The organism is Klebsiella sp. PK18, from assembly GCF_057784655.1.
This window is the reverse complement of sequence record NZ_CM173493.1, coordinates 565,122-678,204: the sequence shown is the minus strand read 5'-3', so window position 1 is coordinate 678,204 and position 113,083 is coordinate 565,122. Positions and strand designations below refer to the sequence as shown.

Below are 113,083 nucleotides of genomic sequence, written 5' to 3'. Positions count from 1 at the left end.
GCAGGTGACAATTTCCGATGCGAAGCAGCAGGATGTGAAAACCAACTTTGTGGCCACCATCGGCAAAACCAGCCATCGTTGCTATGTGACAAAAGCCGCCGAGCCGAAACTTTACGGGCTGATCCCACTGGGCGGCGGCAGTACCGTCTCGGATGCCATCTGTGCCGGCAGCAACCCGACGCCAGCGAGCAAAACCTGCGACGCCCTGTCGAAAAAAGCGGGCCGCTGCTGAGCCTTTGCGCAGGAGAAGGCCGCTGACTGCACACTTAGTCACTTTTCCTGCCGCTTTACCGCGGTCGCTTAATTCAGCGACCGCACCTGCTGATAAGAATTGAGCCGTTCACGCAGCGAAGTCAGCCAGGCATCTGGCTCCTGGCGGCAGATTTCGGTGAGGATCGGCGTCAGCACCAGCTCAGCTTCATGAAAGTCGGTCCACTCCGGCGGCTGCAGAGAAAAAGGATCGTTCATCAACCAGATCACCATCGGCGTCCAGGTGCGCGGGTCCAGTTGCAGATAATCCTGACAGCGCATCATATCGCGAGTCCGTACCTCATCGGGTGCGATATTCTTTCCCGCCGCGACGCTACTTATTGCCAGAATGATTATTCCTGCCATCAGACGTTTCCAACCCCATTTTCGCCAGAGGGCGCGCTTTTCTTTTGCCATTGTTATTATTTACCTGCCAGCTGTTGCCGGAGGGAATTCCGGGCTACTCACCTTAAAAAGAGCAGATTAATCGTTTGCATTTTTTTTAACAGCAGACAGCGCTGAAGTCAGTGAACGCCTGTTCCTACAGCTGTCATCCAGATATGCAAATATATTCAACAAGCACTCATCCACAATATTTTCCCGGCCGAAAACGATTTGTGTTACAATTGCGCCTTATTACGGCACCGATAAAAATAACCTCCGCCGCACCTGCACCAGGCATCGCCCTTCTTTTTTCATATCAGGATTTACGCCCCCATGAATGCGATAATCATTGACGATCATCCATTGGCACGTATCGCCATTCGCAATCTTCTCGACACCAACGGCATTACCGTCGCGGCAGAACTCGACAGCGGCGCCCATGCGGTGCAGACCGCAGAAAGCATGCAGCCTGACCTGCTGATTGTCGATGTCGATATTCCGGAGCTCAGCGGCATCGACGTTCTGGAGCAGCTGCGCAAACGCCGTTACCGGGGAAAAATTATCGTCATTTCCGCGAAGAATGAACTGTTCTACGGCAAACGCAGCGCCGACTGCGGAGCAAATGGTTTTGTGAGTAAAAAAGAGGGAATGAATAATATCCTCGCCGCAATCGACGCAGCCAATAATGGCTACAGCTATTTCCCCTTTTCACTGGAACGCTTCTGCACCCACGGCATCACCGATCAGGACCGGCTGGATACGCTGTCAACGCAGGAGATGAAGGTGTTCCGCTATATTCTCAGCGGCGTCGACTACACCACCATCGGCAGCAAAATGAATATCAGCAATAAAACGGTAAGTACCTATAAGGTCCGTCTGATGGATAAATTAGGCTGCAGCACCCTGCTTGAGCTATATGACTTTGCGCAACGCAATAAAATAGGGTGATGGCATGGCGGTTCGTCTTATTTTATCCGTCGTTGTCGGGTTGGCGCTGAGTCTCTCTCCTGCCACGTATGCCATGAAACAGCTGGAGCTGAAGAGCCATTCTCATATCGCGGCGATCGATATCCCGCTTAGCGGTAAGGAGAAAGCATGGCTGGCGGCGCAGCCTACGCTGACCGTCGGGACCTGGCTTCCCGAGAGGACGCCCATCGTCTATGACGGCGACGAGAAAAGTTATCAGGGCATTAACGCCGACTATCTGGCGCTGATGGCGCACAGCCTCGGACTGAAGGTGATTATCCGCCAGTATGACACCGAGCAGCAGGCGCTCACCGCCCTGGCCGACCGGCAGGTGGATACCCTGCTCACTCAGGTGGCGCACCGGGATGCGCTCGCCCCGGGCCTGGATCAATCCGCGCCGCTGCTTAAAACCTGGCCGGCGCTGGTGACCTCGCTGAAATCCCCCCTGCCGCCGCTGACCACTGACCGCCGCGTTACGCTGGCCTGCACCCGCGATTGCGCTTTTTTCGATATTATTCAGCAGGCGTTTCCCAACGCCAAAATCACCCTTTATGATAGCGACTATCAGGCTCTCGCCTCGGTGGTCAGCGGCGAGAATCAGTATTTTATCGGCAACAACATCACCACTGGCCACTGCATCTCGAAATATTTCTCGCAATCGTTGGTCATTGCGCACTATTTTCGTCAGCAGGAGCAACACAACCGCTTCGTCACCCGCGACGATCGGCCGGAGTTACACCAGATCCTCGATCGTTTCATTCATGCCATCGACAGCGATACCGCGATGCGGATCATGCAAAACTGGCTCAACCGCGGCGATCTGTCGTTTCTCAATACCCCCCTCCCCTTTAGCGCCGAGGAGCAGCGCTGGCTACAGAAGCATCGTCGCGTCCGCCTGCTGGTCAACCCCTACTTTCCGCCGTTTACCCTGGTGGATGACGAAGATGAGCTGCGCGGCATCATGGCCGATATGCTGAATATTTTCTCACTGCAGACCGGACTACAGTTTGAACCCATCCTGGTGCGCAATCGCCACGATCTGGCAAAGCGCATGGAAAAAGAGGACTGGGCGATCATGCCCGCCGCCACCCTCAATTCGCAGCCGCAGGCCTACGTCACCCTCAGCGATCCGCTCATTAACGTGGCCTTTGTGCTGGTCGCTCGCGGCAGCGCGCCCGACCCGCATCTGCTGACGCGATCGGCGCGGATCGCCCTGCCGGTGGGGCCGATTGCCGCCCACGACCTGAAAACGCGCTTTCCACAGGTCAACTGGGTGGAGACAGATAACGTTGGTATCGCCATGAAGATGGTGGAAGAAGGCGAAGTGGATGCCGCCGTGGCCTCGGAACTCTCCGCCCGCTATATGATCGATCACTACTATCCGCAGGGCCTGCACTACACCCGCATCGACGGACTCCCGGTCGCCGCCATTCGGCTGGCCATCCCGCGCGATGAACCGGTGCTGGCCGCCATTCTTGGCAAAGCGCTGCAGGCGATTCCACCACGGGATATTCTGCAGATGACCGAGAAGTGGTCGAAAATATCCAGCCAGCAAATAGAGAACTGGAGCCAGTACAGCCGCCAGTTTTACCAGCTGATCGCCTTTGCGCTGGTGCTGATCGCCATCAGTCTCGGCTGGGGACTCTCCCTGTGCCGGGAAGTGCGCAAACGCAAAGACTCCCAACAGCGGCTGGAGGACGAGCTGGCGCAGAAGGAGGCGCTCTCCTGTGCGCTGGAGCGCGAAAAAGACAAAGCGATTCAGGCGACAAAAGCGAAGAGTCGCTTTCTGGCCAGCATGAGCCACGAGCTGCGCACGCCGGTGAGCGCCATCGTCGGCTTTCTGGAGCTGCTGGCGAAACCGGAGCTGAACGGCGGCCAGCGTAAAGAGGCGATCGAGCTGGCGGGATCGACGGCGCAAACTCTGCTGGGGCTGATCGGTAATATTCTCGATATCGACAAGATTGAGTCGGGAAAATACCAGATCACCCCGCAGTGGAGCGATGTCGCACAGTTAGTGTCGCAGCAATGCCACACCTTCGACGCGCTGGCGCAGCAAAAGGGCATCGTTCTGCACCACCATAACGCGCTGCAGGAAGGGATCATGCTGTGGCTCGACCCGCAGGCGCTACGGCAAATCCTCAATAATCTCATCGGCAATGCGCTGAAGTTTACCGCCGAGGGTGCGATTCAGGTCAGTTGCCGGCTGGTGCAGGCGGATGAGACGCAGGGGGAGCTGACCCTCACCGTCAGCGACAGCGGCTGCGGGATCAGTGAAGCAGAGCAGGCCACCCTCTTCCACCGCTATGCTCAGGCGCGACAGGGGCGTCAGCAGACCGGCTCCGGACTGGGGCTGGTCATTTGCAAAGAGCTGGTTGCGCTGATGCAGGGTCGACTGGAGATGGTCAGTCACCCGGGGGTGGGGACAACTTTCACCATCACCCTGCCGGTCAAGGCGAGTCGCTGCGCGCTTCATGCGCCGCAGGCATTGCCCACCAGGCCGCAGGCCCTGCCCGGGCTGGCCATATTGATAGCGGACGACCACCCCACCAACCGGCTGCTGCTTAAACGCCAGCTCAGCACCATCGGCTATAGCGTCGATGAAGCCTGCGACGGTGAAGAGGCGGAGAATAAGCTCGCCAGCAAACATTACGATCTGCTGATCACGGACCTCAATATGCCCAGGAAAGATGGTCTGGCGCTGGCGGCCTCGTTACGCCGTCGCTATCCGGGCCTGGTCATTTGGGGCGTGACCGCCAGCGCGCTGCCGCAGTCACGGGAGGCGTGTCTGGCCAGCGGCATGAATATGTGTCTGTTTAAGCCGGTGTCGGTTCAGACGCTGAGCCATGAGCTCAGCCGTTTAGCGGGGGGCCGCGCATCACCTAACGTCACCCGGCACCTGAAGCTCAGCGTGCTGACCGAAAATACGGGGGGAGACCAGGCGCTGATGACTGAAATACTGGAGACGTTCCGCGATGCGTCGGCCACAGATTTGCAGGCCGCCGGACAGGCTATCGCCCGGCATGAACCGCAGACCTTTCTGCGAGCGCTGCACCGTCTGCACGGTTCAGCACAAATTCTGGGGATTACTGCGCTACAACAATTGTGCGCCCCTTTTGAGGCTAAGCGACCTGATTCGCTGACGCCGGCAAGCTGTCTGGAGGTGGTACAGCACATCACCGGCGTCATGCGCGAGATCGACGGCGAAATCAACGCCCTGATCGGCCGCTAGCCGTTCCGCTCGGGCAGTCCGCCTGCCCGAGCGTTAAGGGGACATCCATGTCAGTTTCTTCCTCTGCGCTCTCTCAGGGTGGAACGAGGATCAGTTGCCTGCCACCAGCATCTCGCTATCCACCACAATGCCCTCTTCAGCGCCCTTCAGCACCAGATTCGCTTCGTAATACTTCCCGGCTTTCAGCAGTTTTTGCGCCTGCGCCACCGCTTTACGGGTCTGGTTGAGCGGCATCAGATACTGGTTCTCGATCACGCCGATGCCGGCCAGACGCAGGGTATCAATAGCCCCTTTCTGGTCACCTTTCGCCAGCTTTTCGTTGGCAGATTTAATGGCACTCTCTTTTTCCGGTGTGGCCACGTAGTCTTCAGACAGGGCGACGGTCGCGTTGATCACCACATAGCGATCGGCGATCATTTTTGCTGTGGCGTCAGTTTTCACGAACTTCGCCCAGCTGGCGTCATCGGCGGCCAGCAGCGCGGCGGCGTCGTCTGTCAGTTTTTTGGCGCTCTCCGGCTGGCCGTGGAACAGCGCCAGACGGGCGAACTGGACGTCGCGCATCGCGTTCGCGCCCTGCACCGCCACCTGCAGCACATCGGCAGCTTCTTTCTGTACCTGCGCCGTGGCTGCCGCGGTTGGCGCTGCCGTCGCGCTGTCTGCCGCCCACACCGGAGAGGTACCCATCATGGTTGCCAGCAGGCTCGCCAGAATGACTTTTTTCATTGTTAACTCCTGATTAAAATCGGTAAGCATCACCAAACGCAGCCAGCTTAAAAAATATCGTGGTTATTGAGAATCAGAGCCCGGAAGCGATATTGCGGGCCTGGTCTGACAGCTGTCAGACCAGGCGTATAAAGTGACCTCGGCGCTCTTATTTACGCCTGGCGATACCGCGGCCTACTATTTTTCTCAGACATTTTTTTTGGCCCGCGGAATAAACCATACGTTTATTTCAGCACCAGGCCGCCTACCGGGATCTGCGGAGCAATTATGTTTATGTTTAGCCATTACACTTTAAATGCGTTTAGTCCACGCATCTTCTTACGATATAAACGGCATGCCGGCATGATGGCCGCCCTGCTGTTTATCTGCGGGGCCTGTTGCCTGGCCTGGCCGTTGGTCGCCGGTTGGTATCTCGCCGTGGTAACCGGCATGTTGTTGATGATCTGTGGCTTCTATTCACTGTACAGCTTGATTGTCTTCCGCCAGCAGCACTGGAAATCACGCCTGGTGGCGCTGATCTTCGCCATCGCCTGGATCGTGCTCGGCCTGAGCTTTGTCGTCAATCCCCTCAACGGTATGAGCAGTCTGGCCATTTTATTTGGCTTTTTATTTGTTCTCGGCGGTATTTCCCGCATCGTCAGCGGATGTAAAACCCGAAAACAAAGCGGCGCTGGCTGGAATATTTTTATTGGCCTGCTGGATTTACTTATCGCCTGTCTGTGGCTGGCCATGAATCCGCAGCAAAGCTGGTTATTTATCACCGCATTTATCGGCGTTGAAATGATATTTAGCGCCATCGGCTTTCTGGTCCTGCGCAATAAGATGAAGCACGCCCAGGCTTAAGCCGTATTTTATCACTGGAGAAGAAAATGAATTTACCTAAAGCACTCGTGTTGACCGCGGCGGCCACCACATTCTGTCTGATGACCAGCCCGGCGTTCGCGGTTCAGGAAACCACACCGCAGAATATGACCTGTCAGGAGTTTATGGATATGAACCCGAAAAGCATGACCCCCGTGGCCTTCTGGGTCGTGAATCGCAACACCGACTTCAGCGGCGGCGACTATGTCGACTGGCATGAAGTCGAGACCGTCTCGGTACCGAAAATGCTGCAGGAGTGCCACAAGAACCCCACCGCTAAACTCGGCGATCTCAGCGCGGTCATCAAAAAATAACCCTGCTCCCCGGCGTCCTGCCGGGGAAAGTTAACCTCGTTACCCGCCGGACCCGTCTCACTTATCGATACCGCTACGCTACAGCAATCGCCTGTTGGATGCCCTGTTCTCCATGGCGCGTATCGAGGAGACTAGGCCTGATGCTTGCGCTTGAACTGGCTGGCGTCAATATCGTACTGCTTCATTTTGCGCCATAGGGTGGTGCGGCCGATATTGAGCAGCTGCGACATCTCCTGCACCCGCCCGCTGGTCACCCGGGCGGCGTGAATAATAGCTTCCTTTTCGATGGCGCTAAAGGTCAGGCTGGCCGGCAGCAGCGATGACGCGCTATCCCCGCCCGGCCGCTCGGAAAAGAGATATTCCGGCAGATTACTCAGGCGAATGTGGCCGTTGTCGCTGCTGATGGCGATATTCTCAATGACGCTGTTGAGCTCAAAATCATTCCCCGGCCACGAGTAGGCCACCAGCTGCGCCAGCGCGTCATCGTCCACTTTCAGTCGCGAAGAGAAACGCTTCTCCAGGCTTTTCAGGCGGTTATGCACCAGCGACGGAATACTGTTGCGTCGGGCGCGCAGCGGCGGGATGACGATCTCGAACGAGTGCAGCGCATAGTACAGCTGGCGGCTAAAGCGGTTCTGCTCCACCAGGTTGGCCAGATCGACGGTGGTGGTGGCGATCACCTTCACATCCACCGGGATCAGGCGCCGGGCGTCAAGGCGGGTGAGCACTCCCTGCTTAATGACCTGCAGCAGAGCCGACTGCAGCTCCGGCGCCAGATACTCAATCTTTTCCAGAAACAGGGTGCCGCCGTTGGCCAGCTCAAGCCGGCTCAGGCGGCCATTCTCATCATCAGTGGGGGCGCTGCCCATAAAGTCCTGGCCCAACACGCTGTCGGCATACAGCTGGCAGTTGACGGCGATGTAGGGGCCGCCCGCCCGCTCGCTTTCATTGTGGATGGCCTGGCTCAGCAGCTCTTTCCCGACCCCCTCTTCGCCGCACAGCAGCACCGGGAAGCCGCCGCGCGCCGCCTGGCGGCCAAAGTGGATCAGGCGCCGGGTTTCCGGATCGTCAGCAGACATCTGCTCAAAGGTGTGGCTGACTTTACCGAGCTGGCTGGTCATCAGCTGCCGCATCTGCTCCACCGGGTGCAGGAGCAGGATAAAGCTGTTGCCTTGCGCCTCGACAATCGGTTTTAAGGTGATCACCGCGTCGACAAACTGATGCTGGCTTTCAAAGGTGACTTCGACGTGATTCAGGCCGCGGGCGTGTTTGATGGCGCGGCGCAGCAGCGCCGGGAGGGTCACCAGATCGGCGATATTTTTCCCCTGGCTGGCCTGGGCATCAAGATGCAGCAGTCTCGCCGCCTGAACATTGAGAAACTGCAGGACGCCCTGCTCGTTCCACGCCATCACCCCATCGTCCATGCTCTCCAGCAGGCCGTACATCTGATTGAGGTGGCGGTTGGATTCCGCCAGCAGGCTGTCGGTGAGCAGTGAATTGCCCACCTCGCGGGCGATGGCCAGCGTCAGGGAAAGGTCGGCGCTGGATTGATTCTCCACCAGGCAACCGAGGGAGATGGAGCCGAATAGCCGCCCGTGATTATCAAACACCGGCGTCGAACAAAAGCTCCATGGCTGCAGGGCCTGCTTAAAATGCCGATCGCCGGCGGTGTTGATCGGCTGCCCCTGCATCGCGGCCAGCGACAGCGCGCAGGTGCCGATAATGCTCTCCGCGCAGTAGCTGCCGTCGCGAAATCCCTGGTCAGCCAGCTGGGCCAGCGTTTGCGGTTCGCCGCAGCGGCTCAGGATGCAGGCGGTCTCATCAAGAATAAACAGCGCGCAGGGGCGACCGTCCATAAACTCCCAGGCGTCCTCCAGCGCCGCCTGACCGATGGTCAGCAGCGCGGTTTTACGCCGACAGATGGAGTCGAAGGTCAGGCCCTGGGCCTGGTGCGGCTTTTGCCAGGTTTCACGCTGCATAAACTTGCTGCAGCGATGCCATGACTGGGCGATGACGGCAGAGACCGCCTTCCCGGTATCCTGAGTCTGAACAGTCATACTGTTTTCCGCGTTTTACCATAGAGAACCCCTCCGGCAGCCACTGCCAGAGGGGAGAAAGAAAAACCGCCGACCGGCGCCAGCGGTTTAGCCACCGCGAATTAACGCGCCAGCCACTGCTGGCCTAACAGATCGGCGGTGAGGATAGCGGCGTGCACACTCTCCGGGGTCACCGCGAACGGCATATTGTGGATGGTCTCCCCTTCCGCACAGGTGGCTTTCGCCACCGCGGCGATTTTCGCGTCGATCCCCTCTTTGACGCCCATCTGCGCGAGGGTCACCGGCAGGCCGACGCGCTGGCAGAAGCCCAGCACCGTTTCAATCTCATCCATCGGGCTGTTCTGCAGCACCAGCTGCGCCAGGGTACCGAAGGCCACTTTCTCACCGTGATACAGATGGTGGCACTCTTCCAGAATGGTGAAACCGTTGTGGATCGCGTGGGCGGCGGCCAGGCCACTGCTTTCAAAGCCAATGCCGCTGAGGTAGGTGTTCGCCTCGATGATGCGCTCCAGCGCTTCGGTGACCACCCCGGCCTGCGCCGCCAGACGGGCCTTTTCGCCCTCCGCCAGCAGCGTATCATAGCACAGGCGGGCGAGGCTCAGCGCCGCCTCGGTGGACTGCCCCCCGGCCATGCTGGTGGCGCGCGCATCGTAGCAGGCCTTGGCCTCGAACCAGGTGGAGAGCGCATCGCCCATGCCGGAGACCAGCAGGCGTACCGGCGCTTTGGCGATAATCGCCGTGTCCATCACCACCATATCCGGGTTTTTCGGATAGATCAGATACTCTTCAAACTCGCCCGCTTCGGTGTAGATCACCGACAGCGCGCTGGTTGGCGCATCGGTCGAGGCGATGGTCGGGATCACCACCACCGGCAGCTTCTGGTAGTAACCGATCGCCTTCGCGGTATCGAGGGTTTTACCACCGCCGATGCCAACCACGCCGCGGCAGCCCTGTTTTTGCAAAATCGCCATCAGACGGTTAATTTCCGCATGGCTGCATTCACCGTTAAACCGTTCCGCATGGCAGCGAATATCGTGGCTCTGCAGACCATTCACCACTTTCTCTCCCGCCAGCTTCATCACGAAATCGTCGGCGATGACGAAGAAGCTATCCGCCAGGTTTTTGGCATATTGACCGAACAGGACAGCAGCATCAGGACCCTGAAGATATTTGGCTGGAGATTGAATAACTTTTAGCATTCCTTTCACCCTCAAATAAGTGCGCATGTAGACATGAAGAGCCCTGGCGTTATCCGCGCCGGCCGGAAAACGCGGCCTGAACGGAACGGTACCGGAGCAGTGCGATCACTGTAGGGCCGGCAGGGAACAAAAAAATCTTTCGCCTTTTTGTTCTGATATGAAACACAGGTTAATTTTTTACGTTCCATATTGGAACAAAAAACCCTGTTCTCTGTCAGGATTGCGATCCCGATCCGCTCATCTGCCGCATAATGCCCTTACCATCCCCCCTTTTCGGCCTTTTTTTCTCCCGCAGCCGGCAGAAAATCAGCAAAAATTTTTTCCCACCCGCTTCGCCAGCCATCCTGACCGCCGCTTATGACAGAAGAAAAAAAGCGCGCCAGCTCGCATTTTCACCGTATCCTCGGCAAAAACGTTCCATAAAGAAACAAAATCAGGAAGCAATGTTTCGTAATGAAACCCGATCGTCGGGGCATTCTTTTTTTCGTCCGCTCAGCCAGAATCATCATATCGCCAGGCACGCTCCACCGTCAGACGATACCCCTACGCGATGACCGCCTCCGCCAGCAGAGAGGCCGCATCGAACCTTCTCCAACGGAGCACTGAATAATGAAAAAGCTGATTAACCGTGTTGAAGATGTACTGAATGAACAATTACAGGGGCTGGCTAAAGCCCATCCGCAGCTGACCCTGCATCAGGACCCGCTATATGTGACCCGCACCGACGCGCCGGTGGCCGGCAAGGTGGCCTTGCTCTCCGGCGGCGGCAGCGGACATGAGCCGATGCACTGCGGCTATATCGGCCAGGGCATGCTCTCTGGCGCCTGCCCGGGGGAAATTTTCACCTCGCCGACGCCGGACAAAATGTTCGAATGCGCGATGCAAATTGACGGCGGCGAAGGCGTTCTGCTGATTATCAAAAACTACACCGGCGACATCCTGAACTTCGAAACCGCCACCGAGCTGCTGCATGAGAGCGGCATTAAAGTCACCACCGTAGTGGTCGACGACGACGTGGCGGTGAAAGACAGTCTCTATACCGCTGGTCGCCGCGGCGTCGCCAATACCGTGTTGATCGAAAAACTGGTCGGCGCCGCCGCCGAGCGCGGTGACTCGCTGGAAGCCTGCGCTGAACTGGGCCGCCGCCTGAACAATCTCGGCCACTCGATTGGTATCGCTCTCGGCGCCTGCACCGTACCGGCCGCCGGGCAGCCCTCCTTTACGCTGAAAGATGACGAGATGGAGTTCGGTGTCGGCATTCACGGCGAGCCGGGCATCGACCGCCGCCGCTTCAGCTCGCTCGACCAAACCGTCGATGAGATGTTCGATACCCTGCTGGAGAATGGCGCCTACAGCCGCACGCTGCGCCAGTGGGATACCGTCAAGGGCGCGTGGCAGGAAGTGAAGCAGAGCAAAACCGCGCTGCAAAACGGCGACCGGGTCATCGCGCTGGTCAATAACCTCGGCGTCACCCCGCTGTCCGAACTGTACGGCGTGTATCACCGTCTCGCCCAGCGCTGCGAAGCGTCTGGCATCATCATCGAACGCAACCTCATCGGCAGCTACTGCACCTCGCTGGATATGTCGGGCTTCTCCATCACCCTGCTGAAAGTGGATGATGAGACGCTGGCGCTATGGGACGCCCCGGTTCATACCCCGGCGCTGAACTGGGGAAACTAAGGAGCACGACATGTCACTGAACAGAACGCAAATCGTCGACTGGCTGTACCGCTGCGGCGACATTTTCACCAAAGAGAGCGATTTTCTCACCGGCCTCGATAAAGAGATCGGCGACGCCGACCACGGTCTCAATATGCACCGCGGCTTTAGTAAAGTGGTCGAAAAGCTGCCGTCGATCGCCGATAAAGATATTGGCTTTATCCTGAAAAATACCGGCATGACGCTGCTCTCCAACGTTGGCGGCGCCAGCGGCCCGCTGTTCGGCACCTTCTTTATTCGCGCCGCGCAGGTCACTCAGGCCCACCAAAGCCTGACCCTCGACGAACTATACCTGATGATCCGCGAAGGCGCGGACGGGGTGGTCAACCGCGGCAAAGCGGAGCCAGGGGATAAAACCATGTGCGACGTCTGGCTGCCGGTGGCGGACTCCCTGCGCCAGTCCAGCGAGCAGCACCTGTCGATCGCCGCCGCGCTGGATGCCGCCTGCGAAGTGGCCGAGCGTGCGGCCCACGCCACCATCACCATGCAGGCGCGTAAAGGCCGCGCCAGCTATCTCGGCGAGCGCAGCATCGGACATCAGGATCCCGGCGCAACCTCGGTGCTATTTATGGTTCAGATGCTGGCCGCCGCCGCCAAAGAGTAAGGAAATCGCGATGGTAAACCTGGTTATTGTTTCTCATAGCGCCCGGCTGGGCGAAGGTGTCGGAGAACTGGCCCGGCAGATGTTAATCAACGATGGCTGCAAACTGGCGATCGCCGCCGGGATCGACGATCCAGACAGCCCGATCGGCACCGATCCGCTTAAAGTCATGGAGGCGATCGAATCCGTGGCCGATACCGATCACGTGCTGGTGATGATGGATATCGGCAGCGCGTTGCTCAGCGCCGAAACCGCCCTCGATCTGCTCGATCCGGCGATTGCCGCGAAGGTGCGGCTGTGCGCCGCGCCGCTGGTGGAGGGGACGCTGGCGGCCACCGTCAGCGCTGCCTCCGGCGCCGGGATCGACAAGGTGATCGCCGACGCCATGAGCGCCCTGGAGGCCAAGCGGGTTCAGCTGGGTTTACCTTCGCCAACTTCTGACGCCGCGCCGGCGCCGACGCTTGCCGACGATGGCGACACAAAATCGGTTTCAGTTATTATTAACAACCACAACGGCCTGCACGTGCGTCCAGCGTCGAAGCTGGTCGCCGCGCTGGCGGGTTTTAACGCCGATCTGCTGCTGGAGAAAAACGGGAAGTGCGTCAAACCGGACAGCCTCAACCAAATCGCGCTATTGCAGGTCCGCCGCAACGATAAGCTGCGCCTGCTGGCCCGCGGTCCGGATGCCGACGCGGCGCTGGCGGCGTTTCAGACGCTGGCCGCCGATAACTTCGGTGAATCGCCTGCGGGGCAACCGGCAGCGGCTCCGGCAACGCCCGAGCGCGTCGAAGGCGCAGCCCTGCGCTATCCGCTGGCCCTGATCCAGCCGCTCCGCCCGGCTGCCGCCGATGCTGCCCGCGAGCAGCAGCGCCTGCGCCAGGCCATCGACCAGACGCTGGCGGATCTTATCGCCCTGACCGAGCTGGCGGAAAATAAATTTAACGCCGATATCGCGGCGATCTTCGCCGGGCACCACACCCTGCTCGACGATGACGATCTGTTTGATGCCGCCAACGATCGTCTGCTCACCGAACAATGCTCGGCGGAATGGGCGTGGCATCAGGTGCTAATGGAGCTCAGCCAGCAGTATCGCCAGCTGGATGACCCCTACCTGCAGGCGCGCTATATCGATATCGAAGATATTCTGCAGCGCACCCTGCGCCATCTGCAGGGTATTCAGGAGACGCTGCCGACGCCCGGCGAGCCAACAATTATTATTGCCGACAACATTTATCCCTCAACCGTCTTACAACTGGATACCAGCCTCATTAAAGGCCTGTGCCTGCGCGATGGCAGCGAACAGGCTCACGGCGCGATTATCGCCCGCGCCGCGGGGATCGTCTGGCTGTGCCAGCAGGGCGAGGCGCTAAATGATATTCAGCCTGGCGAAGCCATCGCGCTCGATATGCGTAACCAACGCCTTATCCGTGACTAAAATTCACGTTGACCGTTACCGCTCCGGAGGCCTGCCTCCGGAGGGTGAGTTTTCGCTTACTCTTCAGGAACCACTATGTCTCAATTCTTTTTTAACCAGCGCGCCAGCCTCGTCAACGATGTGATTGAGGGTACCATTATCGCCAGCCCGTGGAATAACCTCGCCCGTCTGGAGAGCGACCCGGCGATCCGGGTGGTGGTCCGTCGCGATCTGAATAAAAACAACGTGGCGGTGATCTCCGGCGGCGGCGCCGGCCATGAACCGGCGCACGTCGGCTTTATTGGTAAAGGCATGCTGACCGCCGCGGTCTGCGGCGATCTGTTCGCCTCGCCGAGCGTCGACGCGGTGCTTACCGCCATTCAGGCGGTGACCGGCGAGGCGGGCTGCCTGCTGATCGTCAAAAACTACACCGGCGATCGGCTTAACTTCGGCCTGGCGGCGGAGAAAGCGCGCCGTCTCGGCTACAATGTGGAGATGCTGATCGTCGGCGACGACATTTCGCTGCCGGATAACAAGCAGCCGCGCGGCATCGCCGGGACCATTCTGGTGCATAAAGTGGCGGGCTATTTCGCCGAGCGCGGCTTCAACCTCGCCACCGTCCAGCGTGAAGCGCAATACGCCGCCAGCCATACCGCCAGCATCGGGGTGGCGCTGGCCAGCTGCCACCTGCCGCAGGAAGCCGACAGCGCGCCGCGCCATCAGGCCGGTCACGCCGAGCTGGGAATGGGCATCCACGGTGAGCCGGGCGCCTCGACGATCGCCACGCAAAACAGTGCGGAAATCGTCAACCTGATGGTGGAAAAACTGACTGCCGCCCTGCCGGAAACCGGCCGCCTGGCGGTGATGCTTAATAACCTCGGCGGCGTGTCGGTGGCTGAGATGGCGATCCTCACCCGCGAGCTGGCCAACACCCCGCTGCAGGCGCGCGTTGACTGGTTAATAGGCCCGGCCTCGCTGGTGACGGCGCTGGATATGAAAGGCTTCTCGCTGAGCGCCATCGTGCTGGAGGAGGGTATTGAAAAAGCGCTGCTGTCGGACGTGGAAACCGCCGGCTGGCAGACGCCGGTGCAGCCGCGGGCAGTTAACATCATGCCGTCCACTCTCGCCAGCGCGCGCGTCGACTTTACGCCCTCAACCAACCCGCAGGTGGGCGATTACGTCGCGCAGGTGACCGGCGCCCTCTCCGGCCTTGAAGCCCATCTCAACGCGCTGGACGCCAAAGTGGGCGATGGGGATACCGGCTCCACCTTCGCCGCCGGGGCGCGTGAGATTGCCGACCTGCTGCAGCGCCAGCAGCTGCCGCTAAACGATCTGCCAACGCTCTTCGCGCTGATCGGCGAACGTCTGACGGTGGTGATGGGCGGCTCCAGCGGGGTATTGATGTCTATCTTCTTCACCGCTGCCGGGCAGAAGCTGGGACAAGGCGCCAGCGTGGCCGAGGCGCTGAACGCCGGTCTGGAACAGATGAAGTTTTACGGCGGCGCCGATGAGGGAGACCGGACGATGATCGACGCTCTGCAGCCGGCGCTGGCGGCGCTGCTGGCCGAACCGGAGAATCTGCAGGCCGCTTTTGCCGCGGCGCAGGCCGGGGCGGATCGCACCTGCCAGTCGGGCAAAGCTGGCGCCGGACGAGCGTCCTATCTCAACAGCAATAGCCTGCTCGGCAACATGGACCCCGGCGCCCATGCGGTAGCGATGGTGTTTAAGGCCCTGGCGGAACGATAAGCCTTCCCCGGTGGCGCAGCGCTTACCGGGGCTACAAATCGGCGCCAACCGTAGCCCGGATAAGGCGCAAGCCGCTATCCGGGTTTTACCACGATGGCTTTTTACTTACTGTGCCAGTACGCCTGGGAACGCACCAGCTGCTGATCGATACTCTCGTCTTCAAAGCGCGCCAGCAGCGATTTCACCACCGCGCCTTCGCCGGTCAGCCAGATGAAATAATCCTCCGCCGGCACCTTCACCTGGGCCAGACGCTCGGCGACGAAGGCCGGGTTGTGGCCCACCACCCACTCGATGTTAAAGCCGTCGAGATCCGCCAGATAATCTTTATACGACGCATCGGCGATAGTAACGATGGCCGTCACCTGCGGCCTTGCCGGCAACTGGCGTAATCCCAGCAGACGACGGCGCAGCGCCGGCATGCCGGACTCATCGCAAACATACAGCTGCCAGGCATAATCTTCCGGCACCACCAGCGAGCCGCGCGGGCCGCCGATCACCAGCTTATCGCCCACTTTTGCTTCCAGCGCCCAGCGGCTGGCGATACCGCCATCGTGGATATAGAAATCGTAAGTCAGCTCGTGACGTTCGGCATCGTACAGCGGCGTATAGTCACGAGTGGCAGGCCGCACTCCCTCGCCCCAGTCAATCCCCTCCTCGGTCACCTGCGGCGGGGTAAATGCCGCGCCCGGCTCGGGGAAAAAAAGCTTGGTATGATCGTCAAAGCCGTGAGAAGCGAAGCCTTCCAGCGTCTCGCCTCCCAGCACGATACGCTGGAACGCCGCGCCTGCGCGCTCCACGCGCAGCACCGTCAGCTCACGGAAACGCAGCTCATTGCGGACACGCTGCGGGTACTTGTCTGCTTTGGTTTTTGTCATCATCGATTGCCTTCGTGAACGGTAAATAGATATATCTAAACTTGATGCAAATGATAATGATTGCCAACTAAAAAGAATGCAAGTCTTTTTTTGATATAGTCAAAACAAACCGCATCAAAATCCACAGCCAGAAAATAATTACATATATATCAATATATTAAAAAATAAATAGCAACCAGCATTGCGAACATTCATTTTTTAGATATAAATTAGATATATCAAAAACAGCAGGAGGTAACCATGCGACATCATCATGAAGAGGGGCGTGGGCCACGCGGGCGCCACGGTGATCCCAGCGAACACGGCGACCATGGCCGCCGCGGCGGCGGACGTCGCCAGCGTTTCTTTGGCCACGGTGAACTGCGGCTGATCATTCTGGATATCCTCAGCCGCAACGCCAGCCATGGCTATGAGCTGATCAAAGAGATCGAAACGCTTACCCAGGGGAACTACAGCCCCAGCCCGGGGGTGATCTACCCGACGCTGGATCTGCTCCAGGACCAGGGCCTTATCAGCGTGGAAGATGACAACGGACGTAAAAAAATCGTTATCAGCGAGGAAGGAAAACAGCTGCACGCCGAGAACCAGGAGCACCTGGCCCATATCCAGGAGCGTCTGCAGGCGCGGATGGTCGGCTGCGAGCTGCGCCGGGATCCGCAGATGAAGCGCGCGCTGGAAAACTTCAAAGCGGTCCTCGACCTGAAAGTGAACCAGCAGGCCAGCAGTACCGCCCAGCTCAAGCAGATCATCGGCATTATCGACCGGGCGGCGATGGAGATCTCTCAGCTCGACTAAGCCTCTTTTGTTACCACCGGCTGCCCCGCCCTGGGGCAGCTCGCACCACGACGGATCGCCCCGTTCATCGCCGCCAGGCAGAAAATCTCGTCAGCTCAGGAATAAAACGTGCCAATAGTGGCGCAATGAGATTAAATTTTACACATTTCGTCTTTTACTTTGCATTTATCCCGATTTTCACCGCTTCTGCCGAACTGGCGTAATCCCTGCAATACTTAATCCAGTATCGTGTGATACGTCCGCCCCAGGAGCACATTTTGAACAGGTTACCTTCCAGCGCATCGGCTCTGGCCTGCAGCGCACACGCACTGAATCTCATTGAAAAGCGCACGCTTGATCATGAGGAAATGAAAGCACTTAACCAGGAGGTCAGGGAATACTTTAAAGAGCATGTGAATCCGGGGTTTTTAGAGTATCGAAAATCGGTCACAGCCGGCGGGGATTACGGAGCCGTAGAGTGGCAAGCGGGAGGGTTAAATACGCTTGTCGACACCCAGGGACAGGAATTTATCGACTGCCTTGGTGGGTTTGGCATCTTCAATGTAGGGCACCGTAATCCAGTTGTGGTATCCGCCGTCGAGAATCAACTCGCGAAACAACCGCTTCACAGTCAGGAACTGCTGGATCCGCTACGCGCGATGCTGGCGAAAACCCTGGCAGCCTTAACGCCCGGCAAACTAAAGTACAGTTTCTTCTGCAACAGCGGTACCGAATCGGTAGAGGCGGCTATCAAGCTGGCGAAAGCCTATCAGTCGCCGCGCGGTAAATTTACCTTCATCGCCACCAGCGGCGCCTTCCACGGTAAATCGCTGGGTGCGCTGTCGGCCACCGCCAAGTCGACCTTCCGCAAACCCTTTATGCCGCTGCTGCCGGGCTTCCGCCACGTGCCGTTCGGCGATATCAACGCCATGCGCACCATGCTGAGCGAGTGCAAGAAAACCGGCGACGACGTCGCGGCGGTGATCCTCGAGCCGATTCAGGGCGAAGGGGGCGTGATCCTCCCGCCGCAGGGGTATTTGCCGGCGGTGCGTAAGCTGTGCGATGAGTTTGGCGCCCTGCTGATCCTCGACGAAGTGCAGACCGGCATGGGCCGCACCGGCAAGATGTTCGCCTGCGAGCATGAGAACGTTCAGCCCGATATTCTGTGTCTGGCGAAAGCGCTCGGCGGCGGTGTGATGCCGATCGGCGCGACGGTGGCGACGGAAGAGGTCTTCTCGGTGCTGTTCGACAACCCGTTCCTGCACACCACCACCTTCGGCGGCAACCCGTTGGCCTGTGCGGCGGCGCTGGCGACGATCAACGTGCTGTTGACGCAAAACCTGCCGGCGCAGGCGGCGCAGAAAGGCGATATGCTGCTGGACGGGTTCCGCCTGCTGGCGCAGGAGTATCCGGACCTGGTGAATGAAGTGCGCGGGAAAGGCATGCTGATGGCCATCGAGTTTGTCGATAACGAGATTGGCTACGACTTTGCCAGCGAGATGTTCAGACAGCGGGTGCTGGTCGCCGGGACGTTAAACAACGCCAAGACGATCCGCGTTGAACCGCCGCTGACCCTCACCCTGGAGCAGTGTGAGCAGGTGCTGAAAGCGGCGCGTAAGGCGCTGGCGGCCCTGCGCGTCTCGGTTGAAGAAGCGTAATAAGTGCCCTTCCCCCTCTCCCACAGGGAAAGGGGGAAGGAAAATCCTCATACCTGCGGCAACAGGCCGATAAAGCTGCGTTTCTGCCGCGGCTGCGACATCATCTCCTCCAGCTTTTCGACGCAGGCTAAATAGTGCGGCGTCTTCTTATGCGCCAGCACCGCCTCATCGTCTTTATAGGCTTCGTAGATAAAAAAGCGGGTTTTCACCTCGGGATCCTGCAGGACATCAAAGCGCAGGTTGCCCGGCTCCTGCAGCGCGCCTTCGTGGTTGGCGCGAAACACCTCAAGAAACTCATCCACCCGCTCGGGTTTAATATTGATCTCCACCAGCGTCACATTCATTTCAGCTCTCCCTGTTTCTCTTCCTGCCAGAACTGATACGCTTCGCGCGCGTTCAGATTCTCATGCACCACCTTTTTCACCGCCTTCAGCATCGCGCGCGGGGCGCTGGACTGGAAAATATTGCGCCCCATATCCACCCCGGACGCCCCCTGATCGATCGCCCGCCAGCACATCTCCAGCGCCTCATGCTCCGGCAGTTTTTTACCGCCGGCGATGACGATCGGCACCGGACAGCTGGCGGTCACTTTTTCAAAGCCTTCCTCAACGAAATAGGTCTTCACAAACTGCGCCCCCATTTCGGCGGCAATCCGGCTGGCCAGCGAGAAGTAGCGCGCGTCGCGGGTCATCTCTTTGCCGACGCCGGTAACCGCCAGTACCGGCATACCGTAGCGATTACCGGCATCCACCAGTTTGATGATGTTATTGATCGACTGATGTTCGTATTCGCTGCCGATATAGACCTGCGCCGCCACCGCGCATACGTTGAGACGCAGCGCGTCTTCCATCGCCACCGCCACGCATTCGTTGGAGAGTTCGCTCAAAATCGAATTGCCGCCGGAGGCGCGCAGCACCACCGGCTTATTGGTGGCCGCCGGTACCTGGCTGCGCAGTACGCCGCGGGTGCACATCAGCACGTCGGTGTCGGCAAACAGCGGCGCAATCGACAGGTCGATACGCTCCAGCCCGGTCGTTGGCCCCTGGAAGTAGCCGTGATCGAAGGCCAGCATCACCGTGCGGTTGCTGTGCGGATTAAAGATGCGCGCCAGCCGTGACTGCATGCCCCAATCCAGTGAACCACAGCCTTTCAGGGTATACAGCGTATTCTGCTGCGGGCGGTCGATGCCGAAGTCCTTACCCTCTTTGATATCGTCTAAATCAGCCATCTTTTCCTCCGTCAGAAGTCGTAGTTGTTGATGTTCTCTTTGCTGAACACCACGCGCTCCGGCAGCAGCACGATACCGTTGCCCTTCGCCTCATACTGGTAGCCCTGCACGCTATTCGGTTCAACCTTCAGCGAGCCGATATCTTTCACCTCAACGCTGTCGCCGACGTTAAGATCGCCCTTTTTCAACAATCGATCGGCGACGTTAACCGCAATTTTGCCCTGCTGAACCACATCCCACAGGCCGAACGCTTTCACCGTGCCGCGCTCAACGTACGGGCGCATCACGTTCGGTGTACTAAAGCCGACGATCGCCACGCCCTGACGCTTGAGGTTCTCCGCCGCCTGCGCCGCCGCCGGCAGCGCATTGGCATCCGGCGCGATAATGGCGTCGAGATCCGGATACGCTTTTAAGATCCCCTCGGCGGTTTGCAGCGATTTGGTGGCATCGTTATAGCCAAACTGGGTGGTGACGATTTGCCACTGCGGATGCTCTTTTTCGATTTTGGCTTTGGCTTCCTTCACCCACTGGTTCTGGTCGGTCACCGTCGGGCTGGAGTAGAAAAACGCGACTTTGGCGGCAGGTTTGCTGACCTGCTTTTCCGCCATCTCCACCAGCAGGCCGCCGAGCTGCTGCGGCGTACCCTGGTTGATATAGATGCTGCGGCACTCCGGCTTGGTATCGGAATCCCAGGTCAGGACTTTCACCCCGCGCTGCATCGCCCGCTTCAGCGCCGGACACAGGCCGTCCGGCGAAACGGCGGAGACGATAATCGCGTTGTAGCCCTGGTTGACGAAGTTGTTGATAAGCTGCACCTGGCCGGAGACGCTGGGCTCGGTGGGACCGTCATAGGTGACATCCACACCCAGCGCTTTCCCCGCCTCTTTCGCGCCGTTGCCGCCGCTGGTAAAGAAGCCGACGCCGACCAGCTTAGGAATAAAGGCGATGCGGTCCGCCGCTTGCGCGGTAACCACGCTCATCGCCAGCGCCAGCGCGCTGACCTGCAGGATACGTTTTGTTTTCATTGTTGTGCTCCGATTGTTCTATGCGAGAAAAGACGCCGCCAGGTCGCGCGCACCCATTCACGGTGCAGGCTCAGCGAACGCCCCATCACCACCACAACCAACAGCGCCCCTGACAGCGCGCTCGACACCTGGTTGGGGATGCCGACCATCTGTAAACCCTGTTGCAGATACCCCACCAGCAATGCCGCCAGCGCGGTACCCAGTATCGATCCCGAGCCGCCGTAAATATTGGCCCCGCCGAGCACCGCCGCGGTCAGCGCCGGCATCAGCAGGTCGCGGCCTAAATCCGAACGCGCCGAGCCGAAATAGGAGACCATCACCAGCGCCGCGACCGCCGAGGCGACGCCCACCAGGCCATACAGCACGTACGGGATGCCGTTCACCGACAGCGCGGCATAGCGCGCGGCGCGCGGGTTTTGCCCGAGTAAAAAGAGATGGCGGCCAAAGCGCCCGCGATGGGCCAGCAGCCAGAAGAGAAAGGTGATAATCGCGAACAGCACCAGCGGCAGCGGCAGTCCGGCGAGGGTTAAATTGGCGATGGCGGTGAAGCTATCGGGAAAACCGCCAATCCCCTCGTAACCGGTCGCGCCGGCCATCCCGGAAAGCAGCAGCGCGCCGCCGCCATACAGATACAGCGTACCAAGCGTGATCACCAGCGGGCTGATGCCGGTGTAGTGGATCAGCGCGGCGTTAAATAACCCGCACAGCAGCCCCAACAGCAACGTCAGCGATACCGCGAGCCACAGCGGCCAGCCCGCCTGGGTCATCACTCCGAGGGCGATGGCGCACAGGCCGATGGTCGAGCCCAGCGAAATATCGATCCCGCCGCTGATGATCACCAGCGTCAGCGGCAGCGCGACAATACCGATGCAGATAAAGTCGCTGGTGCTAAAGAGCAGCATATTGAGATCCAGCATGCGCGGATTCAAGGCGCCGAACAGCAGGATTTCCGCGATCAGCAACGCCAGCAGCGCGCTTTCCCAGTTAAGCTTCAGCTTCATTTAAGCCACCTCTTTGCTTTTGCGTTCGGGAAAGCGGGCAACCTGTTTGCCCCCTTTATTACCGGGCTGGAAACGGCTGTACTTTAGCGCCCGCTGATGGCGGGCCAGCGCCTGGCGCAGGCGGCCATCGAGCACCAGCACGCCGAGCAGCACCAGGCCGGCGATAAAGTCATTCCACCAGGCGGGAAGGCGGAACAGCACCAGCACGGTGTCGATTTGGGTGAGGAAAAAGGCGCCGAGAAACGCGCCGAGCAGCGTGCCGGTACCGCCGAGCAGCGAGATCCCGCCCAGTACGCAGGCGGCGATGGCTTTCATCTCCAGCCCGCTGCCGGTCTGATTAGGCACAAAACCAATCTGCGCGGCGAAGACGATCCCGGCGCAGGCCGCCAGCATACCGTTGAGGGTAAAGGCCAGCATCCGCGTACGGTTGACCGCCACCCCCAGCTGGCGCGCGGCGGCGAGGTTATCGCCAACGGCGTAAAAATCACGACCAAAGGCGGTACGCGACAACAGCCAGCCGCCTGCCAGCAGCAGCGCCAGCACCAGCCAGCCCAGCGGCGACACGCCGATAAACGCGGGCTCCGAGAGCGATTTCAGGCTGTCGGGCAAACCCTCGATCCATTTCCCGCCGGTCCATAGCAGCATCACCCCGCGATACAACCCCAGCGTACCGAGCGTCGCGACGATCGCCGGGATGCGCAGCCCCACCACCAGCAGGCCGTTAAAAGCTCCGGCCAGCGCGCCAATCGCCAGCGCGAAGGCGATAGCCGTCGCCAGCCCGTAACCGTTGTTCAGCGCCACACCGACGGCGATGGCGCACAGCCCAACGGTCGAACCTACCGACACGTCAATATTGCGGGTCAGCATCACCAGCGTCGCGCCCAATGCCAGCAGGCAAAGGATCTGCGAGCTGGCGAAAATCATCGCCAGGGTCTGCAGGCTGAAATAGGCTGGATTGAGCGCCACCAGCACGGCAAAGAGCGCCACGATGGCAAAGAAGGCGCTCAGTTCGCGATTCTTCAGTAACGTTTTCATGCCTGCCCTCCGAAGGCCAGGGTCATCATGCGATCGACGGTCACCGCCTGTCGCGCCAGCTCACCGCTGTAGCGGCCCTGATGCATCACCAGCACCCGGTCGGCCAGGCCAACGAACTCATCCAGATCGCTGGAGATCATCAGCACCGCCACGTTTTGCGCGGCAACGCTTTTTAGCAGTTGATAGATATCGGCGCGGGCGGAGACATCCACGCCGCGCGTCGGCTCATCGACAATCAGCAGCAACGGATTAGCTTCCAGACAGCGCGCCAGCAGCACCTTCTGCTGGTTGCCGCCAGAGAGAGTGCGCACCGGCTGATCGCCATCGGCCAGCTTGATCCCCAGCGCCCGGTGATAGCGCTCAACCACCGCCGCCTCCCGTTTCCCCTGCTGCCACCACGACGGCTGATTGAACATCACCGTGTTCCAGCGCACCGGCGCATCGAGAAACAGCCCCGAGACCTGGCGGTCTTCCGGCAGATAGACCAGCCCGCTGGCTAGCCTGGCGCGGGTGCTGTCGCGGCTAATCTCGCGGTTCTCCAGCCAGATCCGCCCGGCGCGCGGTGGACGCAGGCCGTATAGGGTTTCGGCAAATTCGGTGCGCCCGGATCCTACCAGCCCGGCCAGACCGACGATCTCTCCGGCGCGGATCTCCAGATTGAGATCGATAAAACCTTCTCCGGTGAGATCCTCCACCCGCAGCACGGGAAAGTCCTGCGGTTGCGTACGGCGGTTACCCGGTAGCGACAGCCACAGCTTTTGCGTGTCGCTCAGCGCATGGTCGCGGCTGACCGGCGTCATCGCGTTAATCAGTTGCTCGTCGCGGTATGCCGCGGTCTCGCCGCTCAGCACCACCGCGCCGTCGCGCATCACCGAAATATGGCTGGCAAGCTGGCGGATTTCGGGCAGTTTGTGCGAGATAAACACGATCCCCACGTCCAGCACCTGTAACGCGCGGATCTGGCTAAACAACCTCTCCGTTTCGCCCGGGGTTAAAGAGGCGGTGGGTTCATCCAGGATCAGGATCCGCGCCTCGCGCATCAGGCCGCGCAGGATCTCGACCATCTGTTGATCGGCCACTTCCAGCGTGCTGGCGCTGGCATCGAGGTTGATCTGGCAGTTCAGCTGCCGCAGTTTGTCCTGCAGTCGCGCGACGGTATCCGCCCGCTTCGGCAGGCGGAAAAGAATGTTCTCGCGCACGCTGAGGTTGGGAAACAGCATCGGCTCCTGCGGCACCAGATAGATGCCCAGCTGGTGGGCCAGCGCCGGGCTGAGGCGCGCAAACGCGCGGTCGCCGATCGTCAGTTCACCGCTGTCCGGCGTTTCAACGCCGGCGATGATCTTCATCAACGTCGATTTACCCGCGCCGTTGCCGCCCATCAGCGCATGCACCTGGCCCGCGCCTAGTGTGAAATCAATGCCCTTGAGCACCGCAACGCCGGAGAACTGTTTGCAAATCTGGCGAGCTTCAAGCAGTGGCTTCATCATCGCGCCTCGATTGAACAAATGATTTTTAAATTTAATAATGTTCAAAAGCGTAGACGGTGAACTATATTTACAACCGTGCGAAGATCACACTTTGGTGCTTTAGATCGTCAGGAAAAAATGGGCCAGCGATGAAAGATCCGTTTTGCCAGTCGGCTCACACTTTCCGGCCGCGCAATAGCGAACATATGATCTAAATTTTTATAAGAGTTCAATTTATGAGCGAAAAACGCATTACGGAAGAGAACCGCTACGCCGGGCTGGCGTTAGCCGAGGAAGAGCTGGTGGCGCGGGTGGCGTGGTGCTACTACCACGACGGCCTGACGCAAAATGACATCGGCGAGCGTTTGGGGCTGCCGCGGCTGAAGATTTCCCGTCTGCTGGAGAAAGGCCGCCAGTCCGGGGTGATCCGCGTGCAGATCAACTCACGCTATGAGGGCTGTCTGGCGCTGGAAAGTGAACTCCAGCAGCGTTTTGGCCTCAAGATTGCCCGCGTGCTGCCGGCGCTCAACACCCCGCCGATGAATACCCGGCTGGGTATCGGCGCGGCGCAGTCGCTGATGGGCATTATGCAACCGGGTCAACTACTGGCGGTCGGGTTCGGCGAAGCCACCATGAGCTGCCTGCAGCATCTCAGCGGCTTTATCGGCTCGCAGCAGGTGCGGCTGGTGACCCTCTCCGGCGGCGTCGGCCCCTATATGACCGGCATCGGCCAGCTTGATGCCGCCTGCAGCGTCAGCATTATTCCGGCGCCGCTGCGGGTCTCTTCGTCGGAGGTCGCCGAGATCCTGCGCCGTGAGTCGAGCGTGCGCGACGTGATCCTCGCAGCAACGGCGGCGGACGCGGCGGTGGTTGGCATTGGCGCCATCGATCAGCGGCGCGACGCCACGATTTTACGCTCCGGCTATATCAGCGAGGGCGAACAGCTGATGTACGCGCGCAAAGGCGCGGTCGGCGACATTTTAGGTTATTTCCTGCAGGCCGACGGCCGGCCGGTAGAAGGACTGGAGATCCATCGGGAACTGCTCGGCGTAACCCTTGATGAGCTGGCGCAGCTGCCAACCATCGTCGGCGTCGCCGGGGGAGAAGAAAAAGCGCAGGCGATTTATGCCGCTCTGATTGGCAAGCGCATTAATGGCCTGGTAACGGAAGAGACAACAGCACGCGCGGTGCTTACCCTGGCCTCCTGACGGCCTGGCGCCGCGCGACAACAGCGAGGCGCATGTCATGAGTTACCTGTTAGCGTTAGATGCCGGGACCGGCAGCATTCGGGCGGTTATTTTCGATCTTAATGGCCGCCAGCTGGCGGTAGGCCAGGCCGAATGGAAACACCTGAGCGTTGATAACGTCCCCGGCTCGATGGAGTTCGACCTTACCACCAACTGGCAGCTGGCCTGCCAGTGCATTCGCCAGGCGCTCGACGCCGCCCGGCTCTCTGCCGCCGATATTCAGTCCGTCGCCTGCTGTTCGATGCGCGAAGGCATCGTTCTCTATGACCGCAACGGCGAGGCCATCTGGGCCTGCGCCAACGTCGATGCCCGCGCCAGCCGCGAAGTGGCGGAGCTTAAGGAGATCCACGACTATCGCTTCGAATCCGAGGTATACGAGGTCTCGGGACAAACCCTGGCGCTCAGCGCCATGCCGCGCCTGCTGTGGCTGGCGCACCACCGCCCCGATATCTACCGCAAAGCGGCAACCATCACCATGATCAGCGACTGGCTGGCGGCGAAGCTTTCCGGCGAGCTGGCGGTCGACCCGTCAAACGCCGGCACCACCGGCATGCTCGATCTGTTCAGCCGCGACTGGCGTCCGGCGCTGCTGGATATGGCCGGGCTGCGCGCCGATATGCTGTCGCCGGTCAAAGAGACCGGTACCCTGCTGGGCGCCGTCACCGAAACGGCGGCACAGCAGAGCGGCCTGCGCGCCGGGACGCCGGTGGTGATGGGCGGCGGCGACGTCCAGCTCGGCTGCCTGGGCCTTGGGGTGGTGCGCGCCGGGCAAACCGCGGTACTCGGCGGCACTTTCTGGCAGCAGGTGGTCAACCTGCCGCAGGTGCGTACCGATCCGCAGATGAATATTCGTGTTAATCCTCATGTCATTCCCGGCATGGCGCAGGCGGAATCGATCAGCTTCTTTACCGGCCTGACCATGCGCTGGTTTCGCGACGCCTTCTGCGCTGAAGAAAAACTGATTGCCGAGCGGCTCGGCGTCGATGCCTATTCGCTGCTGGAGGAGATGGCCAGCCGCGTCCCCGCCGGTTCCCACGGCGTGATGCCTATTTTTTCTGACGCCATGCACTTTAAGCAGTGGTACCACGCCGCGCCGTCGTTTATTAACCTCTCCATCGATCCGGAGAAGTGCAACAAAGCGACCCTGTTCCGCGCGCTGGAGGAGAACGCAGCGATTGTCTCCGCCTGCAACCTCGCGCAGATCTCCCAGTTCTCCGGGGTGACATTCGAGAGCCTGGTGTTTGCCGGCGGCGGCTCTAAAGGCGCGCTGTGGAGCCAGATCCTCAGCGACGTCACCGGCCTGCCGGTGCGGGTGCCGGTGGTTCGCGAAGCCACCGCGCTGGGCTGCGCTATCGCCGCCGGAACCGGCGCCGGACTGTATGGCGATATGGCCAGTACAGGAGAACGGTTAGTGAGCTGGCACCGCGAGTTCACCCCGAATCCGCAGCATCGCGAGCTGTATCAGGAGATGATGAGCAAATGGCAGACGGTGTACGCCGATCAGCTTGGCCTTGTCGATAGCGGGCTGACAACGTCGATGTGGCAAGCGCCGGGTCTGGAGCGCCGCCAGCGCGTAGCCCCCTCACCCTAACCCTCTCCCGGTGGGAGAGGGAACCGTTCGGCACAGGCCTTGAATACCGATGCCGATCCGCCTTTCCCCCTCGCCCTTTGGGTGAGGGAACCGTTCGGCACTAGCGTTGAATATCGGTGCCGGTCCGCCTTTCCCCCTCTCCCTCTGGGAGAGGGCCGGGGTGAGGGACAACGAGTTCCGTTCTTTGAATCCCATCACAATCACCGCACTCCCCTTTTCCCTTTTTCTCCGCGACGGCTAAATTAGTAACTCATCCGACCACATAACAATAATTTTACATTGGAAGCCACTATGAGCCGCTATCCGTCGCTTTTCGCCCCGCTTGAGCTGGGCTTCACAACGCTCAAAAACCGCGTGTTGATGGGCTCGATGCACACCGGGCTGGAAGAGCTGCCGGACGGCGCGCAGCGGCTGGCGGCCTTTTACGCCGAGCGCGCCCGCCACGGCGTGGCGCTGATCGTCACCGGCGGCATCGCTCCGGCGCCCTCTGGCGTCACCATGGCCGGCGGCGCGGTACTCAACGATGCCAGCCATCTGGCGCACCATCGCCATATTACCGACGCGGTACATCAGGAAGGCGGCAAAATCGCCTTGCAGATCCTGCATACCGGCCGTTACAGCTACCAGCCCGCGCTGGTGGCCCCCTCGGCGCTACAGGCGCCGATTAACCGTTTTACGCCCCATGAACTGAGCCACGATGAGATCCTGACGCTGATCGATGATTTTGCCCACTGCGCCCAACTGGCGCGTGAAGCGGGCTATGACGGCGTCGAAGTGATGGGTTCTGAGGGCTATCTGATTAACGAATTTCTCGCCGCGCGCACCAATCAGCGCGACGACCAATGGGGCGGCGATTATGCCAGGCGCATGCGTTTCGCCATTGAAGTGGTTAAGGCGGTGCGCCAGCGCGCCGGCCACGATTTCATTATCATCTACCGCCTGTCGATGCTCGATCTGGTCAACGACGGCAGCACGCTGGCGGAAGTCACCGAACTGGCCAAAGCGATTGAAGCGGCGGGAGCGACAATTATCAACACCGGGATTGGCTGGCACGAAGCGCGCATTCCGACCATCGCCACACCGGTACCGCGCGGAGCGTTCAGCTGGGTCACCCGCAAGCTGAAGGGCGCGGTGTCGATCCCGTTGATCACCACCAACCGCATCAACGATCCGCAGGTCGCGGAGGATATTCTCGCTCGCGGCGATGCCGATATGGTATCGATGGCCCGCCCGTTCCTCGCCGACGCCGAATTTATGTCGAAAGCGCAGCGCGATCGCGCCGGGGAGATCAATACCTGCATCGGTTGCAACCAGGCGTGTCTCGATCGAATCTTCGTCGGCAAAGTCACCTCCTGTCTGGTCAACCCGCGCGCCTGTCATGAAACCCTGATGCCGGTCCTGCCGGCCAACGCGCCTAAACGGCTGGCGGTGGTCGGCGCCGGGCCTGCCGGTCTGGCCTTCGCCGTTAACGCCGCCGCTCGCGGTCATCACGTCACGTTGTTCGATGCGCTCCCGGAGATCGGCGGCCAGTTTAATATCGCCAAACAGATCCCCGGCAAAGAGGAGTTTCACGAGACGCTGCGTTACTACCGCACCATGCTCGATCTTCATGGTGTCGATCTACGCCTGAACACCCGCGTCACGGCAGACGATCTGCTGACGTTCGATGAGACGATCCTCGCCACCGGTATCGCCCCGCGCCTGCCGGCGATCGACGGGATCGATCATCCCAAAGTGCTGAGCTACCTGGATGTCTTGCGTGATAAAGCGCCGGTTGGCGCGAAGGTGGCGATTATCGGCTGCGGCGGCATCGGCTTCGACACCGCGATGTTTTTAAGCCAGTCGGGCATGGCCACCAGCCAGGATATCGGCGAGTTCTGCCGCGAATGGGGTATCGATACCAGCCTGCAAACGGCGGGAGGGCTGCATCCTGAAGGCCCGCAACTGAGTAAAAGCCCGCGACAGATTGTGATGCTACAGCGCAAAGCCAGCAAACCGGGCGAAGGGCTCGGCAAAACCACCGGTTGGATCCACCGCGCGACGCTGCTGGCGCGCGGCGTGAAAATGATCCCGGCGGTCAGCTATGAAAAGATCGATGATGAAGGGTTACATGTCACTATCGGCGGCGAGCGCCAACTGTTGGCGGTCGATCAGGTGGTGATCTGCGCCGGTCAGGAACCGCGCCGCGAGCTGGCGGAACCGCTGCGCGCGGCAGGGAAAACGGTGCATCTCATCGGCGGTTGCGACGTGGCGGCGGAGCTGGATGCGCGCCGGGCGATTGCCCAGGGCACTAAACTGGCGCTGGCGATTTAGCCCTGTCCCGGGGGCGGCGCGATGCGCCTTCCCCGGGCTACCACGATAATCCCGGACGGTAGCCCGGCTAAGGCGACAGTCGGTAGCCGGGGGGAAACAACAAAAGGAATCAGCGCTGCTCACGCACCTTCGTTGCTTTCAAAACTACGAACTTATTGTTCGTCGCAATCGTCGGTAGCCCGGCTAAGGCGACAGCCGCGAGCCGGGGGGAAACAACAAAAGGAATCAGCGCTGCTTACGCACCTTGGTTGCTTTCAAAATGACAAACTTATTGTTCGTCGCAATCGTCGTGCAATTACCAAAAGCGCGCTTCAGCTTACGGAAGTAATCGAGGTGGCGGTTGCCGACGACGTACAGCTCGCCGCCATATTTCAGGCTGCGGCGGGCATCGTTAAACATCTGCCAGGCAATATGGTCGGTAATCGCGTGCTGCTGATGGAACGGCGGATTACACAGAATCGCCGTAAAGCGGTCAGGCTCAATGCCGGAGAGCGAGTTGTTGACCATAAATTCACAGCGTGCGATATCGTCCGGCAGGTTGCGCTCGACGTTCAACCGGCTGGAAGCCACCGCCATATGCGACTCATCGGTGAACATCACGCTGGCGTTTGGGTTTTGCGCCAGCGCCTGCAGGCCAATCACCCCATTGCCGCAGCCGAGATCGGCGATCTCGCCTTCCAGATCAGACGGTAAATGCTGCAGGAAGAAACGCGCGCCGATATCCAGTCCGCTGCGGGCAAAAACGTTGGCGTGGTTATGGATAGTCCACGGCGTACCGTCCAGCTTCCAGCTGTAGGTTTGCGGCGCATCGGCAAGCTTGGGGGCGGTGAAAACGCAGTGGATCAGACGCGCTTTTTTCCACGCCAGCGAGGTGGTGGTAGTGCCGAGGATTTTTTCAAACAGCGCCAGCGTCGAGTTGTGCACATCTCGGGCTTTCGCCGCGGCGATAATGCGGGTCTCCGGCGTGACCACTTCGCGCAGGGCGCGCAGCTGCTGTTCCAGCAGCGCCAGCTGTTTTGGCACCTTAATCAGCACCAGCGCCGGCGCGGCGGGCAGCGGGCTCAGGCTATCCTGAAAGCGCACGCTCTCTTCATCGATACCGTTCATCCGCAGGTTGTGGCGGGTCGCCAGCTCGGAAATAAAGGAGTCGTTGATGCTGACCGGGTTGCGCTCCGCCAGCGCGCAGGCGAGCGCGCCAAAGCCGTCGTTGAAGATGAGCGTCAGGCCGTCGACGTCATTCACCTGTTGCAGCAGATATTCATCCGCCGCTTCCCATGCCTGTAGCGCTTCTTCTTCAGCGTTAGGTGGGAACCGCTCTAATGTGAATAACTCACCGTTTAACTCTGCCTGGCTCATCGCCTCTCCGCCTCCGGAATACTAAAACCCGCGAGTTTATACGCAAACTTCACCCAGTTGAATAGAGATCGGTCGATTATCTCCCGCTTTCCTGCGCCATATGCGACAGACGTTTATCATCCAGACTGTAGCGATTCATTATCACTATCAACAGCGCCACCAGCACGCCCGGGAAGAGAGTGAACAACAATTTAATCATCTGCAGCGCTGAAGCCGATTGCTGGGCGGCGCCGCCGACGTAGTCCCCCCACGCCAGCAGATAACCCACCAGCGCGCCGCCGATGGCAATCCCTAATTTGATTGCAAACAGGTTGGTTGAGAAGACAATTCCGCTGAGCTTCTTGCCGCTGCGCTTTTCTTCCGCATCAATGATATCTGAGAGCATGCTCCACTGTAGCGGTGTTGCCGCCAGCTGAATGATATTGATGATTATCACCAACGTGAAGATGGCGGCGACGTTGCCCGCCGGGACGAAATACATCGCGATTAACAGCACCGCCTCCAGCGCCATTGACAGCTTGAAGCCCTTCACTTTATCGATGTTCTTAAATATGAACGGCGACAGCATGGCTCCCACCACTCCGGAAGCCAGCGTGGTGGTCAGCAACAAGCTGCCAAGATCCGCGCGCCCCATAATGTTATTGACGTAGTAGAGCGTGGTACCGCCTTTGAACAGCACGGCGATCAGGTTCACCACGTTCAGCGTAAATAAAATGCGCCAGTCTTTGTTCGCCAGCAGGGTTTTCAGGTCATCAAGGATGCTGCTCTGATTATTGGCCGTAATGTCTGTAGAGTAGCGCTCTTTAGTCAGGCCAAAACAGATAAAGAACAGCACGATGCTCAAGGCGCCCATCACCATCATGGTGTAGAAATACCCGTTTTGCAGATTGCCTTTCCCCAGCCAGGCCACCAACGGTAGCGCAGTCAGCGACACAATCAGGCCGCCTAAGGTACTTAGCGCAAACCGCCACGACTGCAGCGATACTCGCTCGCGGGAGTCATTGGAAATATTATTAATCATCGCGCAGTACGGGACGTTAATAGCGGTATACACTAACGATAATAAAGTATAAGAAACATAGGCATAAATTAACTTACCGCTATAACCTAAATCCGGGGTATAAAACGTTAAGCAGCACAATACGCCAAACGGAATGGCAAACCATAAAATATAGGGCCGGAATTGACCATATTTAGTGCGGGTTCTATCAGCCACCGCCCCCATTAATACATCGGTCACCGCATCTAATACTCTGACAGCTAAAAACATGGTTCCCATATGCGCGGGGCTTAAACCAAATACGTCAGTATAAAACCAGGCCATGAACAGCATCACTGTTTGCCATACTAAATTACAACCGGTGTCGCCTAAGCCATAGCTGAATTTTTCTTTGATACTAATACGGGCAGTATTCATCGCGCCTCCGCAATAAGAGCACTGGTAGATTTGATATGCATACGTTATTGCTAAGGGCAATCCGGTTATGTATAAATTATCCTGTTAAATATAAGAAGAGTGTACCCGATGAGTGACGAATCTCCCGTTTTCGAAAAGATCCCCGTTGGCGCAGGTGAACTCTTTACGCTGCGAGCAGATAACATAAATGATTTCAATGGGATAAATGTAGTTCCACATTTCCATATGATGGACGAACTGATGTGGTTCAGAGAATCAGGGGGAAGCTATTCCATTGGCGACGAAAAATTTACCATTAAAAACAACACGCTGGTATATGTCCCTGCCCTACTTATTCATGAAATGACGCTACCGCCCGCTGCCAGCCACAAGCGTTATCTTATGCAATTCGAAAAAGAGTGGCTGGAAGGATATGATCTGTCGCTACCTGCGGCCCACTGCGGCGCGGTAGTTTATCTTTCCGGCGAGGAGGCTGAGCGCCTTGAGCTGCTGCTGAGCTGGTGCAGTGAGTTCAGCGACTTCTCCGATTCGCTGTTCCGTTCCCTGATGCAAAGCGTACTACTGCATGCTTTTAATCGCCTTAAAGATTCCGTTCCTGTTACCGAACGAACCCATCATCGCTACCTGAGCGAACTTATCGAACTACTACAAGTCATTAATGCCAATGAAAATTTTGAAATGACAACAGAGGAAGCCGCCCGACGCTGTCAGTGGTCAAAATCCTGGTTTTCCCGCACCTTTAAATCCGCCTTTGGCATCAGCTTTAAGAAATTCATGCTGCTGCGCAAACTCAATATCGCTGTCAATCTGCTGACAAACACCGACCTGAAGATCAGCGATATCTCGCAAAGTGCCGGCTTCACTGACAGCGCCTACTTCTGCCTCAAGTTTAAAGAGATGATGAACGATACTCCGCAATCTTTCCGCCACAAAATCAGAAGCACCGATGCCGTAGGCAGTCGGGCGGAGAAATAAATCGTTTTTTGTGAGCAGCATCACCAGATAAGTGGACGTTTATTATATAAATAGAAACAGTCTATATATCTCCTGAGTCATCCTCCACTTAAAATTATTGCTATATTTTGAGCATTAAGGATAAATACGATGATTCAGAATCCTGTCTTTAGAGGTTTTAATCCTGACCCCTGTATATGCCGCCGCGGCGATGATTATTATGTGGCGGTATCATCATTTGAATGGTTTCCCGGACTACCGGTTTATCATTCAAGGGATCTTAAACATTGGCAATTGCTCACCCATGTGCTTACCGATGATAATAACCCAGACTTAAAAAAACTGCCTTCTGCCAAAGGTATTTGGGCCCCAAGCCTGACCTGGTGCGAAGAAGAAAAGCTGTTTTATGTCATTTATGGCGTTATGAATTCAATGAACTCCCGTTATTTTGACGTTGATAATTATCTTATTACCGCCGAGGAGATCACTGGCCCGTGGAGCGCCCCCGTTTATCTCCATTCAGCTGGATTCGATGCCTCAATTTTGCACGACCACGATGGCAGAAAATGGATCGTCTCACTGGAGTGGGAAACTCGCGAAGGCTATGAAAAACCGGGAGCGATCTGCCTGGTGGAATATTCGCCGCAGACGCACAGCGTCATCGGCTACCCGCAGCGCATCTGGCACGGCGGTACCGACCGCGGCTGCATTGAAGCGCCGCATCTGACGAGACGCGGCGACTATTACTACCTGATGGTCGCCGAAGGCGGCACCGGTTACGGGCATTCTGTCACCATGGCCCGCGCCACCGAGGTCGCTGGCCCCTATCAAGGCGATCCGCTCAATCCAATCGTCACATCCTGGCCAGAGAATTTTAACGAACGCAAAGATACAGGCCATCTCAAGCCCCACTATTTCAATCCGGAAACCTACCTGCAAAAGGCCGGGCACGGTAGCTATGTCGAGACCCCAACGGGTGAAGTCTGGCTAACCCACCTTTGCAGTCGTCCGTTTCGCCAGGAGCTACGCTGCCCGCTGGGTCGCGAAACGGCGATCCAAAGGATGGAATGGAGCGAGGATGGCTGGCTGCGCCTGGCCGCTGGGGGTCATCTCGCACAGCATCAGGTAGAAGGATCCCGTCTGCCGCCGCACCCGTTTCCACCAAAAGCGGACCTTGATGATTTTGATGAGCCAAGGGTGGATAACGCGTTTTATGCGCCGAGGATCCATTTCCAGCGTTTTACCTGCCTGACGCGTAAAGCAGGCTATCTTGCTCTACGCGGTCAGGAGTCGCTGAGCTCGCTCAATAAAGTCAGTCTGCTGGCGAAAAAGCTGACCTCGGTATACGCCAACATCAGTACGAAGATGGATTTTAACCCGGAGATTTATCAGCACAGCGCTGGACTGGTGCTCTATTACGACAACATGAACTATCTGTTTTTACATAAAACCTGGGATGAAACCTCTGGCGCGGCGCAACTGGCTATTATCTACATGGATAACGGTGAGCGTCACGACGATCCACAGAAAATTCGCCTTGCCGAGGGAGAAATCTATCTCGCGATTGCTATTAATGGCCGAGAGGTACAGTGTTCATGGTCTGTCGACGGTGAGCACTATCACCCCATCGGAGCGGTCTACGACACATCGCATTTCTCCGATGAATACAGCCGCTACGGCGAGTTTACCGGGGCGTTTGTCGGCATGGCCTGCGTGGATAGTATGCTGCATCGCAAAGAGGCGCTGTTTGATTTCTTCTGCTACCGGGCGGATGAAGACGCGATAATCGAGTAACGATGCCTTTCTGGCATCCTGTCCGCACAGGGTGCTAGAATCCCCGGCTGTTGTCGCTTAATTACGCAAACGGGCTACATGAGCACATTACCTTATCTCCATGGCTATCCTGAATCGCTGTTGTCGCAGGTCACGGCTTTAATCGAGCAAGACCGCCTCGGCGAGGTGCTGCAAAAGCGTTATCCGCAGGGGCATGACGTTAACAGCGATAAAGCGCTGTATCAGTACACCCAGGATCTGAAGGCCCGCTTTCTGCGCGGAGCGGCGCCGATCAACAAAGTGATGTACGACAGTAAAATCCACGTGCTGAACAATGCGCTCGGCCTGCATACCGCGATCTCCCGCGTTCAGGGCGGTAAGCTGAAAGCCAAAGCGGAAATTCGCGTGGCGACGGTGTTTCGCGACGCGCCGGAGGCCTTTCTGCGGATGATCGTGGTCCATGAACTGGCGCATTTGAAAGAGAAAGATCACAACAAAGCCTTTTATCAACTGTGCTGCCATATGGAGCCACAGTACCATCAACTGGAATTCGATACCCGCCTGTGGCTGACGCACCTTTCGTTAAATCGTTCTGCGTAGTGACGCACTGGTTTTGTCATGATGGCATGATAGAGTGACGACAGGTTCCCTTTAATGGAGTTCGTCAACGTTTATGATACGTTTCGCAGTTGTTGGCACAAACTGGATCACCAAGCAGTTTGTCGATGCCGCCCATGAAACCGGCAAATATAAACTTACCGCCATCTACTCCCGCAGCCTCGAACAGGCGCAAGCCTTCGCCAATGACTATCCGGTCGAGCATCTGTTTACCTCGCTCGATGAGCTGGCACAGAGCCCTGACGTTGACGCGGTCTATATTGCCAGCCCGAACTCGCTGCACTTCCCGCAGACCCGGCTGTTCCTGAGCCACAAAAAGCACGTCATTTGCGAAAAGCCGCTGGCATCGAACCTGCAGGAAGTCGAGGCGGCGATAGCGCTGGCGAAAGAAAATAACGTTGTGCTGTTTGAAGCCTTTAAAACCGCCAGCCTGCCTAACTTTCTGCTACTCAAAGAGACGCTTCCTAAAGCGGGCAAACTGCGCAAAGCCTTCATCAACTACTGTCAGTACTCCTCGCGCTATCAGCGCTACCTTGACGGCGAAAACCCCAACACCTTTAACCCGGCGTTCTCTAACGGTTCGATTATGGATATCGGCTTCTATTGCCTGGCGTCCGCTGTGGCGTTATGGGGTGAACCGCGGGCCGTTCTTGCCACCGCCAGCCTGCTGGACAGCGGCGTAGACGCCCAGGGCACCGTGGTACTGAGCTATGGCGACTTCGACGTGACGCTGCATCACTCCAAAGTTAGCGATTCCGCGATCCCCAGTGAAATCCAGGGCGAAGACGGCACATTAGTGATCGAAAAAATCTCCGAATGCCAGAAGCTGGCGTTTGTGCCGCGCGGCGGCAAAGCCCAGGACCTGACGCAGCCCCAGCACATTAATACTATGCTGTATGAGGCGGAGACCTTTGCGCGCCTGGTGGAGACACAGGATGTCAATCACCCGGGTCTGACCGTGAGCCGTATTACGGCAAAACTGTCGAGCGAAATTCGTCGCCAGACCGGAGTGATCTTCCCGGCCGATACGCAGCCGCTGGCGTAAAAGAGTGTAAAGGCCGGACCGGCCGCCATTGACGAAAACCGCCCTGTGACATATTTTGTTACGTGCAAAGGGGAGTAACTTCCTTGCCGGTTGATCGTCATTACGATGCGTGCAATACCGCATCCGGTCGCCGGGCAATAACCAAAGCCCATCGCGATGTACTTTGGTTGTTGTAAGTGAGACCTTGCCGGAAGGCGAGGTCTATGCATAAAAGCGCAGCGGCTGCCGTCTTCCGACGTCAGCCGTTTTGTTTTTATGTAAGGAATATCAAATGAATACTGTCGGCACGCCGTTGCTATGGGGTGGATTCGCTGTCGTCGTCGCGATCATGTTGGCAATCGATCTGCTGCTTCAGGGACGACGCGGTTCGCATAGCATGACCATGAAGCAGGCCGCGGGCTGGTCCATCCTTTGGGTCACGCTTTCTCTGCTGTTCAACGCCGCCTTCTGGTGGTATCTGGTACAAACCCAGGGCCGGGCCGTCGCTGACCCGCAGGCCTTAGCCTTCCTCACCGGTTATCTGATTGAGAAAGCGCTGGCGGTCGATAACGTCTTCGTCTGGTTGATGCTGTTCAGCTATTTCGCCGTACCGCCTGCTCTGCAGCGCCGGGTACTGGTGTATGGCGTGCTGGGCGCGATTGTTCTGCGTACCATCATGATCTTCGCCGGCAGCTGGCTGATTTCCCAGTTTGACTGGCTGCTGTACGTCTTCGGCGCCTTCCTGCTGTTTACCGGCGTGAAGATGGCGCTGGCGAAAGAAGATGACTCCGGCATCGGCGATAAACCACTGGTGCGCTGGATCCGCAGCCATCTGCGAATGACGGATAAAATCGAGAGCGAGCGCTTCTTCACCCGTAAAAACGGGGTGCTGTTCGCCACGCCGCTGCTGCTGGTGCTGATCCTGGTGGAGCTGAGCGATGTGATTTTCGCCGTCGACAGTATCCCGGCGATCTTCGCGGTCACCACCGATCCGTTTATCGTCCTGACCTCAAACCTGTTCGCGATCCTCGGCCTGCGCGCCATGTACTTCCTGCTGGCGGGGGTCGCCGAGCGCTTCTCGATGCTCAAATACGGTCTGTCGGTGATCCTGGTGTTTATTGGCGTGAAGATGCTGATCGTCGACTTCTACCATATCCCGGTCGCCATCTCGCTGGGCGTAGTAGGAGGTATCCTGACCGTCACGCTGCTGATTAACGCCTGGGTCAACAAGCAACACGACAAGCAGCGCAAACTGCCTGAGTAATCTGCACAACGTGCCGTCGGCCATCGCCGACGGCAATCTCTGCTCATGTCACAGTTATGTTACTACATAGTTAAAAAACAAGATCCAGATTAAAATCACAGCATTTTACGCTTCCCGCCCGCCATTCTTTCCGTATACTCGACTATGCAAACATCTACTTACATCCTGACATAAACGTAACAAATAATACGTGGCTGGGATGGCTTGCTACATCACTGGAAGGAATGAATTATGACCACACGCACTCCCCCATCGGGGTGGATCTCACGCCTGGCGCAAGGCAGCCTGGTGAAACAAATTTTAATCGGTCTGGTGCTTGGCGTGCTGCTGGCGCTGGTCTCTAAGCCAGCGGCTATCGCTGTTGGCCTGCTGGGGACCCTGTTCGTCGGCGCGTTAAAGGCGGTGGCGCCGGTGCTGGTATTGATGCTGGTGATGGCCTCCATCGCTAACCATCAGCACGGACAAAAAACCAGTATTCGCCCCATTCTGTTTCTCTATCTGCTGGGCACCTTCAGCGCGGCGCTGACCGCGGTGTTGTTTAGTTTTGTCTTTCCGTCGACTCTGCATTTAACCACCGCCGCCGACAGCATCACGCCGCCGTCGGGGATTGTCGAAGTGCTGCGCGGCCTGCTGATGAGCATGGTATCTAACCCGATCGACGCCCTGCTGAACGCCAACTATATCGGCATTCTGGTGTGGGCGGTGGGGCTGGGCTTCGCCCTGCGTCACGGTAACGACACCACCAAAAACCTGATCAACGATGTCTCCCATGCGGTGACCTTCATCGTCAAAGTGGTGATCCGTTTTGCACCGCTGGGGATCTTCGGTCTGGTCTCTTCCACCCTGGCGACCACCGGTTTCGAGACCCTGTGGGGCTACGCCCAGCTACTGCTGGTGCTGGTCGGCTGTATGCTGCTGGTAGCGCTGGTGATTAACCCGCTGCTGGTGTTCTGGAAAATCCGCCGTAACCCCTATCCGCTGGTGCTGACCTGCCTGCGCGAAAGCGGCGTCTACGCGTTCTTCACCCGCAGCTCCGCCGCCAATATTCCGGTGAATATGGCGCTGTGTGAAAAGCTGAATCTGGATCGCGATACCTATTCTGTCTCCATTCCACTGGGGGCGACCATCAATATGGCGGGCGCGGCGATCACGATCACCGTGCTGACGCTGGCGGCGGTGCATACGCTGAATATTCCGGTGGATCTGCCGACGGCGCTGCTGCTGAGTGTGGTCGCTTCACTGTGCGCCTGCGGCGCCTCCGGCGTGGCGGGCGGTTCGCTGCTGCTGATCCCGCTGGCCTGTAATATGTTTGGGATCCCGAACGATGTGGCGATGCAGGTGGTTGCCGTCGGCTTTATTATCGGCGTGCTGCAGGATTCCTGCGAAACGGCGCTCAACTCCTCAACCGACGCCCTGTTTACCGCCGCGGCCTGCATAGCAGAAGATGACCAGCTGGCGAAAAACGCCCTGCGCAGCTGATGCCTTTCCCCTCCGCTATCGGGCGGAGGGGCTCTTTTCCTGGACTGCGTTTTCAACCTTAAACGGATCGATACCGCGCTTTTGCATCCGGCGGAAGCGAATGATATTCAGCCCGTTGACGATCAGAAAACTGCCTTCAATCAGCGTCCCACCAATCGAACCCAGCCACAGATTATGCGTGACCCAGCAGGCGGTCGAGCACCACATCACGCAGCGGACGGTCAGCCCTTTGCAACGAAACAGCGCCCAGGTGCTGGCGACGGTGCCAATGATCGGCAGCAGCTCCATGGCATGCTGCAGTTTGCCCAGGCCGAGGATCAGCGTGAGGAGGATAAAGACGGTCATCACCCACAGGCTACGGGTGCGTAAGGAAATGACCGTACGTAGCGCATTGAGCCCGGCGCTCATTCCGGCCGACCCGGCGCCCATCAGGAAAAAATGAACGCCGATAATAGCGCTATAGACCGCCAGCTGTAGCCTGAAACGGCGTTCATCGCGGTTGATAAAGGTGGTAATGCCGATAAGAAAGGCGATGACGCCGACCCCCTGGGCCAGCCAATACGCGGTCATGAAAGCTCCCTGACTGAAAAAAACAAACGGCGCTTCACTGGCTGAAACGCCGCTGTTACGAGCCCGATGGCGTTACGCTATCAGGCCGATACACGTTCTACGCCCCTGGGCGCCAATGTGAATACACCTTTACAGGGTAACACCGCTTTTAAAGATGGCCAGTTCGCGGAAGTCATTCTGTTCATTACAGGTCGGTTTACCGTTAGCGAAAGCCACAATGGCATCCACAAACTCCTCCAGCAGCTGCGGCATCGCTTTGCCATGGAGCAGCTGCCCGGCATCGAAGTCGATCCAGTGCTTTTTCTTCGCCGCCAGTTCGCTGTTGGTGGCGATCTTCACCGTCGGCACAAAGCCGCCGTACGGCGTGCCGCGTCCGGTGCTAAACAACACCATATGACAGCCGGCGCCGGCCAGCGCGCTGGTGGCGACCGCGTCGTTGCCCGGCGCGCTCAGCAAATTCAGACCATGAACCTTCAGGCGCTCGCCGTAGCGCAGGACATCCACCACCTGGCTGGAACCCGCTTTCTGAGTACAGCCCAGCGACTTATCTTCCAGGGTGGTGATCCCCCCGGCTTTGTTACCCGGGGAAGGGTTTTCGTAAATAGGCTGGTCGTGTGCGATAAAGTACTGCTTAAAGTCATTGACCATGGTCACCAGCTTGTCGAAGGTCGCTTCGTCACGGCAGTGACTCATCAGCAGCTGTTCAGCACCGAACATCTCCGGCACTTCGGTCAGCACGGTGGTGCCGCCGTTGGCGATCACATAGTCTGAGAAGCGGCCCAGCATCGGGTTAGCGGTAATGCCCGACAGGCCGTCCGATCCCCCGCACTCGAGACCAAACTTCAGCTCGCTCAATTTACCCGGCTGGCGTTTATCCTGACGCATCACTTCATACAGCTGATGCAGATGCGCAACCCCCGCTTCCACTTCATCGTCCTGGTGCTGGCAAACCATAAAGTGCACACGCTGCGGGTCAAACTCGCCCAGCGTTTCGCGAAAGGCATCCACCTGGTTGTTTTCACAGCCAAGGCCAACCACCAGTACCGCCCCGGCGTTCGGGTGACGAACCATATTTTGCAGCATGGTGCGAGTGTTGATGTGGTCGTCCCCAAGCTGCGAGCAGCCATAGGTGTGGCTGAAGAGATGCACCCCATCGATATCCTCAGCGCCATACGTCTCTTTCAGGAAACGGTTCTGCATTTGTCTGGCCATCGCGTTGACGCAGCCGACGGTCGGCAGGATCCACAGCTCATTGCGCACGCCGACGTCACCGTTGGCGCGACGATAAATCTGCACTTCGCGATCCGCAGGCTGTGGCGGTTGGGCAACCCGGTCCGGTTGATAGCGATACGCGTCAAGGTCGCTGAGATTGGTGCGCGTATTGTGCGCATGAACATGCTCGCCCGGCGCGATATCCGCCAGCGCATGGCCAATCGGCAACCCGTACTTAACGACGTTTTCCCCTTTCGCGATAGCGCGCAGTGCAAACTTGTGGCCGCGAACGATATCCTGGCCGAGGGTGACCGAATCCTTATCAATCGTCACCACACTACCGGCAGCGATATCCGCCAGCGCGACCGCGACGTTATCCTGCGAATGGATTTTAATGTATTGCATATCAACCGACCTCTGGCCTTAGTTCAGTTCAATGGCGAAATAGTCACGCGCATTGTTAAAGCAAATGTTTTTCACCATCTCGCCCAGCAGCGCGATATCCGCAGGCGCTTCGCCGGCAGCCACCCAGCGGCCGATCATCTGGCACAGAATGCGGCGGAAGTATTCGTGGCGCGTGTAGGAGAGGAAGCTGCGGCTGTCGGTCAGCATCCCGACGAAGCGGCTCAGCAGGCCGAGCTGCGCCAGCTGGGTCATCTGCCGCTCCATGCCGTCTTTCTGATCGTTGAACCACCAGCCGGAGCCGAACTGCATCTTGCCTGGCATGCCTTCACCCTGGAAGTTACCGATCATGGTGCCCAGCACTTCGTTATCACGCGGGTTCAGGCAGTAGAGAATGGTTTTCGGCAGCAGGTTTTCTTCGTTCTGCTTGCTCAGCAGCTTAGACAGCTCTTCCGCCATCGGGCGATCGTTGATCGAATCGAAGCCCACATCCGGGCCTAACAGTTTGAACTGACGCAGGTTGTTATTGCGCAGCGCACCGATATGGTACTGCTGTACCCAACCGCGACGGGCATATTCTGCGCCGAGGAACACCAGCACCGCGGTTTTGAACTGCGCCACTTCGTGTGCGCTGAGGGTCTCGCCAGCCAGACGGCGCGCCAGAATGGCGTCCAGCTCGGCGTCGGTCGCTTCCGCAAACAGCACCACGTCCAGCGCGTGGTCGGAGACCTTGCAGCCGTGTGCGGCAAAGTGGTCCAGACGTTTGGTCAGAGCGCTTTGCAGGTCCGCAAAACGGCGAATATCGGTATCGGACACCTCACCCAGCTTCGCCATGTAGTCATTAAAGGTCGCCTGTTCAATGTTGAATGCTTTATCCGGGCGCCAGCTCGGCAGCACTTTGATATCAAAGGAGGTATCTTTGGCGACAACCGCATGGTGCTCGAGAGAATCAATCGGATCGTCGGTGGTACCGACCATCTTCACATTCATCTGCTTCATGATCCCGCGGGCGGAGAAGGCGTCCTGAGCCAGTAAATCATTGCACTGGTCCCAGATCTCATCGGCGGTGGATGGAGACAACAGCTTACCTGTAATACCAAAAGGGCGACGCAGCTCTAAATGGGTCCAGTGGTATAACGGGTTGCCAATAGTGTGCGGCACCGTTGCCGCCCAGGCGTCAAATTTCTCGCGATCGGACGCATCACCGGTACACAGACGCTCCGGTACGCCGTTAGTGCGCATTGCGCGCCATTTGTAGTGATCGCCTTTCAGCCAGATGTCATACAGATTTTTGAAGCGATAGTTTTCGGCAACCTGCTGCGGCGGAAGGTGGCAATGGTAGTCGAAAATCGGCTGATCTTTGGCGTAATCGTGGTACAGACGGCGAGCAAATTCGGTATCGAGTAGAAAATCTTCAGTCATAAACGGTGTCATTCGCGTGTCCTCTTCGCTCCGTAGCGGGAGCCTTTCAGATGATTGACTACAATGCTGACAAAGTTATCACACCAATTTCTACAGACCGAGCTGTTTTTCGTGAGTTAGATCAATAAACGTCGATAAAAAAACGACCGTCTCATTGGAAAATACCCCGGTAGGGCGCGCCATCTCTGGCTTTGCCGGTAAGGGCTAAAGACCACACTAACTTTCCCACTTTTGTGACAGCACTCAACTTTTAAAGTTGTATGACAAGTTATCTTTCTGCCGTCGCAACATATAAACCGACGGAATGCATTACCGGTGTTTATGGCATCGGCTTATACGGAATGGACACCGACTTTCAACATAACAACTGATGGTAAGGTTCGGGCCAGAGGGGGATCCCCCCTCCTGAACCCTCCGTTTCGCTTTCCCGACCGCGTATTGCCGTCAGGAAAGGCCGCACCTGATGCGGAAAGATAACAGACGATGAGGTTTACATGCGTAAAATTAAAGGGTTACGTTGGTACATGATTGCGCTGGTGACGCTAGGCACCGTGCTGGGCTACCTGACCCGTAACACCGTGGCGGCGGCCGCGCCGACGCTGATGGAAGAGTTACACATCTCGACTCAACAGTACTCCTATATCATTGCAGCCTATTCCGCTGCCTACACCGTCATGCAGCCTGTCGCGGGTTACGTACTTGATATTCTCGGGACCAAAATCGGCTATGCCTTCTTTGCTATCGCCTGGGCGATATTCTGCGGCTCAACCGCGCTGGCAGGCAGCTGGGGCGGCCTGGCGCTGGCTCGCGGCGCAGTCGGCGCAGCGGAAGCCGCGATGATCCCTGCCGGGCTGAAAGCCAGTTCTGAATGGTTCCCGGCAAAAGAGCGCTCTATCGCGGTGGGCTACTTCAACGTCGGTTCCTCTATTGGCGCCATGATCGCGCCGCCGTTGGTGGTGTGGGCGATTGTCATGCACAGCTGGCAGATGGCGTTCATCATCTCCGGGGTATTGAGCTTCGCCTGGGCCATCGCCTGGCTTATCTTCTACAAACACCCGCGCGACCAGAAAAAATTATCTGACGAAGAACGCGACTACATCATTGGCGGTCAGGAGTCTCAGCATCAGACCAATAACGCGAAGAAAATGTCGCCGTGGCAGATCCTGCGCAACCGTCAGTTCTGGGGTATCGCCCTGCCGCGCTTCCTCGCCGAGCCGGCCTGGGGGACCTTTAACGCCTGGATCCCGCTGTTCATGTTTAAGGTTTACGGCTTTAACCTGAAAGAGATCGCGATGTTCGCCTGGATGCCGATGCTGTTCGCCGACCTCGGCTGCATCGTGGGCGGTTACCTGCCGCCGCTGTTCCAGCGCTGGTTTGGCGTCAACCTGATCGTGTCGCGTAAAATGGTGGTCACCATGGGCGCCCTGCTGATGATTGGCCCGGGGATGATCGGCCTGTTCACCAGCCCGTACGTGGCGATTGCCCTGCTGTGCATCGGCGGGTTCGCTCACCAGGCGCTGTCCGGGGCGCTGATCACCCTCTCTTCCGACGTCTTTGGCCGTAACGAAGTCGCTACCGCCAACGGTCTGACCGGGATGGCCGCCTGGCTGGCGAGCACCATGTTCGCCCTGGTTGTCGGCGCGCTGGCAGACACCATCGGCTTCAGCCCGCTGTTTGCGGTACTGGCCGTCTTTGACCTGCTGGGCGCGCTGGTTATCTGGACGGTACTGAAAAACAAACCGGCTGACGATGACTCGACGCCGCTTAGCAGCCGCAAACCCGCCACGCAGAGTTAGATCTTGTGGTGATGTCACCGCGTATTGAGCCGCCTTCTCAGGCGGCTTTTTCATGCCTGCCAGTGGTGGAAAGCGTGTAAAAGTGGTATAACAAATCGAATATTGTCGCCATCTTGCGGGAGCGAATATGGAAATCATTGAACCACGCCGTCTGTATCAGCAGCTTGCCGCTGAGCTGAAGACGCGCATCGAACAAGGTGTCTACCTTGTAGGGGATAAGCTGCCCGCCGAGCGCTTTATCGCCGATGAAAAAAACGTCAGCCGCACCGTGGTTCGTGAAGCCATTATCATGCTGGAAGTGGAAGGGTATGTCGAAGTCCGCAAAGGGTCGGGTATTCATGTCATCTCCAACCATCCCAAGTACCAGCAGGTGGCCGATGAAAGCCTTGAATTCGCCAACTATGGCCCTTTTGAACTCCTGCAGGCGCGGCAGCTAATTGAAAGCAATATTGCTGAATTCGCGGCGACTCAGGTGACCAAACAGGACATCATGAAGCTGATGGAGATTCAGGAGAAAGCGCGCAACGAGAAGTGTTTCCGCGACTCCGAGTGGGATCTCCAGTTCCACGTCCAGGTGGCGCTGGCCACGCAGAACAGTGCGCTGGCGGCGATCGTGGAAAAAATGTGGACCCAGCGCGTGCATAACCCGTACTGGAAAAAGCTGCATGAGCATATCGACCTGCGCACGGTCGATAACTGGTGCGACGATCACGATCAGATCCTGAAAGCCCTGCTGCGTAAAGATCCCAACGCCGCCAAGCTGGCGATGTGGCAGCATCTGGAAAATACCAAGCAAATGCTGTTTAACGAAACCAGCGATGACTTTGAATTTAATGCCGATCGCTACTTATTTGCCGATAATCCGGTAGTTCATCTCGATACGGCGGCCAACAGCGCGAAATAAGCGCTTATCCTGACGGCGCGCGGCCCCTGCGCGCCTGCCCCCCAGGCCGGCTGGAGTAAGTAAAACATATATAGTGTCAGCCTGTGTAAATCCTCTCGCCTCCCACCGCCGCAATCAGCAAAATCAACGAGCAACACCTTGCAATTTCTCTGACGTAAAGTCAGCTGATTTGTTACAATTAGATGCATTTTGCCGTTCTGGGGGTAAGTGTTTACTTACTTCAGTCTTATACAGGGAAGCGTTCAGAGCGCCTAAGCAGCGACCAAAATCTCATAAAAATCTTGTCGCCCAACATGCCACGCGCTCAGACGTGCCGTTAACCGATGTACCAGGAATCGTGAATGGAACTTTTAACCCAGTTATTGAATGCCTTGTGGGCTCAGGATTACGAAACGCTCGCGAATCCCTCCATGATTGGCATGCTGTATTTTGTCTTGTTTATGATTTTGTTCCTTGAGAACGGGTTACTGCCTGCCGCGTTTTTACCGGGGGATAGTCTGCTTGTGCTCGTGGGCGTGCTGATCGCCAAAGGGGCGATGGGCTTTCCGGAAACCTTGCTGCTGCTTACCGCCGCCGCCAGCCTCGGCTGCTGGCTGAGCTACATTCAGGGGCGCTGGCTGGGCAATACGCGGATCGTGCAAAACTGGCTGTCGCATCTGCCCTCTCACTATCATCAACGCGCGCATCACCTGTTTCATAAGCATGGGCTCTCCGCGCTGCTGATCGGCCGCTTTATCGCCTTCGTGCGTACGCTGTTGCCGACGATTGCCGGCCTTTCAGGCCTCAATAACGCTCGCTTTCAGTTCTTTAACTGGATGAGCGGCCTGCTGTGGGTGCTCATCCTGACCTCGCTGGGCTATCTGCTGGGCAAAACCCCGGTATTCCTCAAGTATGAAGATCAGCTGATGTCCTGCCTGATGCTCCTTCCGGTCGCGCTGCTGGTCTTCGGACTGATCGGCTCGCTGGTGGTGCTGTGGAAGAAAAAATACAGAAGCCGGGGCTAATGATGGTCATTAAACGCCCCTCCCTGCGCCAGCTGAGCTGGCTGCTGGGTGGCTCTCTTGTGCTCTGCGCGCTGTTCTGGCTCTGGCTGGCAGTGCAGCAGCAGGAGGCCACGCTGGCGATCCGTCCGGTTGGCCAGGGCGTCAGCATGCCGGACGGCTTCTCCGTCTGGCATCATCTCGACGCCAACGGTATCCGCTTTAAGAGCATTACGCCGCAAAAAGATGGCCTGCTGATTAAGTTCGACTCCACCGCCCAGGGCGCGGCGGCGAAAGAGGTTCTCGGTCGCGCTCTGCCACATGGTTATATTATTGCCCTGCTGGAGGACGATAACTCGGCCACCGCCTGGTTATCCCGTCTGCGCGACGCGCCTCACCGGCTCGGGTAAACTACCGCCTTACTGCGTTTTTTACGCAGTCTGGTGGTTTCCTGCATTTGTTACTATGCTTAAACCTGCGGGAATCAACGCATTCCCGTTCACCATCGGGAACGGGTATATCCTCCGGGTATACCCTCAGACAATGGAAGGTACTATCCATGAAACACCGCATCGCTCTGCTTCTGGCCCTGACTTCACTTAGCGCCAGCGCCATAGCAGCCTCTCCCTGCCAGGAAAAAGAGCAGGATATTCAACGAGAGATCAGCTATGCCGAAAAGCATCATAATCAAAGTCGCATTGATGGGCTAAATACCGCGCTACGTCAGGTACGGGAAAACTGCAGCGACAGTAAACTCAAAGCCGATCATCAGCAAAAAATTGCCAAACAGCGGGAAGAGATCGCTGAACGTCAGCGTGATCTGCAGGAAGCCCGGAAGAAAGGCGATGCGGACAAAATCAACAAACGCCAGCATAAACTCAATGAAGCGCAACAGGAGTTAAAAACGCTGGAGTCTCGGGACTACTAATAACAGTTAACTTTCGCAACACGGACCACGCTACAGGAGAACGACATGGCTAAAGAGAATGTGACTGACGACCTTCGTGCAGAACTGAAAACGCTGGCGGATACCCTGGAGGAAGTTCTGAATTCCTCAGCGGACAAGTCGAAAGAAGAGATTGGTAAACTGCCTAGTAAAGCAGAGAGCGCGCTAAAAGAGAGTCGTGCCCGCCTGGGTGAAACCAGCGATGCGATTTTGCGTCAAACGCGCGAGACCGCCGCGCGGGCGGATGATTATGTTCGCGAAAATCCGTGGACAGGAGTCGGGATTGGTGCCGCCGTCGGGCTGGTGCTGGGTGTCCTGCTGTCGCGTCGCTGATTATGGCGAATACTCAACACACGCAGGGGCCAGGCCAGCGCGTGTTCTCCATTGGCCAGCGTATCGTCACGCTGCTGGCCGAAATGGTGGAAACACGGCTGCGCCTGGTCGTCGTGGAGCTGGAGGAGGAGAAAGCCAACCTCTTCCAGTTGCTGATCATGACCGGACTGACGCTGCTGTTTGCCGCGTTTGGCCTCATGAGTCTGCTGGTGCTGGTTATCTGGGCCGTTGACGCCCAGTACCGCCTGCACGTCATGATCGCCACCACCGTCGTTCTGCTCCTCGCCGCCGCGATCGTGGGTATCCTTACCCTACGTAAGGCGCGCCGCTCCACGCTGCTGCGCCTGACGCGTAAAGAGCTGGAGAACGACCGTGCCCTTCTGGAGGACGATAAACCGTGAATGGCCGACAGGAGCGTGAACGGCAAAAGGCGCTGCTGCTGCGCCAGATCCAGCAGCAACGACTGGAGCTTAGCGCCTGTCGTCGCCACTGGCTGGAGGCGACAGCGCCCCTCGATCGCGGCTGGCATACGCTGCTGAGTTTACGTTCGTGGCTGATGGTTGGCAGCGGTTTGATGGCCGTCTGGTCCATACGACACCCGCACTTTTTGATGCGCTGGACCAAACGCGGTCTCGGACTGTGGAGCACCTGGCGGATGGTCCGCGGGATCCTGCGCCAGTCGTCAACACACTAGCAGCCCGGAGCGCGGGCGCTTATCCCGGCGCCCCGCTCTGCCATTTCCCCGTCCGATACAATACGCCGTTCGCGGCAGCCGGGGCCTTCGCCGCAACCCGCGGTTAGCCCCCCTCAGATCTCAATTCATTCCGCTCAGCCACCCGATATCGGGACGGGTAGTTCCCCTCGTCGCCAGAAAATTTCTCCTCACCGCACTTATTGCTCAGAAACTTTGAAGAAGATCTACAGTTTTCCTTGCTAACAATTCCCTCTCCGCCTCGTTACTATCCTCTCCATCGACAGCAACACCGTGTAACCACGCGGGATTGCGCTAAAAAACAAAACTGCCGCCCTTTGGGTTTTCTGGAGTAAGAAATGAAAAAATTAGAAGATGTTGGTGTACTGGTAGCGCGTATTCTGATGCCGATTCTGTTTATCACTGCAGGATGGGGCAAAATCACTGGTTACGCCGGAACCCAGCAGTATATGGAAGCCATGGGCGTGCCGGGAGCACTGCTGCCGCTGACCATTCTCCTTGAATTCGGCGGCGGTCTGGCGATTCTGTTCGGTTTCCTGACCCGTACCACCGCGTTGTTCACCGCAGGCTTTACGCTGCTGACCGCGTTCCTGTTCCACAGCAACTTTGCGGAAGGCGTGAACTCGCTGATGTTCATGAAAAACCTGACCATTGCTGGCGGTTATCTGCTGCTGGCCATTACCGGACCGGGCGCATTCAGCATCGACCGCGTACTGAATAAAAAGTGGTAAGCGCACTATACTGAGTAAAAATCTAAAAAAAGCGAGGGGATATCTCCTCGCTTTTGCTATCTGCAGGAGGAAGTAATGGGACAATTAGTCGACGGCGTCTGGCAAGATACCTGGTATGACACCAAATCCACCGGAGGACGATTTAAGCGTTCCGTTTCGGCCTTCCGTAACTGGCTCACGGCCGATGGCGCGCCGGGGCCTGCGGGCGAAGGTGGCTTTGCCGCAGAAAAAGACCGTTATCATCTGTATGTTTCTCTGGCCTGCCCGTGGGCGCACCGCACGTTAATTCTGCGCAAGCTGAAAGGACTGGAACCCTTTATATCCGTCTCCGTGGTCAATCCGCTGATGCTGGAAAACGGCTGGACCTTCGCCGATGATTTCCCTGGTGCTACCGGCGACCAGCTCTATCATCATCAGTTCCTCTATCAGCTCTATCTGCAGGCTGACCCGCACTATACCGGTCGCGTCACGGTCCCGGTATTGTGGGACAAAAAGCAGCAGACCATCGTCAGCAATGAGTCGGCAGAAATCATCCGCATGTTTAATACCGCCTTCGATGGTCTGGGCGCCAGAGCCGGGGATTACTATCCGCCGGCGCTGCGGGAAAAAATCGATGAACTGAACGGCTGGATCTACGACAACGTCAACAACGGCGTGTATAAGGCCGGCTTTGCCACCAGCCAGCAGGCTTACGACGAAGCGGTCGAGGCGGTCTTTACTTCACTGGAGCGGCTGGAGCAGATCCTCGGTCAGCATCGTTACCTGACGGGAAATCAGCTGACGGAAGCCGATATTCGCCTGTGGACCACGCTGGTACGGTTCGACCCGGTATATGTGACGCATTTTAAATGCGACAAACGGCGCATTAGCGATTATCTCAACCTGTACGGTTTTCTGCGCGACATCTACCAGATGCCCGGCATCGCGGAGACGGTGAGTATTCCGCATATCCGCCACCACTATTACCGCAGCCATAAAACCATTAATCCAACCGGCATTATCTCCATTGGACCGCAACAGGATCTCAACGAACCCCACGGCCGCGATCAGCGCTTCCGTTGATCTTTCGGGCGCCAGTGATGGCGCCCAATAATTCAGAAAACAGATATTTACCCACCATTCATTCACGTCTATTCTTATTGCGATCGCTTAAAAAACAAGTGATTGACGGTTAATTGAGGCGTAGAAATGGACTGGTATCTCAAGGCATTAAAAAACTATATAGGATTTGGCGGCCGTGCGCGGCGCAAAGAGTACTGGATGTTTATTCTGGTCAACCTCATCCTGACCGGCGTATTGAGCATCATCGATACAATGCTGGGCTGGCAGCGGGCGGGCGGCGAAGGCATTCTGACGACCATCTATGGCGTACTGGTCTTTTTACCGTGGTGGGCGGTGCAGTTTCGGCGTCTGCATGACACCGACCGCTCAGCCTGGTGGCTGCTGCTGCTGTTGATCCCGGTCATCGGCTGGCTGGTGATCCTGATCTTTAACTGCCAGCGCGGCACCGAAGGCAACAATCGCTTCGGACCCGATCCGAAACCCTTCTCCTATTAATCTTCCCGCTCCTCCCGCTAGCGGGAGGAGCGTCTTCTCGACTAGCGTCCCGCAAACAGCTTAGGGATTTCGCGCAGACACCAGGACTTCGCCTCGCCCATGCTATCCCGCCGCCAGGCCATGATTATGTCAATTTCATTGGTGTATTCCGGGCTGACGACCCGCAGACGCCCTTCGGCAATATCCTTCTCCACCAGCGGATAGGGCATGGTCGCCACGCCTAGCCCGGCCAGCAGTGCCTGGCGCTTATCTTCAATGGTACTCACCGTTAAGCGCGGCTGTTTATCCAGCAGCTGAACGGTAAGGACGGGCCGCTCGCGTGCGGTATCCGCTACTGCGACGCCGCGGTATTTCACGCGGGTCACTTCCGAGAGCGGTTCCGGCTCCAGGTGGATCGGGTGATCCGGCGCCGCGACGTACACACTGAGCACCGAATAGAGTTTGCGCGAGTTAATCTCCGAGGAGGAACGAAAATGCATATCCGGCGCGACAACAATATCCGCCCGCCCCTGCTCCAGCCGCTCCCAGGCGCCGGCCAGCACCTCGGTGATAATCGACAACTGCGTATTAGATTTGGTCGCCAGTTTTTCAATTAGCGGAAACAGATCCGGGGTGGGCACCAGCGCTTCGGTGACGATCGTCAGGTGGGTTTCCCAACCGCGCGACAGCGCTTCCGCATCGGTGGTGAGTTTATCCGCCGCTTCGAGCAGCACGCGCCCGCGTTCCAGGAGCATTCGTCCAACGTTGGTGAACTTCGTGCGATGACCTGAGCGGTCAAACAGCACCACGTCCAGCTCCTCTTCCAGTTTTTGCATGGTATAGCTCAGGGCGGAAGGCACGCGTCCCAGCTCATCAGCCGCGGCAGCAAAGCTCCCACGGCGGTCGATCGCATCCATCACACGCAACGCTTCCAGCGTTAATGCTCTCTCTTTGGCCATCGCTTTCTCATTCAGGAAATTTGAACATACCGGGCAGAATATCTGGCTAACAATACAGCGTCCATACCTTTACCATTGATTTAGTGTAAAGAGAGGTCAAGAACATGATTACTACCCGAACAGCCAAACAATGCGGACAAGCAGACTTCGGCTGGCTGCAGGCCCGCTACACCTTCTCCTTTGGCCACTACTTCGACCCGAAATTACTGGGCTTCGCGTCCTTGCGCGTCCTCAACCAGGAAGTGCTGGCGCCCGGCGCTTCCTTCCAGGCCAGGACGTACCCAAAAGTCGATATCCTGAACCTGATTCTGGAAGGCGAAGCAGAATATCGCGACAGCGAGGGCAACCACGTGCAGGCCAAAGCCGGTGAAGCGCTGCTTATCGCCACCCAGCCTGGCGTGAGCTATAGCGAGCATAATCTGAGCAAAGAGCAGTCGTTAACGCGAATGCAGCTGTGGCTCGACGCTTGCCCGCAGCGGGAAAACCCGCTACAGCAGAAAACCGAAGTGGTGAGCGCACCGCTGCAGCTGCTGGCCTCGCCGGAGGGAGAGAACGGCAGTCTCCAGCTTCGCCAGCAGGCCTGGGTCTACCATATCGCACTGGAGAAAGGAGAGCAGATTAGCGTGCAGCTGCATGGCCCACGCGCTTACCTGCAGTCAATCCACGGCACCGTCCATGCCGTCGCGCAGGAACAACAAAAACAGGCTCTCACCTGTGGTGACGGCGCATTTATTCGTGACGAAGCTAACATTACCCTCGTCGCCGATACGCCGCTGCGCGCTTTGCTGATAGATTTACCGGTGTAACAACGGAAGGGATGGAGTCTGTCAGTGAGTAAAAAGAAAAACAGAAAAAAGGCGTCCCCGACGCCATCAGCCCCGACGCAGCCGGAAACCGCCGGCGTCGTCAGCTTTGGTTATGATGAGATGCTGAGCGAACTGGAAGCCATTGTTGTCGAAGCGGAGATTCGTCTGCGGGATGAAGAAAGTCTCGCCTGAAAAGGCAATATCAATGATTCGATTTTCGTTTATAGCCTGAAGATAATATCGGCCCCGAAAGGGGCCGATGGCATTATTCGCTCAGCGCGTCGGCAAGATCTTTTTTCACCTGGGTACGCTGCTCCGGCGTCAGGACCTGATTCACATCGAAATAATACTTCACGCGGTAATAACGCACCTGCTGATCGATCTTACTGAAGGCAGCCAGCTGATCCTTGACCGCCTTTTCATCCCATTTTCCGGAATCAATCACGTTAATCAGGGCGCCATCTTTAATGTCTTGCTGCGAAATCTGTTGAACATTATTTTCCAGTTGCTGATGCAGGCTTTTAATTTTCGCAACCTGATCGCTGGTGAGTTTTAAGTGCTGGACAATAGGGTCCTGCGCCGGCGCTGGCGCCGCCTGCACGTCCGCGGCTTGCGCAGACAGAGAGAAACCGGTAGTCAGAAGGGCTGCGAACGCAATACGGGTCATTAATTTCATTGTTTTATCCTGAAGTGAAAGTGTCTGAAATAGCGGTTTATTATTTTACAGTTGGTAGTGAATAAATGTAAAAAATAATACCTAAAGATTATTCACAGCGTGCACCTGTTCACAAACCATTCAATACATAAGGAATTCAAATGTTCTCACCAAATGAATTCATATGAAAAATACCACGTTTATATAAAATGACTTTAGCGCTTATCACGGAAATTAATTGACAGTAGCCACGGTTACTTTATTTAATTAGCGAGAAAGATGTCATACATAAAAACAGGGATATCATTTTTAAAATATATAAGGAGATAGTTATGTTATTACGCACTCGCGTATTACCGCTGTTTTTTGTCATCTCGCTGTTAAGCGGCTGCGGCCTGGCGTCTAAAGCCTTTTATTCCGCGGGAGACAAATTATTTCAACCGGGAGATGACGCCGTCGCTTCGATGCAGACGTATTCAGTCGCCCAGTTCCTGCAGCCGTTTACCCTCAACCCGGCGAAGGCCAGCAGCGATTATCTGGGCAAATGGGTCAAGGTGCGCGGCGTGATTGTCGACATTCGCCGAATGAGCGGTATCGCCGGCAGCTACTATTTTACCGTGACCATGCGAGATGAGCAGAATAAAACGGATAAACGTCTGACCTTCAATTTTGGCTCACATAACAGCGCAGACGTTGAGGCGTTAAGCAATGGCAGCGTCGCCACGATCGTCGGCCAGGTTCATCAGGTGCAAGATTCCACGATCCCGACGCTACAGAATCCTAAGGTGGTTAAATAACGGTAACTGACCGATAAGCCGCGTTCTTTTGGTATAGCGTCGTGGACAGTTATTCATCCTGTCCCCGCTATTCGAATAGCAAAAACCCCGCCGGAGCGGGGTTTTGACATAAAAAGGTGAAACTGACCGATAAGCCGCGTTCTTTTGGTATAGCGTCGTGGACAGTCATTCATCCTGTCCCCGCTATTCGAATAGCAAAAACCCCGCCGGAGCGGGGTTTTTGCATAAAGAGGTGAAACTGACCGATAAGCCGCGTTCTTCTGGTATAGCGTCGTGGACAGTCATTCATCCTGCTTCCGGTATTCGAATAGCAAAAACCCCGCCGGAGCGGGGTTTTTGCATAAAGAGGTGAAACTGACCGATAAGCCGGGTTCTGTCGTGGACAGTCATTCATCTAGGCCAGCAATCGCTCACTGGCTCAAGCAGCCTACCCGGGTTCAGTACGGGCCGTACCTTATGAACCCCTATTTGGCCTTGCTCCGGGTGGAGTTTACCGTGCCGCGGACTGTTACCAGCCGCGCGGTGCGCTCTTACCGCACCCTTTCACCCTTACCTGATCCCGCTTGCGCGGGCCATCGGCGGTTTGCTCTCTGTTGCACTGGTCGTGGGCTGTGACACCCCCCAGGCGTTACCTGGCACCTTGCCCTATGGAGCCCGGACTTTCCTCCCCTCCGCCCGTCTCCCCCCGAAGGAGGACGACGACGAAGCGGCGACTGTCTGGTCAGCTTCGGCGCGCAGTATAGAGGGTTTACCGCCCGTTGTCATCCTTCTGTCGTCATCCCAACCTGCAGGGTGGCGGCGATATTGCGCGACGCGCGGTAAATGTTATCAAATGCCCCGCGAAATGCCTCTTCCAGCGTCGAAACTGTGGTTAACACGCTGAAAACCGCATCGATACCGTGCTGGTGAACCACGCCAACGTCGTGGGTCAGGCTGCCAGCAATACCGATCACCGGCTTACGGTATTTTTTCGCCACCCGGGCTATCCCCACCGGCACCTTACCGTGAATAGACTGGCTATCGATCCGCCCTTCTCCGGTGACCACCAGCGAGCAGTCATGGATCTGCTCTTCCAGCTTCAGCGCCTCGGTAACGATCTCAATCCCGCTACGCAGTTCCGCATTAAGAAAGGCCATCAGCGCCGCGCCCATGCCGCCGGCCGCCCCCGCCCCGGGGATCGGCTTAACGTCCACCTGCAGCGACGCCTTAATGACGTCGGCGAAGTGCGCCAGATTACGATCCAGCTCAACGATCATCGCCTCGGTCGCCCCTTTCTGCGGGCCAAAGATCCGCGACGCGCCGCGCTCGCCCACCAGCGGGTTAGTGACGTCACAGGCCACGTGGATCATCCTGTCACGTAAGCGTGGATCGATGGCGGAAAGATCGATCCGGCTCAGACGGCTCAGGCTACCGCCGCCATGGCCGATCTCCTGCCCCTCGGCGTCGCAAAGACAGGCGCCTAGCGCCTGCATCATGCCCGCTCCACCGTCGTTGGTCGCACTGCCGCCGATACCGATAATGATCCGTTTCGCGCCATGTTCCAGCGCCTGTAATATCAGCTCGCCGGTACCGCGTGAAGTGGTGATGAGAGGGTTGCGTTTTTCGGGCGGAACGAGTCCCAGGCCACTGGCCGCCGCCATCTCAATAAACGCAGTGACGCCATCGCCGGACATGCCCCAGCAGGCCTCCACTTTCTCGCCCAGCGGGCCAGTCACCCATGCGGAATGTTCCGTTCCCTGCGTCGCGGCAATCATCGCCTCCACCGTTCCCTCGCCGCCGTCGGCGACGGGCATGGAAACATACTGCGCGTCGGGGAAAATTTCCCGAAATCCTTTTTCTATCGCCTGAGCTACCTCGGTGGCAGAAAGGCTTTCTTTGTAAGAGTCTGGGGCAATGACGATTTTCATAATTTTGTAGCCTGACAGTGCCGCGCAAGGCAAGAATAACAGGGCGCGCAAGGCGCCCTTCTTGTTAGCGAGTGACTTCCACTTTCGCCAGTTTTTCGTAGTAGCACGCCAGCGCGCTATGGTCCGCGGTGCCCAGACCGTCCGCACGCAGCGCCTGCATCATCTCCATTACCGCCGCCGTCAGCGGTAGCTGAGCGCCCACGCCATGGGACGTATCCAGGGCGTTCGCCAGATCTTTAATATGCAGGTCGATACGGAAGCCCGGCTTGAAGTTACGATCCATCACCATCGGCGCTTTGGCATCCAGCACGGTACTGCCCGCCAGGCCGCCACGGATCGCCTGATAGACCAGATCCGGATTGACGCCAGCTTTGGTCGCCAGAGTCAGCGCTTCAGACATCGCTGCGATGTTCAGGGCGACAATCACCTGGTTAGCCAGTTTGGTGACGTTGCCCGCGCCGATGTCGCCGGTATGCACCACGGAGCCCGCCATCGCTTTCATCAGATCGTAGTATTTATCAAAGATCGCCTTATCGCCGCCGACCATCACCGACAGGGTGCCGTCGATGGCTTTTGGTTCGCCGCCGCTCACCGGCGCGTCCAGCATATCAATACCCTTGGCTTTCAGCGCTTCGCTGATTTCCCGACTCGCCAGCGGCGCGATAGAGCTCATATCAATCACCACGGTGCCCGGCTTTGCGCCTTCGATAATGCCGTTTTCACCCAGCGCCACCTCTTTCACATGCGGAGAGTTTGGCAGCATGGTAATGATCACGTCACATTGCTCAGCAATCGCCTTCGGCGTCGTCGCGGTCTCTGCACCCGCGGCAATCACGTCGGCAATCGCTTCCGGGTTACGGTCGGACACCACCAGCGAATAACCTGCTTTCAGCAAATTTTTGCTCATCGGTTTACCCATAATGCCAAGACCGATAAAACCTACTTTGATTGTCATAATGTTCTCTCTCTTCATCCTGGTGATTATTTTTTAAACGCATCAGCAAGTTTCTGCGTTGCTGAGCGGAAGACGCCCAGATCGCTGCCGACGGCGACGAAAGTCGCCCCCCATTCCAGATAGCGGCGCGCATCAGCTTCCACTGGCGCCAGAATGCCGCTTGGCTTACCGTGTTTCTTCGCGCTGGCAAAGATATGTTGGATAGCGTGCTGTACCTCAGGATGGGCGGCATTGCCGAGATGGCCTAAAGCGGCAGCCAGGTCGCTCGGGCCAACGAACACCCCGTCCACACCCTCGGTCGCGGCAATCGCCTCGACGTTATCTACCCCGGTCTGGCTCTCAATCTGCACCAGAATGGAAATGTTCTTGTTGGACTGGGCGAAGTAGTCCGGCACGGTGCCAAACATATTGCCGCGGTGGGAAACGGAGACCCCGCGGATCCCTTCCGGCGGATAGCGGGTCGACGCCACCGCCTGCGCCGCCTGCTCAGCCGTCTCGACGAACGGCACCAGGAAGTTATAGAAGCCGATGTCCAGCATGCGCTTGATGATGATCGGCTCATTGGTCGGCACACGGACTACCTGCGCGCTGGAGCTGCCCTTCAGCGCCATCAGCTGTGGGATAAGCGTGGTCACGTCGTTCGGCGCGTGTTCCGCATCCAGCACCAGCCAGTCGAAACCGGCCAGACCCAGCACCTCAGTACTGATCGGGTTAGCCAGCGCGCACCAGCAGCCAATCTGCACCTGATGAGCCGCCAGCGCGGCCTTAAATTTGTTCGGGAAAATTGCGTTATCCATAATTTTTACCTTGCGTTAATCGTTGCTTACTTCTGCAATTCCATACGTTTGATATCGCCAACCACAAACAGGTAGCAGACCATCATCATCAGCGCGGAGCCGCCAACAAAAATCAGTGCGCCATTGAATGAGTGCAGTTCGCTTACGATGTAGCCAATAACCAGCGGCGTGGCGATCGAGGCCACATTGCCAAAGACGTTGAATACCCCGCCGCACAGGCCAACAATCTCTTTCGGCGCAACATCCGAGATAACCGGCCAGCCCAGCGCGCCAAAGCCTTTACCAAAGAACGCCAGCGCCATCAGCGTAATAACCAGCGGCGTGCTGGCCGTGTAGTTACACAGAATAATGGACGATGCCAGCAGCATTCCGAGTACTATCGGTAACTTACGCGCAAAAGTCAGCGTACAGCCGCGGCCAATCAGATAATCCGAAAACAGCCCGCCCAGTACGCCGCCGGCAAAACCAAACAGCGCCGGAATTGAAGCCACGAAGCCGACTTTCAGAATTGACATTCCCTTGTCCTGCACGAGGTAGATCGGAAACCACGTCAGGAAGAACCAGGTAATGGTGTTGAGGAAATACTGACCGAAAAATACGCCTAACATCATTCGGTTGGTCAGCAACTGACGGATATAATCCATCTTCGGCCCGGCCGCCTGGGTCGTCTCTTTTTTGTGGTCCATATCGACCACCGCGCCGCCTTCAGAGATATACTTCAGCTCCGCCGCGGACATTCGCGGATGATCGGTGGGGTTATGCACAAACTTCACCCAGATGACGGTGAGCACAAACCCTATTATCCCCATCACGGTAAAGACATGCTCCCAACCCAGCGCGAAGGTCAGCCAGCCGAGTAGCGGCGAGAATAACGCCAGCGAAAAATATTGCGCCGCATTAAAAATAGCCGAAGCGGTGCCCCGCTCTTTGGCCGGAAACCAGGCCGCCACAATGCGGGCGTTGGCGGGAAACGAGGGCGCTTCGGAAAAGCCCAGCATAAAACGCATAAAGAACATGGAGACCCCAGCCCAGGCGAGCGGGAACACATCAATAAAGCCCTGCAGGAAGGTAAACAGCGACCAGAAAAACAGGCTGTATGAGTAAACCTTCTTCGATCCAAATTTATCCAGCAGCCAACCACCAGGGATCTGCATCAGCAGATAAGCCCAGCCGAAGGCGGAAAAAATGTATCCCATCGACACCGCGCTGAGCCCCAGCTCTTTCGCGACTTCAGTACCGGCGATAGACAACGTCGCGCGGTCGCCATAGTTCACCGCCGTCACGACAAATATCATCAATAGAATTAAATAGCGGGTCGGTATTCCTTTTTTCTCATCTAATGTAGAATCCAGAATCATTTAGACATTCCTCAGGCACAGAACACCTTTTATAATTGCTTTAAGCGGTTTCTTATTTATTTAAAAGACGATATTGAAGCTATCTATTCGCATATCGAATACCTCAAAAACATGACTCAGTATAATCAGCACGCCTCCGCCAGACACTATGCATAACCACAATATAAAGTCATTATTTAACGCTAAAATTAGGCTTATGCCATAAGCCATGGGCGCTAATCCACAGTTCTTACGATTGCCTGCCCTGCTGGGGTTACCACCTCAGCAAGGAGTGATGTAGATCACATTTTAAAATCAATACAGCTGACATCCTTTATTCCATCATACTGATACGTAGTAAATGAATTAGCGTTTTATTTTATTATTAGCACCTGTTTGGAGATGACTGGACAATGGCTGACATTGCAATTCGACAACAATCGCCAACCGCGTTTTATATTAAAGTTGACCCGACAGATAACGTGGCGATTATTGTCAACGATCGGGGATTGACCGCCGGAACACGTTTCCCGGACGGCCTGACGCTCGTCGAACACATCCCACAGGGTCATAAAGTAGCCCTGGTGGATATCCCTGCCCGCGGTGAAATCATCCGCTACGGAGAAGTGATTGGCTTCGCCGTGCGCGACATCCCACAGGGAAGCTGGATTGACGAATCGCTGGTGGAACTGCCCACCGCCCCGCCGTTGAACACCCTGCCGCTGGCGACCAAAGTGCCTGAACCCCTACCGCCTCTGGAAGGCTATACCTTTGAAGGGTACCGCAATGCCGATGGCAGCGTGGGCACCAAGAACCTGCTGGGCATCACCACCAGCGTGCACTGTGTTGCGGGCGTGGTTGATTATGTGGTGAAAATCATTGAACGCGACCTGCTGCCGAAATACCCCAACGTCGACGGCGTGGTAGGCCTGAACCACCTCTACGGTTGCGGCGTGGCGATTAATGCACCGGCGGCGGTAGTGCCAATTCGCACTATCCACAATATCGCCCTCAACCCGAATTTCGGCGGCGAGGTGATGGTCATTGGCCTCGGCTGTGAAAAGCTGCAGCCGGAACGCCTGCTGCAGGGCACGGAAGACGTCAAAAGTATCCCGGTGGACAGCGCCAGCATCGTCAGCCTGCAGGATGAAAAGCATGTTGGTTTTAAATCGATGGTCGATGACATTCTGCAGGTCGCCGAGCGCCACCTGGCGAAACTGAACCAGCGCCAGCGGGAAACCTGTCCGGCTTCAGAGCTGGTGGTCGGCATGCAGTGCGGCGGCAGCGACGCCTTCTCCGGTGTGACCGCCAACCCGGCGGTGGGTTATGCATCCGACCTGCTGGTGCGCTGCGGCGCGACGGTGATGTTCTCGGAAGTGACCGAAGTCCGCGACGCCATCCATCTGTTAACCCCGCGGGCGATTAACGAAGAGGTCGGCAAACGCCTGCTGGAAGAGATGGCCTGGTACGATAACTATCTCGACATGGGCAAAACCGACCGCAGCGCCAACCCCTCCCCCGGCAACAAAAAAGGCGGCCTGGCTAACGTGGTGGAAAAAGCGCTGGGTTCTATTGCTAAATCAGGTAAAAGCGCCATCGTCGAGGTGCTCTCTCCAGGCCAGCGCCCGACCAAACGCGGCCTGATTTATGCCGCTACCCCCGCCAGCGATTTTGTCTGCGGCACCCAGCAGGTCGCCTCTGGCATTACCGTGCAGGTGTTCACCACCGGTCGCGGCACGCCGTATGGCCTGATGGCGGTACCCGTAATAAAAATGGCGACCCGTACCGAGCTGGCCAACCGCTGGTATGATTTAATGGACATTAACGCCGGGACCATCGCCACTGGCGAAGAGACGATTGAGGATGTCGGGCGGAAGCTGTTCGAATTTATTCTCGACGTCGCCAGCGGACGCAAGAAAACCTTCTCCGATCAATGGGGCCTGCACAACCAGCTGGCGGTGTTTAACCCGGCGCCGGTGACCTGATCGAGAGCGTGAGAATTTAACCACTTTTAGCCCGGATTTATCCGGGCTTGTTGGTTACGGATGCTGTGCGGCAAGGAAAGCGCGGATCTGCGCCTGCGTCGAGGTGCCTTCCATGGGGCCGCGTTGGCTAATCGCCAACGAGCCGCTGGCGTTTGCCCATCTCAGCGCCTCCTGCGGCGTGGCGCCATTGAGGAACAGGCTGACAAAGGTGGCGCCAAAGCAATCCCCGGCACCAGTCGGATCCACCACCGGCACGTTGAAGCCGGCGACATGGTGTGTCTCGTTGGCGCTAAAGTAGCTGGCGCCACGCGGCCCACGTTTAATCACCACATGCTTCACGCCGCGTTTCAATAGCTTATCAACCAGGATCTGCTCATTGCGCTCCGGATTGAGGCCAAAATAATCCAGCTCACCGTCGCTCGGCAGGAAAATATCGGTGTAATCGAGAATGTATTCAAACGCCTGCGACATCTCGGGAATGTTCAGCATCTCTTTGCGAATGTTTGGGTCGAACGACACCGTACCGTTGCGGCCTTTAATGTTTTCAATCGCTTTACGCATCGCATCGATAATACGGAACGAGAACAGCGACGATCCCATAATATGAAAATGCTGACACTGATTTAGCAGCGCCTCATCAATGTGGTCGGCAGTCAGCAAACCGCAGGCGCTGTTAGGCATATTAAAAATAAAATCGCGCTGCGCCTGGCTACGATAGCTGACGAAGGCGCTACCGGTGGTCGCTTTCTGCAGCATGGCGATACCGTTGACGTTAACGCCATCTTTCTCCAGACGCGCAATATTCATCTCGCCAAATGCGTCGTTGCCCACGCAGCTAAACAACACAGAGCCAAAACCCAGCTTTGCCACCTGATCGGCAAATATTGCCGGCGCCCCGCTGGGATAGGGCCCCCAAAATTCACCGGGGCGGGAAAAACCCTGATTCTCTTCCTTGGCGAGAAACTCCACCAGCAGTTCGCCGATGGTGCAAATGGTTACGTTCATCACCGCTCCTGGTTTGTCTTATGCAAAGCCGTGTTGAGCCATGTCAGGCATTCATTGTTGGTATAGCTGTTGGTCAAACCCGCAGCGAGGAAGCAGGCATGGTACTCTGCCGCGACGACCTGCGGGGTCACCACGCTGCTGATCTGTTGCAATTCACCGACAGCATAACGTTTCTCACCGTAGACCGGTCTGGACGCAACAATCGCGATAACTCTTTCGCTCTGCGCCACAGCCTCATTCAGTAGATGTGCTGTGGCCTCGTTACGCACGCTCAGCGTACCGTCTTCGGCAATATGATCCACCGCAATCAGCGCATGTGATGGCCGGTAATGACCTAACGCTTTCAGCGCCAGATCGCCCTCCACAATCCGCCCCTGCCCGGACAGCACCCCACCAAGCAGAACGGTTTCCCCATTTAAAAACTCCTGCGCCAGCGCGACATGGCCCAGATCGTTTAACAGCAGGCAAAGTTCTTCTCTGTTGGCCAGAAAGGGGATCACTTTACGCAAAATGGAACCTTGGCCTAAAAATAGCGTTTCGCCATCTTCTATCTGCGCCGCCACCTGGCGAGCCATTTCCGTCTCCAGCGCTTTATCCCTGACGGCTGGTGCTTCCCGCATCACCGCAACCGGCGCGCCAGCCTGGGCGGTATAAATCGCCCCGCCGAAGGAGCGTTTTAAGTAGCCCTGCTGCTCGAGGTAGTTGAGATCGTTACGGATTGTCACTCCGGAAACAGCCAGCATTTCGGCCAGATCGTCGACTTTGATCTCGCCGTTCTTACGAACGATCTCTGCGATGTCCAAGCGCCTTTTCAGCAGGCTGGTTGACGGTTTTGCCACGGTTTATGCCTTATTATTTTCTCCTGGAATAACTTTCATTTTTAAATTTCCCTATCGTAATGTCAAACCGCGGCTGAACTTCCATCTTGCCATAAATAAATTAATCAATATTAATCATATAGTTACAAAGAAAGCGCTTCCCTGCTAAAACTTTAAAAAAGAAACATTAAAAATATTATTAACTTTCATTTTAAAAATCAATTCATCATTGTGTGCGGTGGATCACACCTAAAAGTCGAGACGATCGTTACATTACTTTCAAATTGAAGGTTATTTAATGCAAATAACTTACAAATTGAAAAGAGGACTAAAATGTACATCATTTCCAGTAAAAACATGCTGTTAAAAGCTCAACGACAGGGTTATGCCGTGCCGGCTTTCAATATCCATAACCTCGAAACCATGCAGGTCGTCGTTGAAACGGCGGCTGAATTACGCTCTCCCTTGATCCTTGCCGGCACGCCCGGTACCTACAGCTATGCCGGCACCGGCAACGTGGTGGCGATCGCCCGCGATCTGGCGAAAAAGTGGGATCTCCCGCTCGCCCTGCACCTCGATCATCACGAGGATCTGGCTGATATCACGCGCAAAGTCCAGGCAGGGATCCGCTCGGTCATGATCGATGGCTCTCACTCACCGTTCGAGGAAAATGTGGCACTGGTAAAAAGCGTGGTGGAGTTGAGCCACCGCTATGATGCCAGCGTAGAAGCCGAGCTGGGCCGTCTGGGCGGAATCGAAGACGATCTGGTGGTCGATGCTAAAGATGCGCTCTATACCAACCCCGAACAGGCCCGTGAATTTGTCGCTCGTACCGGTATTGATTCGCTGGCCGTCGCCATCGGTACCGCTCACGGTCTTTACACCGCCGAACCGAAGCTTGATTTTGAGCGCCTGGCGGCTATTCGCGACTGCGTTGATGTTCCACTGGTTCTGCACGGCGCTTCCGGCCTGCCGGATAGTGATATTCGCCACGCCATTTCTCTGGGCGTATGCAAAGTCAACGTCGCCACCGAACTTAAAATCGCCTTCTCGGATGCACTGAAAGCCTACTTCCTGGAAAATCCGGGCGCCAACGATCCTCGTCACTATATGAAACCGGCGAAAGCGGCAATGAAAGAGGTCGTTCGCAAAGTCATTCACGTCTGTGGCTGCGAAGGACAACTGTAATCAGCGGATCGAAGGAGCCTTGTCGTGATCCACACCCTGACACTGAACACCGCGATTGATATGAATATCTTTTGCGATCCGCTCCAGCCGGCGGCAGTCAACCGCACCCGGCAGACGGAATATTGCCCGAATGGTAAAGGGGTTAACGTCTCGCTGGTATTACATCATTACCAGCAGCCAACCCATGTTATGGGCATATTCGGCGGTTTTACCGGCCGCTATATCGTTGAGGAACTACGCAAACAACATATTAACGTCACGCCGGCATGGGTCGCTGAACCCACCCGTATTAATATCTTTATTAACGACGGCAGAGATGAATATAAACTGGTAAATCCCGGCGCGCGGATTAACGATGAAGGGAAAGAACAAATTCTTCATCATTTACAGTGCGTCACGCCTGGTGATTATTTAGTTATCAGCGGCAGTCTGCCACCGGGAATAGAGAGCCGGTTCTATAGCGAGATTCTGGTGCTGTGTCAGCAAAAAGGGTGTGAAGTCATCTTAGATATCAGCCACCCGGTGCTGCGCCAGCTTTTGGAGTGGCATCCGCTATTGATTAAACCCAATGACGACGAGCTGAACGAGATCTTTGGTCTGGATGTCAGCAGCCCCCAGCGGGTACGCGAAGCAATGCAAACGCTCCACCAGCTTGGGGCTCGCAATGTTCTGCTGACCCTTGGCGCACAAGGGCTCTATTTTTCGAACGGCGAGCAACTGTGGTTCTGCTCGGCACCGAAAATCGAACTGGTCAGCTCGGCCTGCGCCGGCGATGCCGCGCTGGGCGCGTTCCTCAGCCGATGGCTTAACGCAGGCGATATTCCTCAGGCGCTGGCGCTGGCCAGCGCCACCGGCGCCGATGTTGCCGCCTCCGCCGGGCTTGGCAAATTAAACCGTACGCAAGAATTATTACAACAACTTCAGATCGTCCAATTATAAAGGTCCGATTATGAAAAAAATTATTGCCGTTACCGGCTGCCCTACAGGTATTGCTCATACATTTATGGCTGAAGAGGCCTTAAAAACCGCAGCGAAAAAATTAAACGTTGAAATAAAAGTCGAAACCAATGGCGCTTCCGGCGTAGAAAATGCCATTACGCCGGAAGACCTGACGGATATTTATGGTGTGATTATCGCTGCCGATAAAGATGTTAATGCCGAACGTTTTAATGGCTTACCGGTTATTGAGGTGCCGGTTAAAGAAGCCATTCACCATCCGGCGGAATTAATTAATAAAGTTGTTAACGGTCAGGCGCAGCGTCGCCAGGGACACTCCGCGACGACGGATCTCGCCGAGAAATATGAGCGAGAATCGTTCGGCCGACAGATTTACAAACATCTGATGAGCGGTGTTTCCAACATGCTGCCGTTCGTTGTCGCCGGCGGGATCTTAATCGCCGTTTCTTTCCTGTGGGGCATCTACTCCGCCGATCCGAATTCACCGCAGTATAACGTGGTTGCCGCCACCCTGATGAAAGTCGGTCAGCAGGCGTTCTCGATCATGGTGCCGGTGTTTACCGCCTACATTGCCTGGTCGATATCTGGCCGCCCGGGCATGGTCGCCGGTTTTGTCGGCGGCCTGCTGGCGAACGCCACCGGCGCCGGGTTCCTCGGTGGGATCATCGCCGGTTTTGCCGCCGGGTATTTTATGCTGCTGATCCGTCATCTGCTCGACGGTCTGCCGCGCCAGTACGAAGGGCTGAAGTCGATCTTCATTATGCCGCTGATCGGCGTCCTGGTGATTGGCGTGATGATGGTCCTGCTCGGCCAGCCAGTGGCAGCGATCAACAATGGCATGATGAACTGGCTCAGCTCTCTGCAGGAAGCCAACCCCATCCTGCTGGGGATCGTGGTCGGCGCAATGTGCTCCTTCGACTTCGGCGGGCCGGTCAACAAAGCGGCCTATGTCACCGGTACGCTGCTGCTGGGGCAAGGTAACTATTTCTTTATGGCCGGTGTGTCTGCCGCCTGCATCACGCCGCCGCTGGTCATCGCTCTGGCGACCACGTTCTTTCCGAAAGGCTTTAGCGAGGAGGAACGCGCCGCCGGGATGGTCAACTATATCCTCGGCTGCACACACATTACCGAAGGTGCGATTCCCTTTGCCGCCAAGGATCCGCTGCGGGTGATCCCGATGATGATGATCGCCTCATCAATTTCTGCGGTACTCAGCTACAGCCTGCATATTCAGGTTCCGGCACCGCACGGCGGCTTCTTAATCCTGCCGCTGGTCAGTAAACCGTTGATGTGGGTGCTGTGCATTCTCGCCGGTTCCGCCTGCGGGGCACTTATGCTGGGATGCTGGCGGCTATGGCAGAAACGCACTGACAAAGCGACAGCCCTTGCTGGCGCCATGAAATAAGGAGCAAGCTATGCAACTGACTTCTGCCGATATTGGTTTCGATCGTCAGGTCAAAACGAAAGACGAGGCGCTACAACGTGTCGTTGCAGCCCTGACTGAGGCCGGACATACGCAAGCAGCCTATCTACAAGGCATGCGCGAGCGCGAGGGGCAAATCAGCACCTATCTGGGCAACGGCATCGCTATTCCCCACGGCACGCCGCACAGTCGCGACGCAGTGCTCAAAACGGGTGTTAAGGTGCTGGCTTGTCCGCAGGGGGTTGACTGGGGTGAGGAGCAAACCGCCTATCTGATTGTCGGTATCGCGGCTCAGGACAACGAGCATCTCGATATTTTGCGCCAACTCACCCATGCCCTGGGCGATGATCGGGTGCCTGACGCGCTTACGCGCGCCGATACCCCCCAGGCGGTGCTGGAAATTCTCGCTGGTGATATCCCTCTGCCAGCAGGCGAAGAACCACAACCCGCGCCGCACTTTGACGAAGAGGCCACCTTTACCCTGCGCAATCCGCACGGTCTTCATGCCCGCCCCAGTGCGGTGCTGGTGAAAGCCGTCAAGCAGTGGCGATCGCAAATCCAGGTCGAAAACCTTGATACGCGCTCCGCCATTGTTGATGCCAAAAATCTGATGCGCGTCGTATCACTGGGCGCCAAACAGGGTCATCGTCTGCACTTTATGGCCAGCGGCAACGATGCGCAGCAGGCGTTAAAAGCCATTGGCGACGCTTTTAACGCCGGTCTCGGCGAAATCGCCGCCCAGCCGCAGCAGGCCACTCAGGAAGCCGTCAAAACGAAACGCAGCTGGCTTTCCCGACTATTTAGTTAATTTTCAACAAATTAAAAACGCCCTGTCTTTCTGGCCAGGGCGTTTTTGTCTTGAAAGACGATACCTTTCACTGCGTTACACGACTATTTATCGATGCAGATCACAATTCAAAACAAAGCCATTTGCGACCAAAACAAAACATAACGAATATATTCGAAAGAAAACGGAGGTTGTAAATGAAAGACATTATCTCTCGCCATAAGTCCGGCGAACACATCGGCATCTGTTCAGTTTGTTCAGCGCATCCGCTGGTTATCGAAGCGGCGTTACGTTTCGATCTGTCGACTAACAACAAGGTGCTGATCGAAGCGACATCCAACCAGGTGAATCAGTTTGGCGGCTACACCGGCATGCAGCCGGCCGATTTCCGTGACTTCGTCTACAACATCGCCCGTACCGTCGGTTTCCCGGCTGAACGTATTATTCTTGGCGGCGATCATCTGGGCCCGAACTGTTGGCAAGACGAACCGGCCGCCGTGGCGATGGAAAAATCTGTCGACCTCATCAAGGCCTACGTCGCGGCCGGCTTTAGCAAAATCCATCTCGATGCGTCAATGTCCTGTGCTGACGATCCGGTGCCTTTGGATCCTGGTGTGGTTGCTGAGCGCGCCGCTCGCCTGTGTCAGGCTGCCGAAGAGACCGCCAGCGCTGAGCAAAAGCGCCACCTGACCTACGTCATCGGGACCGAAGTTCCGGTGCCCGGCGGCGAGGCCTGCACCATCGGCAGCGTACATGTCACCCGGGCGCAGGATGCCGCGGCGACACTCGAAACCCATGAGGCTGCTTTCCGTAAGCTGGGACTCGAGGCTGCGCTGGAGCGAGTTATCGCTATCGTCGTGCAGCCTGGGGTGGAGTTCGACCATACGCAAATCATTCATTACCAGCCGCAGGAAGCGAAAGCGCTTTCCGCCTGGATCGAAAGTACCCCGATGGTCTACGAAGCGCACTCCACCGACTACCAAACTCGCCAGGCTTATCGCGCGCTGGTTCGCGACCACTTCACCATCCTGAAAGTCGGCCCGGCGCTCACCTTTGCCCTGCGTGAAGCCATCTTTGCCCTCGCCCAAATGGAAAATGAGCTGATCGCCCCGGAGTCTCGCAGTCGCGTGATGGAGGTGATCGACGAAGTGATGCTTAACGAACCCGGCTACTGGAAAAAATACTATCGCCCCACCTGGAGCCAGGCGATGGTCGATATCCACTTCAGTCTTTCCGACCGTATCCGTTATTACTGGCCGCATCCGCGTATTCGCCAGAGCGTTGAGAAACTTATCGCTAATCTGACCGACGCTAAGCTGCCGCTGGGGCTTATCAGCCAGTATATGCCGGTGCAGTTTGAACGACTGTCGCTGAATGCACTGAACGCCGAGCCGCACGCGCTGATCCTCGACAAAATCCAGGATGTTCTGCGTGCCTACCGCTACGGCTGTTCTTCTGAAATCGCCTGAAGTTAAGAGGATATATGAGTCAACTGTTTGTTCGTACCGGCATTCATTTCAGTTCCAGCCAGCAGGCGCTGGAACACATTGGCGCAGAGATGCTGGCGCGAGGCGTCGTACACGACAGCTATCCCGCCGCCCTGCTCGAACGCGAAGCGACTTTTCCCACCGGCATCGCCCTGGAGCAGCATGCTGTCGCTATCCCGCACTGTGAAGCCGTCCACGCCAAATCGCCGGCCATTTACCTGATTCGTCCGGATGCGCCGGTTCCTTTTCAGCGCGCTGATGACGACGGCGAAATCGACGTTTCGCTCATCATCGCGCTGATTGTTGAAAACCCGGCGGCACAGCTGAAGCTACTGCGCCGGTTATTTAGTGAGCTACAAAATCCGCACACGCTGGAGGCACTGCTCGCCGCTTCCGACGATCAGCTGCCGGTGCGGTTCCAGCAATTTATCCTTGAGCCTGAGCTTAACGCCGTGGCTTCATAAGATACTGATAATAAAAGGGGTACCCTATGAAACGTAAAGTTATCGTCGCCTGCGGCGGTGCCGTCGCCACCTCCACGATGGCGGCTGAAGAGATTAAAGAGCTGTGTGCAGACCACAATATTGAACTGGATTTGGTGCAGTGCCGGGTCAATGAAATCGAAACCTACATGGACGGGGCGGACCTGATCTGCACCACCGCGCGCGTGGAGCGGACCTTTGGCGACATTCCGGTGGTACACGGCATGCCATTCGTTTCGGGCGTCGGCATTGAAGCCTTACAACAGAAAATCCTCGGCATCCTCGCGGAGTAAACGCCATGTTTAGCGAAATCATGCGTTATATCCTCGATCTCGGTCCGACGGTGATGCTGCCGATCGTGATCATTATTTTCTCCAAGTTACTGGGGATGAAGCTCGGGGATTGTTTCAAATCTGGTCTGCATATCGGGATCGGTTTCGTCGGTATCGGCCTGGTCATTGGCCTGATGCTCGACTCCATCGGCCCGGCGGCAAAGGCGATGGCGGAGCATTTCCAGATTAATCTTCACGTGATCGATATCGGTTGGCCGGGTTCATCACCGATGACCTGGGCGTCGCAAATCGCCCTGGTGGCGATCCCGGTGGCCATCGTGGTTAATATCGTGATGCTGGTTACCCGTATGACCCGCGTAGTGAATGTCGATATCTGGAACATCTGGCATATGACCTTTACCGGCGCGATGCTGCATATCGCTACCGGATCGTACTGGATAGGTATTCTCGGCGTGGTAGTGCATGCCGCCTTTGTGTATAAGCTGGGCGACTGGTTTGCCAAAGATACCCGCGATTTCTTTGGCCTCGAGGGTATTGCGATCCCGCACGGCAGTTCGGCGTATTTAGGGCCGGTTGCCGTGCTTGTCGATACCATCATCGACAAGATCCCCGGTCTTAACCGTATTCACTTTAGCGCCGATGATATCCAGAAACGCTTCGGTCCCTTCGGTGAACCGGTTACCGTTGGCTTCGTCATGGGCCTTGTGATTGGCGCGCTGGCGGGTTACGACCTGAAGAGCATTCTCCAGCTTGCGGTGAAAACCGCAGCGGTGATGCTGCTGATGCCACGGGTGATCAAACCGATTATGGATGGCCTCACGCCGATAGCCAAACAGGCGCGTAAACGTCTGCAGGCCAAATTCGGCGGCCAGGAATTCCTGATTGGTCTCGACCCGGCGCTGCTGCTCGGTCATACCTCGGTGGTCTCCGCCAGCCTGATCTTCATCCCGCTGACCATTCTTATCGCCGTCGTGGTTCCTGGCAACCAGGTCCTGCCGTTTGGCGACCTGGCCACCATCGGCTTCTTCGTGGCGATGGCAGTCGCGGTACATCAAGGGAACCTATTCCGCACATTGATTTCCGGGGTCATCATTATGGGTATCACCCTATGGATCGCCACCCAGACCATAGGCCTGCACACCCAGCTGGCGGCAAACGCCGGGGCCCTGAAAGCCGGCGGTATGGTGGCCTCAATGGACCAGGGCGGTTCACCGATTACCTGGCTGCTGATCCAGCTCTTTACCTGGCAGAACGTGGTGGGCTTCGCGGTCATCGGCATTATCTATCTGACTGGCGTTCTGCTGACCTGGCGTCGTGCCCGTCGCTTCATCGCGGTGGAAAACGCAGAAAAAAGCGCTGCCCCACAACAAAGTACAGGCATGTCTTGATCTAAAAGGGGAGCGGTCGCTCCCCTGAATCTTATAGCTGGAGAATGTTATGAAATCAGTGGTAATCCATGCTGAGGGGAACGTCTGCGTTGAAGAACGCCCTATCCCTACGCTGCAAACGGAAAACGATGTCCTGGTCAAAGTGGTCAGTTCCGGATTATGCGGCTCCGACATCCCGCGCATTTTCGCCAAAGGCGCGCATTACTACCCTATTACGCTGGGGCACGAATTCAGCGGCTATGTGGAATCCTACGGCGCGGCGGTAACTGATCTGCAGCCCGGCGATGCCGTCGCCTGCGTGCCACTGCTGCCCTGCTTTCAGTGTCCGCAGTGCCAGCGCGAGTATTTCTCTTTATGTAAACAATATCAGTTTGTCGGCTCACGCAGCGAAGGTGGCAACGCCGAATATGTGGTGGTGAAGCGCGCCAACCTGTTCCGCCTGCCGGATCAGATGCCGATTGATGACGGCGCGTTTATCGAGCCGATAACCGTTGGCCTCCACGCCTTCCACCTGGCGCAGGGTTGCGAAGGTAAAAACGTGATTATTATCGGTGCGGGCACCATTGGCCTGCTGGCATTACAGTGCGCCCGCGAACTGGGCGCCAACAGCGTCACGGCGATCGATATCAATCCGCAGAAACTGGAGCTGGCCAAAGCCCTTGGCGCGACCCGAGTGTTCAACAGCCGCGAAATGAGCGGCCAGGCGATTCAGCAGGCGCTGGAAGCCATGCAGTTCGACCAGTTAGTCCTTGAGACCGCCGGCACGCCGCAGACCGTCACGCTGGCGATTGAGGCCGCCGGTCCGCGGGCGCAGTTGGCGCTGGTCGGCACGCTTCATCACGATTTAACCCTCCCGGCCGCCACCTTCGGGCAGATCCTGCGTAAAGAGTTGAATATTGTCGGTAGCTGGATGAATTACTCTGGTCCGTGGCCAGGAGAAGAGTGGCAAACGGCCACCCGCCTGCTGACAGAAAAACGCCTGCAGCTGGCACCGCTAATAGCCCACCGCGGTGACGCGGAGAGCTTTGCGCGTGAAGTTCAGGCGCTAAACGGCGCACCGATGCAGGGTAAAATCCTGCTCAAACTCTCCTGACTGCATGAGCCAGCCCTGAGGGCTGGCTCATGTAACCTTTCGAAAATTATCGTTCAACTTTCGTTATCCTTCGATTACACTGAGATGAGTTAATTATCAGGCAAATCAAGATGAACTCATTTGAACGAAGGAACAAAATTGTCGATATGGTGAATACGCAGGGCAGCGTATTGGTTCTAGACCTTTCGAATCTCTTTGGCATCTCTGAGGTAACGATCCGTGCCGATCTTCGCTTACTGGAAGAAAAAGGGCTGTTAACCCGCTTTCACGGCGGCGCCGCCCGCGCGGGCAGCGACCTGACCGACGCAGAGAATCAGGAAGTGGTGCTGGAAGACCGCTATCAGCTTGCCAGCGATCCCAAAAAGCGCATCGCCCAGGCCGCGGTAGCCATGATCCGTGAAGGTATGACGGTGATCCTCGATAGCGGCAGCACCACCCTGCTGATTGCCGAGGCACTGGTGCGGATGACCAATATCACCGTCATCACCAACAGCCTGCCCGCCGCGTTTACCCTGGCGGAAAATAAAGATATCACCCTGGTGGTTTGCGGCGGCACCGTGCGGCATAAAACGCACTCTATGCACGGCACGATTGCCGAACGTTCTCTGCAGGGAATCTGCGCCGATTTGATGTTTGTCGGCGCCGACGGTATCGACGCCACCAACGGTATCACCACCTTTAACGAAGGTTACTCCATCAGCAGCGTGATGGCCGCCGCCGCGCATCAGGTGATCGCCGTGCTCGACGCCAGTAAATTTAATCGCCGGGGCTTTAACCAGGTACTGCCGATGGAAAAGATAGACTGCGTGATCACCGATGACGGTATCAGTGAAAATGACCGCGCAGCGTTAAGCAGCAAGAAGGTGGAACTGAAGATAGTGTGATTGCACGCTGAGTGGAACACCATGGCGGCTGGTTCTACTTAACCAGCCAGCTTCCACCTTTTTTAGCGCCTATGCGAATCAATCTCCCTTTCGCCTGTAGCCCTTGCAGATGGCGCTCAACCGTACGTGCTGATATCCCCAAGATCTCCGCCAGCGCTCTCGCCGTCAATTCCGGGTTTCCGGTTAGCAAACGCAAAATTGCGTTTTCCGGTAGAACTACTTTAACGTCGATTTCTTCCGACATTTCTTCCGACATTTCTTCCGACATTTCTTCCGACATTTCTTCCGACATTTCTTCCGACATTTCTTCCGACACGACGAATGAAGTCTCCAGACCTTCTTTCAGCGCCGCCAGGATATTTTGCAACATCCAGGTCACGAATAGCGTGCAATCACTGGTTTTGTCACAAACACCTAAAATGTCGTAATAACGTTCTTGCTGATGGTGGATCAGCGTTTCAACGGGCAGCCAGGCCAATTCCTGACGCCACTGGCTTAGAATCAACGTCTGCCATAAACGCCCCATCCGACCATTGCCATCAGCAAAAGGGTGAATGAACTCAAACTCATAGTGGAAAACTGAACTGGCAATCAAAGGATGAAGCTCGGTGTGTTCCAGCCAGCTGAGTAAATCAGCGATCAATCTTGGGACTTGAGCAGCAGGTGGAGCCATATGTACCACCTGCGTACCGCGATAAATGCCGACGTTTCCGCCACGTAAAGCGCCAGGACGATCAACCAGCCCTGTCATCAGCGTTTTATGCGCCGTCAGAAGATCCCTAATATTTGCCGCATGCCATCCGGGCATTAATTCATAAGCACGAATGGCATTTCTCACTTCCTGAATATCCTTAGCCGGCGCGAGAACCCGTTTGCCTTCCAGCAGCGCCGTTACCTGTTCCATGCTCAGGCTATTATGTTCAATCGCGAGTGACGCCTGAATAGTACGAATGCGGTTTTCTTTACGCAGCAACGGCGATGTTTGTCCACGTTTCGCCGACCAATGCCCAAGCAATTCCCCAATCTCAACGACAAGGTTGAGGACCGTGGGTGTGATGCTAAACGGCGGTTGGTAACGGCTCATCGCTTACTCCCCCTGCTGCTCCAGGGCGTACTTATACAACGCATTTTTCTTCACGCCGTGGATCTCCGCGGCCAGCGCGGCGGCTTTCTTCAGCGGCAGCTCCGCTTGCAGCAGCGCCAGGGTACGCAGCGCGGCTGCCGGCAGCGCCTCTTCCTGGGCCTTAAAGCCTTCGACAATCAACACCATCTCGCCTTTGCGGCGGTTTTCGTCTTCCTTCACCCACGCCACCAGCTCGCCAATCGGCGCGCCGTGGATAGACTCCCAGGTTTTGGTCAGCTCGCGGGCCAGCACCACGTAGCGGGATTCTCCCAGTACCGCGCAGATATCTTCCAGACTCTCCACCAGACGGTGCGTTGACTCATAGAAGATAAGAGTGCGCGGTTCTTCTTCCAGCGCCTTCAGGGTATCGCGGCGGCCTTTCGATTTCGCCGGCAGGAAGCCTTCATAGCAGAAACGGTCGGAAGGCAGACCGGCGGCGCTCAGGGCGGCGATGGCCGCACAGGGACCCGGCAGCGGCACCACGCGAATATTCGCTTCGCGGCAGGTGCGCACCAGATGATAGCCAGGGTCGTTAATCAGCGGCGTGCCGGCATCGGAGACCAGCGCGATGTTTTGCCCTTCTTTCAGTTTAGCGAGAAGTGTTTCCGCCTTTTGCTGCTCGTTATGGTCGTGAAGCGCAAATAAGCGGGCGTTAATCGCAAAATGTTGCAGCAGCAAACCGGTGTGGCGGGTATCTTCCGCAGCAATTAAATCAACAGCTTGCAACACTTCCAGTGCGCGCTGCGTGATATCAGACAGATTCCCTATCGGAGTGGGCACAATATAGAGCTGCCCCTGAGAATTATCCGCTGATTCGTGTTGTTTCATTGTCTCGTCCGTATTGCCGATTTAATATTGAGCATTGAGCCAAAAAATATCACTGGACACTTATGGTACCGTCAACATTTCTTCGTTCTAAGCCCGCGCGCTGTCTGCCCGTATTGCTGGCGACGCTTCTTTTTGCTGGCTGCGGCACCCACACGCAGGATCAAAGCACGGCGTTTATGCAGGGTACATCGCAGGCCAACTCCAGTTTCTACCTACAGCAGATGCAGCAAAGCACGAATGATAGCAAGACCAACTGGCAATTACTCGCCATTCGTGCACTGCTGCAGGAAGGGAAGAAGCAGCAGGCCATCGACCTGTACAACCAGCTGCCGTCGAACCTGAACAGCACCCAGGCCCGTGAACAGTCGCTGCTGGCGGTGGAAGTGAAGCTGGCGCAAAACGACTATCAGGGCGCTCGTACTCTGCTGGCAAAGCTCGACCCGACAAGCCTGGATCAACCCCAGCAGGCGCGCTACTGGCAGGCGCAAATCGATGCCAGCCAGGGCAAACCATCGCTGACCCTGCTGCGCGCCTTAATCGCCCAGCAGCCGCTGCTGAGTGACGCGAAACAGCGTCAGAAAAATATTGATGCGACGTGGCAAGCGCTCACCTCGATGCCCCAGGACCAGGCCAATGCGCTGGTGATCAACGCCGATGAAAATACCCTCCAGGGCTGGCTGGATCTGCAGCGGATGTGGTTTGACAACCGCAACGATCCGACGCTGCTGAAAGCAGGCGTTAAAGACTGGCAGACGCGCTATCCGCAAAATCCGGGCGCCAAAATGCTGCCGACGGCGCTGGTGAACATGCAAAACTATAAGCCTGCGTCCACCAACAAGATTGCGCTTTTTCTGCCGCTGAACGGTCAGGCGTCGATCTTCGGCCGCACTATCCAGCAGGGCTTTGAAGCCGCCAAAAATGGTGCGCCGTCGGTGACGGGTAGCGCGGTTCCCGCGCAGGTTGCCCAGGCGGCGAATGTCTCCGGTAATGATGATGTAGTGAGTCCGTCGCAGGCAGAAGTCAGCGATCTAACCGCCACCGGAAGCCGCGCTGAACCGGTGCAAGCCCCGGCACAAGACCAGGCGGCGCCTGCCGCGGAACCTACAGCCCAGGCGCCGGCAGCGTCCGCCACGCCGCAGACCACCGCTTCCCCGGTCACTCAGCCGGTCACCGCCCCGACCGCACAGCCTCAGCCCGCAGTCGCCAGCGCCGCCAACCCCTCTGCGGAACTGAAAATTTACGACACCACCAGCCAGCCCATCAGTCAGTTGCTTGCCCAGGCTCAGCAGGATGGCGCCACTTTAGTCGTCGGGCCGCTGCTGAAAGAGAACGTAGATGATGTGATTAAGAGCAACACGCCGCTCAATGTACTGGCCCTCAACCAGCCGGAGAAAGTCGAAAGCCGCGCTAACCTCTGCTATTTCGCGCTTTCCCCGGAAGACGAAGCGCGTGACGCGGCCCGACATATCCACCAACAGGGCAAGCAGACGCCACTGCTGTTGGTTCCGCGCGGTGCGCTGGGCGATCGCGTGGTTAGCGCGTTTGCCGACGAATGGCTGAAGCTGGGCGGCGCCAGCGTCCTGCAGCAGCGTTTTGGATCCACGGCCGAGCTGCGCGCCGGCGTCAACGGCGGAGGGGGCATTGCGCTGACCGGCACCCCGGTCTCCACCCTGCCTTCGGCCCAGAACAGTTCCCTCGGCAGTGCGGATGAGATGCCGGTGAGCAGCGGCGGCAGCGTGGACGCCGCCTATATCCTCGCCACCCCGGAACAGATTGCCTATATCAAACCCATGATCGCCATGCGCAACGGCAGTCAAAACAATGTCACCCTGTACGCCAGCTCGCGCAGCGCCCAGGGCACCGCAGGGCCGGATTTCCGTCTGGAGATGGAAGGGCTGCAGTATAGTGAGATCCCGATGCTGGCCGGCAGCAACCCGGCGCTGATGCAGCAGGCGCTGTCCGCTGTACGTAATGACTACTCGCTGGCGCGCCTGTATGCCATGGGAGCTGACGCCTGGTCACTGGCGAACCACTTCACGCAAATGCGCCAAACGCCGGGCTTCGAGCTGAACGGCAATACCGGCGATCTGACGGCCACCCAGGACTGCGTGATTAACAGGAAACTGTCATGGCTCAAGTACCAGCAGGGAAAAATCGTTCCGGCCAGCTAAGCAAACAGACTGGCGATGCCTGGGAAAACCAGGCTCGCCGCTGGCTGGAAGGCCAGGGCCTGCGTTTTATCGCCGCCAATGCCCGCGAGCGTGGCGGCGAAATTGACCTCATCATGCGCGACGGCGCCGTCACCGTTTTTGTCGAGGTGCGCTACCGCCGTAGCGCCCGGTACGGTGACGCGGCGGCCAGCGTCACCCCGCAAAAACAACAACGACTGCTTAAAGCCGCCCGTTTGTGGCTCTGCCGACAGAATGGGAGCTTTGAGACTGTGGATTGCCGTTTCGATGTGGTAGCCTTCACCGGAAACGACATCCAATGGCTAAAAAACGCCTTTGGCGAATAGCGTAATACCAGAAGTAAGGGATCCCGTGCTCGACAGAATCAAAGCCTGCTTTACCGAAAGCATTCAAACCCAAATTGCCGCAGCGGAAGCACTCCCGGACGCCATCTCCCGGGCGGCGATGACGCTCGTGCAGTCCCTGCTCAACGGCAACAAAATCCTCTGTTGTGGTAATGGCACCTCCGCCGCCAACGCACAGCATTTTGCTGCCAGCATGATTAATCGTTTTGAAACGGAACGCCCTGGTTTACCCGCCATTGCACTTAATACCGATAATGTGGTCTTAACCGCCATCGCCAACGATCGTCTGCATGACGAGATCTACGCCAAGCAGGTGCGCGCCCTGGGACACGCCGGCGATGTGCTGCTGGCGATCTCTACGCGCGGTAACAGCCGGGATATCGTCAAAGCGGTGGAAGCCGCCGTGACTCGCGACATGACTATCGTCGCGTTAACCGGCTATGACGGCGGTGAGCTGGCTGGCCTCTTAGGTCAGCAGGATGTCGAAATCCGCATCCCCTCGCATCGCAGCGCGCGTATTCAGGAGATGCATATGCTAACCGTCAACTGTCTGTGCGATTTGATAGATAACACCCTTTTTCCACACCAGGACGATTAAGGAGAACACATGAAGGCTCTCTCGCCCCTCGCCATCCTGCTTTCTGCACTATTGCTGCAGGGCTGCGTTGCCGCCGCGGTAGTCGGAACGGCAGCTGTCGGCACTAAAGCCGCAACGGACCCGCGTACGGTGGGAACCCAGGTCGATGACAGCACCCTGGAACTGCGCGTCAATAGCGCCTTGTCGAAAGATGAACAGATTAAGAAACAGGCCCGCATCAACGTCACGGCTTATCAGGGCAAAGTCCTGCTGACCGGCCAGTCGCCGACGCCGGACCTCTCCGCCCGCGCCAAGCAAATCGCCATGGGCGTGGAAGGGACCACGGAAGTGTTTAATGAAGTGCGCCAGGGCCAGCCGATTGGTTTAGGGACCGCCTCGTCTGATACCTGGATTACCACCAAGGTGCGTTCGCAGCTGCTGAGCACCGATCAGGTCAAATCCTCGAACGTGAAGGTGACCACGGAAAACAGCGAAGTCTTCCTGATGGGGCTGGTGACCGAGCGCGAAGGCCGGGCTGCCGCGGATATTGCCAGCCGGGTGAGCGGCGTGTCCCGGGTGACTACCGCCTTTACCTACATCAAATAAACCTGCAGTCTCCCGGCTGGCGCTGCGCTTAGCCGGGCTACCGTCCCCTGTCCGTTGTGTGCCGGGTAAGGCGTAGCCGCCGCCCGGCAGCCAATCCGGCTATCCATACGTTTACGGCAAACTACACCAGCGCCAGCGCACCGACAATCGCCCCGCACAGCGCCACCAGTCCGCCCGTCAGCCACAGCGCTTTGGCCGGGAAGGCTTTGCGCAGCATAATCAGCGACGGCACGCTCACCGCCGGCAGAGTGATGAGCAGCGCCAGCGCGGGCGCTGTCCCCATGCCGGCCAGCATCATCGTCTGCACAATCGGAATTTCCGCCGCGGTAGGGATCACAAACAGGCAGCCGGCGATCGCCATCGCGATGACCCAGAACAACGTGTTATCCACCGCGCCATCGGCGTGCGGGAACAGCCAGACCCGCGCCGCTCCCAGCACCAGTACCGCGAGGATATAAACCGGGATCGTGTTCCAGAACAGGGTCCACAGCGCCCGCAGCCAGCGGCTAAAGAAGCTGTCTCTGGCCGCTTCAGACGGTGCAGCAGGCACCGCTACCGGCTGCGTCGCCGCCTCTTTCACCCATTTCTGCACCAGGGTCGCAACAATCAGCACCGTCGCCAGGCCAGCGACCAGGCGAACCAGCGCAAACTGCCAGCCCAGGACAAAGCCCATAAACACCAGTGTCGCCGGGTTGAGCAGCGGGTTACCCATCCAGAACGCCAGCGCCCCGCCCATCGACACCTGTTGTTTACGCATGCCAGCCGCGACCGGCGCGGCGCAGCAGGTGCACATCATGCCAGGCAGTGAAAAAATCGCCCCCAGCAGCGTGCCCTGAAAACGCGATTGTCCCAGGGTGCGCAGCAGCCAATCGCGCGGGATGAGCACCTGAATCAGCGACCCGAGCAGCACGCCGAGCACTGCCGCTTTCCAGACGGCGAGGAAGTAAACCATCGCATAGTCCCACGCGGCTTTCAGCGGATTGGCGTCGGCCTGGGCGAGAATGGATTTACCGATACTGTGGGTTTCCGCGGCGGTGAAGGCTTTCCCGTAATAGGGCTGCCATTTGACGAACCACAGGCCGACAATCACGACGAGAAAGAAAAGCGCGGGTTTCCACCATTGAAACGGTGACGCCGCCTGAGATGAAGACTGACCAGTCATAGCATTCCCCAGCAAGAAATGTGGATATGAATTGAAGCCGTGAATAGTACGCCGGATATTTGCGTTTGCAAAACGCTATTCAGCCTGCTGCGCGGCGCGCTCCCGCAGCTGGGATGACGTCAGAATTTGCACGCCTTCCTGGGAGGGCGACAGCGCCTCCGCCAGCAGGGCAATCGCCACGTCACGGGCCGGAATCGCTTTCCAGTTTCCCGGCAGCAGCCGGAACAGCGGTTCGAGGAAAGTCTCATTGGCCCGTTTTTTTTCCCGCTCGCCTGACAGCATCGACGGCCGGGCGATGGTCAGCCGCGGCCAGGCCTGTTCAATCAACGCCGCCTCCATTTCCCCCTTCACCCGATTGTAGAAAAACGGCGAGTGGGCATTGGCGCCCATCGCGCTGACCACCAGCATATGCTGCGCGCCAAGCCGTTTTCCGGCCAGTGCCGTATCGATAACCAGCGTGTAATCAGCATGGACAAAGGCCTCTTTGCTTCCCGCTTCCCGACGCGTTGTTCCCAGACAGCAGAAGACGATATCGACCGGGTCGACCACCTGCGCCAGGGCATCGGTCAGCTGGGGATCGTGAGGATTAAAGACACCTTCCGCTGGCGCCAGCGGGCGACGCGTCGGGGCGGCGATGGAGCTGATGCTCGGCTCATTCTGCAGCAGCCGGAGTAAGTGACCGCCAACTAACCCGGTCGCACCGGTTAATAATACCTGACTCATTGATTCTCCTTTACAGAATTCTCCGCCTTGCACTTTCGGGCTCATGTTCCAGGCTTAATACCTTACAAGGTAAGTATCCACCATCATCATGGAATTACCTCATTGACCATCCAGATAGCGGAGGAAGCATGAGTAAAAAGATAGCCGTGCTCATTACCGACGACTTTGAAGATTCTGAATTTACCTCTCCCGCCGACGCGTTCAAGCTCGCCGGGCATCAGGTCGTCACGATCGAAAAGCAGGCTGGCAAGACGGTGAAGGGTAAACAGGGAGAAGCGGAGGTGGCCATCGACAGAGCCATTGATGACGTCACACCGGGCGAATTTGATGCCTTGCTGCTGCCCGGGGGCTATTCCCCTGATCAGCTGCGCGGGGATGAACGCTTCGTCACCTTTACCCGCGATTTCGTCAATGGCGGGAAGCCGGTGTTTGCCATCTGCCACGGCCCGCAGCTGCTGATCAGCGCCGATGTGATCCGCGGGCGTAAGCTCACGGCGGTGAAGCCTATCGTGGTGGATGTGAAAAACGCCGGGGGCGAGTTTTACGACCAGGAGGTGGTGGTCGATAACGAACAGCTGGTCACCAGCAGAACGCCGGACGATCTGCCGGCCTTCAATCGCGAAGCGCTACGCCTGCTCGGCGCCGGCATCACGCCGCCAGTGTAACTTTTTCCCGAAGCCCAGCGTGTTATCGGTAAACTTGATTTCGTCCGGACGAATCTCCCATACCGGCGCCGACAGCATGCGGGCCACTGGAAAGCGCTTGACGTAGCGCTGGCGCATCCGCGCCTCTTCGTCACCGCTCAGACGACGGATCTCGCCTTTGAACTGCACGCCGCGGATCAGGGCCACGGTTTTTGGCTGGCCATTAACCGTACCGGCCACTTTCGCCCGTTCGCCGGTCATCTGACCGTGGCGGGTGTGCTCATCGCTGAGCAGATAAAAGGCCACGGTATCCTGGTCATAGACGTAAAAGGCATTCGCACACCACAGCTCGTCGTCGCGGGAGACGCACCAGGTGACGACGTGCTGCTTACTCAGCCAGCGACCAATGGCAGCAAGGGTTTCCATCTTTCTTCTCCATTATGCTATGGTGCACACACCTTACCATAGTGACTTTGTGACCGTGTGCTGGTTTCTGTATCTCATTCGAACCGCGGACAATCGCCTTTATACCGGCATCACCACCGATGTGCCGCGCCGCTTTCGCCAGCATCAGGCGGGAAAAGGCGCGAAGGCGTTGCGCGGTAAAGGCGACCTGCTGCTGGCCTTTAGCCACGAGGTTGGTGAACACTCACTTGCGTTGCGACTGGAATACCGCGTTAAGCAGCTAACGAAGCGCGAAAAAGAGCGCCTCGTTGCCGGAGAGGATGCCTTCGATACCCTGCTGGCGAGGCTCAAAGGCGATTAAAATGGTCGCTGTATTCTACCTGGCCGTGGACGCCTTCGAGAGCGTCATCCGCCAGACGGTGAACCTGGAACGCCTCCGCGCTGTCCGGCCAGCGGCAGCGGAGATCGAAGCGCGCGGCCGGCTCAAAGCCGAAGCGACGGTATAAATCCGGGTCGCCCAGCGTCACCACCGCGGCATAGCCGAACTCATTCAGCGAATCCAGCCCTTCATAGACCAGTTGCCGGCCAATGCCCTGTCCACGATAGTGTTCATCCACCGCCAACGGCGCCAGACCGACCCACTGCAGCTCTTCACCTTCCACTGCAACCGGGCTGAAGGCAACGTAGCCGATCACCTGGCCTTCATCATCCGTTGCCACCACCCCCAGCGTGATCAGTCCATCTTCACGCAGATCGTGCACCAGCTGCGCTTCGGCATCGCGGCCGAAGGTACGACGCAGCAGCGCGTCGATTCCCGGTGCATCAATCCCAATCTCCACTCGAATCAGCATGCCTCACCTACCGATGTCTGTTCAGGTTTCTGCGGGCTCTTCAGTCCAGCTTCGACAAAATCCGCCAGTTGCAGCAACATCACGCGCAGCGCTTTTGGCATCTGCTCGAGCTCAATGGCGTCCATCAAATTTTTTACGTACAGCCCCAGCTCCGTATCGCCTTCAATCACCAGACGACGCTGGAAGAATAGCGTATCCGGATCCTGCTTGCGCGCGGCAATCATTAACAGATCGCTGGCGTCGGCGCTGAAGCTGACGTCGGCGTCGGCCTGCTGGCTGACCACCAGGCGACCATCGACTACCGAGGTATACCACAGCAGACCGATGTCACGCACATGAATACTTAACCAACGCCCCTCGAGAAACTCCAGTTCTCCCTCTGCCAGCGCCTGACGGAACTGCCAGCTTAGCACCTGCTCCAGCACCTGGCGCTTGAGGGCAAAAGGCGCCAGCTTAACCGGCACGCTCAGTAAAGACGGGCCAAAGTGGACCAGCCGGGAACGCAGTTTATCCAACACAAGCTTTACTCCATGAATGCAATTGTTCCGCTATTGTGCCATATCACATAAACAACATAGCGGCGTAAATCAACAAAAACGCGATGACGGCCGCCAGTTATTGGCGCCACCAATACACTTTTAACTGCCTCAAATCAAAAATTGTCACCAGAAGGTTAACTAAAATCCCTGCTCGTTAACCATTCAGCGTCCCTGACGGGCCGCATTTTTCAGGAAAAATTATGGAGCTGCTCTGCCCAGCCGGTAACCTTCCGGCGCTTAAGGCGGCCATCGAAAACGGCGCCGATGCCGTCTATATCGGGCTGAAAGATGACACCAACGCCCGCCACTTTGCCGGCCTTAATTTCACCGAAAAGAAACTGCAGGAAGCCGTCAGCTTTGTGCATCAGCACCGTCGTAAGCTACATATTGCGATCAACACCTTCGCCCATCCCGACGGCTACGCCCGCTGGCAGCGCGCGGTGGACATGGCCGCCCAGCTGGGCGCCGATGCGCTGATCCTGGCCGATATCGCCATGCTGGAGTACGCCGCGGAGCGTTATCCACACATTGAGCGTCACGTTTCGGTGCAGGCTTCCGCTACCAATGAAGAGGCCATTCGCTTCTATCATCGCAACTTTGACGTGGCACGCGTCGTACTACCACGAGTGTTATCTATTCACCAGGTGAAGCAGTTGGCCCGTGCCACGCCGGTGCCGCTGGAAGTCTTCGCCTTCGGTAGCCTGTGCATCATGGCGGAAGGCCGCTGCTATCTCTCTTCCTACCTGACCGGCGAATCGCCGAATACCGTCGGCGCCTGTTCACCTGCCCGCTTCGTGCGTTGGCAGCAAACGCCGCAGGGGCTGGAATCTCGCCTTAATGAGGTGCTGATCGACCGCTATCAGGATGGCGAAAACGCCGGCTATCCGACGCTGTGCAAAGGCCGCTATCTGGTCGATGGCGAGCGCTATCACGCGCTGGAAGAACCCACCAGCCTCAACACCCTGGAGTTGTTGCCGGAATTGATGGCCGCCAATATCGCCTCGGTGAAAATCGAAGGCCGTCAGCGCAGCCCGGCGTACGTTACCCAGGTGGCGAAAGTCTGGCGCCAGGCGATCGACCGCTGCAAAGCCGATCCGCAGAATTTTGTGCCGCAATCCGCCTGGATGGAAACCCTTGGTTCGATGTCCGAAGGGACGCAAACCACCCTTGGCGCCTATCACCGTAAATGGCAGTGAGAAACATGAAATATTCATTAGGGCCGGTGCTGTACTACTGGCCAAAAGAGACGCTGGAAGATTTTTACCAGCAGGCGGCAAACAGCAGCGCCGACACCATTTATCTCGGCGAAGCCGTGTGCAGCAAACGCCGCGCCACCAAAGTTGGCGACTGGATCGAGATGGCAAAAGCGCTGGCCGGTAGCGGCAAACAGGTGGTGCTGTCTACCCTCGCGCTGGTGCAGGCCTCTTCCGAACTGGGCGAACTGAAGCGCTATGTCGATAACGGCGAGTTCCTGATTGAGGCCAGCGACCTTGGCGTGGTGAACCTCTGCGCCGAACGCAAGCTGCCGTTCGTTGCCGGGCATGCGCTGAACTGCTATAACGCCGTCACTCTGCGCCTGCTGCTGAAACAAGGCATGATGCGTTGGTGCATGCCGGTAGAGCTTTCCCGCGACTGGCTGGCAAATTTACTGACCCAGTGCGAAGAGCTGGGTATTCGCAACCAGTTTGAAGTGGAAGTGCTGAGCTACGGCCATCTGCCGCTGGCCTATTCCGCGCGCTGCTTTACCGCCCGCTCGGAAGACCGGCCAAAGGACGAATGCGAAACCTGCTGCATCAAGTACCCGACCGGACGCAGCATGCTGTCGCAGGAGAACCAGCAGGTGTTCGTGCTCAACGGTATCCAGACGATGAGCGGCTACGTCTATAACCTTGGCAACGAGTTAACCTCGATGCACGGCCTGGTGGATATGGTGCGCCTGTCGCCGATGGGCAACGAAACCTTCGCTATGCTCGAGGCCTTCCGCGCCAACGAAAACGGTGCTGCGCCACTGGATCTTACCAGCAATAGTGATTGCAACGGCTACTGGAAACGGCTGCCCGGTCTGGTGCTGCAAGCCTGATAAACCGCTCACTTTGTTAACAACAGTGCTCAGATTTTAATGCATTATTAAAGATGCAGCTTTTCTGGCTGGCGCGTCCAGGATGCGCCAGGCTGGAAGAAGACCTTCAATCTGATGACGATGCTGTAGCAAAGTGAGCCTTTATGACTGACAAATCTGTTCCGTTCTCGGTGCTCGACCTGGCGCCGATCCCGCAAGGATCTTCTGCCAAAGAAGCCTTTACCCACTCTCTGGATCTCGCCAGGCTGGCCGAATCGCGCGGCTATCACCGCTACTGGCTGGCGGAGCACCATAATATGGTCGGCATTGCCAGCGCGGCGACCTCAGTGCTGATAGGCTATCTCGCCGCCAATACCACCACTCTGCATCTCGGTTCCGGCGGGGTGATGCTGCCCAACCACTCACCGCTGGTGATCGCCGAGCAGTTCGGCACCCTGAATACCCTTTATCCCGGGCGTATCGATCTCGGCCTTGGCCGCGCGCCAGGCAGCGATCAGCCGACCATGCGCGCCCTGCGCCGCCATATGAACGGCGATGTCGATAACTTCCCGCGCGACGTGGCGGAACTGGTGGACTGGTTTGACGCCCGCGATCCGAACCCGCACGTGCGTCCGGTTCCCGGCTATGGCGAACGAATTCCGGTGTGGCTGCTGGGCTCAAGCCTGTACAGCGCCCAGCTGGCGGCGCAGCTCGGCCTGCCGTTTGCTTTCGCCTCGCATTTCGCGCCGGATATGCTGTTCCAGGCGCTGCATCTGTATCGCAGCAATTTCAAACCTTCGGCGCGGCTGGAAAAACCGTACGCGATGGTGTGTATCAATATTATCGCCGCCGACAGCAACCGCGATGCGGAGTTCCTCTTTACCTCTATGCAGCAGGCGTTCGTTAAGCTGCGGCGCGGCGAAACCGGACAGCTGCCGCCGCCGGTGGAAAATATGCATCAGCTGTGGTCAGCGTCCGAGCAGTATGGCGTGCAGCAGGCGTTAAGCATGTCGCTGGTCGGCGATAAAACGAAAGTCCGCCACGGCTTAGAGTCCATTCTGCGCGAAACCGAGGCGGATGAAATCATGGTCAACGGCCAGATCTTCGACCATCAGGCTCGCCTGCATTCGTTTGATTTGGCGATGCAGGTGAAAGAGGAGCTGTTGGGATAGTGAGCTATGCGGCATTTTTGCCGCATTTTTTTCGCCCGCTAAACCATTTTGTGATCGTCTTCATTCATATTTTCGCATAACCCCCGTCTTATTACGTTGAGCGTAATTACATTACCTCTGGCGTAATTGTCCCCCTCATACAACGATGTTAGTTTTTTCTTTGTTTTATTTTTCAACCCTGAATCTGGTAAAAGAGAATACCCATGAGCCAACCAACTGCCCGTGCTATGTGGATCGGCGAGTGCTTATTAAAAGCGCTGTTAATGGAAGCCTCCGCCTGGCCTAAGCCCGGCCTTGTTACACCTCATTCACAAGGGGCGCATAAAGATATGGATATCTGGTTATTTATTACCAGTTCATCGGCTATTGCCCCCTGTTTTAGCGCCTGCGCCCATACCGGGGAAAATCATCAAGGCTCGCCAGGGGAACTCTTTACAGCAATACGTACCATTGGCATTCATTATGAGAATACGCTGCTGCGGGCAACACAGCAGGTTAATACCCAGCGCGGCATTCTTTTTTCCGGCGCGGTTCTGGCGACAGCGGCAGGATGGCTTTCCGGACGCGGGGCCCCCCTCTCTTATCACGCCTTAAGTCAGTGCATCGCTGAACTCTGTCGCGATCTCTGCCGTCGGGATTTTGCCGCCCTGGCCGAACGCCCGGCGCAAACCCACGGTGAGAGATTGTATGTCGAATTCGGCATTACCGGCGTGCGCGGCGAGGCGGAGCAAGGCTTCCCACTGGTTTGCCAGATTGGCTTACCCGCGCTGCATCAGGCGCTGGACAACGGGTTGGCCTGGCGGGAAGCGCTTATTCATACGCTGCTCACCTTAATGGCCCATTGCGATGACACTACCGTGCTGTTTCGCGGCGGCCAGCAGGCGCTGGCGGAAATGAAGCAGTATGCCCGGCGTCTTGTGACGCAGGGCGGAATGTTTAACCCTGCGATCGAGCAGGAACTGGCTGATTTTAATTCATGGTGCCTGGATAAGTGGGTCAGCCCTGGCGGCTCGGCCGATTTATTAGCACTGTGTCTGGCGATGTATTTTCTTTGCCTCCAGCCGCAAGGAGATATGACATAAGGAAGAATATGAACATCTATTTTTATACTTTATTAACGTATGGCTTAACGATTGTAATTTCATTTGCGGTTGTCGGCATCATCGTTGGCGTCAACAAGATGATGAATAAGTTAAATATCACCGACGATTAATTTGCGAACTTTACTTTTGCCATCAGGAATATATTTATGGATATCTTTGTTAAGCTCTTTTCGGGCATTGGCACTTTTTTTATTGAAGACCCGAAAATAGCCATTGCACGTTTTCTGTTAATTGTTCTCGGCTTTATATTGGCCTGGATGGGATTCCGCCGGAAGCTTGAACCGTTAATTATGGTGCCAATGGGCCTTGGTATGATCGCGGTTAACGCCGGGGTACTGTTTCTGGCAGGCGGACAAACCGGGACCTTAATTCTCGACCCGATGGTCAGCGAACCTAACGAGCTGGTAAACCTGATGCAGGTAAACTTCCTGCAGCCGGTCTATAACTTCACCTTTAGCAATGGCCTCATCGCCTGTATCGTTTTCTTCGGCATTGGCGCAATGAGCGATATCAGCTTTATTTTGCTCCGCCCCTGGGCCAGCATTGTTGTCGCTCTGTTCGCCGAAGCGGGAACCTTCGCCGCGCTGCTGCTGGGTATTGAAGTATTCGGCCTGCCCGCCAACGAAGCCGCATCGATTGCCACTATCGGCGGCGCAGATGGACCGATGGTGCTCTTTGCCTCCCTTATCCTGGCACCGAACCTGTTCGTCCCCATCGCCATTATCGCTTATCTCTACCTGAGCCTGACCTATGCCGGTTATCCGTACCTGGTGCGTCTGCTGGTACCGAAAAAATACCGTGGCATGGAAGTTGAAATTGACTACCCCACCGTATCGAAGAAAGCGAAATTCATCTTTACCGTCTGCTCCTGCCTGCTGTTGTGCCTGTTGCTGCCGGTCGCCGCGCCGCTGATCCTCTCGTTCTTCCTCGGGATCGCGATTAAAGAGGCGGAGATCGAGCCGTTCCAGAAATTACTGGAATCCACGCTGACCTATACCGCAACGCTGTTTCTCGGCCTGCTGCTGGGCACGCTGTGCGAAGCGCAAACGATTCTCGACCCGAAAGTGGCCATCATCCTGATCCTTGGTATCGGCGCGCTGGCCATTTCCGCCGTCGGCGCTCTGCTGGGCGGCTGGTTTATCTGGTTTATCTCGAAGGGGCGTTATAACCCCGCTATCGGTATCGCGGGCGTCTCCTGCCTGCCGACGACAGCAAAAATCGCGCAGAAAGAGGTTAACCATGAGAACCCCTACGCCATCATCCTGCCGCTGGCGATGGGTGCGGGCGTGAGCGGTCTGATCGTCTCGGCTATCGCCACCGGGATCTTTATCTCCACGCTATTCCTGCTGAATTAATGGAGTCAACCCATGCTAAAAGAGCACAACTGGCATCAACTTAAGGACGATACGGCGCAGCGCCTGAATCAGCTGGCCCCGTATTTCCGTGACGGTAAAATTATCGACGCCAAAGATACTGTCGCCGCGCTGGAAGCCGTTATTCGAAGCTGCGATCGCGTCAATATCGAGGGCAATAACCAGAAACAGGCGGATTTTCTTTCCGAATGCCTGTGCCAGCTTGATCCGCAAAAGATCTCCGGCCTGCATATGGTGCAGTCATCCGTACCGTTGTCCAGCCATCTGGATTTGTTTGAAAAGGGCATCGCTGAAAAGCTCGATTTCGCCTATGCCGGGCCGCAGGATGGACGTCTGGCGAAGCTGATCCAGGACGGTAAGATCAAGCTCGGGGCCATCCACACCTATCTGGAGCTGTTCAGCCGCTACTTTGTCGACCTCACGCCGCGTGTGTCGCTAATCACCGCCTTTGAAGCGGATAAAGACGGCAATCTCTACACCGGCTTTAACACCGAAGATACTCCTGTTATTACCGAAGCCACCCACTTCCGCCAGGGGATTGTGATCGCGCAGGTCAACAAGATTGTCGATAAAGTGCCGCGCGTGGATATCCCCGGCGACTGGGTAAATGCGGTGATTGAAGCGCCGCGTCCGTTCTATGTCGAGCCGCTGTTTACCCGCGATCCGGGACTTATTACCGACACCCATGTGCTGATGGCAATGATGGCGCTGAAAGGTATCTATGCCGAATACGGCGTTGAGCGCATTAACCACGGCATTGGCTTCTTCACCGCCGCCATTGAGCTGCTGCTACCCACCTACGGCAAGGAGCTTGGGCTGAAAGGCAAAGTCTGTACCCATATGGTACTCAACCCGCATCCGACGCTGATCCCGGCAATCGAAAGCGGCTGGATCCAGTCGGTGCACTGCTTCGGCGGCGAACTGGGCATGGAAAAATATGTCGCCGAACGCCCGGATATCTTTTATATCGGCCAGGACGGCACGCTACGCTCCAACCGCGCCTTCGCCCAGGCTGCGGGTCACTACGCGCTGGATATGTTTATCGGCGGCACGCTGCAGATCGATAAGTACGGAAACAGTAGCACCGCCACCGCCAGCCGCGTTTCGGGCTTTGGCGGCGCGCCGAATATGGGCTGCGACGCCAAAGGCCGCCGTCATGCAACGCAATCCTGGCTGAAATGCGGCGAAGAGTTCAACGCCACCCAACAGCAGCTAATTGGCGATATGCCGCGCGGCAAACGTCTGGTGGTGCAGATGCAGGAAACCTTCCGCGAGAAGCGCCAGCCCGCTTTCGTCGACAAGCTGGACGCCTGGCAACTGGCGGAAAAAGCCAACCTCGCCCTGCCGCCGGTGATGGTCTACGCCGATGACGTCACCCACGTACTGACCGAAGAGGGCATCGCCTATCTGCACCGCTGCGAAGGGCTGGAACAACGCATGGCGGCCATTCGCGCCGTGGCGGGCTACACCGGAATTGGCCTTGCCGCCGATCCGGCACAGACCGCACAGCTGCGGGAGGCAGGCATTGTCAGAACGCCGGAAGATTTAGGCATTGACCGTCGCCGCGCCAACCGTCAGATGCTGGCGGCGAAAAGCATTCGCGATCTGGTCGACTGGTCTGGCGGACTCTATAACCCGCCCGCTCGATTCCGTAACTGGTAGGGGAAAAGGACATGGCTCTACATCAAATATCACATCATTTCAGCGGCACCCGCGAAAGAGTATCTCTGCCGCAAACCGTGCACTGTGGCGTTGTTGGCTCCGGCGATCTGGAGGTCCTGCTGGAGCCAAAAGCGCTGGCGGGCGGTATTGAAATCAGCATCTGCACGCCGGTGACCGGTTTCGATCATATCTGGGAAATCGTGCTTAAACGATTTCTGGAAAACGGACCGCTGGGCAACATGCAGGTCAGCATCAATGACAACAACGCCACGCCTGCTGTCGTCGCGTTAAGAATTCAGCAAGCGTTACAGCAGGCTATGCCGGGAGAAACCCATCATGAATGATCTGCGTTTTCTGGAAGCCAGCGCCCGCGTTCGCGCCAGCTCGCTGGTGGATAAAGGCACCTTTACTGAACTGATCGGCCCGGCGGACAAGCGAACCAGCCCGCACCTGCCCGTGCTGAATGAAGCCGTAGAGTTTGACGACGGCATCGTTACCGGCATCGGCCTGCTGGGCCAGCACCCAGCCATTGTCATCTCCCAGGAAGGGCGCTTTATCGGCGGTGCGGTGGGCGAGGTGGGCGGCGCAAAAATGGTCGGTGCGCTGATGCTGGCGGACGAACTGGCGGCGCAGACCACCGACCCGGCACAGCGCCCGATCGTCCTCATTTCCTTTGAAACCGGCGGTGTGCGCCTGCATGAGGCCAACGCCGGGCTGCTGGCCCATGCCGAGTGTATGGATATGCTGCAAACCCTGCGCGGTCGCGTCCCGGTCGTGGCGATGATCGGCAGCAAGATCGGCTGCTTTGGCGGGATGGGTTTTGTCGCCGCCGCCACCGACATCATCGTGATGAGTGAATCGGGCCGCCTGGGGCTGACCGGGCCGGAGGTCATCGAACAGGAGATGGGCCGTAGCGAGTTTGACGCCTCGGACCGCGCGCTGGTGTTCCGCACCACCGGCGGTAAGCATAAGTACATCGTCGGGGACTGTAACTACCTAATTGCCGACTCGCTTACGGTTTTCCACCAGCAGGCCGCGCTGATTGCAGACCTGCCCTGGCCGCAGATTGAAGCCATGCGCCGCATCGGCAGCGAAGCGAAAGTACGCGCCCAGATGGCGCTCACGCAAAAAATCAGCGAGTCAGAGCTATCAGATGCGCGGGATGTCTGGGCGATGGCGGGCAATACCGCGCCCCAGTCGCTGGTGGATATGGATCTCGAGACGTTCCTGGGCAACGTTAAACGCCTGCCGGTGGAGGAAGCATAATGGAAAATTTACTCGGCCAGGGCCGCGCCGCTATCGATCTGATTGTTGACGAAAACAGCTTCGAAGAGAACGCGCTGGCGGATCTCAAGCTGCCTTATGAGGATTACGGCCCCGGCGCCGTCATCGGCAGCGCCCGCATTAGCGGTGAAGTCTGCACCGTTATTGCTAACGACGCCATGACCTTTAACCCGCGTTTTCCGGTGGTGTACGCCGGAGTTATCGGGCTGGAAGAGGGTTACAAAATGGCGCTGGCAGTCTATCGCACGCTGGCGATGGATAAAGACAAGCCCGTCGGCGAGAAACGTCCGCTGGTGCTGATCGTCGACACTCCCGGCAACGGGCCGGGCAAGCTGGAAGAGATCATCGGCATGAATAAAGCCACCGGTGCCTATCAGCTGGCGCTGGCTGAGGCGCGCCATGCCGGACACCCGATTATCGCGATGGTCATCGGTCGCGCCATTAGCGGCGCGTTTCTCTGCCACGGTTTACAGGCCGACCATATCCTGAGCCTGACGTCGGAATTTGGCACCATGATCCACGTAATGCCGCTGAGCAGTATCGCGCGTATTACCCGCCAGGACGTGGAGCGTCTGAGCGAGCTTTCCCGTACCAATCCGGTCTTCGCTGCCGGGCCAGAGTTCTTCTGGCAACTGGGCGGAGTGGAAGCGCTGATCAAGGCGATCCCGGAGATGAAAGAGGCGATCGTTCGCCATATCGCAGCAGTGCGCCAGCAGAAACAGGCGGATGGCGTGACGGCAACAGGCCCGCAGGGGCGTGGGATCGCAGGCGAAGCGCGCGGCGGCAGAAAAATGCGCAACGTGATTCTGGCGCAGATGCGCGAGGAGTATCGGGCGGTCGCGGCGCGGTATCAGCCGGCCTGATTGTGGAGTACGCGCTATGAACGATCCCATCACCACACTCGAATGGCTGGTTGACGCCCAGCAGGGTATCCCCACGTTAATGGAGATGCCGCGCCGCACACTTAGCGATAAAGGCATCGCTGGCCCCACGGCGGCTCACGTTATCGAGGAGATTCACACGCCGTTAAATCTTGCGCTGGTTAGCTTTACCACCGGCAGCAGCGCATTTCAGAACATCGTCGGCGTGACGCATAACGAACTACCGTTGCGTATCGCGGCGGGTAAGCGTGTGCTGGCGGAATGCGGCGTAACCGCGGGGCAGCATATGGTGGTGACCTACGCGCCGCTGGTGAATGTGTTCACGCGTCAGGCGCTGGATGAGAGCGATCTACACTGGTCTTTTTTATCCCGCTCCTGCCGGGACGCGCTACTGGTTGCGCTGTGTCGCCAGCTGCCTGACGTGGTGGTGGGAGAGTCCTCATTTTTACGCGCCACGCTCGAACAGGCGCTAAAGATGAACCTGAAGGCGTATTTACCCAAAACGCTGACACTGATTACCGCAGGCACTCCCCTTGATGAAGCGCTGATTTCACTGTGCGCTTCGCTGGGCTATGGGCTGCATGATGTCTACGGTTGCCAGGAGTTCGGCTGGCTGATCCTGGACGGCCTTCCGCTGCGGGAAGATATCTCGCTGGTCGCCGCGCCACAGGGTGGTGACTGGCGGGAAGTTATCGTTGGCGGCCTGCCGACCGGCGACAGCTTTCCCGTGGCGACGAACGGCCATCCGTGTAATTCGCAGGGCAAAATCCAGACCTGGAAGCGTCAGCGCACCACCCCGGAATATGACATGGTGGTGATGGCGACCACCGCCCATCACCGGGAAATTGTGGAGCGGACGGCACGGACTATTTTACGTATCAAGGGGCGTGTTTGCCGGGTTAGCGTACAGCTACAAACCCAGGCCAGCGCCACCCATATTCGCCTCTACCCCGTCACTGTTCCTGGGGCGGAAGCGGCAAATGCCGCGCCGGTCGATATTATCGGTCCGCAGGCCACCGCGCAGTTTGACGCCCTGCTTGCAGCGCAGCGGGATTTACAGCAACAGGCGAAAAACGATCCAGCATGGAGCAAGCAGCGATGAACACCCTGCAACGCCATACTCTGTGCTGGCTGGAGAGCGCTGAACTACGACCGATCGCGAGGCAGTTGAACGGCGCGTTTAGCGCCCTCCCCGCCTCATTGCGGGAAGAGGCGCGGGATTATCTGCTCTCCGGGTATCTCCCCGGCATTGTGCGCAGGGGCATCCGTGATGAAGCGAGTATTTCCCTGGGATTTTGCTTTCCGCAGCGCTGGCAGGGTCAGCGTTTACGGCTGGCGACGGTTGCTTCATTGCAGGCCGTCACGCGCGTGTTAACGCCAGAGCAAACGGCTACCCTGCCGGTCGTCAGTCGTACCAGCGCGATACGTGCCTTTAGTACCCTGCGTCAGGCATGGCGCGGGCCGGAAACCGGGCTCGGCGTGTGGGGGTCGGTGGCGTTGGAGATGACGACACCCTGGCTATGGACGGACAGTCGCTCCGATTTAGATATCCGCATTACGCCCTGGCACGAAATGGCGTTAAGCGATTGTTACTCTGTTCTGACTGATATTGCCCAGCAATATTCAGTGCGTATTGATGGGGAAATTAATTTGCCCAACGGTTTTTCTATCAATATCAAAGAGTGGTTTAGCGGGAGTCTGACCCTGCTGGCTAAAGGTGATACCGATGTCGAATTAATGACGCGACATGATGTCGCCGGGTTAATAAAACATCTCTCAATGAAATATATTAAAGGAAATTAATATGTCTGAAGTTAAATCAAAAGTACCGGGTGTGGTCGATGAAGTTAAAGCCGCCGTAGGCGATAAAATTGAAAAAGGCCAGCCGGTTGTTATTCTTGAAGCCATGAAAATGAAAATGCCTGTCGCCTCGCCGGAGGCTGGAATATTAAAGTCACTGGCGGTGAGAGCAGGCGATCGTGTAAACCCAGGCATGGTCTTATTCGAAATTTCTGCTGAGTAGACCATCACGTTTTTTAATACTAAATAATTAGTGCGGCATTCCTTTGTGATATAACCATTATGCCTCAGTCATATCAGCGATAAACATTTCGCTGATATGACAGGCACGGTGAGTACGAATAAATTTACTGTTGACTGTCCGCATCATAAAAACATACTGTGCTAAAAGCCCTTGTCTTACTTTATTGTCATTTCCCGATTCGGGTTGTCTCTTATGCTTTTAGTGTAGTTATAGAAAGAGAAACATCATGATTATTTACGGATTGATGTTAATGGGATTGTGCATGTTCGCCGGGTTAATTGTCGGCGATCTTTTGGGTTTGCTGCTTGGAATTTCCGCCAATATCGGCGGCGTCGGCTTTGCCATGCTGTTTTTAGTCGTTATTTCCCAGAAGCTGACGGAAAAGGGGCTGTTATCTAAACCTGCCGAACAGGGGGTTGGATTCTGGAACGCGATGTATATCCCTATTGTTGTCGCCATGTCCGCGAACCAGAACGTTGTGGCCGCACTCAAAGGAGGCCCGGTGGCGCTTATTGCTGGCCTTGGCGCCGTCGTGATTGGTTTTCTGTTGATTAAACCACTGAGCAAAATCGGCAGCAAAAGCGCGATGGTACGTTCAGCAGACTAACCGGTGGAGAGCATAAAGAATGGAACAACTCACAAAGATTCTTACCAGTAACTTCACCAGCAATGCCCTGATCACCGCTTTTGTGGTGGTTGGTATTGTCTGCTGGGTCGCGGCCTGGATCTCGACCCACGTCTTTCGCGGTAAAATTCACAGTTCGGCGATCGCCATTGCCGCGGGCCTGCTGCTAGCCTGGTTAGGCGGCGAACTCACCGGCGGCAAAAAAGGGCTTTCCGACATCACGCTTTTTAGCGGTATTGCACTGATGGGCGGCGGCATGTTCCGTGATTTTGCCATTATCGCCACCGCCTTTGGCGTGAAGCTTGACGAGCTGAAAAAAGCGGGCCTCGCGGGCGCGCTGGCGCTGGTCGTCTCCACCGTGCTCTCCTTCTACCTGGGAGCAATTGTTGCCTGGGCCTTCGGCTATACCGATGCGGTCAGCATGGCGACTATCGGCGGCGGCGCGGTGACCTTTATCGTCGGCCCGGTTACCGGTGCGGCGCTTGGCGCAAGCTCGGATGTTATCGCGCTCAGTATCGCTGCCGGCGTGATTAAATCTATCGCCATCATGATTGTCACGCCGCTGGTAGCCAAAGCCGCCGGACTGAACTCTCCCGCTGCAGCCATTGTATATGGCGGGCTGATGGGTTCTACCAGCGGCGTGGCGGCAGGGCTGGCGGCGACTGACCCGAAACTTGTCCCTTATGGCGCAATGACAGCCACCTTCTATACCGGCCTGGGCTGCCTGCTGGCGCCGTCTGCGCTCTATCTCTCTTTAGCCCCGTTCTTTTAACCGCATGCGCCTGTTGTTTTGTGCAACAGGCGCCAGGGAGACTTATGTATTCATTTCAACGTATGAAGCCCGGGCAAATTGCGATACAGGCCTCACTGTGCACCCAGGAGGAAGAGGAGATTTTCCGGCAAAAGTTACTGGCCGATAAACCCGAACACCGAATCGGCTTTGCGTTTATCAGCGGCACCTCTGACGAACTGCGAAACAAGCTGCAGCGCTGCGTCATCGGCTGTGCGTTAAAGAATCAGATCATCACCAGGCAGGAGTCAGCCATTTTCACCTTATGCTCACTCAGCCGCCAGGCGCTGACCCACGCGTTAACCAACACCATTACCGGCGATCATATCCGTCTGAAAATCGCCTTAGTCAGTACCTCCCGGTGGCTCGCCGTCGCCATGTACGGCGAAGCCCAGGTTTATCAGCGGATTACCCAGGAAATCATGGGGCTTTGTCTACATCGTTATTCTCCCGCATAAGCTGCCTGGCATACATACGGCATTCTGCGAGAAGAGATAGCAGTCCAGGATGATTTTCCTGACTACGAGGAAAAACGAGCGAAATTTCTTGTTCCATGAGATAGGCTTCCTGCAAAGGTAGCAGGCGTATCCCACTCCGAAAAAGCTCGCGCATACGTCCGGGTATGAGAGTGTAACCCACTCCGGCATTCACCATGCTCATTAATGAAAAAATGTCGTGTACCCGAACCGCAATATCCGGCTCAAAACCAGCGATACGGAAGGCCTGCTGAAAACCTCTCCAGGTAGCGAACCCTTCACTCAAGGCAATAAATTTTTTACTCTGTAAACGGGAGAGATCAACGGGGGTTTGTAGCGTATCCGCATCCTGCACAGGAACCGCTAAATAAATCGAATCTGAAAATATCGTCCAGGTTTCGAATAAATTTGAATTATATTCATCGGGCGTCGAGATTAATGCCGCGTCGATATTACCTTCATTAAGCGCCTCTAGTAATTTCTTATTAGAGTTCATGATAAACTCAATTGAAAGCTCAGGGCGCCGCTTCTTCAATCCCTGTACTATCTGCGGCGCCGTTTTTAATACCAATGAATATAGTAGGCCTAAGCGTAATGCAGGAGAATGGAATCCTGAAGCCTCACGCGTCAGATAAATACAGCGTTCCATTGCATGGATCACTTCGCGGGCCTGCTTTTGCATTACCCATGCACCGGGTAGAGGATGTAAATTTCGGCCATTATGTGTGAAAAGATCGCAGCGTAAATTATCCTCCAAAGAATGCAACGCACGGTGTACGCTAACCGGAGAAATATGCATTATCTCTGCCGTCTTAGAAATATTCATGGTATCCATATATCCCAGGAAAATTTCCAGTTTTCGCAAAGTTATGTCTTGCTCAGTCATATAAACATTCCCTTATTTAAAATAACCTTTATCAGATAATAAGAGAATGTATACGTATATATATTGAGCCAGATCGGTAATTCTGGCTCAGGTAAAATAAAACTTACTGATAAACCGGCAGCAGATTAAAGCTCGACAGGAAGTGCACCACCGCGTTGCCGAGACCAAAGAGCAGGATCAGCACAATCATCGCTTTTCCGCCCCACACGCGGAACTGTGGGCTGCCGAAGCGTTTACGCGAAGCGCGGGCCAGCAGCGCCGGCACAATGGCCGCCCATACCGTCGCCGCCAGGCCGGCATAGCCGACGGCGTAAAGGAAACCATCTGGTTTCACCAGCCCACCGAGCATCGGCGGGATAAAGGTCAACAGCGCGGTTTTAAAGCGCCCCATCGCGCTATCGTCAAAGCCAAACAGATCCGCCAGATAGTCGAACAGACCCAGCGTCACGCCGAGGAACGAACTCGCGACGGCAAAGTTGGAGAACACTACCAGCAGCAGATCCAGGCCGCGGTTATTCAGTACGCCGCTCAGGGCCTGTACCAGTACATCAATGTTACCGCCCTTCTGCGCAATATCGATAAACTGCGGACGCGGGATATTGCCCATCGTCACCAGCAGCCAGACCACGTACAGACCCAGCGCCAGCAGCGTACCGTAAATCAGACAGCGGGTAATGGTGCGCGGATCCTTACCATAATATTTCATCAGGCTCGGCACGTTACCGTGATAGCCAAACGAGGCCAGGCAGAACGGCAGCGTCATCAGCAGGTAGGGCGCATAGGAGGCATTCTTCTCCGCGACGTTAAACAGCGTCGTCGGTTCGACGTGTCCCAGCAGGCTGCCGAAAGTCAGGAAGAAGGTGATGACCTTGGCGCCAAGCACGATAGCCGTCATGCGGCTCACCGCTTTGGTGCTCATCCAGACAATAAACGCCACCAGCAGCGCAAAGCCGAAGCCCGCCGCGCGCGCCGGTACGTTCAGCGACATTTCACTGAAGGTATGGTGCAGGATCGAACCGCTCGCCGAAATATAGGCGTAGGTCAGGATATACAGCACAAAGGCGATCGACACGCCGTTCACCAGGTTCCAGCCCTTGCCGAGCAGGTCTTTGGTGATGGTGTCGAAACTGGAGCCAATCCGGTAGTTGAGGTTGGCTTCCAGGATCATCAGTCCGGAGTGCAGCATGCAGAACCAGGTAAAAACCAGCGCCGCCAGCGACCAGAAGAACCACGCGCCGGACATCACCACCGGCAGCGAGAACATGCCCGCGCCAATAATCGTGCCGCCGATAATCACCACGCCGCCAAACAGGGACGGTCGGGTGGTCGTAGTGGTTAGTGTCGCCATTTACCGAAATCTCCAGTCAAAAAAACTTTCCCACAATGGGTGCGACGCACTGTACCAGTACACGAGTACAAAAGAAATAAAAAAAGCCCCAATCATGACGATCGGGGCTGTATTATTTACTTTACGCTAGCGTGTTGCGCTAATTACGCATCGCCACCGAAACGACGACGACCAGCGGAGTCATCACGGCGCGGCGCAGCTGCATCATCACGACGCGGCGCACGGCCTTCACGACGTTCGCCGCTGAAACGACGACCATCACCACGACCGCCTTCACGACGTTCGCCACCGAAGCTACGGCCGCCTTCACGACGCTCACCGCCGAAACCACGGCCGCCTTCACGACGTTCACCGCCGCCACGACGTTCAGTGCGCGGCTGTGCATCGCCCATCAGCTGCATGTTCATCGGTTTGTTCAGGATGCGGGTGCGAGTAAAGTGCTGCAGTACTTCGCCCGGCATACCTTTCGGCAGTTCGATGGTGGAGTGAGAACCGAACAGCTTGATGTTACCGATGTAACGGCTGCTGATATCGCCTTCGTTAGCGATCGCGCCAACGATATGACGAACTTCAACGCCGTCATCACGGCCTACTTCAATGCGGTACAGTTCCATCTCGCCAACATCACGACGCTCACGCTTCGGACGATCTTCACGATCGCCACGCGGGCCGCGGTCATTACGGTCGCCACGACGCTCGAAACGGTCATCACGATCGCGGAACTCACGCTTAGGACGCATCGGCGCATCCGGCGGGACGATCAGAGAACGTTCGCCCTGGGCCATTTTCAGCAGCGCGGCGGCCAGCGTTTCCACGTCCAGCTCTTCGCCCTCCGCCGTCGGCTGGATTTTCGCCAGCAGCGCACGGTACTGGTCCAGATCGCTGCTTTCCAGCTGCTGCTGAACTTTAGCCGCGAATTTTTCCAGGCGACGTTTGCCCAGCAGTTCTGCGTTTGGCAGTTCTACTTCAGGGATCGTCAGTTTCATCGTACGTTCGATGTTACGCAGCAGGCGACGCTCGCGGTTCTCAACGAACAGCAGGGCGCGGCCAGCACGACCCGCACGACCGGTACGGCCGATACGGTGAACGTAAGACTCGGAATCCATCGGGATGTCATAGTTAACAACCAGGCTGATACGCTCAACGTCCAGACCACGGGCCGCAACGTCGGTGGCGATCAGAATGTCCAGACGACCGTCTTTCAGACGTTCCAGAGTCTGCTCACGCAGCGCCTGGTTCATATCGCCGTTCAGCGCGGCGCTGTTATAGCCGCTACGCTCCAGCGCTTCAGCCACTTCCAGGGTCGCGTTTTTGGTACGCACGAAGATAATCGCCGCATCAAAGTCTTCCGCTTCCAGGAAGCGCACCAGCGCTTCGTTTTTACGCATGCCGTAGGCCGTCCAGTAGCTCTGGCTGATGTCCGGGCGCGTGGTGACGCTGGACTGAATGCGCACTTCCTGCGGCTCTTTCATAAAGCGGCGGGTAATGCGACGAATCGCTTCCGGCATGGTGGCAGAGAACAGCGCGGTCTGATGACCTTCCGGGATCTGCGCCATAATGGTTTCTACGTCTTCGATAAAGCCCATGCGCAGCATTTCATCGGCTTCGTCCAGTACCAGACCGCTCAGTTTAGAGAGATCCAGCGTGCCGCGCTTCAGGTGGTCCAGCAGACGACCCGGGGTACCGACAACGATCTGCGGACCCTGACGCAGGGCGCGCAGCTGCACGTCATAACGCTGGCCGCCGTACAGGGCAACCACGTTTACGCCGCGCATATGTTTAGAGAATTCCGTCATTGCTTCAGCAACCTGTACCGCCAGTTCGCGGGTCGGCGCCAGCACCAGAATCTGTGGTGCTCTCAGCTCAGGATCAATGTTGTTCAGCAGCGGTAAAGAGAACGCTGCGGTTTTACCGCTACCGGTCTGGGCCATACCCAGAACATCGCGGCCGTCCAGCAGATGCGGAATGCACTCAGCCTGGATCGGAGATGGTTTTTCGTAACCCAGATCGTTAAGCGCTTCAAGGATGGGAGCCTTCAGGCCCAGATCTGCAAAAGTGGTTTCGAATTCAGCCATGTAGTACGTGTGCCTCAAAATTAATGGCGGCCAGTCTACATAACTCATCGTGAAAATTTACGGTAATTTTCATTGAAAAGTGTGAACCGGCTCAAAGTAGGTGTATTAACGAACAACAACGCCCTCACCCGCAAAGGTGATGGCAAGCAAAAAACTATGGGCTGATGTGTTCGTCAGCTATTGCTGGTCCGATTCTGCCAGGTCATCTTGCTCCTGGCCCAAGAGCGATAATTCCAACAATGCGTATCGGTGCTCAACGTAGTTATGTACGTTGTTAGCGACCGCCAGTTTGAACAGTGCCGTAGCGCTGTCCTTGTCCCCCAGACTTAGGTAGTACTTACCTAAATAGAAGTTGGTTTCACTGAGATGCTCAGCGAGCGAGGTGTTATCCGTTGCGTCTGCCTTCAGACGAGTCATCAGCTCTTTTTCGCTAATGTCGCCAAGGTAGAACTCGACAATGTTCCATCCCCATTGCTCTTTGTCCGACTTGTTTAAGCGCTCTCTGAGTGCTTCAAGCGCCCGCTTCTCGTCGAGTTTACGCTCGGCGATATAAAGCCACAGGCTACGGAAAGGATCATTGGGATCGTCTTGATAAAACGCCAGCAGATCATCTTGCGCTAACTTAGCCCGGCCGCCGTAATACAAGGCGATACCGCGGTTCAAGTGCGCGTAGTTGTAAGTTGGATCAAGCTCAAGTACAGAATCAAACGCTTCATAGGCAGCATCAAAATTGCCTGCCTGCGTTAAGTAAATGCCTAAGTAATTGAATACTTCAGGCATATCGGGTCGGATTGCCAGCGCTTGTGAAAAATCATTTCGCGCTAATGCCCTCAGACCGAGACTATCATACAACACTCCGCGCTCATATAAAAGCTGTGCGCGTTCGTCATCGGATAAAGCCCGACTGGCAAGAATTTGTTCCATGCGTGCCAGAATCACTTCTTGCTGTAAAGTCGGTTGCAATGGTACTGCGAGGACGGCGTCCTTACGCCAGGCGGTGCTACTGCATCCTGCCAGCGTGAGAGCTGTCGCCACGAAACACCAGCGCAAAAAAGGCTTCATTTCCCACTCCCGAAGACAACGATTGGATGAACGTCCTGTTCCCCGGCTGCAAACGAGGCGTCCTGCCCGTAAAACGCCCTCCGCAAAAGCGGAGGGCTAACGGCAACCTTACTCGCCCTGCTCGGCGACCGGAGCTTCCGGCGCTGCGGCAGACGGAGTCTGTTCAGTTGCTTCTTTGATGCTCAGACGAACACGGCCCTGGCGGTCAACTTCCAGAACCTTAACCGGCACTTCCTGACCCATCTGCAGGTAGTCAGTCACTTTCTCAACGCGCTTATCAGCGATCTGCGAGATGTGAACCAGACCTTCTTTACCGCCGCCGATGGCAACGAACGCGCCAAAGTCAACGATACGGGTCACTTTACCATTGTAGATGCGGCCAACTTCGATCTCAGCGGTGATCTCTTCGATACGACGGATAGCATGCTGTGCTTTATCGCCGTCGGTCGCTGCGATCTTCACGGTACCGTCATCTTCGATTTCGATGGTGGTGCCGGTTTCTTCGGTCAGGGCACGGATAACAGAACCGCCTTTACCGATAACGTCTTTGATCTTGTCCGGGTTGATCTTGATGGTGTGGATACGCGGTGCGAATTCAGAGATATCGCCGCGCGGCGCGTTAATCGCCTGCTCCATCACGCCCAGGATGTGCAGACGCGCACCTTTAGCCTGGTTCAGAGCAACCTGCATGATTTCTTTGGTGATACCTTCAATTTTGATATCCATCTGCAGCGCAGAGATACCGTCGCGGGAACCCGCAACTTTGAAGTCCATATCGCCAAGGTGGTCTTCGTCACCCAGGATGTCAGACAGAACGACGAAGTTGTCGCCTTCTTTCACCAGACCCATTGCGATACCCGCAACGGCGGCTTTCACCGGCACACCCGCATCCATCAGCGCCAGAGAGGCGCCACAGACGGAGGCCATGGAAGAAGAACCGTTGGATTCGGTGATTTCAGACACCACGCGAACGGTGTACGGGAATTCGTCGATAGTCGGCATCACGGCCAATACGCCGCGCTTAGCCAGACGACCGTGACCGATTTCACGACGCTTCGGAGAACCCACCATGCCAGTTTCGCCTACGGAGTACGGAGGGAAGTTGTAGTGGAACAGGAAGGAGTCGGTGCGCTCGCCCATCAGTTCGTCGATGTTCTGCGCGTCGCGTGCGGTACCCAGAGTCGCGGTAACCAGCGCCTGCGTTTCGCCACGGGTGAACAGTGCGGAACCATGAGTACGCGGCAGTACGCCGGTACGAACGTCCAGACCACGGATCATGTCTTTTTCGCGGCCATCGATACGCGGCTCGCCTGCCAGTACGCGGCTACGAACCACGTTTTTCTCGATGGCGTGCAGGATTTCACCCAGCTCGTTAGCGTCCAGGGTTTCATCTTCTGCTACCAGCGTGGCGATGGTTTCAGATTTGATCACGTCAACCTGAGCGTAACGCTCTTGTTTGTCGGTGATACGGTAAGCATCGCTCAGGCGGGATTCAGCCAGCGCAGCCACGCGCGCGTTCAGCGCTTCGTTGACAGCTTCCGGCTGCCAGTCCCAACGCGGTTTACCGGCTTCTTTCACCAGGTCGTTGATGTTCTGAATAACAATCTGCTGCTGCTCGTGGCCGAAGACCACCGCGCCCAGCATCTGGTCTTCGCTCAGCAGTTCAGCCTCGGATTCAACCATCAGCACGGCCGCTTCAGTACCGGCAACCACCAGATCCAGTTTGCTGGACTTCAGTTCTTCCTGGGTTGGGTTCAGTACGTACTGGTCGTTGATGTAACCCACGCGCGCGGCGCCGATTGGGCCATTGAACGGAATACCAGACAGGGACAGCGCAGCGGAAGCGCCGATCATCGCGACGATATCCGGGTTAACCTGCGGGTTAACGGAAACGACGGTGGCGATAACCTGAACTTCGTTAACGAAGCCTTCCGGGAACAGCGGGCGAACCGGGCGGTCAATCAGACGCGCGATCAGCGTTTCGCCTTCGCTTGGACGGCCTTCACGACGGAAGAAACCACCCGGGATTTTACCGGCAGCGTAAGTACGCTCCTGGTAGTTAACAGTCAGCGGGAAAAAGTCCTGGCCTGGCTTCGCTTTTTTCTGACCCACAACGGTCACGAATACCGCGGTGTCATCCATGCTAACCATCACAGCGGCCGTTGCCTGGCGCGCCATCATGCCGGTTTCCAGGGTTACGGTATGCTGGCCGTACTGGAATTTACGAACGATCGGATTAAGCAAAATTCTATCCTTTTTATCTATAAATCACGCCATATCAAAGATATAGCGTCTATTGACCCGATCCTCTGCATCCTCGCGACTAATGACAACCTTTACCCGCCCCTGCGGATGAAGCCTCTCATTAGCCGCGCGAACCTCTGCATGAAGATCATTACTAGCAACAATACATGAGTTTTGAATGAATTGCTGCCGCCCGGTCGAAAAAAGGGGCCGTCAGGCCCCTTTTTCTGAAACTCGCAGAATTAGCGACGCAGACCCAGACGCTCGATCAGCGCAGCGTAACGTGCAACATCTTTACGTTTCAGGTAGTCGAGCAGTTTACGACGCTGAGAAACCATGCGCAGCAGACCACGACGGCTGTGGTGATCTTTTTTGTGCTCTGCAAAGTGGCCCTGCAGGTGGTTGATCTGTGCAGTCAGCAGTGCAACCTGAACTTCGGTAGAACCGCTGTCGTTTTCGCCACGACCAAACTCAGAAACGATTTTTGCTTTAGCTTCAACGCTTAGAGACATTTTAGAACTCCAAAAATTAAAAGAAAGAAAGGGTGCCGATCTCTAATTCAGCGACCCCTGATGCAACGCCCGAAAATGTTAAAACACTTTAGCGGACGTTAAGCGGCGATATTCTACTCGTAGCAGGCTTTTATCGCAAGAAAAGCGCTTACGCCGGGTATTCCACCACCAGACGACGCGGCGCCACGCGGCCTTCATCGTCAATTTCGCCCATGCCGAGAAACTTGCCGGATTCGTTTTCCATCACCCGCACCAGCCCGTTAAGCGGCGCGCCTGACTGACGAACCGGGTTACCGTTTTTAAAGTAAACCGCGGAGGTCTCCGGAATCGCCACCAGCGGATAGTCCGACGCCGGGCTGTCCATCGGCATCAGCAGCGGATCAAGCAGCTGCGCGGCAGGAATATCCTGCGCTGCCGCCTGATCGACCAGCGCCTGCAGCTGCTCGAGGGTCACCATCCGCTCAACCGGGTATTTGCTCACCGCCAGGCGACGCAGGAAAATCACGTGCGCGCCGCAGCCGAGCTTTTCACCTAAATCATCGATAATCGTCCGGATGTAGGTGCCTTTCGAGCAGTGGATCTCCAGCTCCAGTTCATCGCCTTCATGGCGAATAAACAGCAGCTCATAGACCGTAATCGGCCGGGCTTCACGCGGGACCTCAATGCCCTGACGAGCATACTCGTACAGCTTCTTGCCCTGATACTTCAGCGCCGAGTACATCGACGGTACCTGCTGCGTCTCGCCGCGGAAACTATCCAGCGCCGCCGCCAGCTGCTCGTCGCTAAAGGTTAGCGGACGCTCTTCCACCACCTGACCGTCGGCATCGGAGGTATCCGTGCGCTGGCCCAGTTTGGCGATCACGCGATAACGCTTATCGGAGTCCAGCAGATACTGGGAAAACTTGGTCGCTTCGCCAAGACACACTGGCAGCATACCGGTCGCCAGCGGATCCAGCGCGCCGGTGTGGCCAGCGCGGTTGGCGTTATAAATACGCTTTACTTTCTGCAGCACATCGTTGCTGGAAGCGCCCTGAGGCTTGTCCAGCAACAATACGCCGTGCACGTCGCGGCCGCGACGACGAGGACGACTCATCAGTCCTCCTTGCTGTCGTCCGGGTTCACACGACGTTCATCGTCGTGTTTCACCACGCTGGTGACCAGGTTGGACATACGCATCCCTTCCACCAGCGAGTTGTCGTAGAAGAAAGTCAGTTCCGGCACGATACGCAGGCGCATCGCTTTACCCAGCAGGGAGCGGATAAAACCAGAAGCTTCCTGCAGCGCTTTGATGCCCGCTTTCACCGCGGCTTCATCTTTGTCGTTGAGGAAGGTGACATACACCTTGGCATAGGCCAGGTCACGGGACATTTCCACACCGGAAACGGTGGTCATCATACCCAGACGCGGATCTTTGATTTCACGTTGCAGGATGATGGCAATCTCTTTTTGCATCTCCTGGGCCACACGCTGCGGGCGACCAAATTCTTTCGCCATAATAAGTTCTCCAGAATAAAGACAAAAAAGGGGCCAAAAGCCCCTTTTTAAAATGATTGCCGGGTGGCGCTTCGCTTCCCCGGCTGCTTAGCCATCAAATGATTAATCGATGCTACGCTGGATTTCGATGATTTCGAACACTTCGATCATATCGCCAACGCGAACGTCGTTGTAGTTCTTCACACCGATACCACATTCCATGCCGTTACGGACTTCGTTAACGTCATCTTTGAAGCGGCGCAGGGATTCCAGCTCGCCTTCATAGATAACCACGTTGTCGCGCAGGACGCGGATAGGGTTGTGACGTTTGATCGTCCCTTCGGTAACCATACAGCCCGCGATGGCGCCGAATTTCGGCGATTTGAACACATCACGCACTTCAGCCAGACCGATGATCTGCTGTTTCAGTTCCGGAGACAGCATGCCGCTCATCGCCGCTTTCACTTCGTCGATCAGGTTATAGATGACGGAGTAGTAACGCAGATCCAGGCTTTCCGCTTCGATAACTTTACGCGCAGAGGCATCGGCACGAACGTTGAAGCCAACCAGAATCGCGTTGGATGCTGCTGCCAGGGTCGCGTCGGTTTCGGTGATACCACCTACGCCGGAACCGATGATCTTCACTTTCACTTCGTCGGTAGACAGTTTCAGTAAGGAATCGGAAATCGCTTCGACAGAACCCTGTACGTCCGCTTTCAGCACGATGTTCACTTCGTGAACTTCGCCTTCGGTCATGTTAGCGAACATGTTTTCCAGCTTAGATTTCTGCTGACGCGCGAGCTTAACTTCACGGAATTTGCCCTGACGATACAGTGCCACTTCACGCGCTTTTTTCTCGTCACGAACCACAGTCACTTCATCACCCGCAGCCGGCACACCGGACAGACCGAGGATTTCCACCGGAATGGACGGACCCGCTTCCAGCACTTCGCGACCCAGTTCGTCACGCATCGCACGCACGCGGCCATATTCAAAGCCACACAGGACAATATCGCCCTTATGCAGAGTACCTTCGCGAACCAGAACGGTAGCCACCGGGCCACGACCTTTATCGAGGAAGGACTCGATGACCGCGCCGCTCGCCATACCGTTACGTACAGCTTTCAGTTCGAGAACTTCAGCCTGCAGCAGAATCGCGTCCAGCAGGTCGTCGATGCCGGTACCGGCTTTCGCGGAAACGTGGACGAACTGGCTCTCGCCGCCCCACTCTTCCGGCAGGATGCCGTACTGGGACAGTTCATTCTTCACGCGATCCGGATCAGCTTCTGGCTTATCGATTTTGTTCACCGCAACCACCACCGGTACCTGCGCCGCTTTAGCGTGCTGGATAGCTTCGATGGTCTGCGGCATCACGCCGTCGTCTGCCGCCACCACCAGAACCACGATATCCGTCGCCTGCGCACCACGAGCACGCATGGAGGTAAACGCGGCGTGGCCCGGGGTGTCCAGGAAGGTGATCATGCCGTTGTCGGTTTCTACGTGGTAAGCACCGATGTGCTGGGTAATACCACCCGCTTCGCCGGAGGCAACCTTAGTAGAACGAATATAGTCCAGCAGCGAGGTTTTACCGTGGTCAACGTGACCCATGATGGTCACGACCGGTGCGCGCGGTTCAGCCGCAGCGCCGGTGTCACGGTCGCTCATTACCGCTTCTTCCAGTTCGTTTTCACGACGCAGGATAACTTTGTGGCCCATCTCTTCGGCAACCAGCTGCGCGGTTTCCTGGTCGATGACCTGGTTAATGGTCGCCATGGCGCCCAGTTTCATCATCGCTTTGATGACCTGAGAACCTTTCACCGCCATCTTGTTAGCCAGTTCACCAACGGTGATGGTTTCGCCGATGATAACGTCACGGTTAACGGCCTGCGCCGGCTTCTGGAAGCCCTGCTGCAGAGCGGAACCTTTACGGTGCTTACCGCCTTTACCACCGCGAACGGCCGCACGGGCTTCTTCACGATCAGCTTTAGATTCAGCGTGTTTGTTGCCTTTCTTCGCCGGACGCGCCGCTTTGCTGCTACGGCTACGGCCGCGACCGCCTTCAACTTCACGATCGTTATCATCTTCAGCCTGACGAGCATGCTGTGACGTAGTGACGTGATAGTCGCTGCTATCTTCCGGGCTGTCTGAGGTTTCAGACCAATTTTTTTCGTTTTCTTCTGCCATACGGCGTGCTTCTTCCGCTACACGGCGCGCTTCTTCTTCAAGTTTGCGGCGTGCTTCTTCTTCCGATTTGCGCTTCAGTTCCGCGGCTTCGTTCTCACGGCGGATCTTTTCAGCCTGGGCGGTTTTGGTCATTTCGTCGGTATGTTGATTGCTCACTTTGTCTTTTTCCGCAGCTTCACGTTTCGCTTTATCAGCGACTTCACGTTTAGCTTGTTCTGCGGCCTCACGTTCAGCTTTTAATTGCGCCTCGCGTTTCGCTGCTTCTTCAGCTTCACGACGGGCCTGCTCTTCCGCTTCACGCTGCGCCTGCTCTTCCGCGGCCAGACGTTCAGCCTCTTGCGGATCGCGTTTCACAAAGGTGCGTTTCTTGCGGACTTCGATTTGTACCGATTTACTCTTTCCACCGGTACCTGGAATATTCAACGTGCTGCGTGTTTTACGCTGCAACGTCAGCTTGTCGGGCGCCGAGCCGTGTTCACGGTTCAGGTGCGTCAACAAAGTTTGTTTCTCTTGCGCGGTCACAGAATCATCAGCCGATTTGCGGATGCCTGCGTCAGCAAATTGCTGTATCAGGCGATCCACAGAGGTCTGAATCTCTGAGGCCAGCGCTTTAATAGTCACATCTGTCATGCTGTTCCTTCCTGCTACAGTTTATTACGCTTCGTCGCCGAACCAACAAATGTTGCGAGCGGCCATGATGAGCTCGCCAGCTTTCTCGTCGGTCATCCCTTCGATATCAGCCAGGTCATCAACGCCCTGCTCGGCGAGATCTTCCAGCGTACAAACACCACGGGCAGCCAGTTTGAATGCCAGGGCACGATCCAGACCTTCCAGATTCAACAGATCATCGGCAGGTTTGTTATCTCCCAGGCTTTCTTCCTGAGCCAGCGCCAGCGTAGTCAGTGCGTTTTTCGCACGCTCACGAAGTGCTTCAACGGTGGCTTCATCCAGACCGTCGATTTCCAGCAGTTCTTTCATCGGCACATAGGCCAGCTCTTCCAGCGAGGAGAAGCCTTCTTCAACCAGCACTGTCGCGAAATCTTCATCAATATCGAGATATTTGGTGAAGGTATCGATAGCGGCATGCGCTTCCGCCTGGTGCTTAGCCTGCAGGTCGTCAACGGTCATCACGTTGAGTTCCCAGCCGCTGAGCTGCGAAGCCAGACGAACGTTCTGACCGTTACGGCCAATCGCCTGCGCCAGGTTGCCCGCTTCTACCGCGATATCCATGGTGTGTTTATCTTCATCCACCACGATAGACGCGACGTCTGCCGGCGCCATGGCGTTGATCACGAACTGCGCCGGGTTATCATCCCACAGGACGATATCGATGCGTTCGCCGCCCAGCTCAGTAGAGACGGCCTGCACGCGCGCACCGCGCATACCGACGCAAGCGCCAACCGGGTCGATGCGCTTGTCGTTGGTTTTCACCGCGATTTTGGCACGAGAGCCCGGATCGCGAGCCGCCGCTTTGATCTCCAGCACTTCTTCACCGATTTCCGGCACTTCAATGCGGAACAATTCGATCAGCATCTCAGGTTTGGAACGGGTCACGAACAGCTGGGCGCCACGCGCTTCCGGACGGACAGCGTACAGTACGCCGCGGATGCGGTCGCCCGGACGGAAGTTTTCACGCGGCAGCATATCTTCACGCAGGATCACGGCTTCAGCGTTGTTGCCCAGATCCAGGGTGATGTTGTCGCGGTTCACTTTTTTCACCACGCCGGTGATGATCTCACCTTCGTGCTCGCGGAACTGATCGACCACCATCGCGCGCTCGGCTTCGCGGACTTTCTGCACGATAACCTGTTTAGCGGTCTGCGTGGTGATACGGTCGAAGGTAACAGATTCAATCTGATCTTCGACATAGTCGCCGACGTTCATGCTTTCATCTTCGTAACGCGCTGCTTCCAGCGTGATCTCGCGCGTCGGCTGAGTCACCTCTTCAACAACCAGCCAGCGACGGAAGGTGTCGAAATCGCCGCTCTTACGGTCGATTTCTACGCGAACGTCGATCTCTTGTTCGTATTTTTTCTTGGTGGCCGTTGCCAGCGCGCTTTCCAGCGCTTCGAAAATTTTCTCGCGCGGCAGCGCTTTTTCGTTGGAAACGGCTTCAACAACAGCCAAAATTTCTTTGTTCATCGGGGCCTTTCACCTCAATCCAGACTGTTAAAAGTGGGGAACCAGGTTCGCCTTCTGGATGTTACTCAGCGCGAACACTTCATCTTTGCCTTCGACGGTTACCGTGATCATTTCACCGTCTACCGCTTTGATAATGCCCTGCCATTTGCGACGGTTCTGAACCGCCATGCGCAGCACCAGCGCAACTTCTTCGCCAGTGAAACGTTGGTAGTGTTCGGCGGTGAACATCGGACGGTCGAGACCAGGCGAAGAGACTTCCAGGTTGTAAGCGACAGTGATCGGGTCTTCAACATCCATGACGGCGCTTACCTGGTGGCTCACATCAGCACAATCATCAACGTTGATGCCATCTTCACTATCAATATAGATGCGCAGTGTGGATGTGCGACCGCGAATAAATTCGATGCCGACCAGCTCAAAGCCAAGCGCTTCAACCGGCGCTGTGAGCATCTCTGTCAATTTTTGCTCTAATGTGGACAAACCCACCCCCAAGACATAAAAAAAGGGCGTATAGCCCAGTTATTCTGAAGTCAGATAACAAAAAACCCCGATAAATCGGGGCTTTAGGTAACTGAACCCTGAGATCGCCATGGCGATCTGGAACACCTTCCGCAAGAATTCTTTCAAATTCGGCTACGAAGGACACTTAGTCCTCACAGTATATTTGAAAAAGTACTTAATGGGAAAGTGGTTGCGGGGGCCGGATTTGAACCGACGACCTTCGGGTTATGAGCCCGACGAGCTACCAGGCTGCTCCACCCCGCGCCTGAAACGTGGCATATTTTACTCTTATTGAGCAAAAGACGCAAATACTGCTGGGATTTGGTACCGAAGACGGGACATAAAATCGGGGTGAATTGTATCGGCAATTAGTATATTTTGTCAACATGCTTTTTATCGCCCCCGATTGCCGTTTGTGCTGGTATTTCAGGCTTTTTTAGCAAAAAGATGATGAAGCCCTTCCTGTCGCCAGTAAAAGATGGTTAAATGAATACTCACAATTAATGCATAAAAATGCAGTTAAGGTTGTTGAGTCGAACTCACCACAGTCTATCGAGCAGGGTTTTATTTTATGACGACGATTCTCAAGCATCTCCCGGTTGGTCAACGTATTGGTATCGCTTTCTCTGGTGGACTGGATACCAGCGCCGCGCTGTTATGGATGCGCAAAAAAGGCGCCGTGCCTTATGCATATACCGCTAACCTGGGTCAACCGGACGAAGACGACTACGATGCTATTCCGCGCCGCGCGAAAGAGTATGGCGCTGAAGGTGCCCGTCTGATCGACTGCCGCAAACAGCTGGTCGCAGAAGGGATCGCGGCGATTCAGTGTGGCGCTTTCCATAACACCACCGGTGGGTTGACCTACTTCAACACCACGCCGCTGGGCCGCGCGGTCACCGGCACCATGCTGGTGGCGGCAATGAAAGAAGATGGCGTCAACATCTGGGGCGATGGCAGCACCTATAAAGGCAACGATATCGAACGTTTCTATCGTTACGGCCTGCTGACCAATGCTGAACTGCAGATTTACAAGCCGTGGCTGGACAGTGATTTCATCGATGAGCTCGGCGGCCGTCACGAAATGTCCGAATTTATGATCGCCTGCGGCTTTGACTACAAGATGTCGGTTGAAAAAGCCTATTCCACCGACTCCAACATGCTCGGCGCCACCCACGAAGCGAAAGACCTCGAATTCCTCAATTCCAGCGTGAAAATCGTCAACCCGATTATGGGCGTGAAGTTCTGGGACGAAAACGTGAAGATCCCTGCGGAAGAGGTAACCGTACGCTTTGAGCAAGGCCATCCGGTGGCGCTGAATGGCAAAACCTTCGCTGATGACGTCGAGATGATGCTGGAAGCCAACCGCATCGGCGGCCGCCACGGTCTGGGGATGAGCGATCAGATTGAAAACCGCATTATCGAAGCGAAAAGCCGCGGTATTTATGAAGCCCCCGGGATGGCGCTACTGCATATCGCCTACGAGCGTCTGCTGACCGGTATCCATAACGAAGACACAATCGAGCAATACCATGCCCACGGTCGTCAGCTGGGCCGCCTGCTGTATCAGGGACGCTGGTTCGATTCCCAGGCGCTGATGCTGCGTGATTCTCTGCAGCGCTGGGTCGCGAGCCAGATCACCGGCGAAGTTACCCTTGAGCTGCGTCGCGGTAACGACTACTCGATCCTCAATACCGTTTCAGACAACCTGACCTATAAAGCAGAGCGTCTGACCATGGAAAAAGGCGATTCCATGTTTACCGCCGAAGACCGTATCGGTCAGCTGACCATGCGTAATCTGGATATCACCGATACCCGCGAGAAGCTGTTCGGCTATGCCCAGTCAGGCCTGCTGAGCGCCTCCTCAGCAACCGGTTTACCGCAGGTTGAGAATCTGGAAAACAAAGGCAAATAATCGCCTGACGATGTTTGCTCCCCGCCGGCGGCCCTCCGCCGGCTTTTTATTTTTTGTTCCCTGTCAGCGCCAGAAAAATTGAAAAGAGGCATTTTTTCCTTATCGCCCGGTCAGCAAAATTGTTGATTATAATAGCCTCAATTGATTAATTCATATCTGGTGATAAACATCATG

General features: G+C 56.8%; 111 protein-coding genes, 1 tRNA gene, 1 other RNA gene and 2 pseudogenes (2 of these 115 only partly in view). 70 read left to right on the top strand and 45 right to left on the bottom strand.

Annotated elements, in window-relative coordinates:
• A protein-coding gene (locus AC3EMD_RS03350; RefSeq protein ID WP_032691249.1) for a hypothetical protein crosses the window boundary here: on the top strand, nt 1-232 show its 3' portion. It extends 41 nt beyond the left edge of the window; 232 of the gene's 273 nt are visible here — the last part of the coding sequence; its start codon lies beyond the left edge, outside the window; it ends in the stop codon at nt 230-232.
• A 68-nt stretch (nt 233-300) separates the two neighbouring features.
• On the opposite strand, the gene AC3EMD_RS03345 is transcribed toward AC3EMD_RS03350, so the two are convergent.
• Nucleotides 301-666, bottom strand: a complete 366-nt coding sequence (locus AC3EMD_RS03345) for an HdeA/HdeB family chaperone (RefSeq protein WP_162494467.1) — start codon at nt 664-666, stop codon at nt 301-303.
• Between the two features lie 300 nt (nt 667-966).
• On the opposite strand from AC3EMD_RS03345, the gene evgA reads away from it, so the two are divergent.
• Together evgA and AC3EMD_RS03335 are read left to right on the top strand one after the other, a co-directional pair.
• On the top strand, nt 967-1,581 hold the full coding sequence (gene evgA, locus AC3EMD_RS03340; protein WP_008806546.1) for an acid-sensing system DNA-binding response regulator EvgA: 615 nt from the start codon (nt 967-969) through the stop codon (nt 1,579-1,581).
• A 4-nt stretch (nt 1,582-1,585) separates the two neighbouring features.
• Complete coding sequence (locus AC3EMD_RS03335) at nt 1,586-4,828, top strand: ATP-binding protein (protein ID WP_117116287.1); 3,243 nt, start codon at nt 1,586-1,588, stop codon at nt 4,826-4,828.
• 90 nt (nt 4,829-4,918) lie between these two features.
• Here the strand turns inward: AC3EMD_RS03335 and AC3EMD_RS03330 are convergent, their stop codons facing one another.
• On the bottom strand, nt 4,919-5,581 hold the full coding sequence (locus AC3EMD_RS03330; protein ID WP_162493302.1) for a YfdX family protein: 663 nt from the start codon (nt 5,579-5,581) through the stop codon (nt 4,919-4,921).
• 237 nt (nt 5,582-5,818) lie between these two features.
• Here AC3EMD_RS03330 and AC3EMD_RS03325 point away from each other — a divergent pair, with 237 nt between their 5' ends.
• From AC3EMD_RS03325 to AC3EMD_RS03315, 3 genes and pseudogenes are all read left to right on the top strand, one after another.
• Nucleotides 5,819-6,394, top strand: coding sequence for an HdeD family acid-resistance protein (locus AC3EMD_RS03325; protein WP_012967205.1), 576 nt, complete (start codon nt 5,819-5,821; stop codon nt 6,392-6,394).
• Nucleotides 6,395-6,420: 26 nt separating this feature from the next.
• Nucleotides 6,421-6,726 carry an acid-activated periplasmic chaperone HdeB gene (gene hdeB, locus AC3EMD_RS03320; protein ID WP_094917591.1) on the top strand — a complete coding sequence of 102 codons (306 nt, stop codon included), beginning with the start codon at nt 6,421-6,423 and terminating at the stop codon, nt 6,724-6,726.
• Nucleotides 6,727-6,802: 76 nt separating this feature from the next.
• Nucleotides 6,803-6,880, top strand: a pseudogene (locus AC3EMD_RS03315) (cob(I)yrinic acid a,c-diamide adenosyltransferase); the annotation flags it as partial.
• On the opposite strand, the gene dhaR reads toward AC3EMD_RS03315, so the two are convergent.
• Entirely contained in the window at nt 6,858-8,783 is a 1,926-nt protein-coding gene (gene dhaR / locus AC3EMD_RS03310; RefSeq protein WP_302073930.1) for a dihydroxyacetone kinase operon transcriptional regulator DhaR, read from the bottom strand. The pseudogene AC3EMD_RS03315 and the gene dhaR overlap by 23 nt on opposite strands.
• 101 nt (nt 8,784-8,884) lie before the next feature.
• Complete coding sequence (locus AC3EMD_RS03305; RefSeq protein ID WP_023298237.1) at nt 8,885-9,982, bottom strand: glycerol dehydrogenase; 1,098 nt, start codon at nt 9,980-9,982, stop codon at nt 8,885-8,887.
• Nucleotides 9,983-10,233: 251 nt separating this feature from the next.
• Here AC3EMD_RS03305 and AC3EMD_RS03300 point away from each other — a divergent pair.
• From AC3EMD_RS03300 to AC3EMD_RS03280, 5 genes and pseudogenes are all read left to right on the top strand, one after another.
• Nucleotides 10,234-10,436 (top strand): annotated as a pseudogene (locus tag AC3EMD_RS03300) (hypothetical protein).
• A 155-nt stretch (nt 10,437-10,591) separates the two neighbouring features.
• Nucleotides 10,592-11,662, top strand: a complete 1,071-nt coding sequence (gene dhaK, locus AC3EMD_RS03295) for a dihydroxyacetone kinase subunit DhaK (RefSeq protein ID WP_302073929.1) — start codon at nt 10,592-10,594, stop codon at nt 11,660-11,662.
• 10 nt (nt 11,663-11,672) lie between these two features.
• On the top strand, nt 11,673-12,305 hold the full coding sequence (dhaL, locus tag AC3EMD_RS03290) for a dihydroxyacetone kinase subunit DhaL (RefSeq protein WP_008806558.1): 633 nt from the start codon (nt 11,673-11,675) through the stop codon (nt 12,303-12,305).
• Nucleotides 12,306-12,315: 10 nt separating this feature from the next.
• Entirely contained in the window at nt 12,316-13,737 is a 1,422-nt protein-coding gene (gene dhaM, locus AC3EMD_RS03285; RefSeq protein WP_070612098.1) for a dihydroxyacetone kinase phosphoryl donor subunit DhaM, read from the top strand.
• A gap of 75 nt (nt 13,738-13,812) precedes the next feature.
• Nucleotides 13,813-15,462 (top strand): glycerone kinase, encoded by a 1,650-nt coding sequence (locus AC3EMD_RS03280; RefSeq protein ID WP_302073928.1) that lies wholly within the window; start codon nt 13,813-13,815, stop codon nt 15,460-15,462.
• A gap of 101 nt (nt 15,463-15,563) precedes the next feature.
• Here AC3EMD_RS03280 and AC3EMD_RS03275 read toward each other — a convergent pair whose 3' ends face one another.
• Nucleotides 15,564-16,340, bottom strand: coding sequence for a siderophore-interacting protein (locus AC3EMD_RS03275; RefSeq protein WP_022066313.1), 777 nt, complete (start codon nt 16,338-16,340; stop codon nt 15,564-15,566).
• A 237-nt stretch (nt 16,341-16,577) separates the two neighbouring features.
• Here AC3EMD_RS03275 and AC3EMD_RS03270 point away from each other — a divergent pair, with 237 nt between their 5' ends.
• Together AC3EMD_RS03270 and ygjG are read left to right on the top strand one after the other, a co-directional pair.
• Nucleotides 16,578-17,132 carry a PadR family transcriptional regulator gene (locus AC3EMD_RS03270; RefSeq protein WP_012967200.1) on the top strand — a complete coding sequence of 185 codons (555 nt, stop codon included), beginning with the start codon at nt 16,578-16,580 and terminating at the stop codon, nt 17,130-17,132.
• 257 nt (nt 17,133-17,389) lie between these two features.
• On the top strand, nt 17,390-18,769 hold the full coding sequence (gene ygjG, locus AC3EMD_RS03265) for a putrescine aminotransferase (RefSeq protein ID WP_012540512.1): 1,380 nt from the start codon (nt 17,390-17,392) through the stop codon (nt 18,767-18,769).
• 47 nt (nt 18,770-18,816) lie between these two features.
• Here the strand turns inward: ygjG and lsrG are convergent, their stop codons facing one another.
• The 6 genes from lsrG to lsrA are packed head-to-tail and all read right to left on the bottom strand — an operon-like array spanning nt 18,817 to nt 24,542.
• Nucleotides 18,817-19,113 carry a (4S)-4-hydroxy-5-phosphonooxypentane-2,3-dione isomerase gene (gene lsrG, locus AC3EMD_RS03260; protein WP_002917723.1) on the bottom strand — a complete coding sequence of 99 codons (297 nt, stop codon included), beginning with the start codon at nt 19,111-19,113 and terminating at the stop codon, nt 18,817-18,819.
• On the bottom strand, nt 19,110-19,997 hold the full coding sequence (gene lsrF / locus AC3EMD_RS03255; RefSeq protein ID WP_002917724.1) for a 3-hydroxy-5-phosphonooxypentane-2,4-dione thiolase: 888 nt from the start codon (nt 19,995-19,997) through the stop codon (nt 19,110-19,112). Before lsrF ends, lsrG begins: the two co-directional genes overlap by 4 nt.
• Before the next feature lie 11 nt (nt 19,998-20,008).
• Nucleotides 20,009-21,022 (bottom strand): autoinducer 2 ABC transporter substrate-binding protein LsrB, encoded by a 1,014-nt coding sequence (gene lsrB / locus AC3EMD_RS03250; RefSeq protein WP_008806564.1) that lies wholly within the window; start codon nt 21,020-21,022, stop codon nt 20,009-20,011.
• Nucleotides 21,019-22,023, bottom strand: coding sequence for an autoinducer 2 ABC transporter permease LsrD (gene lsrD, locus AC3EMD_RS03245; RefSeq protein WP_023323308.1), 1,005 nt, complete (start codon nt 22,021-22,023; stop codon nt 21,019-21,021). Before lsrD ends, lsrB begins: the two co-directional genes overlap by 4 nt.
• Complete coding sequence (lsrC, locus tag AC3EMD_RS03240; protein ID WP_016161856.1) at nt 22,024-23,058, bottom strand: autoinducer 2 ABC transporter permease LsrC; 1,035 nt, start codon at nt 23,056-23,058, stop codon at nt 22,024-22,026.
• Nucleotides 23,055-24,542 carry an autoinducer 2 ABC transporter ATP-binding protein LsrA gene (lsrA, locus tag AC3EMD_RS03235; RefSeq protein WP_012540509.1) on the bottom strand — a complete coding sequence of 496 codons (1,488 nt, stop codon included), beginning with the start codon at nt 24,540-24,542 and terminating at the stop codon, nt 23,055-23,057. Before lsrA ends, lsrC begins: the two co-directional genes overlap by 4 nt.
• Before the next feature lie 218 nt (nt 24,543-24,760).
• Between lsrA and lsrR the strand changes: the two genes are divergently transcribed.
• The 3 genes from lsrR (at nt 24,761) to AC3EMD_RS03220 (ending at nt 29,675) form a co-directional block, all read left to right on the top strand.
• Nucleotides 24,761-25,732 carry a transcriptional regulator LsrR gene (gene lsrR, locus AC3EMD_RS03230; protein WP_302073927.1) on the top strand — a complete coding sequence of 324 codons (972 nt, stop codon included), beginning with the start codon at nt 24,761-24,763 and terminating at the stop codon, nt 25,730-25,732.
• A gap of 37 nt (nt 25,733-25,769) precedes the next feature.
• Nucleotides 25,770-27,362 (top strand): autoinducer-2 kinase, encoded by a 1,593-nt coding sequence (gene lsrK, locus AC3EMD_RS03225; protein ID WP_302073926.1) that lies wholly within the window; start codon nt 25,770-25,772, stop codon nt 27,360-27,362.
• Between the two features lie 291 nt (nt 27,363-27,653).
• Nucleotides 27,654-29,675, top strand: coding sequence for an NADPH-dependent 2,4-dienoyl-CoA reductase (locus AC3EMD_RS03220; protein ID WP_064142848.1), 2,022 nt, complete (start codon nt 27,654-27,656; stop codon nt 29,673-29,675).
• 225 nt (nt 29,676-29,900) lie between these two features.
• Here the strand turns inward: AC3EMD_RS03220 and rlmG are convergent, their stop codons facing one another.
• Nucleotides 29,901-31,031 (bottom strand): 23S rRNA (guanine(1835)-N(2))-methyltransferase RlmG, encoded by a 1,131-nt coding sequence (gene rlmG / locus AC3EMD_RS03215; protein ID WP_012540505.1) that lies wholly within the window; start codon nt 31,029-31,031, stop codon nt 29,901-29,903.
• Nucleotides 31,032-31,107: 76 nt separating this feature from the next.
• The gene (locus AC3EMD_RS03210) at nt 31,108-32,448 is read right to left on the bottom strand and encodes an MFS transporter (RefSeq protein ID WP_008806572.1); all 1,341 of its coding nucleotides are present in this window, start codon (nt 32,446-32,448) and stop codon (nt 31,108-31,110) included.
• 108 nt (nt 32,449-32,556) lie between these two features.
• Here AC3EMD_RS03210 and AC3EMD_RS03205 point away from each other — a divergent pair, with 108 nt between their 5' ends.
• From AC3EMD_RS03205 to sstT, 6 genes are all read left to right on the top strand, one after another.
• A complete protein-coding gene (locus AC3EMD_RS03205) occupies nt 32,557-33,423 on the top strand; it encodes a helix-turn-helix domain-containing protein (protein ID WP_012540503.1) in 867 nt (288 codons plus the stop codon).
• Nucleotides 33,424-33,552: 129 nt separating this feature from the next.
• Entirely contained in the window at nt 33,553-35,196 is a 1,644-nt protein-coding gene (locus AC3EMD_RS03200; RefSeq protein ID WP_012967192.1) for a glycoside hydrolase family 43 protein, read from the top strand.
• Nucleotides 35,197-35,274: 78 nt separating this feature from the next.
• Entirely contained in the window at nt 35,275-35,775 is a 501-nt protein-coding gene (locus AC3EMD_RS03195) for a M48 metallopeptidase family protein (protein ID WP_012540501.1), read from the top strand.
• 73 nt (nt 35,776-35,848) lie between these two features.
• The gene (locus tag AC3EMD_RS03190; RefSeq protein WP_012967191.1) at nt 35,849-36,838 is read left to right on the top strand and encodes a Gfo/Idh/MocA family protein; all 990 of its coding nucleotides are present in this window, start codon (nt 35,849-35,851) and stop codon (nt 36,836-36,838) included.
• 271 nt (nt 36,839-37,109) lie between these two features.
• Nucleotides 37,110-38,081 (top strand): TerC family protein, encoded by a 972-nt coding sequence (locus AC3EMD_RS03185; protein WP_004188496.1) that lies wholly within the window; start codon nt 37,110-37,112, stop codon nt 38,079-38,081.
• Nucleotides 38,082-38,312: 231 nt separating this feature from the next.
• Nucleotides 38,313-39,560: a serine/threonine transporter SstT gene (gene sstT, locus AC3EMD_RS03180; protein ID WP_012540498.1), complete on the top strand. Its 1,248-nt coding sequence runs from the start codon at nt 38,313-38,315 to the stop codon at nt 39,558-39,560.
• Between the two features lie 15 nt (nt 39,561-39,575).
• Here the strand turns inward: sstT and AC3EMD_RS03175 are convergent, their stop codons facing one another.
• The 3 genes from AC3EMD_RS03175 to uxaC form a co-directional block, all read right to left on the bottom strand.
• Nucleotides 39,576-40,130: a YgjV family protein gene (locus AC3EMD_RS03175; RefSeq protein ID WP_012540497.1), complete on the bottom strand. Its 555-nt coding sequence runs from the start codon at nt 40,128-40,130 to the stop codon at nt 39,576-39,578.
• Between the two features lie 129 nt (nt 40,131-40,259).
• The gene (locus AC3EMD_RS03170) at nt 40,260-41,747 is read right to left on the bottom strand and encodes a UxaA family hydrolase (protein ID WP_022066320.1); all 1,488 of its coding nucleotides are present in this window, start codon (nt 41,745-41,747) and stop codon (nt 40,260-40,262) included.
• Between the two features lie 18 nt (nt 41,748-41,765).
• Complete coding sequence (gene uxaC, locus AC3EMD_RS03165; RefSeq protein ID WP_008806581.1) at nt 41,766-43,178, bottom strand: glucuronate isomerase; 1,413 nt, start codon at nt 43,176-43,178, stop codon at nt 41,766-41,768.
• A gap of 482 nt (nt 43,179-43,660) precedes the next feature.
• Here uxaC and AC3EMD_RS03160 point away from each other — a divergent pair, with 482 nt between their 5' ends.
• The 11 genes from AC3EMD_RS03160 to AC3EMD_RS03110 all read left to right on the top strand — a co-directional run bounded on the left by AC3EMD_RS03160 (nt 43,661) and on the right by AC3EMD_RS03110 (nt 51,125).
• Nucleotides 43,661-44,962: an MFS transporter gene (locus AC3EMD_RS03160; RefSeq protein ID WP_008806582.1), complete on the top strand. Its 1,302-nt coding sequence runs from the start codon at nt 43,661-43,663 to the stop codon at nt 44,960-44,962.
• Between the two features lie 127 nt (nt 44,963-45,089).
• Nucleotides 45,090-45,866, top strand: coding sequence for a transcriptional regulator ExuR (gene exuR / locus AC3EMD_RS03155; protein WP_012967188.1), 777 nt, complete (start codon nt 45,090-45,092; stop codon nt 45,864-45,866).
• 341 nt (nt 45,867-46,207) lie between these two features.
• On the top strand, nt 46,208-46,870 hold the full coding sequence (gene yqjA / locus AC3EMD_RS03150; protein ID WP_004206121.1) for a DedA family general envelope maintenance protein YqjA: 663 nt from the start codon (nt 46,208-46,210) through the stop codon (nt 46,868-46,870).
• Nucleotides 46,871-46,878: 8 nt separating this feature from the next.
• A complete protein-coding gene (gene mzrA / locus AC3EMD_RS03145; protein ID WP_162493301.1) occupies nt 46,879-47,256 on the top strand; it encodes an EnvZ/OmpR regulon moderator MzrA in 378 nt (125 codons plus the stop codon).
• 149 nt (nt 47,257-47,405) lie between these two features.
• On the top strand, nt 47,406-47,774 hold the full coding sequence (locus tag AC3EMD_RS03140; RefSeq protein WP_008806585.1) for a DUF1090 domain-containing protein: 369 nt from the start codon (nt 47,406-47,408) through the stop codon (nt 47,772-47,774).
• A 45-nt stretch (nt 47,775-47,819) separates the two neighbouring features.
• Nucleotides 47,820-48,125 (top strand): ElaB/YgaM/YqjD family protein, encoded by a 306-nt coding sequence (locus tag AC3EMD_RS03135; protein ID WP_302073925.1) that lies wholly within the window; start codon nt 47,820-47,822, stop codon nt 48,123-48,125.
• 2 nt (nt 48,126-48,127) lie between these two features.
• Entirely contained in the window at nt 48,128-48,526 is a 399-nt protein-coding gene (locus AC3EMD_RS03130) for a phage holin family protein (protein WP_008806587.1), read from the top strand.
• Nucleotides 48,523-48,819 carry a YqjK-like family protein gene (locus AC3EMD_RS03125; protein ID WP_008806588.1) on the top strand — a complete coding sequence of 99 codons (297 nt, stop codon included), beginning with the start codon at nt 48,523-48,525 and terminating at the stop codon, nt 48,817-48,819. The genes AC3EMD_RS03130 and AC3EMD_RS03125 overlap by 4 nt, the downstream gene beginning before the upstream one ends.
• Nucleotides 48,820-49,175: 356 nt before the next feature.
• Complete coding sequence (locus AC3EMD_RS03120) at nt 49,176-49,568, top strand: DoxX family protein (RefSeq protein ID WP_002917920.1); 393 nt, start codon at nt 49,176-49,178, stop codon at nt 49,566-49,568.
• 75 nt (nt 49,569-49,643) lie between these two features.
• On the top strand, nt 49,644-50,630 hold the full coding sequence (locus tag AC3EMD_RS03115; RefSeq protein ID WP_008806589.1) for a glutathione S-transferase family protein: 987 nt from the start codon (nt 49,644-49,646) through the stop codon (nt 50,628-50,630).
• A 126-nt stretch (nt 50,631-50,756) separates the two neighbouring features.
• Complete coding sequence (locus AC3EMD_RS03110; RefSeq protein WP_155011799.1) at nt 50,757-51,125, top strand: DUF805 domain-containing protein; 369 nt, start codon at nt 50,757-50,759, stop codon at nt 51,123-51,125.
• 41 nt (nt 51,126-51,166) lie between these two features.
• On the opposite strand, the gene AC3EMD_RS03105 is transcribed toward AC3EMD_RS03110, so the two are convergent.
• On the bottom strand, nt 51,167-52,063 hold the full coding sequence (locus tag AC3EMD_RS03105; RefSeq protein WP_155870160.1) for a LysR family transcriptional regulator: 897 nt from the start codon (nt 52,061-52,063) through the stop codon (nt 51,167-51,169).
• A gap of 104 nt (nt 52,064-52,167) precedes the next feature.
• Here AC3EMD_RS03105 and AC3EMD_RS03100 point away from each other — a divergent pair, with 104 nt between their 5' ends.
• Both AC3EMD_RS03100 and AC3EMD_RS03095 read left to right on the top strand, forming a co-directional pair.
• On the top strand, nt 52,168-52,869 hold the full coding sequence (locus AC3EMD_RS03100) for a pirin family protein (protein ID WP_302073924.1): 702 nt from the start codon (nt 52,168-52,170) through the stop codon (nt 52,867-52,869).
• 24 nt (nt 52,870-52,893) lie between these two features.
• A complete protein-coding gene (locus tag AC3EMD_RS03095) occupies nt 52,894-53,061 on the top strand; it encodes a hypothetical protein (protein ID WP_008806592.1) in 168 nt (55 codons plus the stop codon).
• A gap of 73 nt (nt 53,062-53,134) precedes the next feature.
• On the opposite strand, the gene AC3EMD_RS03090 is transcribed toward AC3EMD_RS03095, so the two are convergent.
• A complete protein-coding gene (locus tag AC3EMD_RS03090) occupies nt 53,135-53,545 on the bottom strand; it encodes a Spy/CpxP family protein refolding chaperone (RefSeq protein ID WP_008806593.1) in 411 nt (136 codons plus the stop codon).
• A gap of 311 nt (nt 53,546-53,856) precedes the next feature.
• Between AC3EMD_RS03090 and AC3EMD_RS03085 the strand changes: the two genes are divergently transcribed.
• On the top strand, nt 53,857-54,321 hold the full coding sequence (locus AC3EMD_RS03085; RefSeq protein ID WP_016161866.1) for an OB-fold putative lipoprotein: 465 nt from the start codon (nt 53,857-53,859) through the stop codon (nt 54,319-54,321).
• Nucleotides 54,322-54,667: 346 nt separating this feature from the next.
• Here the strand turns inward: AC3EMD_RS03085 and rnpB are convergent.
• From rnpB to AC3EMD_RS03060, 5 genes are all read right to left on the bottom strand, one after another.
• An RNA gene (gene rnpB / locus AC3EMD_RS03080) (RNase P RNA component class A) lies at nt 54,668-55,050 on the bottom strand.
• A gap of 32 nt (nt 55,051-55,082) precedes the next feature.
• Nucleotides 55,083-56,228, bottom strand: coding sequence for a glycerate 2-kinase (gene garK, locus AC3EMD_RS03075; RefSeq protein WP_302073923.1), 1,146 nt, complete (start codon nt 56,226-56,228; stop codon nt 55,083-55,085).
• 64 nt (nt 56,229-56,292) lie between these two features.
• Nucleotides 56,293-57,183 (bottom strand): 2-hydroxy-3-oxopropionate reductase, encoded by an 891-nt coding sequence (gene garR / locus AC3EMD_RS03070; protein ID WP_012540492.1) that lies wholly within the window; start codon nt 57,181-57,183, stop codon nt 56,293-56,295.
• Nucleotides 57,184-57,209: 26 nt separating this feature from the next.
• Entirely contained in the window at nt 57,210-57,980 is a 771-nt protein-coding gene (gene garL, locus AC3EMD_RS03065) for a 2-dehydro-3-deoxyglucarate aldolase (protein ID WP_008806598.1), read from the bottom strand.
• Nucleotides 57,981-58,006: 26 nt separating this feature from the next.
• Complete coding sequence (locus AC3EMD_RS03060) at nt 58,007-59,338, bottom strand: MFS transporter (protein WP_008806599.1); 1,332 nt, start codon at nt 59,336-59,338, stop codon at nt 58,007-58,009.
• 392 nt (nt 59,339-59,730) lie between these two features.
• On the opposite strand from AC3EMD_RS03060, the gene garD reads away from it, so the two are divergent.
• Entirely contained in the window at nt 59,731-61,302 is a 1,572-nt protein-coding gene (gene garD / locus AC3EMD_RS03055) for a galactarate dehydratase (RefSeq protein ID WP_049157122.1), read from the top strand.
• Nucleotides 61,303-61,356: 54 nt separating this feature from the next.
• Here garD and AC3EMD_RS03050 read toward each other — a convergent pair whose 3' ends face one another.
• Nucleotides 61,357-62,307, bottom strand: a complete 951-nt coding sequence (locus AC3EMD_RS03050) for a sugar kinase (protein ID WP_012967182.1) — start codon at nt 62,305-62,307, stop codon at nt 61,357-61,359.
• Entirely contained in the window at nt 62,307-63,110 is an 804-nt protein-coding gene (locus tag AC3EMD_RS03045; RefSeq protein ID WP_008806602.1) for a DeoR/GlpR family DNA-binding transcription regulator, read from the bottom strand. The genes AC3EMD_RS03050 and AC3EMD_RS03045 overlap by 1 nt, the downstream gene beginning before the upstream one ends.
• A 348-nt stretch (nt 63,111-63,458) precedes the next feature.
• Here AC3EMD_RS03045 and AC3EMD_RS03040 point away from each other — a divergent pair, with 348 nt between their 5' ends.
• From AC3EMD_RS03040 to AC3EMD_RS02995, 10 genes are all read left to right on the top strand, one after another.
• The gene (locus AC3EMD_RS03040; protein WP_012967180.1) at nt 63,459-64,313 is read left to right on the top strand and encodes a tagatose bisphosphate family class II aldolase; all 855 of its coding nucleotides are present in this window, start codon (nt 63,459-63,461) and stop codon (nt 64,311-64,313) included.
• Nucleotides 64,314-64,337: 24 nt separating this feature from the next.
• The gene (gene pfkB, locus AC3EMD_RS03035; RefSeq protein WP_008806604.1) at nt 64,338-65,252 is read left to right on the top strand and encodes a 1-phosphofructokinase; all 915 of its coding nucleotides are present in this window, start codon (nt 64,338-64,340) and stop codon (nt 65,250-65,252) included.
• A 10-nt stretch (nt 65,253-65,262) separates the two neighbouring features.
• Nucleotides 65,263-66,675, top strand: a complete 1,413-nt coding sequence (locus AC3EMD_RS03030) for a PTS fructose transporter subunit IIC (RefSeq protein WP_008806605.1) — start codon at nt 65,263-65,265, stop codon at nt 66,673-66,675.
• A gap of 10 nt (nt 66,676-66,685) precedes the next feature.
• On the top strand, nt 66,686-67,501 hold the full coding sequence (locus AC3EMD_RS03025; protein WP_008806606.1) for an HPr family phosphocarrier protein: 816 nt from the start codon (nt 66,686-66,688) through the stop codon (nt 67,499-67,501).
• A gap of 176 nt (nt 67,502-67,677) precedes the next feature.
• The gene (gene gatZ / locus AC3EMD_RS03020; protein WP_168225141.1) at nt 67,678-68,949 is read left to right on the top strand and encodes a tagatose-bisphosphate aldolase subunit GatZ; all 1,272 of its coding nucleotides are present in this window, start codon (nt 67,678-67,680) and stop codon (nt 68,947-68,949) included.
• A 14-nt stretch (nt 68,950-68,963) separates the two neighbouring features.
• Nucleotides 68,964-69,431 carry a PTS galactitol transporter subunit IIA gene (gene gatA / locus AC3EMD_RS03015; protein WP_008806608.1) on the top strand — a complete coding sequence of 156 codons (468 nt, stop codon included), beginning with the start codon at nt 68,964-68,966 and terminating at the stop codon, nt 69,429-69,431.
• Nucleotides 69,432-69,457: 26 nt separating this feature from the next.
• A complete protein-coding gene (gene gatB / locus AC3EMD_RS03010; RefSeq protein ID WP_002918119.1) occupies nt 69,458-69,742 on the top strand; it encodes a PTS galactitol transporter subunit IIB in 285 nt (94 codons plus the stop codon).
• A gap of 5 nt (nt 69,743-69,747) precedes the next feature.
• Nucleotides 69,748-71,130 carry a galactitol-specific PTS transporter subunit IIC gene (locus AC3EMD_RS03005; RefSeq protein ID WP_232673453.1) on the top strand — a complete coding sequence of 461 codons (1,383 nt, stop codon included), beginning with the start codon at nt 69,748-69,750 and terminating at the stop codon, nt 71,128-71,130.
• A 49-nt stretch (nt 71,131-71,179) separates the two neighbouring features.
• On the top strand, nt 71,180-72,223 hold the full coding sequence (gene gatD, locus AC3EMD_RS03000; RefSeq protein WP_023298259.1) for a galactitol-1-phosphate 5-dehydrogenase: 1,044 nt from the start codon (nt 71,180-71,182) through the stop codon (nt 72,221-72,223).
• Nucleotides 72,224-72,333: 110 nt separating this feature from the next.
• Nucleotides 72,334-73,107 (top strand): DeoR/GlpR family DNA-binding transcription regulator, encoded by a 774-nt coding sequence (locus AC3EMD_RS02995; RefSeq protein ID WP_008806611.1) that lies wholly within the window; start codon nt 72,334-72,336, stop codon nt 73,105-73,107.
• A 34-nt stretch (nt 73,108-73,141) separates the two neighbouring features.
• On the opposite strand, the gene AC3EMD_RS02990 is transcribed toward AC3EMD_RS02995, so the two are convergent.
• On the bottom strand, nt 73,142-74,080 hold the full coding sequence (locus tag AC3EMD_RS02990) for a Fic family protein (RefSeq protein WP_302074173.1): 939 nt from the start codon (nt 74,078-74,080) through the stop codon (nt 73,142-73,144).
• Nucleotides 74,081-74,194: 114 nt separating this feature from the next.
• Nucleotides 74,195-75,058, bottom strand: a complete 864-nt coding sequence (rsmI, locus tag AC3EMD_RS02985; RefSeq protein ID WP_004144878.1) for a 16S rRNA (cytidine(1402)-2'-O)-methyltransferase — start codon at nt 75,056-75,058, stop codon at nt 74,195-74,197.
• 62 nt (nt 75,059-75,120) lie between these two features.
• Between rsmI and AC3EMD_RS02980 the strand changes: the two genes are divergently transcribed.
• Genes AC3EMD_RS02980 through dolP form a run of 4 tightly spaced genes read left to right on the top strand, consistent with a single transcriptional unit; the run spans nt 75,121 to nt 78,774 of the window.
• Nucleotides 75,121-77,229: a penicillin-binding protein activator gene (locus tag AC3EMD_RS02980; protein WP_023323315.1), complete on the top strand. Its 2,109-nt coding sequence runs from the start codon at nt 75,121-75,123 to the stop codon at nt 77,227-77,229.
• Nucleotides 77,187-77,573 carry a YraN family protein gene (locus AC3EMD_RS02975; RefSeq protein ID WP_008806614.1) on the top strand — a complete coding sequence of 129 codons (387 nt, stop codon included), beginning with the start codon at nt 77,187-77,189 and terminating at the stop codon, nt 77,571-77,573. Before AC3EMD_RS02980 ends, AC3EMD_RS02975 begins: the two co-directional genes overlap by 43 nt.
• A gap of 25 nt (nt 77,574-77,598) precedes the next feature.
• Entirely contained in the window at nt 77,599-78,189 is a 591-nt protein-coding gene (gene diaA / locus AC3EMD_RS02970; RefSeq protein ID WP_002918211.1) for a DnaA initiator-associating protein DiaA, read from the top strand.
• Nucleotides 78,190-78,198: 9 nt separating this feature from the next.
• Nucleotides 78,199-78,774: a division/outer membrane stress-associated lipid-binding lipoprotein gene (gene dolP / locus AC3EMD_RS02965; protein WP_008806615.1), complete on the top strand. Its 576-nt coding sequence runs from the start codon at nt 78,199-78,201 to the stop codon at nt 78,772-78,774.
• A 121-nt stretch (nt 78,775-78,895) separates the two neighbouring features.
• On the opposite strand, the gene AC3EMD_RS02960 is transcribed toward dolP, so the two are convergent.
• Nucleotides 78,896-79,936 carry a permease gene (locus AC3EMD_RS02960; RefSeq protein WP_008806616.1) on the bottom strand — a complete coding sequence of 347 codons (1,041 nt, stop codon included), beginning with the start codon at nt 79,934-79,936 and terminating at the stop codon, nt 78,896-78,898.
• Between the two features lie 75 nt (nt 79,937-80,011).
• Complete coding sequence (locus tag AC3EMD_RS02955) at nt 80,012-80,659, bottom strand: NAD(P)H-binding protein (RefSeq protein ID WP_012967175.1); 648 nt, start codon at nt 80,657-80,659, stop codon at nt 80,012-80,014.
• A 128-nt stretch (nt 80,660-80,787) separates the two neighbouring features.
• Here AC3EMD_RS02955 and AC3EMD_RS02950 point away from each other — a divergent pair, with 128 nt between their 5' ends.
• Entirely contained in the window at nt 80,788-81,324 is a 537-nt protein-coding gene (locus tag AC3EMD_RS02950) for a type 1 glutamine amidotransferase domain-containing protein (RefSeq protein ID WP_008806618.1), read from the top strand.
• On the opposite strand, the gene AC3EMD_RS02945 is transcribed toward AC3EMD_RS02950, so the two are convergent.
• On the bottom strand, nt 81,286-81,729 hold the full coding sequence (locus AC3EMD_RS02945; protein ID WP_012540486.1) for a YhbP family protein: 444 nt from the start codon (nt 81,727-81,729) through the stop codon (nt 81,286-81,288). The two genes, AC3EMD_RS02950 and AC3EMD_RS02945, sit on opposite strands and share 39 nt — an antisense overlap.
• Nucleotides 81,730-81,778: 49 nt before the next feature.
• Between AC3EMD_RS02945 and AC3EMD_RS02940 the strand changes: the two genes are divergently transcribed.
• Entirely contained in the window at nt 81,779-82,069 is a 291-nt protein-coding gene (locus AC3EMD_RS02940) for a GIY-YIG nuclease family protein (RefSeq protein ID WP_032691467.1), read from the top strand.
• Here AC3EMD_RS02940 and AC3EMD_RS02935 read toward each other — a convergent pair.
• Together AC3EMD_RS02935 and ubiT are read right to left on the bottom strand one after the other, a co-directional pair.
• Nucleotides 82,056-82,559 carry a GNAT family N-acetyltransferase gene (locus AC3EMD_RS02935; RefSeq protein ID WP_008806621.1) on the bottom strand — a complete coding sequence of 168 codons (504 nt, stop codon included), beginning with the start codon at nt 82,557-82,559 and terminating at the stop codon, nt 82,056-82,058. The genes AC3EMD_RS02940 and AC3EMD_RS02935 overlap by 14 nt on opposite strands.
• On the bottom strand, nt 82,553-83,077 hold the full coding sequence (gene ubiT, locus AC3EMD_RS02930; RefSeq protein WP_008806622.1) for a ubiquinone anaerobic biosynthesis accessory factor UbiT: 525 nt from the start codon (nt 83,075-83,077) through the stop codon (nt 82,553-82,555). Before ubiT ends, AC3EMD_RS02935 begins: the two co-directional genes overlap by 7 nt.
• A 221-nt stretch (nt 83,078-83,298) precedes the next feature.
• Here ubiT and ubiU point away from each other — a divergent pair, with 221 nt between their 5' ends.
• From ubiU to AC3EMD_RS02855, 15 genes are all read left to right on the top strand, one after another.
• Nucleotides 83,299-84,294 carry a ubiquinone anaerobic biosynthesis protein UbiU gene (ubiU, locus tag AC3EMD_RS02925; protein ID WP_004206164.1) on the top strand — a complete coding sequence of 332 codons (996 nt, stop codon included), beginning with the start codon at nt 83,299-83,301 and terminating at the stop codon, nt 84,292-84,294.
• Nucleotides 84,295-84,299: 5 nt separating this feature from the next.
• A complete protein-coding gene (locus AC3EMD_RS02920; protein WP_043876011.1) occupies nt 84,300-85,178 on the top strand; it encodes a U32 family peptidase in 879 nt (292 codons plus the stop codon).
• Between the two features lie 143 nt (nt 85,179-85,321).
• Complete coding sequence (locus AC3EMD_RS02915; protein WP_302073922.1) at nt 85,322-86,329, top strand: luciferase-like monooxygenase; 1,008 nt, start codon at nt 85,322-85,324, stop codon at nt 86,327-86,329.
• 203 nt (nt 86,330-86,532) lie between these two features.
• Entirely contained in the window at nt 86,533-87,411 is an 879-nt protein-coding gene (locus tag AC3EMD_RS02910; RefSeq protein WP_302073921.1) for a triphosphoribosyl-dephospho-CoA synthase, read from the top strand.
• 167 nt (nt 87,412-87,578) lie between these two features.
• Nucleotides 87,579-88,787, top strand: coding sequence for a Na+-transporting malonate decarboxylase, carboxybiotin decarboxylase subunit (gene madB / locus AC3EMD_RS02905; protein ID WP_022066334.1), 1,209 nt, complete (start codon nt 87,579-87,581; stop codon nt 88,785-88,787).
• Between the two features lie 12 nt (nt 88,788-88,799).
• Nucleotides 88,800-90,467 carry a malonate decarboxylase subunit alpha gene (mdcA, locus tag AC3EMD_RS02900; RefSeq protein ID WP_110216500.1) on the top strand — a complete coding sequence of 556 codons (1,668 nt, stop codon included), beginning with the start codon at nt 88,800-88,802 and terminating at the stop codon, nt 90,465-90,467.
• A gap of 11 nt (nt 90,468-90,478) precedes the next feature.
• Entirely contained in the window at nt 90,479-90,811 is a 333-nt protein-coding gene (gene mdcC, locus AC3EMD_RS02895; protein ID WP_022066336.1) for a malonate decarboxylase acyl carrier protein, read from the top strand.
• Nucleotides 90,804-91,733, top strand: coding sequence for a biotin-independent malonate decarboxylase subunit beta (locus AC3EMD_RS02890; RefSeq protein WP_022066337.1), 930 nt, complete (start codon nt 90,804-90,806; stop codon nt 91,731-91,733). Before mdcC ends, AC3EMD_RS02890 begins: the two co-directional genes overlap by 8 nt.
• Nucleotides 91,733-92,614: a biotin-independent malonate decarboxylase subunit gamma gene (gene mdcE, locus AC3EMD_RS02885; protein ID WP_022066338.1), complete on the top strand. Its 882-nt coding sequence runs from the start codon at nt 91,733-91,735 to the stop codon at nt 92,612-92,614. Before AC3EMD_RS02890 ends, mdcE begins: the two co-directional genes overlap by 1 nt.
• A gap of 16 nt (nt 92,615-92,630) precedes the next feature.
• Complete coding sequence (locus AC3EMD_RS02880; protein ID WP_302073920.1) at nt 92,631-93,734, top strand: acyl carrier protein; 1,104 nt, start codon at nt 92,631-92,633, stop codon at nt 93,732-93,734.
• The gene (gene mdcG / locus AC3EMD_RS02875) at nt 93,731-94,435 is read left to right on the top strand and encodes a malonate decarboxylase holo-[acyl-carrier-protein] synthase (protein WP_048272061.1); all 705 of its coding nucleotides are present in this window, start codon (nt 93,731-93,733) and stop codon (nt 94,433-94,435) included. Before AC3EMD_RS02880 ends, mdcG begins: the two co-directional genes overlap by 4 nt.
• Nucleotide 94,436: 1 nt before the next feature.
• Nucleotides 94,437-94,655, top strand: a complete 219-nt coding sequence (locus AC3EMD_RS02870) for an acyl-CoA carboxylase biotin carboxyl carrier protein subunit (RefSeq protein WP_022066341.1) — start codon at nt 94,437-94,439, stop codon at nt 94,653-94,655.
• Nucleotides 94,656-94,902: 247 nt separating this feature from the next.
• Nucleotides 94,903-95,283, top strand: coding sequence for a malonate transporter subunit MadL (gene madL / locus AC3EMD_RS02865; protein WP_022066342.1), 381 nt, complete (start codon nt 94,903-94,905; stop codon nt 95,281-95,283).
• 19 nt (nt 95,284-95,302) lie between these two features.
• Nucleotides 95,303-96,073, top strand: a complete 771-nt coding sequence (madM, locus tag AC3EMD_RS02860) for a malonate transporter subunit MadM (protein ID WP_049162900.1) — start codon at nt 95,303-95,305, stop codon at nt 96,071-96,073.
• 44 nt (nt 96,074-96,117) lie between these two features.
• Nucleotides 96,118-96,549, top strand: a complete 432-nt coding sequence (locus AC3EMD_RS02855) for a HutP family protein (RefSeq protein ID WP_022066344.1) — start codon at nt 96,118-96,120, stop codon at nt 96,547-96,549.
• Here the strand turns inward: AC3EMD_RS02855 and AC3EMD_RS02850 are convergent.
• From AC3EMD_RS02850 to AC3EMD_RS02790, 13 genes are all read right to left on the bottom strand, one after another.
• Entirely contained in the window at nt 96,512-97,453 is a 942-nt protein-coding gene (locus AC3EMD_RS02850) for a LysR family transcriptional regulator (RefSeq protein ID WP_022066345.1), read from the bottom strand. The genes AC3EMD_RS02855 and AC3EMD_RS02850 overlap by 38 nt on opposite strands.
• Nucleotides 97,454-97,556: 103 nt before the next feature.
• Nucleotides 97,557-98,801, bottom strand: a complete 1,245-nt coding sequence (gene mtr, locus AC3EMD_RS02845) for a tryptophan permease (RefSeq protein ID WP_302073919.1) — start codon at nt 98,799-98,801, stop codon at nt 97,557-97,559.
• A 143-nt stretch (nt 98,802-98,944) separates the two neighbouring features.
• Nucleotides 98,945-100,876 carry an ATP-dependent RNA helicase DeaD gene (gene deaD, locus AC3EMD_RS02840; protein ID WP_012540481.1) on the bottom strand — a complete coding sequence of 644 codons (1,932 nt, stop codon included), beginning with the start codon at nt 100,874-100,876 and terminating at the stop codon, nt 98,945-98,947.
• Nucleotides 100,869-100,949: a protein YrbN gene (gene yrbN, locus AC3EMD_RS02835; protein ID WP_085903200.1), complete on the bottom strand. Its 81-nt coding sequence runs from the start codon at nt 100,947-100,949 to the stop codon at nt 100,869-100,871. Before yrbN ends, deaD begins: the two co-directional genes overlap by 8 nt.
• 104 nt (nt 100,950-101,053) lie before the next feature.
• Nucleotides 101,054-101,938: a lipoprotein NlpI gene (gene nlpI, locus AC3EMD_RS02830; RefSeq protein ID WP_002918241.1), complete on the bottom strand. Its 885-nt coding sequence runs from the start codon at nt 101,936-101,938 to the stop codon at nt 101,054-101,056.
• A 108-nt stretch (nt 101,939-102,046) separates the two neighbouring features.
• Nucleotides 102,047-104,182, bottom strand: a complete 2,136-nt coding sequence (gene pnp / locus AC3EMD_RS02825) for a polyribonucleotide nucleotidyltransferase (protein ID WP_008806626.1) — start codon at nt 104,180-104,182, stop codon at nt 102,047-102,049.
• Between the two features lie 242 nt (nt 104,183-104,424).
• The gene (rpsO, locus tag AC3EMD_RS02820; RefSeq protein ID WP_012540479.1) at nt 104,425-104,694 is read right to left on the bottom strand and encodes a 30S ribosomal protein S15; all 270 of its coding nucleotides are present in this window, start codon (nt 104,692-104,694) and stop codon (nt 104,425-104,427) included.
• A 148-nt stretch (nt 104,695-104,842) separates the two neighbouring features.
• Nucleotides 104,843-105,787, bottom strand: a complete 945-nt coding sequence (gene truB / locus AC3EMD_RS02815; protein ID WP_008806628.1) for a tRNA pseudouridine(55) synthase TruB — start codon at nt 105,785-105,787, stop codon at nt 104,843-104,845.
• Nucleotides 105,787-106,188: a 30S ribosome-binding factor RbfA gene (gene rbfA / locus AC3EMD_RS02810; RefSeq protein WP_002918248.1), complete on the bottom strand. Its 402-nt coding sequence runs from the start codon at nt 106,186-106,188 to the stop codon at nt 105,787-105,789. Before rbfA ends, truB begins: the two co-directional genes overlap by 1 nt.
• 102 nt (nt 106,189-106,290) lie before the next feature.
• Entirely contained in the window at nt 106,291-108,981 is a 2,691-nt protein-coding gene (infB, locus tag AC3EMD_RS02805) for a translation initiation factor IF-2 (protein ID WP_008806629.1), read from the bottom strand.
• 24 nt (nt 108,982-109,005) lie between these two features.
• Nucleotides 109,006-110,493 carry a transcription termination factor NusA gene (nusA, locus tag AC3EMD_RS02800; RefSeq protein ID WP_008806630.1) on the bottom strand — a complete coding sequence of 496 codons (1,488 nt, stop codon included), beginning with the start codon at nt 110,491-110,493 and terminating at the stop codon, nt 109,006-109,008.
• Nucleotides 110,494-110,520: 27 nt separating this feature from the next.
• Nucleotides 110,521-110,973, bottom strand: coding sequence for a ribosome maturation factor RimP (gene rimP, locus AC3EMD_RS02795; RefSeq protein ID WP_002918364.1), 453 nt, complete (start codon nt 110,971-110,973; stop codon nt 110,521-110,523).
• A gap of 208 nt (nt 110,974-111,181) precedes the next feature.
• Nucleotides 111,182-111,258, bottom strand: a tRNA-Met gene (locus AC3EMD_RS02790).
• Nucleotides 111,259-111,565: 307 nt separating this feature from the next.
• On the opposite strand from AC3EMD_RS02790, the gene argG reads away from it, so the two are divergent.
• Entirely contained in the window at nt 111,566-112,909 is a 1,344-nt protein-coding gene (argG, locus tag AC3EMD_RS02785) for an argininosuccinate synthase (protein ID WP_008806631.1), read from the top strand.
• Nucleotides 112,910-113,080: 171 nt separating this feature from the next.
• Nucleotides 113,081-113,083: the start of a winged helix-turn-helix transcriptional regulator gene (locus AC3EMD_RS02780; RefSeq protein ID WP_012540476.1), read on the top strand. 627 nt of this gene lie beyond the right edge of the window; 3 of the gene's 630 nt are visible here — the first part of the coding sequence; the start codon lies at nt 113,081-113,083; the stop codon falls past the right edge of the window.

Excerpts from the sequence above, each read along its gene's own strand:
- AC3EMD_RS03345 (WP_162494467.1), bottom strand. The coding sequence starts at position 666 with ATGGCAAAAGAAAAGCGCGCCCTCTGGCGAAAATGGGGTTGGAAACGT.
- evgA (WP_008806546.1), top strand. The coding sequence starts at position 967 with ATGAATGCGATAATCATTGACGATCATCCATTGGCACGTATCGCCATT.
- AC3EMD_RS03335 (WP_117116287.1), top strand. The coding sequence starts at position 1,586 with ATGGCGGTTCGTCTTATTTTATCCGTCGTTGTCGGGTTGGCGCTGAGT.
- AC3EMD_RS03330 (WP_162493302.1), bottom strand. The coding sequence starts at position 5,581 with ATGCTTACCGATTTTAATCAGGAGTTAACAATGAAAAAAGTCATTCTG.
- AC3EMD_RS03325 (WP_012967205.1), top strand. The coding sequence starts at position 5,819 with ATGTTTATGTTTAGCCATTACACTTTAAATGCGTTTAGTCCACGCATC.
- hdeB (WP_094917591.1), top strand. The coding sequence starts at position 6,421 with ATGAATTTACCTAAAGCACTCGTGTTGACCGCGGCGGCCACCACATTC.
- dhaR (WP_302073930.1), bottom strand. The coding sequence starts at position 8,783 with ATGACTGTTCAGACTCAGGATACCGGGAAGGCGGTCTCTGCCGTCATC.
- AC3EMD_RS03305 (WP_023298237.1), bottom strand. The coding sequence starts at position 9,982 with ATGCTAAAAGTTATTCAATCTCCAGCCAAATATCTTCAGGGTCCTGAT.
- dhaK (WP_302073929.1), top strand. The coding sequence starts at position 10,592 with ATGAAAAAGCTGATTAACCGTGTTGAAGATGTACTGAATGAACAATTA.
- dhaL (WP_008806558.1), top strand. The coding sequence starts at position 11,673 with ATGTCACTGAACAGAACGCAAATCGTCGACTGGCTGTACCGCTGCGGC.
- dhaM (WP_070612098.1), top strand. The coding sequence starts at position 12,316 with ATGGTAAACCTGGTTATTGTTTCTCATAGCGCCCGGCTGGGCGAAGGT.
- AC3EMD_RS03280 (WP_302073928.1), top strand. The coding sequence starts at position 13,813 with ATGTCTCAATTCTTTTTTAACCAGCGCGCCAGCCTCGTCAACGATGTG.
- AC3EMD_RS03275 (WP_022066313.1), bottom strand. The coding sequence starts at position 16,340 with ATGATGACAAAAACCAAAGCAGACAAGTACCCGCAGCGTGTCCGCAAT.
- AC3EMD_RS03270 (WP_012967200.1), top strand. The coding sequence starts at position 16,578 with ATGCGACATCATCATGAAGAGGGGCGTGGGCCACGCGGGCGCCACGGT.
- lsrG (WP_002917723.1), bottom strand. The coding sequence starts at position 19,113 with ATGAATGTGACGCTGGTGGAGATCAATATTAAACCCGAGCGGGTGGAT.
- lsrF (WP_002917724.1), bottom strand. The coding sequence starts at position 19,997 with ATGGCTGATTTAGACGATATCAAAGAGGGTAAGGACTTCGGCATCGAC.
- lsrB (WP_008806564.1), bottom strand. The coding sequence starts at position 21,022 with ATGAAAACAAAACGTATCCTGCAGGTCAGCGCGCTGGCGCTGGCGATG.
- lsrD (WP_023323308.1), bottom strand. The coding sequence starts at position 22,023 with ATGAAGCTGAAGCTTAACTGGGAAAGCGCGCTGCTGGCGTTGCTGATC.
- lsrC (WP_016161856.1), bottom strand. The coding sequence starts at position 23,058 with ATGAAAACGTTACTGAAGAATCGCGAACTGAGCGCCTTCTTTGCCATC.
- lsrA (WP_012540509.1), bottom strand. The coding sequence starts at position 24,542 with ATGAAGCCACTGCTTGAAGCTCGCCAGATTTGCAAACAGTTCTCCGGC.
- lsrR (WP_302073927.1), top strand. The coding sequence starts at position 24,761 with ATGAGCGAAAAACGCATTACGGAAGAGAACCGCTACGCCGGGCTGGCG.
- lsrK (WP_302073926.1), top strand. The coding sequence starts at position 25,770 with ATGAGTTACCTGTTAGCGTTAGATGCCGGGACCGGCAGCATTCGGGCG.
- AC3EMD_RS03220 (WP_064142848.1), top strand. The coding sequence starts at position 27,654 with ATGAGCCGCTATCCGTCGCTTTTCGCCCCGCTTGAGCTGGGCTTCACA.
- rlmG (WP_012540505.1), bottom strand. The coding sequence starts at position 31,031 with ATGAGCCAGGCAGAGTTAAACGGTGAGTTATTCACATTAGAGCGGTTC.
- AC3EMD_RS03210 (WP_008806572.1), bottom strand. The coding sequence starts at position 32,448 with ATGAATACTGCCCGTATTAGTATCAAAGAAAAATTCAGCTATGGCTTA.
- AC3EMD_RS03205 (WP_012540503.1), top strand. The coding sequence starts at position 32,557 with ATGAGTGACGAATCTCCCGTTTTCGAAAAGATCCCCGTTGGCGCAGGT.
- AC3EMD_RS03200 (WP_012967192.1), top strand. The coding sequence starts at position 33,553 with ATGATTCAGAATCCTGTCTTTAGAGGTTTTAATCCTGACCCCTGTATA.
- AC3EMD_RS03195 (WP_012540501.1), top strand. The coding sequence starts at position 35,275 with ATGAGCACATTACCTTATCTCCATGGCTATCCTGAATCGCTGTTGTCG.
- AC3EMD_RS03190 (WP_012967191.1), top strand. The coding sequence starts at position 35,849 with ATGATACGTTTCGCAGTTGTTGGCACAAACTGGATCACCAAGCAGTTT.
- AC3EMD_RS03185 (WP_004188496.1), top strand. The coding sequence starts at position 37,110 with ATGAATACTGTCGGCACGCCGTTGCTATGGGGTGGATTCGCTGTCGTC.
- sstT (WP_012540498.1), top strand. The coding sequence starts at position 38,313 with ATGACCACACGCACTCCCCCATCGGGGTGGATCTCACGCCTGGCGCAA.
- AC3EMD_RS03175 (WP_012540497.1), bottom strand. The coding sequence starts at position 40,130 with ATGACCGCGTATTGGCTGGCCCAGGGGGTCGGCGTCATCGCCTTTCTT.
- AC3EMD_RS03170 (WP_022066320.1), bottom strand. The coding sequence starts at position 41,747 with ATGCAATACATTAAAATCCATTCGCAGGATAACGTCGCGGTCGCGCTG.
- uxaC (WP_008806581.1), bottom strand. The coding sequence starts at position 43,178 with ATGACACCGTTTATGACTGAAGATTTTCTACTCGATACCGAATTTGCT.
- AC3EMD_RS03160 (WP_008806582.1), top strand. The coding sequence starts at position 43,661 with ATGCGTAAAATTAAAGGGTTACGTTGGTACATGATTGCGCTGGTGACG.
- exuR (WP_012967188.1), top strand. The coding sequence starts at position 45,090 with ATGGAAATCATTGAACCACGCCGTCTGTATCAGCAGCTTGCCGCTGAG.
- yqjA (WP_004206121.1), top strand. The coding sequence starts at position 46,208 with ATGGAACTTTTAACCCAGTTATTGAATGCCTTGTGGGCTCAGGATTAC.
- AC3EMD_RS03140 (WP_008806585.1), top strand. The coding sequence starts at position 47,406 with ATGAAACACCGCATCGCTCTGCTTCTGGCCCTGACTTCACTTAGCGCC.
- AC3EMD_RS03135 (WP_302073925.1), top strand. The coding sequence starts at position 47,820 with ATGGCTAAAGAGAATGTGACTGACGACCTTCGTGCAGAACTGAAAACG.
- AC3EMD_RS03130 (WP_008806587.1), top strand. The coding sequence starts at position 48,128 with ATGGCGAATACTCAACACACGCAGGGGCCAGGCCAGCGCGTGTTCTCC.
- AC3EMD_RS03120 (WP_002917920.1), top strand. The coding sequence starts at position 49,176 with ATGAAAAAATTAGAAGATGTTGGTGTACTGGTAGCGCGTATTCTGATG.
- AC3EMD_RS03115 (WP_008806589.1), top strand. The coding sequence starts at position 49,644 with ATGGGACAATTAGTCGACGGCGTCTGGCAAGATACCTGGTATGACACC.
- AC3EMD_RS03110 (WP_155011799.1), top strand. The coding sequence starts at position 50,757 with ATGGACTGGTATCTCAAGGCATTAAAAAACTATATAGGATTTGGCGGC.
- AC3EMD_RS03105 (WP_155870160.1), bottom strand. The coding sequence starts at position 52,063 with ATGGCCAAAGAGAGAGCATTAACGCTGGAAGCGTTGCGTGTGATGGAT.
- AC3EMD_RS03100 (WP_302073924.1), top strand. The coding sequence starts at position 52,168 with ATGATTACTACCCGAACAGCCAAACAATGCGGACAAGCAGACTTCGGC.
- AC3EMD_RS03090 (WP_008806593.1), bottom strand. The coding sequence starts at position 53,545 with ATGAAATTAATGACCCGTATTGCGTTCGCAGCCCTTCTGACTACCGGT.
- AC3EMD_RS03085 (WP_016161866.1), top strand. The coding sequence starts at position 53,857 with ATGTTATTACGCACTCGCGTATTACCGCTGTTTTTTGTCATCTCGCTG.
- garK (WP_302073923.1), bottom strand. The coding sequence starts at position 56,228 with ATGAAAATCGTCATTGCCCCAGACTCTTACAAAGAAAGCCTTTCTGCC.
- garR (WP_012540492.1), bottom strand. The coding sequence starts at position 57,183 with ATGACAATCAAAGTAGGTTTTATCGGTCTTGGCATTATGGGTAAACCG.
- garL (WP_008806598.1), bottom strand. The coding sequence starts at position 57,980 with ATGGATAACGCAATTTTCCCGAACAAATTTAAGGCCGCGCTGGCGGCT.
- AC3EMD_RS03060 (WP_008806599.1), bottom strand. The coding sequence starts at position 59,338 with ATGATTCTGGATTCTACATTAGATGAGAAAAAAGGAATACCGACCCGC.
- garD (WP_049157122.1), top strand. The coding sequence starts at position 59,731 with ATGGCTGACATTGCAATTCGACAACAATCGCCAACCGCGTTTTATATT.
- AC3EMD_RS03050 (WP_012967182.1), bottom strand. The coding sequence starts at position 62,307 with ATGAACGTAACCATTTGCACCATCGGCGAACTGCTGGTGGAGTTTCTC.
- AC3EMD_RS03040 (WP_012967180.1), top strand. The coding sequence starts at position 63,459 with ATGTACATCATTTCCAGTAAAAACATGCTGTTAAAAGCTCAACGACAG.
- AC3EMD_RS03030 (WP_008806605.1), top strand. The coding sequence starts at position 65,263 with ATGAAAAAAATTATTGCCGTTACCGGCTGCCCTACAGGTATTGCTCAT.
- AC3EMD_RS03025 (WP_008806606.1), top strand. The coding sequence starts at position 66,686 with ATGCAACTGACTTCTGCCGATATTGGTTTCGATCGTCAGGTCAAAACG.
- gatZ (WP_168225141.1), top strand. The coding sequence starts at position 67,678 with ATGAAAGACATTATCTCTCGCCATAAGTCCGGCGAACACATCGGCATC.
- gatA (WP_008806608.1), top strand. The coding sequence starts at position 68,964 with ATGAGTCAACTGTTTGTTCGTACCGGCATTCATTTCAGTTCCAGCCAG.
- gatB (WP_002918119.1), top strand. The coding sequence starts at position 69,458 with ATGAAACGTAAAGTTATCGTCGCCTGCGGCGGTGCCGTCGCCACCTCC.
- AC3EMD_RS03005 (WP_232673453.1), top strand. The coding sequence starts at position 69,748 with ATGTTTAGCGAAATCATGCGTTATATCCTCGATCTCGGTCCGACGGTG.
- gatD (WP_023298259.1), top strand. The coding sequence starts at position 71,180 with ATGAAATCAGTGGTAATCCATGCTGAGGGGAACGTCTGCGTTGAAGAA.
- AC3EMD_RS02995 (WP_008806611.1), top strand. The coding sequence starts at position 72,334 with ATGAACTCATTTGAACGAAGGAACAAAATTGTCGATATGGTGAATACG.
- rsmI (WP_004144878.1), bottom strand. The coding sequence starts at position 75,058 with ATGAAACAACACGAATCAGCGGATAATTCTCAGGGGCAGCTCTATATT.
- AC3EMD_RS02980 (WP_023323315.1), top strand. The coding sequence starts at position 75,121 with ATGGTACCGTCAACATTTCTTCGTTCTAAGCCCGCGCGCTGTCTGCCC.
- AC3EMD_RS02975 (WP_008806614.1), top strand. The coding sequence starts at position 77,187 with ATGGCTCAAGTACCAGCAGGGAAAAATCGTTCCGGCCAGCTAAGCAAA.
- dolP (WP_008806615.1), top strand. The coding sequence starts at position 78,199 with ATGAAGGCTCTCTCGCCCCTCGCCATCCTGCTTTCTGCACTATTGCTG.
- AC3EMD_RS02960 (WP_008806616.1), bottom strand. The coding sequence starts at position 79,936 with ATGACTGGTCAGTCTTCATCTCAGGCGGCGTCACCGTTTCAATGGTGG.
- AC3EMD_RS02955 (WP_012967175.1), bottom strand. The coding sequence starts at position 80,659 with ATGAGTCAGGTATTATTAACCGGTGCGACCGGGTTAGTTGGCGGTCAC.
- AC3EMD_RS02950 (WP_008806618.1), top strand. The coding sequence starts at position 80,788 with ATGAGTAAAAAGATAGCCGTGCTCATTACCGACGACTTTGAAGATTCT.
- AC3EMD_RS02945 (WP_012540486.1), bottom strand. The coding sequence starts at position 81,729 with ATGGAAACCCTTGCTGCCATTGGTCGCTGGCTGAGTAAGCAGCACGTC.
- AC3EMD_RS02935 (WP_008806621.1), bottom strand. The coding sequence starts at position 82,559 with ATGCTGATTCGAGTGGAGATTGGGATTGATGCACCGGGAATCGACGCG.
- ubiU (WP_004206164.1), top strand. The coding sequence starts at position 83,299 with ATGGAGCTGCTCTGCCCAGCCGGTAACCTTCCGGCGCTTAAGGCGGCC.
- AC3EMD_RS02920 (WP_043876011.1), top strand. The coding sequence starts at position 84,300 with ATGAAATATTCATTAGGGCCGGTGCTGTACTACTGGCCAAAAGAGACG.
- AC3EMD_RS02915 (WP_302073922.1), top strand. The coding sequence starts at position 85,322 with ATGACTGACAAATCTGTTCCGTTCTCGGTGCTCGACCTGGCGCCGATC.
- AC3EMD_RS02910 (WP_302073921.1), top strand. The coding sequence starts at position 86,533 with ATGAGCCAACCAACTGCCCGTGCTATGTGGATCGGCGAGTGCTTATTA.
- madB (WP_022066334.1), top strand. The coding sequence starts at position 87,579 with ATGGATATCTTTGTTAAGCTCTTTTCGGGCATTGGCACTTTTTTTATT.
- mdcA (WP_110216500.1), top strand. The coding sequence starts at position 88,800 with ATGCTAAAAGAGCACAACTGGCATCAACTTAAGGACGATACGGCGCAG.
- mdcC (WP_022066336.1), top strand. The coding sequence starts at position 90,479 with ATGGCTCTACATCAAATATCACATCATTTCAGCGGCACCCGCGAAAGA.
- AC3EMD_RS02890 (WP_022066337.1), top strand. The coding sequence starts at position 90,804 with ATGAATGATCTGCGTTTTCTGGAAGCCAGCGCCCGCGTTCGCGCCAGC.
- mdcE (WP_022066338.1), top strand. The coding sequence starts at position 91,733 with ATGGAAAATTTACTCGGCCAGGGCCGCGCCGCTATCGATCTGATTGTT.
- AC3EMD_RS02880 (WP_302073920.1), top strand. The coding sequence starts at position 92,631 with ATGAACGATCCCATCACCACACTCGAATGGCTGGTTGACGCCCAGCAG.
- mdcG (WP_048272061.1), top strand. The coding sequence starts at position 93,731 with ATGAACACCCTGCAACGCCATACTCTGTGCTGGCTGGAGAGCGCTGAA.
- AC3EMD_RS02870 (WP_022066341.1), top strand. The coding sequence starts at position 94,437 with ATGTCTGAAGTTAAATCAAAAGTACCGGGTGTGGTCGATGAAGTTAAA.
- madL (WP_022066342.1), top strand. The coding sequence starts at position 94,903 with ATGATTATTTACGGATTGATGTTAATGGGATTGTGCATGTTCGCCGGG.
- madM (WP_049162900.1), top strand. The coding sequence starts at position 95,303 with ATGGAACAACTCACAAAGATTCTTACCAGTAACTTCACCAGCAATGCC.
- AC3EMD_RS02855 (WP_022066344.1), top strand. The coding sequence starts at position 96,118 with ATGTATTCATTTCAACGTATGAAGCCCGGGCAAATTGCGATACAGGCC.
- AC3EMD_RS02850 (WP_022066345.1), bottom strand. The coding sequence starts at position 97,453 with ATGACTGAGCAAGACATAACTTTGCGAAAACTGGAAATTTTCCTGGGA.
- mtr (WP_302073919.1), bottom strand. The coding sequence starts at position 98,801 with ATGGCGACACTAACCACTACGACCACCCGACCGTCCCTGTTTGGCGGC.
- deaD (WP_012540481.1), bottom strand. The coding sequence starts at position 100,876 with ATGGCTGAATTCGAAACCACTTTTGCAGATCTGGGCCTGAAGGCTCCC.
- yrbN (WP_085903200.1), bottom strand. The coding sequence starts at position 100,949 with ATGAAAATTACCGTAAATTTTCACGATGAGTTATGTAGACTGGCCGCC.
- nlpI (WP_002918241.1), bottom strand. The coding sequence starts at position 101,938 with ATGAAGCCTTTTTTGCGCTGGTGTTTCGTGGCGACAGCTCTCACGCTG.
- rpsO (WP_012540479.1), bottom strand. The coding sequence starts at position 104,694 with ATGTCTCTAAGCGTTGAAGCTAAAGCAAAAATCGTTTCTGAGTTTGGT.
- truB (WP_008806628.1), bottom strand. The coding sequence starts at position 105,787 with ATGAGTCGTCCTCGTCGTCGCGGCCGCGACGTGCACGGCGTATTGTTG.
- rbfA (WP_002918248.1), bottom strand. The coding sequence starts at position 106,188 with ATGGCGAAAGAATTTGGTCGCCCGCAGCGTGTGGCCCAGGAGATGCAA.
- infB (WP_008806629.1), bottom strand. The coding sequence starts at position 108,981 with ATGACAGATGTGACTATTAAAGCGCTGGCCTCAGAGATTCAGACCTCT.
- nusA (WP_008806630.1), bottom strand. The coding sequence starts at position 110,493 with ATGAACAAAGAAATTTTGGCTGTTGTTGAAGCCGTTTCCAACGAAAAA.
- argG (WP_008806631.1), top strand. The coding sequence starts at position 111,566 with ATGACGACGATTCTCAAGCATCTCCCGGTTGGTCAACGTATTGGTATC.